Below are 115,343 nucleotides of genomic sequence, written 5' to 3' on the forward strand. Positions count from 1 at the left end.
CATTGTCAAACTGACCAAAACCATCTGGGGGTCTGGCAGCAAAGGCCCGCATGAGGCCATGATGCGCCAGTCCGGCATTAACCCCGATGAAGCCCGCATGCAGGCGATTTTGCGCCTGGCTGGCGAACTGACCGGTTTTCCCCGCCATTTGTCGCAACATGTGGGCGGGTTTGTTATTACGCGCGGGCCGTTATGCGAACTTTCCCCCATCGCCAATGCCGCGATGGAAGACCGCACCACCATTGAATGGGACAAGGACGATATTGACGCCCTGGGCATTCTGAAAGTCGATGTGCTGGCCCTGGGAATGCTAAGCTGTATTCGCAAGGCCTTTGACGAACTGCGCCGTCACAAGAACATCAATTACGACCTTGCCTCCCTGCCCAAGGAAGACCCGGCCGTTTACGACATGCTGTGCAAGGCAGACAGCATTGGCACCTTTCAGGTGGAATCCCGTGCGCAAATGAGCATGTTGCCGCGCCTGCAACCCAAATGTTTATATGATTTAACCATTCAAATCGCCATTGTCCGCCCCGGCCCCATTCAGGGCGGCATGGTGCATCCGTTTTTGCAGCGGCGGATGAAACGGGAAAAAGTCGATTACCCGTCTGATAAACTGGAAGCGGTTTTGAAACGTACCGAAGGCGTGCCGCTGTTTCAGGAACAGGCCATGCAGATTGCGATTGTCGGCGCGGGTTTTAGCGGCGGTGAAGCCGATAATTTGCGCCGGGCAATGGCAACCTTCAAACGCACCGGCACGATTGGCGAACATCGCGACAAATTCATCAAGGGCATGCTGCGCAATGGCTATGATCCCGATTTTGCCGAACGCTGCTTTAAACAGATTGAGGGCTTTGCCGATTATGGCTTTCCCGAAAGCCATGCTGCCAGTTTTGCCATTTTGGCTTATGCCTCGTCCTGGTTAAAACATCATCATCCCGATGTGTTTTTATGTGCCCTGCTTAATGCCCAGCCAATGGGGTTTTATGCCCCGGCACAATTGGTTAATGATGCGCGCAATCATGGGGTGCGGGTGCTGGAAGTCGATGTGAATTACAGTTTCTGGGACAATAGCCTGGAACGCGAAATGGGCCGTTCATCGGGGTATTTGTCGGTGCGCCTGGGGTTTCGGCAGGTGCGGGGCTTAACCGAACTTGAAATCACCAAACTGATTGCCAATCGCCCGATTGGCGGTTTCCAGGATATTTACCTGATGGCCCGCCAAACCGGCCTGTCCCCCGCCGCGCTGGAAAAACTGGCCGAGGCCGATGCGTTTCAATCCCTCGCCCTGCGTCGGCGCGAGGCCCTGTGGGCGGTTAAACGATTTGGCAAGGGGCGCAAGGCCCCCGCTGCCCTGCCTTTGTTTGAAGCGGCACAAAACTTTAACCACAATATGGGCGTTTCCGCCGAATTTGGGCCGGAACCGGCGGTAAACCTGCCCATCATGGGGCCGGGCGAAGAAATTATCGAAGATTATGCCAGCCTGCGCCTGTCGCTTAAGGGGCACCCGCTAACCCTGCTGCGTGATAGCTTGCAAATGGCGGGGGTTAAACGCGCGATTGACCTGAATGCCGCCCGTGATGGCGATAAAGTCACCCATGCCGGGCTTGCCATTGTCCGGCAACGGCCCGGCACATCCTCCGGCGTGGTTTTTATTACGCTGGAGGATGAAACCGGCATCGTCAATCTGGTTGTCTGGTCCAAGGTGATGGAAGAGCACCGCCGCGAGGTGATGACGGCAACACTGCTGGGCGTTTCGGGCCGGTTTCAGCGCAAGGACAATGTTACCCACATTGTCGCGGAAAAACTGGTTGATCTTTCCGGCATGTTGCAAAGCCTGAGTGACAATACCAAAATCAGCCGCCAGTCCGGCGGCCATCCGCGCAACCTGCGCTGGGCTACCGGCACCGGAGGTACGGGCGTACCCGCCCATACGGGGACATCCCCCACATCCCCCCAACCATCGGCCCCCGACACAACCCGTCAACTGGAGGATCTGGGCCAGCGTCACGAACAGGACCATGCCAAAACCAGCCGCCTGAAAATTGACAGCCATGATTTTCACTAAAGCGACCTTAATGAACTTAACGCCCGACCCAGCGCGTTAAACCTTCACCCAGCGACACCGGCTGCCAGTCCGGCAGTATTTTGCGCACCAGACCAATATCGGCACAGCTATGTTGCTGATCCCCCGGCCGGGCCGGACCATAGTCATAATCCAGGGCCTGTCCGGTGGCGTCCTGCCAGGCGTTAACCAGTTCGGTCAAGGTCGTCTTCTGTCCGGTGCCCAAATTCATTACCCGGGGCGCGGTACCGTCAAAACCGGCCAACAAGGCAATGGCCCCGGCGATATCTTCCACCGCGATATAATCCCGCGTGATCGAACCATCGCCAAAAATGGTAAATTTCTTGCCTTCATCCCGGGCTTCGAGCAGACGGGTAATTACGCCACTATAAGGGCTTTTCGGGTCCTGGCCCGCACCATACACATTGAAAAACCGAAAGGCGGTTGTTTTAAGCCCGTAACAGGTGTGGTAAATGCCAGCCTGAATTTCGTTGATAAATTTGCTTGACGCATAGGGCGATAACAGCCCCTGCCCGGTTGCCCATTCCTCGCGGAAATTGCCTTGCAGGTCATTGGCATAAACCGAGGCGGAGCTGGCATAGATCACCCGTCCGGCAAAACCGGTTTCCCGGCATACATCAAACAATTGTTCGGTTGCCGCGACATTGATGTCAAATACCTGTGCGGGCATTTCAATCGAGATCGGCACACTGACAAGGGCGGCCAAATGCACGATATGATCTGCCGACATCACGGCATCCTTCAAGGCAGCCCGGTCGCGAATATCCGCCTCGAGAATGCGCCCCAAACCTTCAAGGCCATCACGGCTGGCATTGCTGAAATTATCGTAAATTGTCACATCGTGTCCGGCAGCACCCAGTGCGCGGCATGTATAACGGCCAATAAAACCCGCGCCACCTGTCACCAAAATCTTGCTCAAAACAACCCCCTATCCCCAAAATATCAGACCAGCCAAGACTGCGTTCTTAACACAGGGGCCCGTCTCGTCACCCCTAAAATCACTAGGCTTGTCCAAGATCGCCAAAAGCAACGGCGATGACAACATGTCAAAAAAAAATCCCCCGATATTTTTGTATCGGGGGAGGATGATGTTTAACAGGCAAAAAACCGCCGTCAGTTTGCGACCTTCATCGCTGCGCGTTCGACCAGCGCATTCCAGTTGCCATTGGAAATAAAATGGCAATACACCAGATGCAACCAGCCATGCTTGCGCCACGCCAGGAAAGTTTCATCATCCAGCGCGTTGAACTTGGCCTCGTCAATCACCTTAAAACCCGACAGGCTAAGCTTGCGGCCATCGGCCAGCGTCGCATCGGCCCGGTTTTCCACCAAAAGGTCCGCTTCGCTGATTGCCTTGAGGAATTCTGCCGTCGCGGCATAATGTGCCTGGTAATCGCGGCAGAAATCCAGCGCACCCTGCGTCATTTTGGACGGCTCACTATCCACAAAGAACGGGTTTTCCGTGCCTTCAACAACGGTTTTGGCATCTTCATCCACACACAGGGTGTATTGGCTTTTGTCTTCATTTTCAAAAAAGATGAAGGGATAACGGCGGATATAGGCCGGAACATAGGTACCCGGGGACCAGTTACCCTTGTCATCGACCATCAGGTTTTCAGAGGCGCGCAAGCCCAGCAGTGCAACCATCTGGGTCTGCGCCCCGTCGGTAAACAGGATCGGATAATTCTTGCAGACCATCGGCAGTTCGGTTGCCACAACCGGCACCGAATTGGTGTTGGCGGCAAATGAAAAATCCGACGTCGGGGTCAGCGACATATTGCCATGCCGTTCCGCCAGAACCGCACGCGGCTTGCTGTAAAACAGCGGCAGACTTGCTGCCGCCTGTTTGGTCGCACCGTTATTTTTGCTTTCCTTAGCCAAGGCTATTCCTCGTTTCTTTGGTTAATCTTTGTTTCGTCCCGTCGAATTACTAGTCATTCGTCCGGATCAAATCACTATCACTCGACTGCCCACGGGCAACGCCGGGCTGATTGCCATCATTAGAACTGTTCCCGATATCAGATGAATTATCACCAGCGCCCTGTCCCTCACCTGAGGAGGCATTCGATGTATTAAGCACCCCCGGGCTTTGGCTCGCCGAAATACCAGTCGGTGCCGTTCCTACACTCAGAACATCAGGGGAGGCAAAGGCAGCCAGAACATCTGAAGTGACACCGGTCGCCGGCGCATTCAGATTAAACAAGCCATCAACCTGCGGGGTGCTTGGTGGTTTAGGCATCGGTACCGTTTTGTCTGCTGACGAAGGCAGTTCACGATAACGCCAGAAAGCATCATTGATGAAATATGGCGCAAATTTTAGCGGTCCAATCTCGAACGATGCCTCTAAACCGGAAGAACCGCCAATTTTCCCGTAAAGATTAGCCGAACCCGCCTTTGCGACATTCAGGGAGCGGACATTGATCTTCTGCTCTTCGGTTCCTTCTTTCGAGCCAATACGAATATCGCCCTTACCCGACGTCATAACCAGATCGGTAGAGGTGCCAATCAAACCGGCAATCGTGATGTCGTCACCACTGCGGATTGTCACCTTGCCCGATGGCAGAGTTGCAATCACCCCGTCAATCGATTGCGGCTTAACCGCAATTTCATCAAGCGGGTCGGTATCTTCCACCAGTTTCAGCTTGCCAAGGGTAATCGGGCCATTGGTCGAAGTGATGTTTGCCGGCAGCAGCAGTTCAATGCCACCCGTGTAAACCAACCCGTCCAGAACCGAAATGCTGGCCGCGCGGGCAAACTCGGTCACACCATTTTCACCCGCATTGATCGTCAACTTGCCAAGGGTATTGATATCGTCCCCCAGCGATTCATCAAATACAGTCTTGGCATCACCGGTATTCAGCGTCAGGTCCGCATGCTTAATACTGCTAACAGCCCCCTTAAGCAGAAGGATACCATTTCGGGTACTTATTTCGGTATCATCTGCAACATCAATGTCACCATCAACCGTGAAATCCCGCCCTGATTGATACGTACCATCAAGCGTGGTGGCACCGGTATAAGACTGGTTCTTATCCGTCGTCACATCATGCAGGGCAATTTGCGGGGCCTTAAGGGCGACAGACGCCCCGTCACCTTCATCGCGATAGGCACCCTCAAATGCGATTTTCTGACCGGCTTCAACCGTCAGCTGGGTCGCGCTGCCCGTAATCGTACTCTGGAAACGGACCTGGCCACCTTCTTTGTCATTCAGGGCCTTGATGCTGCTGGCACCGGCCTTCAGACGGGCCGCACCGCTGATATCAATATTGCCATTGGTACTTTCAATCGATGCGGGCAGGTCGATATTACGGCCACCCAGCTGTTGGAAATCACCAACCACACTGACATTGGCAACCGCTGCAAACGCAATATCGCCAGTAAGCTCAGAATCTTCTGCATCAGCAGAGGACGTCAGGGTCACAGATTGAAGCTGGTTTGTTTCCCCAAGCGCATCCTTGAAGTCCATGCGGCCAGAACCGGAATTAACCGACAGGCTGCGAGCACCTTCCCCGCTGCTGTCAATCGTCCCGTCAAAGGTCACATTGCCGTTATGGGATGTGGTGTCAACCGTCGTATTTTCCGCCAGCACGGTGGCACCCGTGACCGTGAAGTCACCACCGGCAACATAATCCCCATCAAGCGTGGTGGCACCGTTATAAGACTGGTTCTTATCCGTCGTCACATCATGCAGGGCAATGGTGTCGCCCGTAATAGTCAGGCTATTGCTGTTCGATACCGCACCCTCAATCGCAACATCGCCGCCTCCGGCCTTCATAACAACATCGCCGCGACCGCCATCCAGCGTGCCCTTCAGCGTGATGGTCCCATTTGCCGCACTTGTATCAAGTGTCGTGGTTACGGGATCAGACGACCCGCCATCCCGACCAAGAACAGTATCGCCATCCACAAGGATCGATCCTGCGGCAAGATCACCATTGAGAGTCGTGGTTCCGGTATAGCTTTGCGCCGCCTTGGTCGTAACCGCATTCACCACAATTTTGGGGGCCTTCAAGGCGACAGACGCCCCGTCACCTTCATCGCGATAGGCGCCCTCAAATGCGATTTTCCGGCCTGCATCAACCGTCAGCTGGGTGGCGCTGCCCGTAATCGTGCTCTGGAAATGGACCTGGCCCCCTTCCCCTTCATTCAGGGCCTTGATGCTGCTGGCACCGGCCTTCAGACGGGCCGCACCGCTGATGTCAATATTCCCCGTCGCACTTTCAATCGATGCGGGCAGGTCGATATTACGGCCGCCCAGCTGTTGGAAATCGCCAACCACACTGACATTGGCAACCGCTGCAAACGCAATATCGCCAGTAAGCTCAGGGTCCTCTGAATCGGCAGAGGACGTCAGGGTCACAGATTGAAGCTGGTTTGTTTCCCCAAGCGCATCCTTGAAGTCCATGCGACCAGAACCGGAATTAACCGACAGGCTGCGAGCACCTTCCCCGCTGCTGTCAATCGTCCCGTCAAAGGTCACATTGCCGTTATGGGATGTGGTGTCAACCGTCGTATTTTCCGCCAGCACGGTGGCACCCGTGACCGTGAAGTCACCACCGGCAACATAATCCCCATCAAGCGTGGTGGCACCGTTATAAGACTGGTTCTTATCCGTCGTCACATCATGCAGGGCAATGGTGTCGCCCGTAATAGTCAGGCTGTTGCTGTTCGATACNCATAACAACATCGCCGCGACCGCCATCCAGCGTGCCCTTCAGCGTGATGGTCCCATTTGCCGCACTTGTATCAAGTGTCGTGGTTACGGGATCAGACGACCCGCCATCCCGACCAAGAACAGTATCGCCATCCACAAGGATCGATCCTGCGGCAAGATCACCATTAAGAGTCGTGGTTCCGGTGTAGCTTTGCGCTGCCTTGGTCGTAACCGCATTCACCACAATTTTGGGGGCCTTCAAGGCGACAGACGCCCCGTCACCTTCATCGCGATAGGCACCCTCAAATGCGATTTTCTGACCGGCTTCAACCGTCAGCTGGGTCGCGCTGCCCGTAATCGTACTCTGGAAACGGACCTGGCCACCTTCTTTGTCATTCAGGGCCTTGATGCTGCTGGCACCGGCCTTCAGTCGGGCCGCACCGCTGATATCAATATTGCCAGTCGCACTTTCAATCGATGCGGGCAGGTCGATATTACGGCCGCCCAGCTGTTGGAAATCGCCAACCACACTGACATTGGCAACCGCTGCAAACGCAATATCGCCAGTAAGCTCAGGGTCCTCTGAATCGGCAGAGGACGTCAGGGTCACAGATTGAAGCTGGTTTGTTTCCCCAAGCGCATCCTTGAAGTCCATGCGACCAGAACCGGAATTAACCGACAGGCTGCGAGCACCTTCCCCGCTGCTGTCAATCGTCCCGTCAAAGGTCACATTGCCGTTATGGGATGTGGTGTCAACCGTCGTATTTTCCGCCAGCACGGTGGCACCCGTGACCGTGAAGTCACCACCGGCAACATAATCCCCATCAAGCGTGGTGGCACCGTTATAAGACTGGTTCTTATCCGTCGTCACATCATGCAGGGCAATGGTGTCGCCCGTAATAGTCAGGCTGTTGCTGTTCGATACTGCACCCTCAATCGCAACATCTCCGCCTCCGGCCTTCATAACAACATTGCCGCGACCGCCATCCAGCGTGCCCTTCAGCGTGATGGTCCCGTTTGCCGCACTTGTATCAAGTGTCGTGGTTACGGGATCAGACGGCCCGCCATCCCGACCAAGAACAGTATCGCCATCCACAAGGATCGATCCTGCGGCAAGATCACCATTGAGAGTCGTGGTTCCGGTGTAGCTTTGCGCTGCCTTGGTCGTAACCGCATTCACCACAATTTTGGGGGCCTTCAAGGCGACAGACGCCCCGTCACCTTCATCGCGATAGGCACCCTCAAATGCGATTTTCTGACCGGCTTCAACCGTCAGCTGGGTCGCGCTGCCCGTAATCGTACTCTGGAAACGGACCTGGCCACCTTCTTTGTCATTCAGGGCCTTGATGCTGCTGGCACCGGCCTTCAGTCGGGCCGCACCGCTGATATCAATATTGCCAGTCGCACTTTCAATCGATGCGGGCAGGTCAATATTACGGCCGCCCAGCTGTTGGAAATCGCCAACCACACTGACATTGGCAACCGCTGCAAACGCAATATCGCCACCAAGCTCAGGGTTTTCTGAATCGGCAGATGACGTCAGCGTCACAGATTGAAGCAGGTTTGTTTTCCCAAGCGCATCCTTGAAGTTCATGCTGCCAGAACCGGAATTGACCGACAGGCTGCGAGAACCGGCCTCGCTGCTGTCAATCGTCCCGTCAAAGGTCACATTGCCGTTATGGGATGTGGTGTCAACCGTCGTATTTTCCGCCAGCACGGTGGCACCCGTGACCGTGAAGTCACCACCGGCAACATAATCCCCATCAAGCGTGGTGGCACCGGTATAAAGCTGTTTTCCTGACGTTGTTGCATTGCCAAGGGAAATATTTGCGCCTGTCAGGCTCAGATCAGAAATGCTGTTTTTTACAGAACCACCGATGGAAATGTTACCTGAGCCTGCATTCATCGTCAGGTCAAAACCGGTTTCATCATTGTTACTGTCGATATCGCCGGAAATGTTAATATTCCCGCCATTTACGGTATTGTAACCCAGATCGGCACCACCAACGGTCGCATTACCCTTAATATCAATACCACCCGTAGAGAGATTGCCTGAAAGTGTTGCATCACCCTTAACAGTCAGAACCCCGGCGGTTTTGATTTCGCCAACATCAACGGAATTACCCGTCAGATCAAAGTCAACATCTTTGTTCTGATTGTCATAACTGCCCTGCGCTTTAAGCGCGTTTGAGCCAGCTGAACCAACAAATTTGTGCCCGTCAGAAAGATCGATTTTGGACAAATCGACAGACAGGTCACCAAGCCCGGAAACAAAGACATCCCCGTCACTGGCCTTCAGGATACCGGTCGTACTATCCGGGTCATAAGACATATAAATATTGCCGGTACCGGTAACAGTCGCACTCTGCGTCTGAACGCCCGCATGAAAATACCTGTCTTCCGAACCAATGTTTTTCGCACTGGTCAGTAATAATGTCTTCGCTATCAGGTCAGGCTGCTTCTCCGACAATTTAATGCTACCCAGTGTCGAAACAAGCTCGATCGTCCCTTCCGAACCGGTATCAATGTCACCAACCGTAATGTCACCGGTTTTGGCCGTAACCCGTGCCGTATGGCCCGACCCGTAAGTCCTGATCGGGCCGCCGCTGACATCGCCATCATTGTCAAGCGTTACATCATTATGGGCCGACAGGCTCATTGACGCCAGCGCACCCGTGTTATGAACAACAAGCGCCGCGCTATCGCCTGTAAGTTCCACAGTGAGTGCCGTCGTCGAGCTGTTGATTGTTATGTTTCCACCAGCCGAACCACTATGCACTTCAATACCCTTGCCAGTGGTTGCCGTAAGATTCAGGGTGCGGGGTGTATCACCAGATACAGTGACAATGTCATTCTTGCCCGCAACATAAATCTCGCCTGCCGTGACATTTTCAGCAAGTGTCAGGGTTTTATCGGAAGAAAGATGCAGACTGTCGATTGTGTCATTGTCAAAATCTCCCCAATTGATATTGCCCCTGGAACTGATGTCAATCGACACATGGCCGGTGGCGTGGATACTATCACCCAGCGTAAAATCGACATCACGCTGATTATGAACCGCTATCACGGAACCATCAATATGCGTGGTGGCATCCCAACCCGCGACATTCACCTCTAGCGGCGCATCAGTGGCACCAACATTATTTTTCCCCTCCAGCACAAGCTGGCCGGCCATTATGTTGAGATCTTTCTGAGACTCGCCATCAATGATGACTGAGCCATTGACCGCCTTCAGCGTTACTTTCGAAATGACCGGAAGATCGTTGGTGGCAAAGTCGCTGGCACCCGCAAGAAGGGAACTGACCTTGATATCGCCGGTTTGTGTGGTGACTGAAACATTGTTGCCTTCGGTCCTGGCCAGGACCTGATTGATCGTGACACCGTTTTGCGCCTCGACCGTCAGCGACCCATTGGCAAGAGACAACGCCGTCGTTTCATTTCCAAGTCCGACCGACGCATGATCATGAATAAAAACATCCCCGGAGGTTATATTTCCGACAATTTCACCAACGGAAGTTTGCAAATAATTTTCGCTGGTACCAACACCGGATGCTGATTCAAGTGTCAGGGATTTTGCTGTCAACAGCGCGTTTTGATCTGTCGAGGTAATACGACCGGAACTGGCAGCAAGATTGACCTTTCCTTCCCCGACATTAACGGTACCAACCTGGATCGCACCGGCTGATTTATAGGTAAAATCAAGGCCCGTTGTATCGGTAACAGTTTCCAGGGTTGTTACACCAGCCTGATCCGCGACAGACCAGGTCAAACCCTCGGCAATGACGGCAAGGGTTCGGTCACTGTTATCGGCATGGTCGCTGCCGTCAATCGCAAGAGATACCAAATCCTTGAGCGATTTAACATTAATATCACCAGACGAGGTTAGATCCAGTCGCGTCGTATAAGTATTGACGGTATTTTCATCACTACCAATATTTTGCGCCGTAATGGAGACAGATTTGCCCTCCAGAGTCTGAAAAACAGAAAGATCTCCGCCTGTCTTGAGCGCAAGGTCTCCATTATAAGATGTGAGATAACCAACACTTAGAGCATCTGAACCCGAATTTTGAATATTAATATTTCCATTCGCCCTTGCATATAGCAACTTAACATTCGTGACTAATGCCTGATCGGCTGAACCAATAAACGAATTTCCAACTGTTGCGTTAAGCGTCAGATAATTCGCTGCTAACTGCGAATTTTTATCGAAGGACCCTATAGCCAGACCTGTTAAGCTCACAGAGCTCAGGCTAGTATTCAAATCCCGGTTAACATTCACATTGCCAATCACAAGTCGATTTGCAGTATCGGTGAAATTAAAAACAAGTCCCGACTCATCGACAACATTTTCAAAGGTTGTCGCACCAGCCTGATCAGTGACAGACCAAGTCAAACCCTCTGCGCTGATGGCAAGGGTCCGGTCACTATCATCCGTATGCCCGCTGCCGTCGATCGTAAGCGCTCTCAAATCCCCGGTCGATTTAACATAAATATTACCGGACGAGGTCAGCCGTAGATCCTTCGCACCAGTATTGATGGCGTTGTCCGGTGCCCCAATCGCGGTGCCGGAAACCGTCAGACTGTTTGCTGAAATTAATGGCTTCTGCCCGGATGCCTTTGCACGCACCGCGCCTTCTTTGGACACCAGCGAAACATTACCCCAACCGACATTCACATCGCCGATCACCTCGATATCCTGGCTCGAGGTAATCTTCAAATCTTTATTTACGATTTGAACGGAAGATAATTTCAAAAACCCTGTGTTTTCCAAATAAATCGGGTCGTCAATAAAATGGCTCGATACTGCACTAAAAGATTTAATCTGTGTTAGAAAAGGATGATCATCTGAACCAACAGCATCAGCATCGGAAATAGTCAACTCGCTTGCCGTCAGCATTGAATTTTCATCTATCGAGGTAATACTACCGGAACCGGCAGCAAGATTGACCTTTCCTTCCCCGACATTAACGGTACCAACCTGGATCGCACCGGATGATTTATAGGTAAAATCAAGGCCCGTTGTATCGGTAACATTGTTAAAGGTTGTTACACCAGCCTGATCTGTGACAGACCAGGTCAACCCCCCGGCCCTAATGGCAAGGGTCCGGTCACTGTCATCCGTATGACCGCTGCCGTCAATCGTAAGCGATGTCAAATCCGTGTACGATGAAACCTTGATATCACCAGACGAGGTCAGATTCAGGTGCGCCGCCTGAGTCCAGATGGTATCTTTATTACTACCGATGTTTTTCGCCGCAATGGAGACAGTTTCTCCGAACAGTCTAGCGTAAGCGGAAAGATCTCCGTCTGTCTTAAGGGTAACGTCTCCATTAAAAGAGCTAAAACCACCAATATCCAGAACATCTGAACCCGAATTTTGAATATTAATATTTCCATTCGCTATTGCAGACAGAGACTCAACATTCGTGAGCAATGGCTGATCAGATGAACCAATCGAAGAACCCTCACCTCCAACATTTATACTCAAACGCCCTATCTTTAAGAGAGAATTATCATCTGCTGATAAAACGCTTCCAGAATCCGTTGAAAGAATAAGATTCCCTCCAGAAACATCGACTTTACCAATTTTAACTGTCCCAGACGTATAATATCTAAGCTGAGGGCCACCTGTGGACGTAAAATTTTCAAAATTCGTTAAATCACCATTTTCAGTTATAAAAATTTTCTGCTTGGAATCAGCAGAGTAAAAAGAAAAAGTTTTATTTGTAGGACCTCCATCCTCCCTCGAATAATCACGATAAAAATCAAGATAATTAATTGACCATTTCGATTCAACATAGACATTCTCGGAAGAGTGCAGCTCTAATACGGAAGAAGATATAGGAATAGGATTATCAGCAGATCCAATATTCTTACCATAAAGATAAAGTATGTACGCATGTATACGCTGATCTTCCATGGAACCAGATTTCTTATAAATGGATCCATTATTAGATTTTATAAAAACGTTTTGCCCTCCAGTTTCTATCTCGCCAGCCAGCTCAATGTCCTTATCTGCCTTGATTTCCACATAGCCTTTAGAAGAGTGAGTGTGAGTACTTATATTTGGAACATTTCTGATGCTTGCACCGGCTGTTTCTGCGAGCAAAAATACTTCACCACCTCCAGTAGAAATTATATTCGCTGCATCCGTAAATGTAATACCCTCCGCACCGGTCGATTCTAGCTTAAAAGAATGACCTGCTTTTGTTTTCAAATTAAGGCTGGTATCAACCGTAATCAGCCCGGTTGCTTCGAGAGTGATATCTGCATTTTCCGAAATTCCTTCCAATACACTGGCCGAAACAGTATTTTGACCATTGTTTTGATCGCCGGATCCAATATTCCCGTCACCAGCGTTACCATCCTGGCTACCACCAGATCCGGCGACAATCTTTAGGCTGTCAGGGTCCAAAAGGAAGGTTCCCGCATCGCCATTCGGTGCATTCAAATCGATCGATCCGGTCAATTTGATGTTTTTATGGCTTGAAACTTCGGCAAAGCCGCCATTGCCGCCTTCCGCCCCGCCGCGAGCGGAAATGCTGCCGCCAAAGTCGGTCAGTTTTTCGGAAAGAAGCGTTATATTGCCGCCATTGCCATGATCAATGGCATCCGCCTTCAGGCTGGCGGTTTTGGCAACATCAACTTCGTTTGACCAGGCACCGGTGCCCCGGCCCTTTTCGCCGTCGCCTTCACTGCCAATCGCAACCAGACCACCACCGGCATGGCCGGAGGCGTCAATGTCGGCATGTGCGCCAACCGCAATTTTATCACCGGTCGCAATGATGCTGCCGCCGGTTTCACCGGAATCATTCCCCGTTGCCTTAAGGCTGCCTCCAGCCACAACCGTGCCATGATCCCCCCCCGAGAGGATGATGCGCCCATTGGACGCGGATACACTATTGGCCTGGATCAGACCCTGGGTGTTGACAACATTATCAATCACATCCTTTACCGCGCGGGCGGAGATGGCAACAACGCCACCATCGGCAATGATCGAGCCACTATTGCTGACCAGGGACGCAACCTGCCCCCCCTCCTGGTCAAGCGGCGCTGTATCGACATCGGCATCGACACCAAAGCTCAGCAGGCCGTCCCCCTGAAAATCCAGGGCAAAGGTTTTTGCTCCGCCCAGGGAAACCTTGCCCAAACGGGCATTAATGACCCCGGAATTCTCGACAGTCGGCGCGACAAGTGCGGCAAGCCCGGCATCACGGATGCTGATATCGCCCGCATTGACAATCGATGCAGAGGGATTGACCGATGCCAGGTCAAAATTGTAATGACCCGCCATAAAATCGGCATCGCGGATATTAGCCGTAGTTGCGACAAGGCCGCCAACATCCACCCGCGACCCGGGGCCAAACACCACACCATTCGGGTTCACCAGCATCACATTACCATTTGCCCTGATCGTCCCGAAAATGGAGGATGGATCATTGCCGACAACACGGTTAAGGATGACACTGCTGGCATTGGGCTGCTGGAAATTGACGGTATGGCCACTGCCAACGTTAAAGCTCTGCCAGTTCACAATGGCCGAGTTCGACCCCTGCACGACATTCATCGTATCGGGCGCAGACTGGCCAATCGTGACATTACCAGCCGCAACACTACCGCCCTGCGGCAGGTTTGGCTGCGCCTGGGCCAGCGGCGCCATCGCATAAAAAAGCGATCCAAGCGCAGTCGCACCGGCCAGAAGATTAAAGGGCGTCAGATCCTTTGCCGGGCGCTTGCGGGCGGGTGCCAAATTCCCGTTTGCCTTCAGAGAGACCATAGCAGCAGATTTTGCAGCGGATTTCGAAAGACGACGTGTCCGAAGGGTGAAGCTGTTTTTGCTCATAATGCTGACCCGCACTTAAAATTTGGCTGTAAGGGTGAAGAAGGCCTGGGGCTTTGCCGAGGAATCCGACGTGGGTTTGCGGAATCCTTTTGCCACTTCAGCCGATGCAAAGAGATTATCCAGAATGTTCAGGCGAATACCGCCACCAAAGGAGGAGGCACTGGTACGCGCATGCGACACGTTATCGTCGATATTCCAGACCTGGCCGCTATCGACGAAACTGTAAAACTGGATACCGTTAGGGAACATTTCGGGCAGATCGGGCGAATAGCGGACTTCAAGGGACGTCGCCCAGCCATCATCGCCCGAAAATTCATTGGCATTAAAACCACGTCCGTAATTGGATCCGCCCAGGGCGATTTCTTCGCTGGCCAACAGAGGATCAACGGCATATTGCCCCGTCGCCGTGGCAAGCAGACTGACCGTTTGCGTTACCTGCTGAATACGGGTCAGTTCCATCGTAGCCTTGGTGAAGGAACCACTTGCATCTGCACGCGACGCCAGGGGGTTGCCCTTTTCCGTCGCATTCAAGATACCAAGACCACGATGAAGGGTCACACGGGCAGCCGTAATGCCCTGCCAGGTATCCGTCCGGTCATAACTCAGCCCTGCCCGCACGATATGCAGTCGATCCCGATTAAACGGATTATCCAGCATGTCGGTATCGATCGCACGGTATTCATATTCGCCCGATACACGTAAATTTTGCAGGCGAGAGCGAATAAGCGGATATGTGACAACGCCACGCTCGGCAATCACGACACTGTTAACATCAAGGACGTCAAGCTCTTTCCCCGGGCGGGAGCGACCATAGCTGGAATTAAAGCCGAGTGTGAGCCCGTCATCAGAAAACATGCCCTGATAATTGGCGCTGACAGACCAGGACCTCTCGATTGGCGAGGAGAGCTGGGTTTGAATAGCAACCTGATCGCCATGTGAGCCGAAAGAGTTGAACTGAACCTGTCCCAGGCCTTCCGCATTACCGGAATAGGGGGAATTACGGTTATCCAATGAAACCATGCCGGAAACAGCTTCGCGATCTGCCTCGACCAGCATTTCCGACCCGCCAGGTGCGGTTTGGGACGGTTTTAGCGTTGCGCGAACCGTCATACCCGCCAGGTCATTTGCCAAAAGCAGGCGGCGTTCCATTTCGTCAACGGTAATCGGTGTTTTACCTATGATCGGGTTTAACAACCTTTTAATAGCTGCGCTGACCGGCCCAACATCCTCCTGCACGACGATATCGGAAATAAATCCTTCCACGACGCGGATCTTGAAAACGCCGTCGGTGACTTCCTGGGGAGGGACAATCACGCGCGAAATCACATATCCCGCATTTCGATATTTAAGCTCAATATTCGCAGCAATCCTGAATGCGTCAGCCACGGTGATCGTTTTACCAAGCATATCCTGGTAAAATGATGCCAATTCGTCGGCGGGGAAAGCCGTTGCCCCTTCTATAACGAATGACGTCAAAATAAATTTGGCATTTTCTGCCCCAGGCGGGACTTCGACCGCTGCCGCGCCTGGCACGGAAATGCTACCTGCTTTACTGGACGGCATCGGAATATCTGGCTGGGAGAGATCACGACCGGCTTCGGCACCCGAAGGCAATTTCGACGGTACTGTCTGCGCCCAAGCCTGCATACCAGAGCCCAATATGAGCAACGAACAGGTGATACCCGCAACGCAATAACGTCGCATAAAGCCATTGTATTTCTTCACGCAATCCCCCAGATAAATTCCGTAGCGCAACACGAACGCCCCATACGAACGGGATGCGCTAACTAGCCGTTAGCATTGGTATAACAATACTATTTTTCCTTGCAGACTTAGCTAAAGCTCAACAAAAAATACTCTTATATAGGTTTTTATAGTCGGCTTCTTAAGTGACGTGCAATTCCGCAATTCTGACAAAATCTAACCGTCGCGAACCGTGCCTGAGAACGCGCCAACCTACTGATAAATATGAAATATTTAAGTATTTATAACTAGAGAAAGTCGAGTTTGATCAGATTCAGGTGCTCTGCGCCCTTTAAACTGGATCGTTTTTGATTGGAGTTTTCCGCGCTAGATTTCTGGTTGGAAAAAGGAGCGGAAGATATGAAAGCATCGAATTTTTCGAACGCACAGAAGGCGTTTATTTTGAAGCAGGGCGAGAGTGGAATGCCGGTTGCGGAAATATGTCGCAAGGCCGGTATCAGTCAGGCGACATATTTCAACTGGAAAAAGAAATATGCGGGTTTGTTACCCGACGAGATGCGCCGGCTGAAGGCTCTTGAAGATGAGAATAATCGGCTGAAAAAGATTGTTGCGGACCTGACACTTGATCGTGAAATGCGTCAAGATGTTATTTGCCGAAAGCTTTAAGACCTGCCTGGAAGCACAAGCTGGTCAACGGGATGTTAGTGGAATGGGGAATATCAATCAGGCGGGCCTGCAGGGTTTTGCCGTTTAACACCTCGACCTATCACTACAAATCCCGTCGGACGGATCAAGGCGATTTGGGAAGCGCGTGTTCGTTATGGCTATCGACGTGTTCACGTCCTGTTGCGCCGGGAAGGTTGGGTGATCAACATGAAAAAACGCGTCGAATTTACAAAGAGTTGGGTCTCCAACTCAGAAACAGGCATCCCAAGCGGCGGGTCAAGGCCAAGCTGCGCGAGCACCGGCAGATTGCAGTCGGACCAAACGACATCCGGGCGATGGATTTTGTGCATGATCAGCTTGCCACCGGAACGAAGTTACGCATTCTGACCATTGTCGATACCCATTCACGCTATTGTCCTGCTACTGACCCTCGGTTTACCTAGCGGGGTGAGGATGTGGTTCAGACGCTCGAAAGAGTATGCAAGCAAGCTGGTTATCCAAAAACGATCAGGGTGGATAATGGCAGCGAATTTATCTCTCGTGATCTCGATCTCTGGGCCGATGCAAATAGCGTTACACTGGACTTCTCACGTCCTGGAAAACCGACAGATAACGGCTTCATTGAAGCTTTTAACAGCAAGCTACGGATGGAATGTCTGAACACCCACTGGTTCACGAGCCTTGCAGATTCCCGTGAAAAGTTAGAGAATTGGCGTAGACACTACAACGAGGATCGTCCTCATTCGGCAATCGGGTACAAGGTCCCGATTTCACTGCATTATCCCGGCGATGTTACCAGCCTGTCACCGTGATAAAAGCCGGAGAACTCTGATCTCCGGCGGTCCAGCATTAGGTCTCAGAGCACCTGCCTTATGGCCTATCACTACCTTAATTTGCGACCTTCATCGCCGCCCGTTCGACCAGTGCATTCCAGTTGCCATTGGAAATGAAATGGCAATACACCAGATGCAACCAGCCACGCTTGCGCCACGCCAGGAAGGTTTCATCATCAAGGGCGTTGAACCTGGTCTCATCAATCACCTTGAAACCCGACAAGCTAAGCTTACTGCCATCGGCCAGCGTCGCATCGGCACGGTTTTCCACCAGCAGGTCAGCTTCGCTGATTGCCTTGAGGAACTCGGCAGTTGCAACATAATGCGCCTGATAATCGCGGCAGAAATCCAGCGCACCCTGCGTCATTTTGGACGGCTCACCATCCACAAAGAACGGGTTTTCCGTGCCTTCGACAACGGTTTTGGCATCTTCATCCACACACAGGGTGTATTGGCTTTTTTCTTCATTCTCAAAAAAGATGAAAGGATAACGGCGGATATAAGCCGGAACATAGGTACCCGGAGTCCAGTTGCCCTTGTCATCGACCATCAGATTTTCAGAGGCGCGCAAGCCCAGCAGCGCAACCATCTGGGTCTGCGCCCCGTCGGTAAACAGGATCGGATAATTCTTGCACACCATCGGCAGTTCGGTTGCCACGATCGGCACCGAATTGGTGTTGGCAGCAAATGAAAAATCCGACGTCGGGGTCAGCGACATATTGCCATGCCGTTCCGCCAGCACTGCACGCGGCTTGCTGTAAAACAGCGGCAATGCTGATGCCGCACCGCCAGCGCCTGCCGAGGCACTTGCTGCACCTTTTTTCGCTACACCGTTTGTCTTGCTTTCCTTAGCCACGAATTTTCCTCACTTCACTCATTGGTTTTTCATGTTCTTCAATTGAATTATTGATCATTCGATTGGATCAAATCGCTATCACTGGACTGCCCGCCAACAACGCCCGGCTCATTGCCACCATTGGAATTGCTACCACCATCCGGTGCCGTACCCCCAGTATTGTCGCCGCCGCCAAGACCCGTGCCAGAGCCAGAGCCCAGGCCAGAACCCGCTGCGCCGCCAGTGCCGGTCGTGCCAAAGGCACCACCGCCAGCAGAACCAAACCCGCCGCCACCAGAGGACACACCTCCGCCAGTCGTCCCTCCGGCCGGATTAACCGTCACGCGGCCACCACCTGTTCCGGTGCCTGTCGTGTTGATCACCGACGGGCTAATGGTTGCCGGAATACCAACCGGGGTCGTTCCGACATTCAGAACTGTTGGCGCGGCGAAGGCGGCAATCACGTTTGGTGTGACACCGGTCGTCGGGGCGTTCAGGTTAAACAGGGTATCAACCTGCGGGGTGCTGGGCGGTTTGGGCAGCGGTGCCGTTTTGGTCGCTGCCGGCGGCAGTTCGCGATTACGCCAGAAAGCATCATTGATGAAATAAGGCGCAAATTTTAGCGGACCGATTTCATAGGATGCGTCAAAGCCGGAAATGCCACCAATTGTCCCATACAGATTTGCCGTACCGGCCACTGCCACATTCAGGGATTTGACATTGATCTTCTGATCACTCGTTCCCTCTTTGGAACCGATCCGAATATCACCCGTCCCCGAGGTCATGACCAGATCGGTCGAGGTACCGATCAAACCGGCAATCGTGATGTCATCTCCGCTACGGATTGTCACCTTGCCCGACGGCAGGGTTGCAATCACACCGTCAATCGATTGCGGTTTGACCGCAATTTCATCAAGCAGATCAGTATCTTCCACCAGTTTCAACTTGCCAAGCGTAATCGGCCCGTTGGCTGCGGTGATATTGGCAGGCAACAGCAATTTGATGCCGCCCGTGTAAACCAGCCCGTCCAGAGCCGAAATGCTGGCCGTGCGGGCAAACTGGGTCACACCATTTTCACCGGCATTGATCGTCAACTTGCCAAGGGCGCTGGTATTGCCGAGGGCAAAGTCAAAAACGGTGGTATTGGTGTTCGCAAGATTGAGCGTCAGATCAGCATGGGAAACACTGTTGACAGCCCCCTTGAGCAACAGGGAACCTGATTGCGTATTAATGACCGTATCACCTGCAAGGAAACTGCCGCCATCAACCGTAAAGTCGGTATCGGTCTGATACGTCCCGTTCAGGGTCGTGGTGCCGGTATAGGTCTGATCCTGATCCGTCGTCACATCATGCAGGGCAATTGTGCCACCGGTAATCGTCAGGCTTGTGCTGTTGGTTACGGCCCCCTCAATGGCAACCGCACCCGTGCCCGCCGTCATGACGACATTGTCAGTGTTTCCATCCAGGGTACCTTTGATGGTGATGTCACCATTTGCCGCACTGGTATCAAAGGTGGTGGTTTCGATCTGCGGCAAACCACGCATCTGGATTTGTGCGGCCAAAGTCGCATTACCATCCACCAGGATTGACCCTGCCGTCAGATCGCCCGTGATACGGGTGGTCTGGCCGGTATAGCTTTGCGCACCTTTGGTGCTTACGGCATTGACCATCATTTGCGGGGCAATCAGTTCAACACTTGAACCAACACCGGCGTCAGTGTAATCCCCGACAAACTCGATCCTGTCAGAGGCTTCGACCTTCAACTGGGTTGCATTGCCGTTAACCGTGCTCAAGAACTGGACACGACCGCCTTCATTTTCATTCACGGCCTTAATGCTGGTCGCACCGGCCTTCAGGTAAGCTGCACCGCTGATCTCGACATTGCCAAGTTCACTTTCAATCGACACCGGCAGGGAAATACGACGACCACCAACCTGTTTGAAATCGTCAACGACTTTGACATTGGCATTGGTCCCAAAGACGATCTGCCCATCTGTCGGCAGATCGGCCTGGCTAACCGAAGTCGTCAGCGTGAGATATTGCAGAATATTGGTTCCGCCAATTGCTCCGCTAAAGTTAATCGCGCCAAAACCGGAATTGATTTCCAGGCCACGGGTGTTGGTACTGTCAATCGTACCACCAAAGGTCACATTGCTGTTGTTCGACGAGGTATTAATTATCGTGTTGGTATTACCCGTTAACAGGGCCGCCCCCGTTACCTTGAACTCACCCCCGGCAACATATGCACCGTTAAGATTGGCCGCACCATTATAGGTCTGGCTGCCAGACGAGGTAACATCCCCAACCGTGATATTCGCCCCTGTCAGATCGACACTGGCAATTTTAACCTTTGCCGAGCCGATGCTCACATCGCCCGTACCGGCATTGACCGTAAGCGATGTGTCCTCATTTGCATTGGTGCCCTCAATACTGCCGGTAACGGTGATATTGCCGTTATTCGACGAGATAAGGCTTAATGCCGTGCCTCTGGCCTGCACGTCACCCGTGATCGAAATGGCCGATGCCTGCAAATCACCATTGAGTATGGTCGTGCCTTTATAGGTCTGGCTGCCACCGGTGGTAAAGGCAGCGGTCGTAATGGTCGCACCCGTCACATCAAAGCTGGTGGTCTGGTTGCCGCCATTATAGTTCCCTGTCAGGGTCACATCCGACTGACCGGTATTGACAACAATCTTGTGACCATCAGCCAGGACAATTTTGTTCAGGACCACGTCAAGATCACCCAAGCCGGTGACAAATATATCACCGTCATGAGCATTCAAAACACCCGTCGACCGGTTTGCGGCGTAAGACGTATAGATATTACCCGTTCCGGTAACAGTCGCGTTCAGTGTATTGACATTGGTACTGAAGCTCTGGTTTTCGGTGCCAATACCGGCAAAGCTTTGCAACGACAGAATATTTGCCGTTACCGACGACTGGCTATCAACAAACGCGATGGCACCCGCTGTCGAGGTAAGATTGATTGTTCCGTTGGCACCGGTATCGATGGTGCCAACCGCAATATCGCCCGTTGTCGCTGTAATCTCTGCCGTGTGTCCATCGCCATGTGTGGTGATGTTCGCGCCTGAAACACCCACATTATTGGTTAATGTGACATTGTTATAAGCCGAAAGCGTTGCCACTGTCAGCGCACCGGTATTGGTGATAACAAGCGCACTACCGTTACCGTCCTGCACTTCGGCAAGGCTGGCTTTGAGGGCCGTAGCAGTGCTTTCAACCGTCGTCGTGCCGCCAGCCGAACCACTGTGCAGTTCGATCCCGTTGCTGGTGGTTGCTTCAAGTTTCAGCGTGCGCGGCATTGTCTGCGAGGTGCTGACGATGTCGTTTTTGCCAGACACATAGATCGATCCTGCCGTGACCGTATCATCAAGTGTCAGAACATCACCCGACGTCAGATACAATTTATCGACGGCGTTATCAAAGGCATCACTCCAGGTCACATTGCCCTTGGAACCGACCGCAATCGAAACAGCCCCGTCGGCTGTGATATTGTTCCCCAGCGTAATGGCGGCAGCACCCTGGTTAAAGATGGCAATCACCGAACCATTCGTGTGGGTTGCCGCGGCAAGACTGCTGACAATGACCTGAAGGGCGTCAATATCGGCAGTCTGGCCAGGCTGCCAGTCAAAGGCACCAATATTCTGCTTCGCATCAAGCGAAAGATCGCCAGAAATAAGCACCGGATTTTCACCAGTACCGCTACTGAGAATCGATCCCTCGGTTGCCTTCAGCGTAACCTTGGACGAAACTGGCTGGTTTTGCGGATCAAAGCTTGTGGCGCCCGCCATAACGGACCCGACAGTAAGATCGCCCGTTGCAGCGATGACGGTAATGTTGTTGCCATCGGTTTCGGCTTTTACATTGACCAGATCCACCGCATTGCCAGTGTTAACGAACAGCGAACCATTTACCAGACGCAACGCGTTTTGGGCTGTGCCCAGATCAACACCATTGGTGTTGTCGTCGGTAATGTAGGCATTGCCGGTCGCGATCGTGCCAATGATCTGGCCAACCGTGGTTTGCAGATTATTGGCATCCGAGCCCACACCACTAGCGGCGTTAACTTCAAGGGTGGAACCGACAATACGGGTTTCGGCAATCAAATCGTCAAGAACGCTGCCATTTTCCGAAGAAAGGACGATTTTACCATCCGTCGAGCTGCCTTTGGCATTAATCGCACCAAGAATAAGATTTCCGCCCTCGCCCGTGGTTGTGATCGTGATATTGCCTGCCGTACTGGAACTCCCCGCCGCCGAAACGGCACTGGCAACCAGAATGCTGGCCCCATTCGAGCCAGAGATTGAAATATCACCGCCGTTAGACGAAACCGAGGAGAAGGTGCCATCCACTGCCGAGCGCAAATAAATATCCGCACCTGCATTGGTCGCAGAGACCAGCACACGCTGTCCACTGGCGGCAATGGCGTTGTTCTGGGTTCCAACGCCATTGGCACCGGTCAGGCGCACCTCAAATGCACCAAGACTGCTATTGGCATTGCCAGCGTAAATGGCGCCATTCTTGGCAGACAGGTTGACTTTGCCAAAATTGGCACCCGCAGCCACACCGGTAGAACCACTATTGCCGCCAATTGTGATATTGCCGGATTTCGCATTAACGATGATGTTGTTGCCAACCGCGTCTTTGCCCACGGTAAGGTCTGTCAAACGGATATCACCATCTGAAACAATATCAATCGAACCATCGGTCGTGCTGGCAACAAGCTTGTTCGACATACCGTTCTGGGTATTAAGGTAAATATCCCCCTCACCCGTCACATGTGCCGTGAACTGACCTGTACCACTTCCCGAAAGCTGCAGGCGCGAGGTGCTTGAGCCAATACCGTCAGAAGCATTCAGGGTAATGTTACCGCTGCTCAGCGACAGGCTTTTGCCAACGCCGGTGAAGATCGAGCCATGCGTTGCCGTCAAGGCAAGGTCTTTGCCGGTGCCATAGCTCAGGCTGTCAACCGTAAGGTTCCCCGATGCAATCGTAATCGCAAGATCACCCGAGGTCGAAATCCCGTTCAATGCGAGATCATGCGCATTGTTAACGTTCATTCCGCCCGTGCCGGCTGTCGCAACAAGCGCATCAACATCAAGCATCAATGCCTGGCCACCAGATCCGATTGCTGAGTCGGAATTGGAGGCCGTCAGGGACAAAGACCCCGCTTTAAGCAATGAACTGCTATTGATCGAGGTAATATTGGCTGTTGTCTGATCATTACTTATAGCGCTGCTATAAGACGCAGAGAGCGTCACATTCCCGCTGCCAACATCAATTGAACCAATACGAAGGGACTCAATTGATTTGTATGTCAGATCAAGGCCGGTTGTATCCTCGATCTGAGTCAGCGTTGTCAGTGAAGAACCGTCACTCACTGCAAAGGTAAGATTTTGGGCGGAAATGGAGAGGCTTCCGCTGCTGTCATAGCTATTATTGATAGAATTTGTGCGATCAATTGACAGGCTGGTAAGGTCGCTATCGGAACTGACATAAATGTTACGTGGCGACTTGAGGTCAAGCTTGGTCGCATTTGTGCTGATCCCGGCGCCAGAAGCCCCAATGCTGCCCCGCGAAGCTGAAATCGAGAGTTTTCCCGCCGTAATGGAACTACCACCGCCTGACGCAAGAACAGAACCATAACCAGCCGTAATCGTAACCGCACCTGTGCCCGCAACAATGTCGTCAATCGTGACACTCTGGCTACTGCCGGACGACGTTCCCCCGGAAATGGTCACATCGGAGGCCGCAGAAACATTCCCAACGATCAAACCATAGGATTCCGTGATATTCACCGAACCATCGGCAACAGAACCCGTGCCTGTTCCATCGTTTGCAACTGCCGTAATCTGAAGCAGGGTGGTCGTACCACTGCCATTCGCTGACATTTGAATGGCACTCTGGCTACCGATCGAGCCATTGGCGATCAAAGTGACGTTACCGGTGTCATTGAGGGTTCCGCTTAGAATGGAACCACCCTGGTTATCAAGATAGAAATCGTTGCCATTGAGCGAAACCGTGCCAAGCGCGATATCGCCACTGGTATTTACGACAGTTGCTTTGCCGGTTCCCGAAATGTTGATAGTTCCAAGATCGGTACGGCCCTGCAACGCAAGCGAGACATCATTTTTGGCAGAGGCCGTAACGGTACCGCCCTTGATCTCGATTTCTGTACCGGTTCCACCGATTGAACCCGTGCTCGAATACAGTCTGACGACAGCAGCATTAACTGCCGTGCCATTAATGCCGTCACCGTAAATATTACCGGAATCTATATTTGAAACCGAAACCTGGCCCACACCGGCAAGGTCAATATCCTTGATCGTGACGTCATTGTCGCCAACAATGGACAGCGCCAGGCCGGTATTATCCGTGATGCTGTCATATGTAGAGCCGTTATTGGCATCCGCACTCCCAGAGAGAATGGCATGCGCCGCCAGGTCGAAATCTTGCGCTTGACCATCGGGATTGGACGTCAAATCCGTGATTTTATAGGTACCGCTCGCCCCGGTTCGGGTTGTCAAAGACAACTGGCTAAGCCTGCGCGTATCAAATAGGTAAACTGATCCGGTCGTATCAAGCTCCAGGGTCGCGGCCGAAACAACAAGACTGCCCCAGCCGTCCTTGCCAACTGCCGCATTTTCACGGGTAACAATTTTTACTGCCCCGGCGACGACTGGTTTGCTCAAGTCATTGCCATATATCCCGAACGACGAATTGTTGGTCTCAAGCGTAACGGAACCGGTCAGGGATGTATTGATCGTTCCAATATACAAACCACGTGTTGAATTAATTGAAAATACCAGACCCGTGTTATCGATGACTGTAGTGAGATTTGTCATGGCAGAGTCGGACATTAAAAAAGTCAGTTCCGGAGCCGTGACAATATAAGTCGGGTTGGTCTGGGCAATGTGCTCGGACTTGATAGAGAAAGACGCCAGATCCAGATGGTTATCAACATAAATGTCTGAACCGGTGGAAAGGCTCAGTTGTTTTGCTGTGGTCTGGATACGGGTGGTACCGTCGTCCTGCGCGCCCGTCGCCCCGATCGAATTCGTGGCGTTCAACGAGATGCTGCGCGCGATAAGCGAAGATGTGCCAAAAGCCGAAATATTATGCGCCGTACCCGTTGCCGAGATACTCAGCCACCGGCCTGCCCCCGCATTCAGCGTTCCGACTGAAACGTCTTTATCAGAAGAGAAACTGAAATCGATACCGGTCTTGTCAGCAAGATTCATGACCTGCATCGTTGCATTTGGGTCATCGACAATCGACAGGCTCAAGCTGGCATTGCTTTCCAATGTCTCGATGGCATAGCTATAATTCGGATTGGTGTGATGATTTGCCGTTACATCAAGTGAAAAGAGATCCGCGGCATTGGCAACAAAGATATTGCCGCCACCTACCAGTGTGAGATTCCGTGCGTCAGACTGAATAGAATTGCCATTCGCGCCAATGTCACCCTGTTTGACGACAAGCTGCACATTACGTGCGGAAATAGCCCGCTCACCTTCGGTAAGCAAATCTCCGTTGGTCACTTCAAGATCAATCGAGCTGCTATCTTCTGTCGCGGCAAAATTGGAGACCGTCAGTCCGCCATTATCCGAAATACGGGCCGATGTTTTGACAGTTCCCGACAATTTTTGTGCATCGACATGGAAATAATCCGACGAGCCATATCGATAAACCTGATTGGCATTCAGGGTCAGTTCGCCTGCAGTAATGACCTGATTGCTGGTCGTCGCCCGAATGTCGGCATTTGTCGCCGTCAGGGTCAGATTCCCGCTTGATCCAACATTCACACTGCCAACGGTAATCGTTTTGTCCGCCGTAATGTCAAGGTCAAGGCCGGACTGGGAAATCGAGCCAAGGCTGAAGCCATCAATGCCAGTAGACTTGTTTACAACACTTGAAAAAGTCAGCCCGGAGCTGGAAATCGAATAGGTAATGTCAGACGAACTCTGACCACTATCGACGTTCTTCCGATCAACATTCAGCTTCAGGCTATCAAGCGTCGCACTATTGATTACGTTGACATTGAAGCTCGAATCAATCGAAAGGTTTTGCGTATTTGTCGTCGCGGAAACGGACTCGTAAGAATTGAGGGTAACGTATCCGGCCGTGATCGTCCCAGATGATCTGGTGATAGATCCATGTTCATTCTGACCAGAGGCCTGACCCGTTGTGGTTAAGGAAACGGCCCCCGTCGAGGATGTCCCGGCGTCAATGGTACCCGTGCTGATTTGACGATCAATCGACAGGGTAAAATCAATTGCCGAACTGGTAGCCAAAGACAAGGCAACCTGGCTCCCGGTATCCGACAATGTCAGGCCGGCATTGTTGCTCCCGCTCAGGCTATAGGTCTGCCTGGTAGAGGTTTGGTCATCGACATGTGCCAAATCTAGCGTCAGTGCCTGCAGGGAGGACCCTGAATTATTGACCCAAAAGCTGCCTTTGGTCGTGATCGACAGATCACTCGTCTCCAGCTTTAACGCGGTACCAGACGCCCCGATTGCCCCATCTGTTTTGCTCGACGCATTGGTTTTAAGAACAACTTTTGCAGCATTAACAACCGTATTCGCATCAAAATTGGAAATATTGCTATTTGACCCGGTCGCTGTTGTTTCAAGCGACACGGTACCAGTTGCCGTGATGTTTTTGGCAATAATATTTTTGGCCGAAATCAGGCTGAAATCGCTCAGGGACTCAGTGCTTTCAACCGTCAGGCTGCTGGCACCGTCGGTGATGCTGACAGGCGCATTTACACCAAAATCAAATACCAGATCCCCCTGGGACGAGGCATTGGTACTGGTCACTGCAAGATGTGTCAGCGCCGTTGCGCTGGCAACACGAATATCCCCCGCCGATGTCACCGTGAGAGAAGACGTATCAAGATCCAGCGCATTGTTTTCGGCACCAATATGACCATTGGCACCCGCGCTTAGCGTAACACCACCAGCCGCCTTTACGACCGTGGTACTATTGCCATCGTTGAAAATTGAACCGCCAGACGTGATCGAAATGCTGCCATTGCGGACATCTAGCGCATCCAGCCTGATATTATTCGCAAGATTTAGAGAAAAATTCAGATCAGCATTGTGGTTTTGGTTATTGAGATTTGCCACCACAAAGGCATCAAGACCATTGTCATAATCCGTTGAGAATGTCAGCGAACTGCTGCTCACGGAAATATAGTGGGTTGATGTGGCTTCAATCGACAAGTCTGTCAAAACCGACGTCGCGGAAATATCAATACTGCTCCCGGCTTTCAGCGTCAGATCCGTTGCCGTTGTTTCAAGAGAAGTGATTACTCCTGAAGCATCAAGCGTCACCTTTGCAGCCTGGAGAGTTGAAGGATATACTTCCTTGTAAATCGCTCCGCCTGTCGCCGTCAGTGCAAGGGTCCCCGCGCCGTTGGCAACGGAGATATTCCCCGTACCAAGATTGCCGGACGTCAGGGTATAAGCTGCACTGGCACCACCCGCCGACATGGTAAGGATCGTACTGGCATGTGAACCCGACGTCAGGATCGTACCGCCCGCCTGCAAATCAACATTGGCGGCATTCAGGCTGAAAACCTTGGTGTAATCGCCATCGCTATCGCGACCGATATTCCCTTTTGACTCAATCGTGATCTTGCCCGAACCGGCATTGACGGAGCCGCTGCTGCTGCCGATAACGGCACCGTTATTCGTTGCAAGGTTAAAATCATGATGATTGGTGTTAATGCTGCCTTCCAGGGCAACATCACCATTGGCAAGAGCGACATCGATATCACCCTGCGCGGACATTGACGTGATTTTAAGCGTAGCGTCGTAATTCGACGATCCTGTCGGATTTTCCGACGCAATGTAAATGCCGCCACCTTGCGCGGTCGCGCTCAGGTTACCTGTAAGGATATCCAACTTTTTGTCGGCCGCGCCAATGGCTGCGTCGGCATTGAGCGATATCGAATTGGCCAGAATATAATTGCTGTCAACATTGTCATTCACAATGGCGCCGTCTGACGCAAGGCTGATCGACCCACTATAGGTAACGTCAATATTGCCGAGGGTCAGGTCATCATCAACATCAAGGCTGACATCCATGCCCGAAACGTCAAACAGATTATCAAGCGCATAGCCATCCTCGAGACTATTGGTCAAGGACAGCTCAAATCCCTGCGCTTCAATATCATAGACGTTGGCTTGTTGCGGATCGGCATGGCCCAACTTGATATTCAGGTTATACATATCGGAAATATTGCGCAGATAAATGTCCGACCCCGCATTGATGGTCAGATCATTCGCAATAACTTCCAGATAAGCAGCACTTTTGCCGATGCTGCCGCTTTCGGCAAACAAAGACAATGTTCCACCCGTGACAAGACGGGTATTTGTATCCCCATCGTCAGAAATATTGCCCCCGGCGGTCAGTGCCACCGTTGCATTATTCGTTGCAACCTGCCCGATAATAAGACTGCTATCTGACGTATAAGCAAATTCCGTCAGGTTGTTGCCAATAATTTTATTCAGCGAAACAGCACTTCCATCATCGGTAACATCAAAGTCCAGATGTTCCGAAGACAGTTGAACCACATTTGCCTGATTGGCATCATGTTTGTTGGTGATGCTGAGACTGGTCAGGGTGTTGTCAATGTTGTGAATGTAAATGTTTGCAGCATTGTCAACGGCAAGCTTGGTGACATAGGTTTTCAGATCGGCACCCGACGCCCCAAGGTTGCCCTGGGCGGCGAGAGATATGGATGCCGCGCGAATATTGTTATTGGCATCGACAGCCAGGATGTCCCCTGCATTTGCAGACAAAGTAAGGTCTGCTTTGGTATCAATCGTTGCTACGGTCAGATTACCGGACGCAGCCTTGATGGAAACAGTATTAGTTGAATCCCCGGTTTTGACATTTTTGGCAGTAAAGGCCTTGCTGTTGGTCAACTGAAGGCTGCCGCTGCTGCCCAGCGTGGTGATGTCCACGGTATTCACAGTGGTATTCAGCGTATTGGTAGAAGCGCCGCCTGCCACCACGGTTGCCGAAACAACAAGGTCATCCGCCGTTAGTGACGATGCCGTCACGTAACCGTTGGCCAAATTCAGCGTAACATCGCCACTGGTTCCGGCCACAAGCGACGTGATGGCAAGCGCCGCAGCATTATTACCCTCGGACGAGGAATCGACTGTGATGTCGATATTATTGGCATCAGAGGTAGAGGCCGACGTAATCGTGGTGCTGGTATGCGTGGTTAGATCAATTTTACCGTTTGCAGAAGACAGGTCATCAAACGTTACTGTTCCCGACGTCGGAACAACCTCCAGGTTGATATCACCTGCTGCCGACACGTCAAAAGCTGTGCTGTCTATCTTGAGATCGCGTGACTCTGTGCCGATGAAACCGGTCTCGGAAACCAGCCAGGCTTTTTCAACAGAAACGGGCGTCGCATCGCTGCCATCATCAACAAGATGAGAACCGGCTTTAATCAGAACTGTGCCAGATCCGACAACCACCTTCCCCAAGGTAATTATACCATCTGAAGAAAGGCTCGAGCCAAGAGTCTTGCCATCAACAAGCTCGCTCCCGCCCGCAGCTTCAAAGCTCGTTACCGTCAAACCACCATTGTCGGGTTGCTGGTTCGATATATACAAACCGCCGCTTTCGGTTGTCGCGCTTAACGAACTGATTTTGGTGGTCAGGCTACGAGACGCATTATTACCGGTAACACCATCGCGGACGGAGATGGCAAATTTACCGGCCGTAACATGCGGGTTTTCTGATGAACCTGCGCCATAAAGAGCACCACTATTTGCCGTCAGCGAAACATCACCGCTGCCAACATCAACAGCACCGATAGTGATGTTTTTCTCGCCGCTAAACGTAAAATTCAGTCCCGCAGCCTCAACAGTCTCGATGACGTAGGCATCTGTTGAATCCGAAAGCGTAAAAGTCTGCCCGGAAGCATTCAACTTATAAGTCTGATCACTGGCAGAAAGCAGATGATCCAAAGACAGATTCAGCGATGCAAGAGCCTGATTGTTGCTAATGGCAAAACTGCCCCCAGCTTCAACGGTAAGACCGGTGACATCGGTTGAAATCGCATTATCGGCAGCACCGATATTACCTGTGCCAGTCGTAATCGTGAGATTTTGCCCGATCAAAACAGGTGCGGTTTGCAGGCCTGATTTATTGTAAATCGAACCGGCAACAGAATTAACGGTAATATTGCCGGCAACAGCATTTACATTACCGGCAAATTCAACATCACGCGCAGCCTGAATGACAATCGCACCGCCATTTGAATTCAAGTTGGCAATGTTGGTAATATTGGCACCGGGCGATGTTGCCTGCAGCACGATATCACCGCCATTGGTCGAAATGCTGTCGGTCGCATCGGTAAAGGTAATACCACCCAATCCGGTTGATTTCAGCGTAAAGCTGTGGCCCGAGGCGGTTTGAAGACTAAGGCTGGTATCAACCGTAATCAGCCCGGTTGCTTCGAGGATAATATTTGATGTCCCGGCAATACCTTCGAGCACACTGGCAGAAATGGTATTGGCACCGCTATTGGCATCAGAACCGCCAACGGAACCGTCACCTGCATTTCCATCAAGGCTACCACCACTTCCCGCAACAATCGTCAGGCTGTCAGGATCCAGAAGGAACGTACCGGTATCGCCATTAAGGGCTGTCAGATCGACCGAACCGGTCAGTTTAACGCCCTTGTGGCTTGAAACCTCGGCAAAGCCGCCATTGCCGCCTTCGGCCCCACCCTTGGCGGAAATGCTGCCACCAAAGTCGGTCAGATTTTCGGAAAGAACCGTGACATTGCCGCCATTGCCATTCTCAATGGCATCGGCCTTCAGGCTGGCGTTTTTTGCAATGCTGACGTCGTTTGACCAAGCACCGGTGCCACGGCCATTTTCGCCGTCACCTTCGCTGCCAATGGCAACAAGGCCGCCACCGGATTTACCCGATGCGTCAATTTCCGCATCGGCACTTACGGCGATCTTGTCGCCGGTCGCAACAATGCTGCCGCCCGTTTCACCGGCATCATTGCCCGTTACCTTGAGGCTACCACCGGCAACAACCGCGCCATTATCACCACCAGAAAGAACAATCCGGCCATTGGATGTGGAGACACTATTGGCCTGAATCACACCCTGGGTGTTGATGACGTTATCAATAACGTCCTTCACGGCGCGGGCGGAAATGGCAACAACACCGCCATCTGCAATGATCGAGCCACTATTGCTGACCAGGGATGCAACCTGTACACCATCCTGGCCGACAGGGGCAGTATCCACATCGGCACTCACACCGAAGCTGAGCAGGCCGTCACCGTGAAAATCGAGGGAAAAAGTCTTTGCCCCGCCGAGCGAGACTTTGCCAAGGCGGGCATTGATGACACCGGCGTTCTGGACGTTTGGCGCCACAAGGGCGGCAAGCCCGGCATCACGAATGCTGATATTTCCGGCATTGATGATTGAGGCAGAGGGATCAGCAGAGGCAATATCAAAATTATAATTGCCCGCCATAAAATCGGCATCCCGAATATTGGCCGTTGTCGCAACCAGGCTGCCAACATCCACCCGTGATCCCGGGCCAAACACCACCCCGTTAGGGTTGACCAGCATAACGGTACCATTTGCCGTAATCGTCCCGAAAATGGCGGACGGGTCATTACCAACCACCCGGTTCAGGATCACGCTGCTTGCGCTGGGTTGCTGAAAATTAACCGTATTTCCGCTGCCGACATTAAAACTTTGCCAGTTCACAATGGCCGAGTTCGACCCCTGGACAACATTCATCGTATCGGGCGAAGACTGCCCAATCGTGACATTGCCACCAACAACAGTCCCCCCCTGCGGCAGGGCCGACTGGGCCTGTGCCGGATGGGCGGTTGCATAAAAGAATGAACCAAGTGCCGTTGCACCAGCCAGGATATTAAACGGCGTCAGGCCTTTTGCCTGGCGTTTACGCGCGGGGGCCATCGCTTCGCCTGCCTGCGGGTGCGACAATGCAGCACGCTTCGCAGCAGTTTTCAAGGGGCGACGTGACGGATTGGTAAAGCTGTTCTTGCTCATAATTTTGACCCGCGCTTAGAATTTGGCTGAAAGGGTGAAAAAGGCCTGGGGCTTTGTCGATGAATCCGACGTGGGTTTCCGGAACCCTTTTGCCACTTCAGCCGATGCAAAGAGATTTTCAAGAATGTTTATGCGTATACCGCCGCCAAAGGACGAGGCACTGGTTCGTTCATGGGAAACATTATCGTCAATATTCCAGACCTGTCCGGTATCGACAAAACTGTAGAACTGGACCCCGTTGGGGAAGACTTCAGGCATATCAGGCGAATAGCGGACTTCAAGAGAGGTCGCCCATCCATCGTCCCCCGAAAATTCGTTGTTATCAAAACCACGACCATAGTTTGCTCCGCCCAAGGCCATTTCCTCACTGGCAAGCAACGGGTCGACGGCATACTGCCCGGAAGCTGTGGCAAGAAGGCTGACAGTTTGTGTCACCTGCTGAACGCGTGTCAGGTCGATCGTTCCTTTGGTGAAGGAACCACTTGCATCCGCCCGCGATGCCAGCGGGTCTCCCTTCTCGGTGGCATTAAAAATACCCAGACCACGATGAATGGTCGCGCGAACAGCCGTAATGCCCTGAAAACTGTCCGTCAGATCGTAGCTGATTCCCGCCCGCGCGATATGTATCCGATCCCTGTTAAAGGGATTATCAAGCACATCCGTATCAATCGCGCGATATTCATATTCGCCAGATAAACGCAAATTTTGCAGTCGCGAACGGATCAGAGGATAGGTTGCAATGGCGCGCTCGGCCATAACCACACTATTGACATCCAGTGCATCAAGCTCTTTACCCGGCCGCGAACGGCCATAGCTTGAACTCAGTCCGAGCATCAAACCATCTTCCGAATACATGCCCTGATAATTGGCACTGATCGAAAAAGAGCGTTCAATTGGCGAGGAGAGCTGTGTCTGGATGCCAAGCTGATCACCATGTGATCCAAACGAATTGAACTGTACCAACCCCAATCCTTCGGCATTACCGGAATAGGGGGAGTTCCGGTTGTCAAACGAAACGGTACCAGAAACAGCATCACGGTCGGCTTCAACCAGCATTTCCGAACCACCCGTCGCATTTTCCGACGGCTTAAGGGTGGCACGAACCGTCATGCCTGCCAGGTCATTTGCCAAAAGCAGGCGCCGTTCCATTTCATCGACCGTCACCGGCGTTTTGCCAATCAGCGGACTCAACAGCCGTTTGATAGCTGCGCTAACCGGCCCGACGTCTTCCTGCACAACAATATCGGAAATAAAACCTTCAATGACGCGGACCTTAAAAACACCATCCGTAACTTCCTGAGGGGGAACAACGACACGCGAAATCACATATCCGGCATTGCGGTATTTTAGTTCGATATTTGCAGCAGCCTGGAAGGCATCGGCGACGGTAATCGTCTTGCCAAGCATATCCTGGTAAAACGGAGCCAATTCGTCCGCTGAAAAGGCAGTTGCACCTTCTATGACAAAAGACCGCAAAACAAAACTGGCTTGCTCAGCACCTTTCGGAACCTCGACAGCAGCAGAACCCGGTACGGAGATACTGCCAGCAGTATCTGCGGGCATTGGGATGCCAGGCTGAGAGAGATCACGACCAGCTTCGGCGCCGGAAGGTAACTTGGACGGAACCGTTTGCGCCAAAACCTGGGATGAATATCCACATACGACTAACGCAAAAAGCGACGTTGCCGTAAGGCAACCGCGCATCATACCAATACTGTTTTTCAAACGATTCCCCCAAGAATCTGTAACTTAGCGCACAGTGCACTGCTGTCCCGGCAAACCCCCAGGAATAGGCCGAAACCAATCCTGACAACGGTATATATCATACACCCTTATGAATCTAGCATAGATACTATCGTATATATAGTGATTTTATAAACCGCACACCAATAGGTGTGCGAAGTAATTTCCCCCCAAAACCACACTGAATTTTCATGAAATTGGGCGACGTAATACCATTACGGCATTACAAATACCGCCACACTCCCATACAAAAATATGGGAAAGCCTATCCGAAATTGCTGATACAAAATGTCGTTAAGCGATTTTCAATTTGAGGAAGCATCCAACATCGAGAACAAAAAATGCTTTCTCAGTCGGATTGAAATTTTTTTGCGGTCGCAAAACCCGTTAGGGCAATCAAATTCTCTCCTTCAGAGAGGATTTTTCAGTCGTCCTTCCGTCAAAAATACTGTCTTTTTTGCCTTGAAAAAACGGATTAACCCAAGCAATTGACGGTGAGCGCACTATCGCAGTAGCCCCTTGCCACCCGCCGTCCTGCGCTGCATTGTTCAGCCAACATCCGAACCAATAGCCATCTATAACAGCCTAAAAATCGCAAATGCGATATGTGCAAAACATGTTTCCCGCCGAAAGCCCAATTCGGTTTCCAACCGAACAACACGCCGCGTGCCCTGCATCCTCCGGCTCCCAGCACGGCACAACATTTAAAAATCAGCGGATAATGAACTTGGACACACCAATCACCAGCAGGAACGGCATGAAGATAGAGACGCAAACAGATGCTCAATCCCATCGCCCTCCCCTTTTCGCCCCTACCCGGCAAAATTGCTGAATTTCGACTGTCGCAAAGAAAAAGCCCAAATCAAGTTTCAGGTCCGCTATTGCTTCAAGCAGCATCATCTCAAAATATATGCGTGGGTGACTTCCATGGGTTGCCAAGCGATAAAACGCGACAAATTTGAGTGAAGCGCACTTTCCTCCGTCCCGGATAGGAAAAATTAAGATACCTGATACAAGAATAGACCTGAAATTAGGTTGAGTTCCTTTACCTCAAAGCAGTCTGGTCGACCAAAAAACAACCTATCCCCACCTGACCATTAAGGATGCAGATAGGTACAAATACACCACAAGTTTTGCATTTCATTTATCATCTGAATAACATCAAAATAAAGTTATTCTTAAATTGATTACTGTTATATAATATATTGAATTTAAACCAATTTTGGTATTGAAACTTGCATATATGACACAAGGCTCTTTTGAAGAAAATCTCGCAAAGCTGCGTAAAGATCTGGCGGAAGACCGCGAGAAAATTTCCAGTGAAACAAGCGAAATTTACAGAGAAATCGCCACCTTTGCGCCGTCACAAACAACCAGCTCCAGCTCAACCCACCCTTCCGCCTATCTTGGTCTTGCGCTCGCGACGGAACGAAAACTGGGGCGATTGGCTGAGCGTCTTGGCAATATCGCAACATTGGAAAAATGTCGATTGGCCGCCGCCCTCCTGGAAGCATGTGAAGCCGTCACCGCAGAGGGACGCGGTGCAACGCCCCGGCGTCTTATGCAGTTCATGGCATATGAAGGTGATTCTTCATCACATTACGAAAACCTGATAGGCGCGATGGATGTTTTTGCTGCCAGTCGCAAGCCCACCTCAACATCAGAAGGCAGAATCACACCGGACCTGGTAAAGACCATTGCCACACGAACCAGCCTGAGATCCCGCAACTGGCTGTCCGATCAGGAGGCAATGGACTGGAACAAAGTCCTTCAGGAAAAAGAGGTCCCCTGCCCGATTGATATCAAAACGATCACGCAATTCAGCGATCAGATAAACACCCTAGACCAAGGCAATGGTATTATCGCGGTTGCCGATGCTATATATATTGTATCGAAATGGCTTTACGAACTTGATCTGGAATATAGTAATCTCGCACCTGACACCCGGCACCAAAATATATCGTTTGAAACGGAAAATCCTCAGACGATCTATTGGAACCGAACATCTCGACTGTTAATCCCATATATCGTCGCGCATTTTTGTGACGGAATATTCCTGCCGCTGATGTGTGGATTAGCCCTAAGCGAGTGCCAAGTCAAATTACGCCCACTATTCACGCAAAATGCTCCTGTAAAAAGTGCCCGCCCTCATACGCTTAAAGTCATCGCATCCGGCTTGGACAAGCTCGACCAAACAGAGAAACTTGTCAGCCAGCACTGGGGCAAGGCGGAAAAACTCGCAACAGATGGGCGCGGGACAAATCTATCGAAAATCACCACTCACCTTTTTGACAACGGAACCATATGCGTTGCCGATATTGTACAATTATGTGATTTAACACCTCAAGCTGCGCATTATCAGCTTAAACGGCTGCTTGAAGCAGGCCTCATTTCGCGTGGCCCCAGAGGGAAAGTTGGCGGCCATTATTTTCTTGATCTTCTGTTGCGCCTATAACCCCCTGCCCGTCCTCACAACGCCCAAACCAGTATCGCCGCCATTTAGGCAGCTTCCTGTTAGACACAAAGACTAACAAAATATTAACACTCCATTTTCCTTTCCAATATTTACTGTTAATATCGGTGCAAATGTGTTGTTCGGGTGCATATACGCAAGCACACATACCGTCCTTTGGAAAATCACAGCTTTAACCCTCTCACGTCAAAGCCCAAAGATCACTCCGCAAAATTCCAAGGTAAACAATTTAATTTCAAATAGTTAGATATACAGAATCGATTTTCGATAATCGATTTAACGTCTAATCGAGGACCGAAATACGATCATCAAATATCGACTGATCGAAAAATGTTCTTCGATTGAACGAAAAGCACATAATCGTGTAACGTTCAAACGATAAGCGTTAATCGAGTCTTGATTTAGCGATTAACGTCTGAACGACTCTCAATGATCGATTAACCGGAAAGCGAGTATCGATATCCGATATCCGCAAACGGACTAACCGTTGATCGAAAGAGCGAAAACTGAACTTCGGGAAAGCGATAGACGAAATACGCTTGCCGATTATCGTTTAAGTGAATTTCGATTTTGCATGTCACGTCTATCCGTGTTACGTATATCGATGACACGGAAATCAATAATCGCAAATCGGTTTTGGCATTATCGATTTGACGAATTTCGATATACGGAGGAGCGAAGAGTGATTTTTCGCTTAACGATTTTTCGGATTACGTCCCTACAACTTCCGAAATGCGGTTTTCGATGACCGGTATGTCGGAAATCAAATATCGGCTTCCCGATATACATTATCCGGCAGCCCGAAATGCGTAATCCGATCAATCGAAAAACGAAACAGGAGGTATCGATAAACCAGGATACGAAATACGGTACTCGAATCTCGATAAAGGAATACACGAAGATCGATAAACGCCCCTCGGAAAGACAAAATCCGAGCCACGCATACCGATAACTCCAAAACCGACACACGGTAATCGACCATCGGTTTTCGCATATCGATCCCCGGGAAATCAGTTCTCGATATCCGAAAACCGTATTGAAACCGCGACAACACACAAATCATCCAGGGTCAAGGAACCGACATGGCACGCTATAATTATGATTTGCCCTCAGACCTGATTGAAAAAGTGAAGGCCAAAGGCCCGATGGTCATTGCCACGCTGAATGAAAAGGGCGGCGTTGGAAAAACCACGCTGACATTTCAGGTCTGTGTTCACCTTGCCGAAGCCGGCCTAAAAGTTCTTGCCGTGGACCTTGATCCCCAGGGCAACCTGACCAAAACGACCCTGCGCTACGGCGAATTGCAACATGACCGCGTTTTCGATGATGTCGAAATTGACCGCGCCAATTCCATGAGCATTTTTTCCAATGCCAATGAACGGGTTAAACCATTGGCAGTTAGCGAAAACCTGGCGCTCAATACTGGTAACACCAACCTGGTCGCCCTGATGGGCATTCAGCATGATCTTTTGCTGGAGCTTGACGAATATCTGGCCCGGCAAACTGAATTTGACATCATGATAATCGATTGCCCGCCAACGCCGGGAAATCACGTCACTGCTGCGGCAATGGCCGCCGATTACGTGCTGTCCCCGGCCAATGCCGACGAATATTCGTCAGATGCCATCAAAAATGTGGTCAAAACCATTACCCGCTTCAAACGCAAATATAATCCGGGTCTTAACCTGCTAGGTGTCATTTTGAATGACGTCGATAACAGCTCGAAAATCAAAAAGGATTATGTCGAGCTAATGCGCGGGGAGGGGGCGGAGCCCGACGAATTTTATTACAGCATCCGAGACCGCGTGTTTGAAACCCGACTTGGCAAACGGGTGGCATTCCAGGAATCCCAAACCGTAGGCATGCCGATTACCCGCTATCAGCGCGGCACCGCAGCCGATGAAATGTACAGTTTTCTGCTCGAGCTTGTGACCCGACTGAGCAAGGAGGAAGCGTAATGGCGACAAAACCCAACTTTGCCCGTCTGGCCCGCCGCGAAAGGGTCAAAAAAGTGCCGCCCAGCCCTCAGGACCTGGCTGAAATCTGGAATCCGGATGACACGGACGACGATATCGCCAGCAACCTGTCCGAACAGGTGCCCGAGCCCGAACCGGAAGCAAAACAGCCCGAACCCGCTCCCGTCGTCGCTCAACCCCAGGCGACAACGCCGTCCGAAGCACCTACATCTCCGCAGCCAAGCAACAATGTGCATTCCGGCAAGGAATATATTGGCCTGCTGCGCATTGAAACCAAGGTAGACGAAGCAGTGGATCACGTCATCCGCATGCTGGTGCGCAAACGCAAAGCCCATTTGCAAAAGAATGATCCCTTGCCCGAAGGGGAAGAATACACCCGGGCAGATTTCATGCGCGAGGCGTTGATCCGTTTTTGTCGCGAACTTGACAGCAATTTCGATGATCGAATCGAATTGCAACGCAAAGTTATGGAAGAAGATTAAAAGTTCGTAACTTCGCGGACAAATCCACCTTGCCAATCGGCACATAAACAGCGGCTTTCCCCGGAAACGCCGCTGTTTTGACAGGTCTGCCATTGTCATCCGTGCCGCAAACGAGAGCTGTTCAAGAAACCGTCGATCCTTCCGAAACCTGGAACAGGGCGGGGCGGAGCAGGGCAGGGCGAGACAAAGTTCTGAACCCCAAACCAGCTTGATGTAGGGCCCTCAGTTCCTTGCCTGAGGGCGTAAAATGCCTATCATTCGGCATTTCACGGACAAAACCGGGTATATTCATCAAATGTCGCGCTGACAGGGGCCAAAGTCTGCTTGTTGTCCCCGTAAACAACGTTAAGGCATTCGCATTTCGTCCGCGATGTACCGATTCGACGGTCAAACGATTCGTTATTTCGCGGACAAACAGGCATTAACCTTTTGAAAATAAATCTTAAAGCAACACTTAAAGTAATAAAACGACCTATTTTCAACAGGTTAGAAAAATGCCTTTTCAAAAGCAGGCCAAGTCCCGTTTTATCAGGTCGTCACAACGCGGACAAAACCCTAAAAATCGCCCTGCAGGCCCTCTAAAAGGCGCCCTTAAAAAAATCGCCCAAAGAGAGATTGGAAAAATCTGACCGTGAAATGCCGAATATTCAAACGCATAAGGGTGTTCTTTCTCGTTACATCGCGGACACTTTTTCTCGTCACATCGCGGACGCTATAGAATCAAAACATTGATATATCGGGCAGATTTGACCAAACTCGTCACATCGCGGACAATTGGGGTAAAGGGACATAAACGTGGCGAGTTCACAACAGGTCGATCTGTTTCTGGATCAACTGGTAGATGGTGCCCCTTTCAAGGACGACCGGATGCTGATGGAGCATCCCTGGTTCTCGTTGACCAAGCAGCCCCGCCGGACCCCGTTTCACTATAGCCGGGGCGGGGTGGACATCCGCATAGAACCGGGCGCCAAAGGCATGGCGAACATCTATGACAAGGATTTGTTGATGTATCTTGGATCGATCATCAACGAAAAACTTGAACGCGGTGAAAAGGTTAGCGACCGAAAAATCACTTTTGCCGCACATGATTTCCTCCGCTCGACCAAACGCCAAACGTCCAAACGGGGATATACTCTTTTTCTCGATATGCTGGAACGCCTGGACGGGACGCGTGTGCGAACCAACGTTGAATCAGGCAATGACAAAATCCGCTCCGGTTTTGGCTGGATCGAAAGTTACCGTATCATCGAACGCAAAACCAAAAACGGCCGTTCCATCATGGCCGGCGTTGAAGTCACCCTCAATGAATGGATGTTCAAGGCGATTGTCATTGATCGACGGGTTCTGACCATCAGCCCGCGTTATTTCGACCTTTCCAAGGGGCTGGAACGGCGCATTTATGAACTTGCCCGCAAACATTGCGGCCAGCAGCGCAGTTGGCTGATCAGCATTCCCTCGCTGAAGGAAAAATGCGGCTCTGACCGCGAAGAACGCAAGTTTCGCGCCGATCTGGGCAAGATCATCGAGGATGGCAATATCCCCGATTATTCGCTGCGCATGGGCAAATCCGCCGATTTCGACAGCGCCTTTAAAAGCCGTAATCCCAAGGAATGGATGCTGGAGGTCCGTCCCATCCGTCCGCAAAGTGACGAAACACTTGATGCTGCAGCCAATCCGGCCGAGGAAAGCCCCGAAAAGCTGTTTGAACGGGGCGATGCCCAATTTCGGCCCAAGCCCCTTTCCATCCACGTCATCAATAATGCCCGTGAACGCTTCCCAGACTGGGATATAGACCATCTGGAGCGTGAATGGGCCAGTTCAAGCCAGAGAAACCAACTGGTCATCAAGGACCCGGAAAAGGCCTTCATGGCGTTTTGCGAACGCTATGTCGCCAATCGCAGCATCGATATGTAAGGCCATCTGTGGATAACTTTTGGCCCTTAACGGCATATCGCGGACCAAAGATCGGTACATCACGGACGATCAGTCGATACTTTGCGGTCGTGTTATTGCGGACGGGAGATTTGATACTTCGCGGACAATTGATCGGTACAACGCGGACGCCACAGCATCACTGACTCCTGAAAACACAAAGGAGTCTCATTTCCACGTAACTTATATAACTCTACTCTAACAATCTTTATTAACTCATATAACAAATCTAAGGTGTTTGGACGTTATATATGAATTAATCTTTTGTTAATAAATAAAACCATACAGCACGTTCCCTGTCCACAAGAAAAGCAGGAACCCGCTTTACCAGCCAACCAGTGTTCGTTTCAAAAAAGCCTTGTCAGGTTCCATATTTGGGAATATATCCCACATATGGAACAAACACAGCAAAACACCCTTGATCAGCAAATCGCAAGGCAGCTCCGTCATTTGCGACAACAGCAAACCTGGAGCCTGGACACGCTTGCCAGTAAAACCGGCATTAGCAAATCCACACTTTCCCGGTTGGAGAAAGCCGATGTCAGCCCGACAACAGATATGCTTGCCAAATTATGCAGTGCGTATTCGTTAACATTGTCACGGCTAATGCTGCTGATTGAAGAAGATTTTCAGCCTTATTACCCGGTCAAACAACAACCGGTCTGGACTGACCCTGAAACGGGCTTTATCCGGCGTTCACTATCACCACCAGCATCAACTCTGGCCGGTGAAGTTCTTGAGTGCACTATCCCTGCCAACACAACAATAACCTACGCCCAGCCCCCCAAAATCGGGCTTGAACATCATCTTGTTCTGCAAGAAGGGGAACTGACTTTATCCCTTGATAACAGGCATTACACGTTAAAGCCGGGAGACAGTCTTCGTTATCAGCTTACTGGAACAAGTTGCTTTCAAACACCGCCTGCGTCGGCGGCTCGCTACTACCTGTTTATTGTTTAAGAAAACCCATGCAAATCCATGACGTTAATCCCGACATCACGATAGAAAACTGCCAACCTGACCTGTTTGATCATTATCTTGATGACCTGGCACATCTTCTTCATGCCTGCATTTATGCAGGGGCCAGTATCAGTTTTATCCATCCCTTTGACATCGAAGCTGCCAGGGGTTTTTGGCAAAAAAGCGTCAGGCCCGGTGTTATCGCGGGAACCAGAAATGTCTTGGTGGTAAAGGTGAATGGCGCCATCGCGGGCTCGGTTCAGCTTGATTGTGATACACCGCCAAACCAGCAGCACCGTGCCGAAGTGGCAAAATTGCTGGTTCATCCGGATTATCGCCGCCAGGGCCTGGCAAAAAGGTTGATGGGGGCACTGGAAGATCTGGCAAAAACCCGTAAACGAACCCTGATCACCCTTGATACCCGTACAGGGGACAAGGCAGAACCGCTTTACCGCGCACTAGGATATCACACCGTTGGGTCCATCCCCGCTTTCGCCAAAGACCCGTTTACCGATAGCCTTGATCCAACCACGATCATGTATAAGCAGCTATAAGCTGCATCTGGGACTTTAATGCACAGACGGCAGGATATGATGAGGTCCGGTTAATCGTTTAACCGTGCTCGACCATCAAAATGTGCTCGGCAGTCAGGACCGTTTCATCATTTTGGTTTAAAACATCAATCCGTTCAATGACCTGGCCGAAATCAGGATGGTCTGTTTCAGCAACCAGACGGGAAACGGTGATGGCCGAATGCAGCGTGTCGCCAATGAAAACCGGACGGACAAAGCGGACCCGGTCATATCCCGATGAAAAAGCAACCGGATTGTTGCTGGTTTGCGACGCCAAGCCGACAGCAAAGGAAAAAACCAGGGTTCCATGCGCGATGCGACGTTTGAACTCGGTCGATTTGGCAAATTCGGCATCCATGTGATGGGGGGAGAAATCCCCTGTATGCCCGGCATGTACGACAATATCGGTTTCAGTAATCGTGCGGGCAGGGCTCTGGCGGACATCCCCCTTGTGGTAATCTTTGAAATATTGCTTTTTTTCCATGCCGCTTTTCGCCCCTTCACACAGGATTTTCATCCTGTTGCCCCTGTCTGATGAAATCAGCTGATTTTCTATCCTGCTTTTACCAACAGGCCTCAGATCTTGCAATTAATCCGGGGGAAACAATAGGGATCATGGTTGGTGAATGGCGGCGTAATGGTGCGGATCTTCGATCCATAATACGGAAATTCGGAAATCGATAATCGTTTTTTGTCTGCCAAAATATTGATAATAAATGATTCAATTAAGTTCTACTGAGTTATTACGGTATTTTAAATACGGTAAAATACCGACATTGGCGAGTTGGGCAAAGACCGATTGTTTTGGCCTCCGCCTGATCAACATTCGGTACATCACGGACATTCGATATGTCCGTGAAATGCCGATAGTTTTGGGAGTTTGCCCGTTAAATGGCATGAACCTGAGCCGGGATTCGTTTTGAAAACCTGATTTTCGGCACCTTTTCGCACAATCGCGTGAAACAGGCAGGTGTAGCGATGTGTATCGCAGTCTGCGCGACGGTTCCTGTAACCTCATGATTTATTTTGGTAATTCGCGTTTCAAATGAAAAACATGAAACGCACTTCAAAACAAATGTTTCAAAGTTATCTTGAATGAAACACTTGTTGTTTTGTTTCGCACGATATGACTAAATTTCCATCATTGTGCAGAAGCAAGCAGGACGAATATGCCAGCATATGATGATTTCCGCGAAAAACTGATTGACCAATATGATGCGATGAGCCCACAGCTTCAGCGTGCGGCACGTTATATGCTGGATCATCCTGATGATGTTGCTCTTAAATCGATGCGCGCGCTGGCAATAGCTGCCGATGTGCCGGCCAGCACCCTTGTCCGGCTCATGAAAACCATCGGCATTGCCAGTTATCAGGAGTTTCGGTTGAGCTTTCAAAACCGATTGCGCGATATACCGGCCAGTTACACGGGGCGTGCACGACAATTGCAGCATCGTGGCACAGTTGCGGAAACCACCGGAAGTGATGGTGATGATACCTCTCTCGAAACCAGCAACACGACCGAAACAACCCTGATTGATGAAATTCTGCAGCAGGAGCTGGGCAATCTTGCGCATTCTTATGGGCCCGGGATGCGCTCTGCCCTGCGCGATGCCTGTATGCTTATTGAAAATGCCCGGCACGTTTTTGTGCTGGGGCGGCGCGGCGCGTTTCCTGCTGCCTTTCAATTTGCCTACGCCTATCGGTTTTTTGCCGACAATCTGACACTGGTTGATGGTGCCGCAGGCACATTTGGCGATCAATTGCGTGGTATGGGGCGGCGTGATGTTCTGTTGGCGGTCAGCCTGAGCCCCTATGCCAATGACAGCCTGCATGTGGTGGATTATGCGCTGACGCAAAAAACCGCCGTCATTAGTGTCACGGACTCAGATGTTTCCCCACTGGCGCGTCATGCCAGTGCTAACCTGCTAATTGCCGATGCCTCCCCATCGTTTTTTCAAAGTTTTACCGCAGCCACATCAATAATGCAGGCGCTGGTTGCCCTTTTGGTGGCACGCGGCGGTGAACCTGCACTTCAACAAATTGCCCGGGCCGAAAAACAGCTTTCGGCTTTCGAGACATACTGGCAGGACGCCAGTCCCAAACGGAACACAAGATCATGACAACACATGTTTTACATCGTAACAGCCTTGTTCAGCCGCCGCGCGCCGTTGCGGGCGAGGGGATTTATATCATTGATGAAAACGGCAAACGGTATCTTGATGCGTCGGGCGGGGCGGCTGTTTCGTGCCTGGGGCATTCGGACCCGGATGTGCGGGCCGCGATTATTGAGCAGGTTGGAAAACTTGCCTACGCCCATTCCGGTTTCTTTTCATCCGATCCAATGGAAGAACTGGCTGACGACCTGATTGCCCATGCCGCGGCCGGTATGGAAAAGGTGTATTTTGTTTCCGGCGGGTCCGAGGCGGTTGAGGCTGCCCTGAAAATGGCGAGGCAATATTTTCTGGAAATTGGCGAGCCGGAGCGCAAATTTGTTATTGCCCGCCGACAGAGCTATCACGGCAATACGCTGGGCGCGCTTTCGGTTGGTGGAAATATGTGGCGCAGACGGCAGTTTGAACCCCTGTTGATCGATGCCAGCCATGTTTCGCCCTGTTATGCCTATCGTGACCAGCAAATGGGCGAAACAGCCGAAGATTATGGATTGCGGGTGGCAAACGAGCTTGAAGACGCGATCCTGAAGCTGGGGGCAGGCCAGGTTGCCGCCTTTGTTGCCGAGCCGGTTGTGGGTGCAACATCGGGTGCGGTTGCTGCCGTGCCGGGCTATTTCAAACGCATTCGCGACATATGCGACCAGTACGGTGTTTTGTTGATCCTTGATGAAGTGATGTGTGGCATGGGGCGCACCGGTACGCTTCATGCGATTGAGCAGGAAGGTATCTCGGGCGATTTGCAAACGATTGCCAAGGGCCTTGGTGCGGGCTATCAGCCGATTGGTGCGGTACTGGTTTCAGGCAAAATTGACCGGGCCATTGCCAATGGCAGCGGGTTTTTTCAGCATGGGCATACCTATCAGGGCCATGCAACCGCCTGTGCTGCCGCCCTGGCAACCCAGCGGGCCATTCGGGGCAGGGGGCTTTTAGCAAATGTCGTAAAACAGGGGGAAACCCTGCAAAATGCGCTGATGACGCGCTTTGCCGATCATCCCTATATAGGTGATATTCGTGGGCGTGGTTTGTTTCGCGGTGTTGAATTTGTCGCCGATCGAACAACAAAACAGCCCTTTGACCCGTCCCTGAAAATTCATGCCAAAATCAAGAAAACCGCCTTTGAAAACGGGCTGATGTGCTATCCGATGGGCGGTACGATTGACGGGCAGCGCGGGGATCATGTGTTGTTTGCGCCGCCCTATATTGTGAAGGAAGAACAGATTGACGACATCGTGACCCTGTTTGCCAAAACTGTGGATCAGGTCTTTTCAGCAAAGGGGCAGAAATGAGCCTTTATGCACAAACACCCGCCATCCTGGCTGTTGCCCCGAACGGCGCGCGCAAAATGCCAGCCGATTATCCGGGTTTGCCGATTACACCGGAAGATATTGCCCGCGAGGCGCGGGCCTGCCTTGAGGCTGGGGCATCGGTTATTCATTTGCATGTCCGAGATGATGAAGGCGGTCATAGCCTGGATACCGGGCGCTACCGTGAAGCGATACAGGAAATTCGCGCAGCCGTTGGCGAGGATATGCTGATACAGGTTACAAGCGAGGCGGTTGGCATTTATGAGGCCGACGCCCAGATGGCGATGGTGCGTGAATTGGTGCCCGAGGCGGTGTCGCTGGCCATTCGCGAAGTGGCACCAGAAGGTTGTGATGAAGGGGAATTTTCGGCTTTTTGTGCTTTCATGCGCGAGGCGGATATTTTGCCACAATTTATCCTGTATGCGCCGGAGGATTTTGCGCGATATGCCGATCTGGTGGCGCGTGGTGTTATCCCTGGCCGGGGTTTTCCGCTGTTATATGTGTTGGGGCGTTATACCGAGGGGCAAAAATCCAGCCCAATTGATTTGCTGGCGTTTTTGGCGGCACCCGTTTTGCGCGACTACCCGCCGCTGGTGTCAAACTGGATGATGTGCGCCTTCGGACAACATGAAAACGCCTGTGCGATGGCGGCAATCGCGCTTGGCGGTCATGCCCGGATCGGTTTTGAAAATAATACCCTTTTGGTGGATGGAACGCCTGCCCCGTCCAATGCGGCGTTGATTGATCAGGTAAAAAAGGGTGTTTTGATGCTGGGGCGCCCGCTGGCGGGTGCAAAAGTAGCGCGCAAGTTGCTTCGTCCGGCGTGGTAATATCAAAAAAAGTTGAAAAACCTGTGATATTGTTCACAGTTTGGCGATAACGAGGGATCACTTCTCGCGCTGTTGGGTTCATAATTGTGCAGCTTTAAATATAGTCCCCGGAATCGGGGGAGCCATCGCGTGCGATGGTTCTGCGTCCAAATTCTGCTGTTGCTTTGCACAGTTGAATAAATCCAACAGGGTGTAAGGGAGTCAATCCTGATGAAAAAGCTTGTTGCTATTGCAAGTGCGGTTGTGGCCTTGGCTGGGGTTTCGATGTTTTCGACCCAGGCATCAGCTGCTGACCAGAAATTTATTACCATCGGTACCGGTGGTGTAACCGGCGTTTATTATCCAACCGGCGGTGCGATCTGCCGTTTGGTCAATAAGGGCCGCAAGGACCACGGTATTCGGTGTTCGGTCGAATCTACCGGCGGGTCGGTTTACAACGTCAACACCATCCGCGCTGGTGAACTCGATATGGGCGTTGCCCAGTCCGATATCCAGTATTATGCCTATAACGGTACCGGCAAATTTGAAGATCAGGGTCCGTTCAAGGAACTGCGCGCTGTATTTTCGATCCATCCCGAGCCGTTCACCGTTGTCGCCCGTGCGGATTCCGGCATCAAAACCTTTGATGACCTGAAGGGCAAGCGCGTCAATATCGGTAATCCGGGTTCTGGTCAGCGCGACACGATGGATGTTGTGATGGCCGCCAAAGGCTGGAGCGTTGATGATTTCGCGCTGGCATCGGAATTGAAGCCGGCCGAACAGTCCCAGGCACTGTGCGATAACAAGATCGACGCCATGATCTACACCGTTGGCCATCCGGCCGGTTCGATCCAGGAAGCCACGACGGCCTGTGATTCGGTTCTGGTTGACGTTTCCGGCCCGGAAATCGACAAGCTGGTTGCCGATAACCCTTATTACCGTATCGCCACCATTCCTGGCGGCATGTATCGCGGCAACCCGGAAGATGTGAAAACCTTTGGTGTTGGCGCAACCTTCGTTTCTTCGACCAATACTGATACCGACATTGTTTACAATGTGGTCAAAGCGGTTTTCGAGAATTTTGACGACTTCAAAAAGCTGCACCCGGCTTTTGCTGTTCTGAAAAAAGAAGAAATGATCAAAGACGGTCTGTCTGCTCCGCTGCATGACGGCGCTGTCAAATATTACAAGGAAGCCGGCCTGATGTAAGGTCGCTTTGAACGGGAGGTCTCCGGGCCTCCCGTTTTGCCTGTCTATCCTTTCCTGCGCGGGCATAAAAATTCAACGAAATCAAAAATATGTCCGTAAATGATCCCTGGCCTTTCCTGGCGGGGATCAATCAGGTTCTGGGTGAAACTAAACGGTAAAACCGTTTTGACCGGGGAACTAGCATGACAAACGAACAACGTGCGACGGAAGGCAATGATCGGGACCTCCAGGACCTGATTGCTGAATCCGATACTGGCGCGCGACAGCCTGGCGGTATAACTGCCCGAATTCTGCTTTTTGTGGCCGTGGCGTGGTCGGTGTTTCAGCTTTGGCTGGCATCGCCCTTGCCCTACATTTTTCATTTCGGCGTTTTCAACTCGACCGAAGCCCGTTCCATCCATCTTGCTTTTGCCGTGTTTTTGGCCTTTATGGCCTATCCGGCGTTTAAAAGTTCGCCCCGAACCTATATTCCGGTCCAGGATTGGGTTCAGGCATTGGTGGGTGCGTATTGCGCGGCTTACATCTATATCGCCTATGTCGAGCTTTCCAGTCGTCCGGGCTTGCCGACCACGATGGATCTGGTTGTTGCCGGTGTTGGCCTGGTCATGTTGCTTGAGGCGACCCGCCGTGCCCTTGGCCCGCCGCTGATGTGTGTGGCGCTGGTGTTTTTGGCCTATGTCTTTTTCGGCAATGCGGCCTGGGTGCCCGATGTGCTGCAATGGCGCGGGGCAAGTTTTTCCAAGGCTATGTCGCACCAATGGCTTACAACTGAAGGCGTGTTTGGGATCGCGCTTGGCGTTTCGACCAGCTTTGTGTTTTTATTTGTGCTGTTTGGCTCCCTGCTCGATAAGGCCGGGGCGGGTAACTATTTCATCAAGGTGGCCTTTGCCGCCCTGGGGCATATGCGCGGCGGTCCGGCAAAGGCAGCGGTGCTGTCATCGGCCATGACCGGGCTTATTTCCGGCTCCTCCATCGCGAACGTGGTCACGACCGGGACCTTTACCATCCCGCTAATGAAACGGGTTGGTTTTCCAGGGGAAAAGGCCGGGGCGGTTGAAGTCGCATCCTCGGTTAATGGTCAGATCATGCCGCCGGTGATGGGGGCTGCTGCCTTTCTGATGGTGGAATATGTTGGTATTCCCTATCCCGAAGTCATCAAGCACGCCTTTTTGCCCGCGACCATTTCCTATCTTGCGCTGATCTATATCGTGCATCTTGAGGCCCTTAAGGCTAATATGCAGGGCCTGCCGCGTCGCGACGAGCCGAATATGAAGCGCACGCTGTTGCGTTCGTTGATCTTCGTGTGCTCGCTGGTGATCCTCTCCGGGGTTGTCTATTACGCCCTGGAATGGCAGCAACGCCTGTTTGGTGATGCTGTTGGCTGGATTGTATCGGTTGAATGCGCGGTGATTTATTTCGCAGGTCTTTATTACGCCTCGAAATATCCCGATCTGGAAATGGATGATCCCAACCAGCCGGTTGTTGAATTGCCTGCTTTGGGTGAAACGGCAAAGGCCGGTTTGCATTATTTGCTGCCGGTGGTTGTCTTGGTCTGGTTTTTGATGATCGAGCTGAAATCACCCGGTCTGTCGGCCTTTTGGGCGACGGTTCTGATGATTTTCATCATGCTGACGCAAAAGCCGGTTAAGGCCTTTTTCCGCAAACAGCCGGATTCTATGTCGTTGTTTCGCACCGGGGTGATTGACGTTATTGACGGTTTTGCCACCGGTGCGCGCAATATGATCGGCATTGGTGTTGCGACCGCCGCAGCCGGCATTATTGTTGGTACGGTTTCACTTACCGGCATTGGCCAGGTGATGGTTGAATTTGTCGAAATCATTTCGGGTGGCAACCTGATGCTGATTTTGATCATGACCGCCATTATCAGCCTGATCCTGGGCATGGGCCTGCCAACCACGGCAAACTACATCGTGGTTTCCAGCCTGATGGCCCCGGTGATTGTGGAGCTTGGCGCACAGAATGGCCTGATCGTCCCGTTGATTGCGGTGCATCTGTTCGTGTTCTATTTCGGTATCATGGCCGATGTGACACCGCCGGTGGGGCTGGCATCCTTTGCGGCCGCCGCCATATCGGGCGCGGACCCGATGAAAACCGGTTTTGTTGCGTTTTTCTACAGCATGCGCACCGCGGTTTTGCCATTCCTGTTCCTGTTCAATACCCAGCTTTTGATGATCGGGATTGATCATGTGTTCGAGGCGATATGGGTGATTGTGGTGGCGATTATCGCCATGCTGGTCTTTGCGGCGGCGACAATGGGATATTTCTTTACCCGTTCGCGCCTGTGGGAAAGTGCGGCATTGCTTCTGATTGCCTTTACGCTTTTCCGCCCCGGGTTCTGGCTTGATTTGATCGAACCGCCGTTTAACAACGTCAACCCGGCCGAAATCGTTGAAAAGGTCGCGACCCTGCCAGCCAATACCAATTTGCGTATTGACGTGGAGGGCACCAGCCTGGAAGGCGATGAGGTTAAAAAATCGGTCATGTTGCCGCTGGGACCAAAGGCATCGGGCGAAGACCGCCTGTATAATGCCGGGATTGCGGTGCGTAACGAAGATGGCCGCATTTATGTGGATGACGTGGTTTTTGGCGGCCCGGCCGAAAAGGTAGGGATTGATTTTGATTATGAAATCACCGCCATTAAACTGGAGGCCGAACGGATGCCCAAGGAAGTGTTCTTTGCTCCTGCATTCCTGTTGCTGGGCTTGATCATCTTCCTCCAGCGCCGCCGTCATCGCCATCCTGATGGCACCCGTGCACCCGTCAAGGAGGGCTGAAGATGTATAAGGATATCCTTGTTACCGTCGATCTTGACCATGATTCGTCATGGAAAAAGGCCTTGCCTGCGGCCATTCGCGAGGCCCGCCAGGAAGGGGCGCGTCTGCATGTATTAACCGTTGTGCCAACGGTTGGCATGTCGATGGTCGGGCAGTTTTTCCCCAAGGGATACGAGAAAAAAGTTCTCGAAGCCTATAATGAACGGCTGCACGAATTTGTCGCCGCAAATGTCCCGGCGGAAATCAAGGTGCAGCACATTGTGGGCCAGGGCACGGTTTATGAGGTGATTTTGCAAATCGCCAAAAAAACCAATTGTGACCTGATCGTCATGGGGGCACATCGACCGGAACTGAAAGACTATCTTTTGGGGCCAAATGCCGCACGCGTTGTGCGCCATGCCACCTGTTCGGTACTTGTCGTTCGCGACTGACCCTTATCTTTATTCGGTATGTATCTGGCGGGCACGAAAAATCGTGCCCGCCTTTTTTGTCGTCATGTAGTGAATTGCAACCCATGATAGCAGTTCGACAGAGGGCTGATTTTGCCAAAGGTCTATATTTTTAAGGGCTTAATACTATACCCAATGGTGTGTGGGGCGATGCTTGGTCTCTGTTGTGACCATCGGTCTTGATAAGGCAATGATTCAAAAGATTTTTTGTAAAAAAAGATAATATTTTTCAATGTGCTGAGTTGTTTTTTATCACGGGGCCGGAGAAGCTGCCTGCGGGTCGGGAAAATAAATTCTGTCAGTATTTGTCAGAATTTTCGAGTCCAGTTTGCTCTTTGTTTATTGTATAAATTTTTGTAGTTACCACTATGGTATAGTTGTGTCTGCATTTGGGGTGCGGACGTGGGGATCTCAGTGACATTCGAGAAAAGGCGTCATTCGATGCGGACAATTCGTAATTGGGTTTCGGGCAAGCGTAAACACGACCGCGATGCAAAGGTCAGCCATGCAGCGTTGCTGGCCGCACCCATCCGTGTGACCCGGCGTCTGCATGTGGAGCCGATTGAACCGCGTGTTCTTTTGTCGGCAGATCCTTTGGAAACAAAATATACCGATGATATCAGCGCGGCACTGACCCAGGTTGAAAACCTGCTCGATAATCTCGAAGGTCATGATCTGTTTGCCGATCCGTTGCCAATGGTGGTGGGGACGGAGGCTTCTTCTGGTGCCGGGGCCATTGCCGATATTAGCGACATCTTTCACCAGAATTTGGTGGACCCCTTAGATAACATCGCTGCAGCGATTGCGAATAGCGAAGATGGCGATCTTTCCAATTTGCAAACGGATTGGAAGGCCTTTTTTGAGAAGTCCGGCTATTACAATGCCGATGACAGCTCGTTAACGATTGATCATTCCGAGGTAGATGGCAAAGACGTCTATAAAGTCGTTATGTCGCAGGCAATTGATCGCGACTTTACCATCGGTGCTGACGACCCCGTACATGATTACAACGTCTCGCTTGATACCAAAGGCCACATGAATTTGACCTTTGATATTGGTTTTACCCTTACGGTCGATCAGAGCGCAGCAAGCGAAAGCTCTGCCGTTACCTTCAGTCTTAACAGCCTCAGCTTGAACAGCACGGTTGACCAGGATTTGACCGGTCATACCCTGACATTGGGTATTGTGCCCTTTAAGGTCGCCGGTACGGCCAATGATTCCTCTGATGGCGGTATCAAATACTCCGTTACCCTAAATGTGGTTGATGGTGACAAGCTCGATAACAAATCGACGTCCGAGCTGTCGTCAATTTCCAATCTGACCAATTATGTGACAGTCAGTGCCGCCAATAACGGTACTGCTACGACTGTTCTTGCCAGTTTGCCGTTGACTCTCGAGGGCCCGGCAGCCGGGATTTCTGGTATTAGCGCGGGTTCGAGCCCGGACATAACTCTTACCGGCGAGGTTGTTGATCTGGGGGCGGAAGTCAATGTTTCGATGAACACGGAACTGCAACTTCTGTCCAATTTTGATGCCAAGGATTTCCTTGCCATCATGAACAATTTTGTCAGTGCCGTTGACAGCATTGACCAGGGCGATACCCTGGATGCCAGTTTGCCTTTTACCGATGGTCTTACCATTGGTGAAGCGGTTGATCTTGCTGCCAAAATGGAAAATATCATTGCCCAGCTTAGCTCCGAAGTTGGTGTGCTGGGCTTTGACGAACATCAGAGCGCGACTGCAAGCGATGCCAATTCCAGTGTTGACCTTGTCAGTGACGTAATTGATCTGGGCGAGCATCCTTTCCCTGAATCCGGCCTGACCTTTGTCCTGACCCTGGATGGTCAGGATATTAATCTTAATATCGACAAGGTGGATACAACGCCAAACGAAGATGGCGGGGAACAACCGATTGACAGCCTGGATGATCTTGTAACCGCGATCAGTGCGGCGCTTGCGACGACGACGGCTAAAGACCGTGTCAGTGTCAGTCAGCAAAATGGTAAACTTGTTTTTACCGCGTCCAAGAATAGCGATAACAAGCCCGTTAAAATTGAAATTGGCAGCTTGGCAGGTAAAACCTCCTTTACCAATATCGTCGAGTTTTCCCAGCAGGCTGGCGAACTTTTAGGGTTCACTGGCTCTGCCGAACAAATGATTGATGCGCTGAATCTGCGCTTTGTTAACGGTTCGCTCGCAATGGATATCGCGTATGCCGATAGCCAGACCTATAGCGGCGATGTGAATTTTAATGCGGGCAGCGCAACGGGCGCGCTTGATAGTCTTACCGGTTCGGGTGACATTTCTGTCAAGTCGGTACTCGGGGTTTCGGCAACGCTTTTGATCGATATGCACGCTCTGGGCAACGACGTTGACTGGAGCATTTCAACACCCAAACTTTCCGAACTGTTTGGCGGAAATGGTGTTGTTACGACCAATACTGCGAACACAACCGGCCAGGACGGCGTTGAAGATCTTCAGATCACCATGCGTGATGGTACGCAATATGCGGTTGATGTTGACGAAAATTGGACCGTTGACGAGCTTGTCAGCCATCTGAATGGTCTTGATAGCGATCTTCATGTTTCGTTCGATAAAGATACCTTCAGAATCACCATCGAGGATGCCTCCAGTAGCACCAGCGGAAATGCTGGTGCTGTGGGTCTGCATCTTGGTGAAAACGCCTTTACTGACACAACCGACAGCAACCCGTCTGCCGTATTGACTGGTGTGATTGCTGATAATGCAGATTTTGGTGCCGCAACCTCCTTCATTTTGAAGGTTGGTAAGTTCTCGCCCGTGATTGTCAATATCGCGGCTGATTCAGGCCGTACAACGGCTCAGGACTTTGCCAACGCAGTTAATGCTGCGTTGCAGTCAATTGACGTGCCAGAAGATATCCTTGGTGTTGCGTCGAAGCATTACAGTGACATCGTTCATGTTAGTGCCGGAACTTCGGATGGAAAAGCTGTCCTTGAAGTTGCGACAACGATCACGAATGTCATTAGTACCGATACCAAAAAGATCAGCGAACGCAATCTGATCAATTCTTCATTGCGGATGGAAGCTGTTGATCTGACCGTAACGTCGATCAATGGTTCTCTGGTTGGTTTTAACCTCGGCATTGAAGGCAGTAACAAGGCCAATTTGTCTGAATCCGTTGGTCGCATTACCAGCATCGCTTTGCACGGGGATACCTATTCACAGCATCTTGGTCTTCAGGATCTGAACGCCGCCGTTCATATTGATATGTCGATTACCAACCTTGATGCCACCGGCCGTGTTGGATTGATTGATTTTACCGCGAACGGTACGGGGTCTGTTTCGCTAAATGCCGTTGTTTCGGTCCATAATAGCTTCACTGATTCGAAAAGCAGTGAAGTCAGGGCAATTACGGCCCATGATATCATTAACAGTGATTCCAGCGCCGCTGTCTCTGATGTGCATTTCAGTTCCGGTAATGGGGAACAGCCTTATGCACAACTGACATTGTCGAATGTCGATGTTGCCGGTGATGTTCTTGATAATCTCACCGTTGGTAATATTTCGATCACGATGGATCAGTTGGATTCCATTAGCGATTTGAAGAACCTGACACCGACCGTTGATCTGGGTGGTTTGGACAATGAAAATGTTTCGGCCCTGACGGACCTAGACGTTAATAGCATTGTCGCAGCACTTCAAAATGCGCTGCAATATATCAGTGGCAAATATGCGGGCTCTGACCTGGCAGCAGATTTACCGCTTCTGGGCATGAGCGCCACCGGTCTTCTGGATTTTGCCGCCGATATCCAGTCCAAACTTTTGGCTTTCAAAAACAATCCGTCTTCTGGTCTGGGTGATCTTGAAGCCGCGCTTAAGACCGCCTTTGGTATGGATGTCAACAGCTCGGCCATTGATGTTCATTTGAACCAGGACCAGTCGGCCCTGATGATTGACATCAATTATTCGCCGACCAGCCTTAGCAGCAAGCAATCGCTTAATCTGGCAATTGGCGATCTGGCGGATCAGGCCAACGACCAGGGGGTAAAGGATCTTCTGGGCGGCCTTGAAAATATTGTTGATGTTAACGGTACCGGCCTTGTCGATGTTACAGCGGCTGCAACCGTTGGGCTCACGCTTGGTTTCCGTCTTAGCCAGCCTGAAAACAGCACTCCTGCATCGGGCAGCACGGCAATTGGCAACCTGAATGGCGGGCAGGGCATAGGTACCAATACGTCCAATAAAACCGACCTGTCGATCAAACTGGCCAATGGTGAAAGCTTTGAAGTTGACCTTGATGCTCTGATTACCAGTGGCGCAACAGTTTCTGATATTGTTGCCGGTATTCAGCAGGCAGCTACAACTGCCGGGATTGACAGTTCTGAATTAACAATCGGCATCGATGAAAATGGCAGCCTTGTTTTTACCGATCTGACTACGGCAGATACGACCTCAATTCCGTCCGGGCTGGATGATCTGGGACTGGATAATGCAGCCAGTGGCAGTGTGATTTCCGGTACCTTTGGCGATGGATTTAACCCCAAAGCCGCCTTTGATTTTGCCATTTCCGTCAATGGGGCCGCATCTGTAACCGTCCATCTGGATGCTGACGAAAATCGTACTGCCAGCGATTTCGAGGCTGCGTTGCAAAGTGCGCTTGGCAAAGCCTTCATGGCGACCGCGAATGTGAATGGTATCGCGAATTCCGTGCCGGATTATGCCTCCCTTGGCAGTCTGATTACCGTTTCGGTCAGTGGACAAAACCTTTCGCTAAGCGCGGATACTGACCTTTTGGGTGGCAGCGCCACCTTACAGGTTTCCGACGTCGCTTCGACCAGTGCCGAGCCGGGGCTGGTTGTCAAATCGATCAACGGTTCGACAGCAGCCGAAGACCTGGGGATTGCTTCTGCCTCAACAAATATTGTTGACGGTGTTCTTACCGGCGGCAAGCTTTATGCCGATAGCAATAATGATCGTTTCTTCATTGATACCCAGAACAGCAAAGTTCACTTTGACCTTTCGGTTTCTGCGAATGATTTGAACTTCAATACCAACTTTGGTGCTGCGACCGGTAAAATCACCGGTGGTTCGGTGGCACTGGGCAGCCTGGCCGGCAGTGCGGTTGCCGGGCAGTCGGGTTTTGGGGTTTCTGGTCCTGCAACATTCGATTTGACCCTGAATGATGAATATAACGGGTCGGCGAATGATGACCGTTTGTATTTTAACGAAATCAGCACCAACAACATTGCCGATATTGCCAATGTTGCCTCGAATGTCGCTGTTAAGGCAGACCTGCCGCTGAGCATTGGCGGTGTGAACTTCAATCCCGGTGTTGGTGTTCAGGCCAGCGATTATTTCGGTGATGGCAAAGTGGTCAAAGTGACCAGTGCCGATCTGGGCGATAGCCTGGATGCCGGTAGCATCCTTAATAATCCGGGTTTGCTGTTAAATGGTTTGGATTATTTTCTTAGCCAGCTTGAAGGTCAGATTGAAAACCGGCTGCTTGAGCTGGATCTACCCTTTATTGGCGATGCACTTGGCGTAACCGCGGAATATTTCCAGGATCTACATCAGGGTCTGATTGATTCGATCACGGAATCCATCCAGGATTTCCAGGATGACAATCCTGGTGTTTTGGTGCCAACCAACACTGTTGTTGAACATGCTCTTGAAGCGGTTCTCAAGCAGATTGGCGCTGTTGATGGGGCGGACCACAACAAGGATGTCGATGTCATTGCCGTTTATGATCAGGACCTTGATGAAGTCCGTTTTTCGGCTGATATTCACTGGGATTTCTATGATCAGGACGTAAATCTCTCCCAGGATCTGGGGATCGCAGGGCTTGGACTGGATGTTTCAAGCGGCAAGGTCAATCTTGAACTTGGCATGGATTTCGATTTTGACTTTGGTGTGAATGCCTCTCAGGGTTTCTTTGTTGAAACCGGAGCCATTGACGAACTCGTGGTAACTTTCAATCTGGATTTCAGTGATCTGAATGCCAAGGGCCAGCAAGGCATCCTGAATTCCGAAATCACGAATAATGGGTCCGCTTTCTCCGGGACGGTTACTTTCGACATTAACCCGGATCAGGGCAGTGTCAGTGCTAATGATATCGTTGAAAATAACCGCAGCCATGATGGACGTCTGACATTTTCAGAAGTTCGCACGGTAAATCATCTGTTTGCATCCACGATAGATGCAAGTGGCCATCTTGATTTTCATCTTCGCACTTTGGCGACCGATTCTGCGCTTGGTGCTGGTCTGCCGGAATTGTCGCATGATCTGCATGTCGGTTTTGATTTCGATCATCAGAAATTTGGTGATGGAACGGCGGCAGATATTGATTATGACACGCTGGAATATCTTAATGTATCAATTAATCTGGCAAAGATTATTACCGATACCCTGTTGCCTATTTTTGAAACCATCGATTCAATGCTGGATCCGATCCGTCCGCTGATCGAATTCCTCACTTCGCCGATACCAGGTATCTCGCAGATTCTTGGCAGTCTGTCGATTTTGGACATGGCCCGAAGTGTGGGTGCGGTAAACGATAACGCTTTCAACTTTATCAATACACTTGATAATATTATTGACCTGATTGCGCAGGTGAAGGCGTTCAAGACGGGCGCGGCCTCATCAATCAGTTTCGCCAACTATGGCTCATATAGCTATGATGGTGATACGGTTCTGAAAAACCCGAATGGTGTTGGCAGCATCAATCTTCTTGATGAAATTGATTATGATCACTACGCCTTTGCCAACATTGATTCTCTTAAAACCGAAATGGGTATTTCTGGCGGGTTGCTTGATGATCTGACGAAAGAAACATGGATCAATGTCTTCTCACTTCCCGTTTTGTCAGATACCAAACTAGCCCTTAAATTCTTAACCGGTCAGACCGACAATGTGGAGCTGTTCCACTTTGATCTGCCGAAGTTCGACGTTGATTTTGAGTGGGAGAAAAGTAAAGAATATCCGCTTTATCCGCCATATTTGAATCTTGAAGTCGGAATTGGTGCTTCATTGAAAATAACCTTTGATCTTGCAGGCGGGTATGACTTGCATGGTCTGGTTGAGTTCATTGAAAGTGGCGATCCGATCTCCGTGTTTGACGGATTCTATATTTCCGACCTGCATCAAGGCAGTAAGGATATACCGGAAATTGTTCTGGTTGGCGAAATATTTGGCTCGGCCAGTGTCAAAATCAATGCCGGGATTGTGTCTGCCTCTGGTGGCTTGAAGCTGGCACTTGGTACGCAAATCAATTTCGATATCAACGATCCGAATGGTGATGGTAAGCTGCGCCCATCCGAATTCCTCGGTCTGATGAGTATTTCTCCTGAGTATCTATTTGATATTCATGGCGAACTTTATGTCCGTGTCGCTGCTATTGGTGATGTGACGCTTCACCTCCTTTTCACCAACAAAACGCTATTTGAAATCGACAAAACCCTGTTTAAGGCAACCCTCTTTAGTTGGGATTTGAATCCGCCAAACGAACCGGTTCTGGCGAACCTTGATAATGGCACGCTGACCATCAATATGGGTACGCATGCCGGGGATCGTCTGGTTCAGAATACTGAAGACGGTGATGAAACCTTCTACATCAAGCATGTAGGTGGCACAGCTGGCGATGAAACGATCGAGGTTCGCTCCACGCTGTTTAACAATGTTGTTCAGACCTTCAGTCACGTTAAATCCGTTGCCGCATTTGGCGGGGCGGGCAATGACCAGATTATCCTGAGCGGTATTGCCTCCAATATGGTGCTCGATGGCGGGGCAGGGAACGATGTAATCCGTCTTGATGGTAACGGCATTTCAGGCGGTACCATGAGCACGGGCAATGCCGTTATTCGTGCGGGCAAGGGCGATGACACCGTTTATGGTGGCTCCGGTAATGACAGCATCTTTGGCGATGTTGGCAATGATACGATCTATGCTGGCGCCGGGAATGATTATGTTGAAGCCGGAAGCGGCAACGACATTATTCATGGCGGTACCGGGGACGACATCATTTATGGTGGGTCAGGCAATGATGATATCTTCGGTGAGGATGGCAACGACACCCTGTTCGGTGAGCGTGGGCTAGACCTGATTATCGGCGGTCTGGGAGACGATAAGCTTTACGGTGGCGATGGCTCCGACATTATGTTTGGCGATAAAGCCACAGTATCGGACGACAGATTGACGCTTGAAGCCTCCTCGTCTGAAGGTGGGAATGATACCCTGTATGGTGATGGCGGCGCCGACTATATGTTTGGTGGTGCTGGTGCCGACCTGGTCACTGGTGGTGACGGCAATGACATCATGTTTGGCGATACCGGCACCATCACCTTTGCCGATAATGGTATGCTGATTGAAGCCAATACTAATGTTGCAGCGTCGGTTGGTGGTAACGATACCTTGCTGGGTGGTGACAACGAAGACATCATCTTTGGCGGTATCGGTGACGACATTATTGATGGTGGCAACCACAATGATGTTCTGCTCGGCGATACAGGATTGGTTCAAGGTGCTGCTGGTGCAACAATGTCGGGCCAGTATTTGGTCAAGGGCGATAACCGGGCATCGGGTAAAGACAATATCAAGGGTGGTAGCGGTAACGACATCCTGATTGGCGGTCTGGGTTCTGACAAACTGTATGGCGAAGTAGGTCGCGATGTTGTCGGTGGTGACAGTATCAGCCTGTTGCGCAGCCAGCCCAATACCATCCTTGACGTGATTTCCGTCGAAACCGTTGATGAAGGTCAGGGATCTTCCGACATTATCGATGGCGGGTCGGGTACTGACATGCTGTTGGGCGGCGGTGGAACTGGCATTGCCGAGGGCACCAATGTTAGTGGTGATGTCATCACCGGCGGAACGGGCTCGGACATTATTCTTGGCGATTACGGCAAGATCGAACCGTCAACAGGCCTTGGTGCGACCGTTACCGGGCGTGACGGCAGCAACAGTGGTAATGATCTGATCAATGCGGATAGCGGTTATGATATCGTCATTGGTGGCGGTGGCAACGACACCATTGATGGTGGCGACGGCAACGATACCCTGTTGGGCGATATCGGGACGGTTTCGCGCGACAAGGTGGCCCGTATTTTGCGGGCGGAAACCACCAACGAGAATATTGGCGGCAACGATATTATCAATGGCCGTGCCGACAATGATGTGATTATCGGCGGTACGGGCGCGGATACCCTGACGGGTGAAGACGGTATTGATGTCATCCTCGGTGATCTGGGTTATGTCACCACGGCAAATGGTACGGATGCCGATATTGTTGCCCGTAATGCTGCTAATGGCGGCAATGACACCATTTTTGGCAATGCAGGCAATGACTTCCTGATTGGCGGCGGCGGCAATGACACCATCAATGGCGGTGAAGGCAACAATTATGTTGCCGGTGATAATGCCGCTGTGACGCGCAGCGTTTATACAGTGGCCGAAGGTTCTGATGATCCGTTAACCGAGCTTGCCGCTGATCCGGTGCTGAAGTTCGAAACGCTTGAGGAAGCCCTGGGCGGCAATGACATCATTGAAACCGGTGCTGGCAATGATGTGATCCTCGGGGGGGTTGGTAATGATTCCATTACCGCAGGTGATGGTAACGACATCATCCTCGGCGATCTTGGCATTGTCATTCCGATGGGGAGTGTCGGACCGGACGTAATTGCTCGCAATGGCAGCCTTGGCACGACGAACAGGGATATCATCAGCGCGGGTGACGGGAACAAGGTTGTTCTGGGTGGCTCTGGTGATGACACCATCACGATTGGTACCGGCGCGACCAATGGTGCGGGCTTTACCAACTATATCTCTGGCGATCTTGCCGAACTGAAACGGGATGTCGATGGCAACCTGATCAGCTTTGAAACGGTTGACGAAACTTTTGGTGGCAATGACACCATCACGACGGGCGCATCTACCGGGAATGATTTCATCCTAGGTGGTACCGGTGACGACACCATTTCAAGCCACAATGGTAATGACACCATTCTGGGTGACCTTGGAAAAATCCTGCGTGTTGGCGTGGCCGGGTTGGAAGTCACTGCCCGGAATGGTGACATCGTTCTGAGTGGCACAACCAACAAAGACACCATTACAGCCGATGACGGGAATAAGATCGTTCTGGGTGGTTCTGGTGGTGACAGCATCACGATTGGTACCGGTGCGACCAGTGGAGCTGGTTTCACCAACTATATCTCTGGCGACCTTGCCGAACTGAAACAGGATGCCAATGGCAACCTGGTCAGCTTTGAAACGGTTGAAGAGAGCATTGGAGGCAACGACACCATCACGACGGGCGCATCTACCGGGAATGATTTCATTCTTGGTGGTACCGGTGATGACACCATTTCAAGCCACAATGGTAATGACACCATTCTGGGTGACCTTGGAAAAATCCTGCGTGTTGGCAGTGCCGGGTTGGAAGTTACTGCCCGGAATGGTGACATCGTTCTGAGTGGCACAACCAACAAAGACACCATTACAGCCGATGACGGGAATAAGATCGTTTTGGGTGGTTCTGGTGGTGACAGCATCACGATTGGTACCGGTGCGACCAGTGGAGCTGGTTTCACCAACTATATCTCTGGCGACCTTGCCGAACTGAAACAGGATGCCAATGGCAACCTGGTCAGCTTTGAAACGGTTGAAGAAAATGTTGGTGGCAATGACACCATCACGACGGGTGCATCTACCGGCGATGATTTCATTCTGGGCGGTATTGGGGCGGATACCATTGATACCTCGAACGGTACCGATATTATTCTCGGTGATCTTGGTATCATCATTCCGGTAGGGAATGCCGGACCGGATGTTATTGCTCGCAATGGTAATATCGGGTTGGTTAACGATGACACCATTCGTGCGGCAGACGGGAACAAGGTTGTTCTGGGTGGTTCTGGTGATGACACCATCACGATTGGTACCGGTGCGACCAACGGTGCCGGTTTCACCAACTATATTTCGGGCGATCTTGCCGAACTGAAACGCGATGCCAATGGCAACCTGATCAGCTTTGAAACAGTTGAAGAGAGCATTGGTGGCAACGACACCATCACGACGGGCGCATCTACCGGGAATGATTTCATCCTTGGTGGTACCGGTGATGACACCATTTCGAGCCATAATGGTAACGACACCATTCTGGGTGACCTTGGAAAAATCCTGCGTGTTGGCAGTGCCGGGTTGGAAGTTACTGCCCGGAATGGCGATATCATTCTGAATGGCACGACCAACAAAGACACCATTACAGCCGATGACGGGAATAAGATCGTTCTGGGTGGTTCTGGTGGTGACACCATCACCATTGGTACAGGGTCAACCAGTGGAGCTGGTTTCACCAACTATATCTCTGGCGACCTTGCCGAACTGAAACAGGATGCCGATGGTAATCTGATCAGCTTTGAAACGGTTGAAGAAACCATTAGTGGCGATGATACCATCACAACCGGTGCGGGTGCCGGAACTGACTTTATTCTTGGCGGTATCGGCAAGGATAAAATCACCAGTGGTAATGGTGATGACACCATTTTGGGCGACCTGGGCATTATCGTGCCGAAGGGCAGTGATGGCGCAGACGTTAAAGGCCGGAATGGTAATCTGGATACCGCCGCTGATGACGAAATCAATGCCGGAAATGGCAATAATGTTGTTATTGGTGGATCGGGTGCTGATACCATCACAACCGGTAGCGGCGCGGATTATATCTCTGGTGACTTGGCTGAACTAACCCGCAAGGCGGACGGAACGCTGGTTCTGTTTGAAACGGTCGAAGAAAGTATTGGCGGTGCCGATACCATTTCTGCCGGTGCTGGAAATGACGTGATCTTTGGCGGCCAGGCTGGTGATACCATTTTTGCCGGTGCTGATAATGACGTCATCCTGGGGGATGCCGGATATCTCAAGCTTGATGATTCGCCAATCTTTGTGATTGCTGAAAAGAAAGACTGGGATTTGGGGACGCATTTCACCCTTGAAACCCGGAACCAGGCTGTTGGGGGTGACGACAGCATCTTCGGCAATGCAGGCAATGACATCATCATTGGTGGTTCGTTTGACGATTATATGGAAGGCAATGACGGCAATGATGCCATTATTGGCGACCAGGGTGGGGCCACTTACCGAGACACCACGGACCGTCTTGAAATTCATACCAAGGAACTTCTTGCCGAAAATAACGGCAATGATACGCTCTTTGGTAATGCAGGTAACGATGAATTGCTTGGCGGTGCCTTTGAAGATGATCTTTTTGGTGGTGCCAATGACGATATCCTGATCGGGGACGAAGGCGAAGTGTATTATGGCTTCGTTCCGCGTGAACCTGGCAAGGAATATCACGACAGCCTGCCGCGGATGGCACGTTCAACGGAATCCTTTACCGGTCGTCATGACACCCTTGATTCCGGTTCAGGCGTTGACTTCATCCTGGGTGGGGAACAGCCAAACTTTATCGTTGCCGACAAGAAACTCGACCTGGTTCAGATCGAAAACGGCGAATTCCGTATTGATGAAAAACGGAATTCCAAAACCGAATTCCCGGCTTTCCAGGGCGATCCTATCTTGCAGCCGCAGGCTGCTTATTTCGCAAAGGATGTGCCGTCTACTGATCCTTCCGTGTTGCGTAACAACGAGCCGTCTTCGACGACACAGTCTTCCGGCTCCGGTTTTGGCGGCGTGACTCAGGGATCAACGGGAGCTTCGCAGACCATTAATCTTAATGCGCGCGGCACGTTTGATACGGCGATGATCCCGCAAGTGATGATTCCGCAGCGGACCAGCAGTGTTGTGGATAACACCATTGCCGAATTCATCGAGGGTGCAACCTTGCTTGAACCGGTTCGGCATGCGTCGGACGGGCAAGCGGGCGGNTCGAAGAAAGTATTGGCGGTGCCGATACCATTTCTGCCGGTGCTGGAAATGACGTGATCTTTGGCGGCCAGGCTGGTGATACCATTTTTGCCGGTGCTGATAATGACGTCATCCTGGGGGATGCCGGATATCTCAAGCTTGATGATTCGCCAATCTTTGTGATTGCTGAAAAGAAAGACTGGGATTTGGGGACGCATTTCACCCTTGAAACCCGGAACCAGGCTGTTGGGGGTGACGACAGCATCTTCGGCAATGCAGGCAATGACATCATCATTGGTGGTTCGTTTGACGATTATATGGAAGGCAATGACGGCAATGATGCCATTATTGGCGACCAGGGTGGGGCCACTTACCGAGACACCACGGACCGTCTTGAAATTCATACCAAGGAACTTCTTGCCGAAAATAACGGCAATGATACGCTCTTTGGTAATGCAGGTAACGATGAATTGCTTGGCGGTGCCTTTGAAGATGATCTTTTTGGTGGTGCCAATGACGATATCCTGATCGGGGACGAAGGCGAAGTGTATTATGGCTTCGTTCCGCGTGAACCTGGCAAGGAATATCACGACAGCCTGCCGCGGATGGCACGTTCAACGGAATCCTTTACCGGTCGTCATGACACCCTTGATTCCGGTTCAGGCGTTGACTTCATCCTGGGTGGGGAACAGCCAAACTTTATCGTTGCCGACAAGAAACTCGACCTGGTTCAGATCGAAAACGGCGAATTCCGTATTGATGAAAAACGGAATTCCAAAACCGAATTCCCGGCTTTCCAGGGCGATCCTATCTTGCAGCCGCAGGCTGCTTATTTCGCAAAGGATGTGCCGTCTACTGATCCTTCCGTGTTGCGTAACAACGAGCCGTCTTCGACGACACAGTCTTCCGGCTCCGGTTTTGGCGGCGTGACTCAGGGATCAACGGGAGCTTCGCAGACCATTAATCTTAATGCGCGCGGCACGTTTGATACGGCGATGATCCCGCAAGTGATGATTCCGCAGCGGACCAGCAGTGTTGTGGATAACACCATTGCCGAATTCATCGAGGGTGCAACCTTGCTTGAACCGGTTCGGCATGCGTCGGACGGGCAAGCGGGCGGCGGTACGCCTTCTGTATCGTTCGGTGGTCAGATCAGCACGCCAGCGGGTGTTAATGATCAGTCGGCAACGGGCCCGGATACCGGTTCTGCACCGCAAGGGACTGGAAATTCGGCGGCACCGGCATCAAATAATGGAACAGCAGCAGGTGCAGCGGCACCGGAAGGTGCACCGGTAGGTGCTCCGGGTGGTGATGCACCACAATCTGACGGTGATTCTTCTTCTTCCGGTCAGGATGCGCAACCGCAGGATGGTGCTTTCCTCTGGCTTGATGAAAATGGTCGTTATGTCGATTTTGCGGCTTTGGCACCGTCTGGTGGTATTTCGCTGGTGTTCGATGCTGACTCCGGCCTGTGGGTGAACGATGCTGCAGCAGACGGGGCGCCGATTTTTGTGCCAGAATTGGCACAGGGTATGAACCAGCCGGTGCTGGAAGAAACACAGGCTTCCAGGGCTGCATAAGCCTGAAACTTATGCCTATAACGTGAATTTATGAGTGAATATAAGGATTTACAAAGAATGACCGAAAATACCAAACCGCAATCGGGTGTCGCGACGGATGCAGACCAGCGCAAAATCAACTGGGATGATTCCAACATGCGCAGCACCTATGCCAACGTATCGAACGTTGCCAGCACGCGCGAGGAGGTCATGTTCCTGTTTGGCACCAGTCAGGTCTGGAGCAGCGCACAGGGTGACGTGCGTGTTCAATTGAGCGATCGGATCATCATGAGCCCGTTTGCCGCCAAACGTCTTAAAAAGATCCTGGATCACACGCTGGGTGAATACGAACGCGTTTATGGCAAACTCGATTAAGGTCGTGTTTGTCTGACGGCTCTGTTTTGAGGGGAATGGAGATGACTTGCGTGGGACTGATTATCGGGAATTGGGGGCGTTTTGAACACTATTCCCGGTAATCCGCCACTGGGCGATGCGTCGGGGTTTATCTCCCCGGAATTATGGCGCAAGCTTTCATCGGCACGGTCTTTTTCGGATCTGGCCGATGGCTGGATTGATTTGTGCCGGGCCAATCTGGAACTTGTTCTGGGGGTAAAGCCTGGCGAAATTGTCGTGGCCTTTAACAGTGCCGAAGGTGCCAACAGGCATTTTCGCGTCGCTGCCTATCGGGGTGCCGATAATAGCCCGGGGGCGGCCCTGACACAGGTTGTCCAGCGCAGTCTTGTTGTGCGCAGTGGTGTTGCCACCACCAACCCTGAAATGGGGTCTGGTTATGTGTCAAACGTCATTTTTGTCGATGACGATTTGAAAGGTGCGGTTGGTGTCGTTTTGCCAACCGCCGATACCCAGCGCCTGAACCTTGCCATGCGTTGCCTGCAATGGAATGCGGCCTGGCTGGCAGGTTTCTGGCGGGGGGAACAATATCGCGATACCGCCGAAACCGTTGCTTTGCGTTATGGTCAGCATGCCAGTTCCGCTTTGCTTTCCTGCACCGATATCGAAGCAGGGGCGACAAGCTGTGCCACTGTTATGGCTGATGACCTGGTTGCCAACCGGGTGACGATTGGCCTGGTCAAGGGGCGCCATGTTCGTATTCTTGGATCTTCTCATACCGCATCGGTAACAGCCAAAAGCGACCGGGTGCATCTGATTGTTGATGCCATGCGCGAGGCGGTTTATCAGAAAGCGCCAGTTTATTTTTCCGGCGCGGGCAGCAGTTCGCAAACCGCCACCGAAAGCCACGCCAAGCTGGTTGAAGGTCGCGAGAAGGCGTGGGTTGGCTCCTGGCCGGTGGTGTTGCCGGATGTTGCCGATGGCATCATCGTTGTTCAGATTGAATGTAATCTGGATCAAAGCCTGCGTGTACAGGCCCTTGGGGGCGTTATTTCTGGTTTGGTCGCCCCTGCTTTTGGGCTGCAGATGGCGGCTTCGCGCAGCACGCTGGATCGTTTTTTCCGGCGTGCCAACCGGGCGATGGGCTGGGTGTTTGGCTTGCATCATGCCCGTATCAAGGCGATTGCCGCCTTGGTCGTGTTGCTGTTTGCTGCAAGCCTGATCGTTCATATGCCCTATCGCGTTAGCGCCGAAACCGAGGTGCAAGGGCTGGTGCAGCGTGCCGTGCCGGCACCCTTTGACGGTTTTATTGCCGAAGGCCTGGTACGGGCCGGTGATGTGGTTCAGAAGGGGGATGTTCTGGGCCGCATGGAAACCCGCGAATTGGAACTGCATCGCTTTGAATTGCAAAGTTCAATTGTGGAAAGCCAGCGCAAGATTGAAGCTGCCACCGGTGAGGGCGACCTGTCGGAAGCGCGGATTTTGCGTTCCCGGATGCAACAGGCGATTTCCGAACTGGAGCTGGTGAAAAGCCAGTTGGCACGAACCGAACTTCAGGCCCCGTTTAGCGGTTATGTCATTGATGGGGATTTATCACAGAAGATCGGCTCGCCGGTGAAGGAAGGCGATGTTCTGTTCGAGCTTAGCCCCCTTCATGAATATCGCCTGAAACTGAAGGTCAATGAAAAGGACATTCGCTATATTTCCGTCGGGCAGGAAGGGGCCTTGCTGCTGCATGCACGCCCCAACAGCCTGGATGAAATTACCATTGACCGTATTTCACCAATTTCCGAGGCAAGTGACGGCGAAAATTATTTTAATGTTGAAGCCCTGCTGCTAAACCCGCAGCAGGATTTGCAACCGGGTATGCGCGGTGTGGCCAAGGTTGAAACCCAGCCGAAATCGATCTTCTGGATTTATACCCATCCGCTGTGGGATTGGGCGCGTCTGCAATTGTGGCGGATCATGCCATGAGCGATATGCTGGCTGCAGAAGCGGGACGTGACCTGATGTCTTCGCCGATGGCACCCGTTCAGCCATCGCGTTGGGAAACGCTGTCTGGCCTTAAGCCGATGGTGCGCAGTGACATATCCTTTTTTCGGCACGTTTATCATAATGTGGCCGCCTATATTGCCCATGACCGCCTGTCAAACCGTTATCACCGCCTGACAACAGCGGCTCATGCCCTGTTACGTCGGATGGATGGTGTCACGCCGCTGGCAGACATTCGCCGTGACCTGGAAAAGAAAGGCGAAATTGACGCCGATGACGCAGAATTTGCCCAGATCGTTGATCAGTTAAAATCTCTCGAACTGATTCGCACTGGCGAAGCTCCCAATACGGCTGTTTTGCAGCAACGTATCGTTAAGGCGCGGCGCGCCAAGCAGATTGCACCTTTTAAAAATCCGCTTTATGTGCGTATTCCGCTGTTTGATCTGACCCGCGCTCTTGATCATCTGGAGCCGGCAATGCGCTGGGTCTTTAGTCCGATTATCGCGTTTCTGTTTGTGATGCTGTTGGGGTCGGCCATTGTCCTGGCGGGTATTCACTGGGACGGGTTAACCGAAGGCGGGCTCGACCGTTTTATTAGTGCCGAAAACCTTATGATCGTGTGGTTTGTGTATCCGATCCTGAAGCTGGTACACGAATTTGGCCATGCGGTCGTCGTGCGGCATTATGGTGGTAATGTGCGCGAACTGGGCCTGATGTTCCTGCTGTTTATGCCCGTGCCCTATGTTGATGCCTCATCCAGTATTACCTTCCGCAGCAAATGGCACCGCGCCTTTGTGGACGGGGCGGGTATTATGGTTGAACTGACAATGGCATCGATTGCCATGTTTGTCTGGGTGGCTGCCGAACCGGGTATTGTGCGGGCCGTGGCCCATAATGTCATGATTATCAGCGGGGTTTCGACGCTGCTGTTTAACGGCAATCCGTTACAGCGGTTTGATAGCTATTATCTACTGTGCGATCTGATCGAGATTCCCAATCTCGCGATGAAATCGACCAAATATTACAGTTACCTGATCAAGCGATACATCATCGGCCTTGATCGGGAATATGAATTTGATGCACTGCCCTCCGAACGGCGGTGGTTTCTGTTTTATGCCCCATTTTCCTTTGCCTATCGCTCGATGATACTTGTGACCATCGCGATTCATCTGGCCGAGAAGTATTTTTTTGTCGGGGCTTTGTTGGGGGGCTGGACCGTTTTTAACATGTTTGTCACCCCCGTTATCAAGGGAAGTACCTTTTTGATGACCAGCCCGACCCTGAAGGGCAAACGCCGGCGATCAATCATTCGTGGTTTGATGCTGGCTGGCGGTCTGGTTGCATTGGCTTTTGTGCCGATACCAGACCGGATCATGTCGCAGGGTGTTGTCTGGTTGCCTGATGATGCTGCGGTGCGTGCGCGCTCCAGCGGTTTTATTCGCGAAATTCATCAAAAAAGCGGTGCGCAGGTCTATAAGGGCGACCTTTTGATGACCTTGCGCAATGACAACCTGATAACGGAACGCAGCAAACTGGATGCTGAAATCCAGGCGCTGAAATTGCAGCTTGATGCCGATAAGGCAACGGATCAGGTTGCCGCCTCGATTACCCGTCAGCGGTTGATAAATGCACAGGAACGTTTTGCTCGCACCACCCGAGACATCGAGGCGTTGTCTATTCGGGCCAGTCATGATGGCATTTTTGAAGTTGGCGATGCCGAGGACCTGATCGGACGTTTTCTGCCGCGCGGCGGTGAGGCCGGCTTTGTGCTGGAACCGGGAATGACGCCGGTTATCAAGGTGGCCGTACCTGCGGTGGACGGCGATTTGATCCAGGACCATTTGCGCGGTGTAGAGTTGCGCTTTGCCAGTCATTTGGGGGATGTGATCCCTGGCACGATAAAGTCATGGTCGCCCAGTGCCACGCTGCAACTGCCCAGTCCGGTTCTTTCGCTAGACGGTGGCGGGCCTTTTGCCCTGAAACCCGAAACCCACAAACGACCAGAGCTGCTGAACCCGGTTTTTATCGCAACAGTTGATTGTTGTGAAGGATTGACCCCTGAAAATTACGGGGATCGTGCCCATGTAAGATTTGATTTGGGCTGGGAACCCGCTGCCGTTCTGGTTTACCGCGTTGTCCGCCGCAACTTCCTAAAGAGGTTTGAAGTTTGACTTTATCGTTTCGACATATTGCATGTGGGTTTTTGGCGCTGTGCCTTTTTAATGGGGGCGCGGCTTCGGTTGCTTTTGCGCAAGACACATCGGAACCGTCCAAGCCATCGATACCTGCAACATCTGATCCCTTTGCCCAATTGCTGGAAAATGCCCGTCAGGGCGGCGAAACCAGCGGCGCGGCTGCCGGTCAGGAGCAAAATGTGTGTCAGGTAAGGGCCAGTGAACTGGTGGAACTGGCAAGCCCGGTGGATGGTGTCATTCATGCGATGCACGCCAAACGCGGCCAGCGGGTTAAAAAGGGTGAACTGATTGCCGAATTGCAGGCCGATGTTGAAAAGGCACAGGTGAATTATGCGCAGGTTCGTGTGCAGTCACAAAGCAATGTGGCAGCGCGCAAACGTCAGCTGGAATTTGCCGAGCGTCGTATTAAGCGGACCGAAAAACTGCGCGCAGCAAAGCTGATGACCCAGGAAGAGATTGATACCCTGGAAACAGACCGCGACAGTGCGCGGCTGGATTACGATGCCGCCAAAGAAAACATCGATATCATGAAAGCGGAACTGGCCCTGTCCAGGGCGCAATTGGCTGATCGTATGATCAAAAGCCCGATCGACGGTGTTTTGATCGAAAAGCTGTTGACCGTTGGGGAGCAGGTTGATGGCAAGGCTGTTGCGCTGATTGCGCAGTTGGACCCGCTCTACGTCGAGGTTTCGCTGCCGGTTGCCCAGTTTGGCAAATATCACAAGGGCGAAAAAGTGATCGTTCATTTTGAAGGTCCGAAGATCAGCCCGCGTGATGCCGAAATTTCACTGGTAGACCAGATTGTTGAACCCAAAAGCAAAACTTTTGGCATGCGCGTTGTGCTGCCGAACCCGGACCTGGCCATCCCCGCGGGGATTGGCTGTCATATCGAATTCCTGTCACCGAAAAAACAGTGAACAGAACATAATATTCTTGTGGAGAGCATGGTGTTGAAAAAGAAAATCCTCGTTTCGGCGTATGTGCTGGGGATCTCTGCTGTCGGTTTTACGGATCGTGCGGGAGCGGAAGATCTTTCGGCTGTTTATCAAATGGCAATGACGGAAAACCCGAATATCTCGCTGGCCGAAGAACAGGTTAGCGAAGGGGTTGCTGGTCAGGTAAACGCCTTTATGGGCTATTTGCCCCAGGTTTCGGCTACTTTTGACCGCGAATGGGTTAAACAGCGCATTGACCGCTCGGACAATACGGTGTTCGCCCTTGGCAAGGGTAATTTCGATAACCGCCAGCGGACGTTCCAGCTCCAGCAGCATATCTTTGATTTTGAAAGCATCATGAAGATTGTTGCGTCTGACATGAGCCGGATGCGTTTGAAGAAATCGCTGGAAACCGCGAAACTGGATGTCGGTTACCAGACGATTGAAGCCTATCTCAGCACGTTGGCTGCGGCCGATGACGCACGGCTGGCACAGATTGAACATGCTTCGATGGCGGAACGCAAGGTAGATATCGAAACCCGTCAGAAACAGGGTCTTGCCACCTCTTATGAGGCGGATTTGGTCGCTGCCCGTTTGGCCGAGGCCCAGGCCCGTGTTGTGGCAACCCGCACATCCTATCAGCGTGCTTTTGCCCAGTTGCAGCGTCGTGTTGGCAGCCTGCCGGCATCCCTTGCGACGCTGGCAAACAATGTTGAGCTGCCCAAGCTGACCGAAACAGATGTTGACCATTGGCTTGACGCGGCCCTGAAAAGCAGCCCGCGTGTTCGGGCGATGGATTATTCGATTGATGAACGGCGGGCGGCCCTGGCCGCCGATGTCGGTCAGGCCATGCCGACCTTTGATTTCATCTTTACCGATACCCGTCGTGATTCCGGTGGTTCGCTTTTTGGCGGTGGCAGCCTGACCCACGAGGGCGTTGCCATGCTGCGCCTGAATGTTCCGCTGTTTAACCCGGGTGGGCAGGGTTACAAGGCCTTGGAAACCAGAAGCCAGGTGGATCAGGCTCGCTATCAGCGCGCCATTTACCTGCGCGAGCTGCGCGAAACCGTTACCGGTACCATTAACGAATTGGTCAATGGCCCGGACCGCATCAAGGCACTGGTGCAGGGGGTTGCAACCCATCGTCGTATTGTTGATGCGGTGAAGATCAAATTTGATGCCGGGCAGTCAACCGTGCTTGATGTTCTAGATGAAGACGAAGACCTGTTCGCAATGGAGCGTCAGGCGCTGGCAGCAATCTATAGCCATCTTTTGAACTACGCGCTGATCCATCAGGTTACCGGCACCCTGGATGAAGGCCAGATCGGATCGATCAACAAGCTTCTGGACCCGAACCTGCCGATGATCACGGCAAGCACCGATTTTGCCAATTACACCCACGATACAATGCCGATTTCGGTTCAATAACCGATTATTCGCAGGCAGACTGTCATTGCTCTCTTACACCCCTGTCGGCATCAGCCAACAGGGGTGTTTTTATTGCTGTATGTTTTTGGGCGATATTTACCTGAGGGGTTGTTTATGGCCGGAAAAATGTTTCTGCCCAGGGCATGTAACGCAGTCCAAAAACTGCCATTGGGTGGCACTTGCTTTGGTGTGTCTCGATTGGCGCGGGCTTTGCCCTGAACGGTTCGTTTTCCTTGCTGGTCTGGCGAAAGGCTTCAAGCACGATGCCGATATTGCAGGGCAGGGCCTGTAAATAGATTTTGCGCGCAAAGGGTGGCAGGGTGCCAGTACCGGCACCATCCTGCGCCCAGACATGGATACCCGCCGCATTTAGGCTTTCCAGCCAGCGGGCATAGGCTGCAGGTGTCAATTTGCCACCACTAAAGCTGCTGATATGTAAGGGATGGGTCAAACGGGCGGCAAGACCGCGCAGCCGTTCATTCATGATATCGCGTCGGGCCTGCTGTTCAAAATTCCAGTCATCGAGTTCCAGCGGAACATACCAGCCGGAAATTTTCAGGTTCCAGCCCTGCTGGACCATTTCTGCCTGTTGTAAGGACAGTCCCAACTGATTTTCAAGATAGGCCCCTGTCCCGGCAATATCAATTTCCGTAAGCCGGTTGTAATAGGCCGGGTCCATATGCAGGCCAACAATCAATGAGAGGTGATTGTCCTGCGCGATTTGCAGGCTTTTTGCCAGCCAGCCCTGTTTGCCGCCAAAATCGATTTCACCATAGGATGTCCATTGCACAATGAGTGTGCCATATCCGTTGGCCCGGCTTTGTTGCCAGATGTTTTTCCATTGTGCCGGTGTGATTTGCCGGTCCGTTTCCTGGGGTTGGTAAAATAACGCCGGGGCATCCTGTGCCAAGGCTGGTTTGGCTAATGCACAAAGTATGATGGCGATGGCAAGGACAGTTCGGAAAATGGGCATTAGAAATTCACCTCCAGTCCGAACAGAATACCATCCGCCCCCTCATACAGGTTTCCGCCAAGTGACTTTTGGTATTCAAGCCGGGCATGAACCCGGGTGCGATAGGCATTGTATTTGTCGTCATCGGTATAAAGTTGCCAGCGCACACCAACCCCGGTTCTTACATCCTGGCGCCATGTATCGTCCGGGTCCTGTGCGCTCGCCTCGATAAAGCCATAGGGCATAATGGTTTGGGCTGATTGGGTTGGCAGTTTGAAACTGTGCCCTTGTTGAAAGCGTGATGAAGCCATATGGTTTCCTGACCGGGTCCACCATGATAGATCCAGATTGACGAACCGTTCATTCCAGTCATTCTTGTCCACCCGCCAGTCATTGCGATAGTCGTTCTGGTCCAGAAAGGATGCGGTGGCCCGCAGGATCAGGTCATTATCGCGTTTATGGGCCCCGTTCAGGTCGCTGATCCCATCCATTAATTTGTTTGGATTGAATATGTCACCGGCCTTGATACCGGGGACATCGCTTTTGTTGCGCTGTGTCTGGCTAAACAGTTCGCCATAAAGGTTCAGGTTGTAATCGCCAAATGGCTTGTAGCGCAGGCCAACACCGGTTGCCAGGGTCTGGGCAAATCGTGCCTGGCCGTTTCCGCCGGTCAGGACCCGACCATAAACCGAAACGGTGCTGCCATTGCGGCTGGGTTCGTCGCCCAGGGCATGGTCCCATAACGCGGTTTGGACATTCTGTGATGCGGCCCGGCGGTCGGAACGGTTATTGCCTAGGGGCAATTCCGTTGTTCCGGCTGGCGACCATGTGCTGGCCAGAGTAACACTGTCGCGGCGTTCCAATGTTTCATGTGCCCGCCGCTGGCTATAGCGCCGGGCTTCCAGACTGCCAAAATCGTCACCGTTTGTGACCGGATATTGTTCAAGGTCAATGGCGGCTTCCAATTGCTTGCGCGCGGCCCTGCTATCGCTAACGGCGTTATAACGGTTTGCCAGCGTTTCATGCAGCCGGTAATCATCGGGATAAGCCACAACCGCCTTTTCAAGATAGGGAATGGCGGCATTTTGCTGTTTTGGGTCGTCAAGGCTGGCAAGCCGCATGCCCAAATCGGCAATGTAGCGCGGGTTCTCGGGATCAAGGGTTTGAGCATTGGTTAGCCATTCGGTGCTTAGGGCAATATCCCCCGCCTTTTGTGCGGTTGCTGATGCGGCGTAATAATTTTCGGCATTTGGTTTGTTATCCAGCGCGTTCTTTTGCCGTTGCAAGGCGAGATTGGGCTGCTTGCGGGCCCGGGCAATGGCGGCACCCAACGCCCAGTCATTGGCGGTTGTCAGGACCTTTGCCTGCCGCCAAAATTGTTCGGCCTCATCGGGCTGGCCTGCTTCAAGGGCGCTTCGTGCCGCGGTCAGGTAGGCATTGTTGGTCATGTTTGCGGCGGGGACCTGTTGCCATATTTCCAAGGCTGCATTTGGGCTGCCACCGGCTTCAAGGGCATAAGCAAGCGGGGCAAGGCTGCTTTTATCTCCCAGATCGACCGCCTTTTGATAATAGATCGAGGCAATGCCAGGGGTTTTTGTCATGGCACATTGGCCCATCGCGGCCAGGGTTGTTGGCTGATCGGGCAGTCCGGAGGTGCTGTCGCGGACAATGTCGCAGTAATTATGGCTGGCAAGTTGCATCAGCAGCATGCCACGCATTTTGCCATTCAGGCGGGATAACAGCAGTTTTATCCGCCCCACATCCTGGGGGCTTATATCCTGGGCATAAAAGGCGGCTAGGCGTTGCAATAATCTGTCGGGCAGCTTGCTATCATGTTGGTCAAATGCCTGTTCCAAAAGTCGTCTGGCATCACTGCGCTGGTTGTTTTTCAGGGCCAGAAAACTTGCCTGATCAAGCGCGTTCATATTTCCGTTTTTGCGATAAACCGCCAGCCAGTATTTTTCCGCCGTGGTGTCATCGTTTATGTTTTGTGCAATCTGCGCGCTTAATGTCAGCGTTTGCACTGTTTTTGGCTGCTGTTCAAGCCAGACCAGCGCATCATCTTCCTTGCCCTGGGCACGCAACAGGCCGATCAGCACATTTTGGCGTTCATTCTGCCATTGGGGGGGCAAGGGTTCTGTTTTTAAGGCATTTATTGCATCAAGGCGCTGTGCCAAAATCAGCCAGGTTTTGGGGTCACTTGCGGCACTACACCGGGCAAATTGCTTTTTTGCCTGCGCAAGGTTATGGCGTGAAAGCCACTCGGTTGTTTCAAGGCAGGGGCGGTCAATATTTTTGCTGGTAGCCTGATACAAATTTGTATCACCTGTTGCCTTTGCCAGTTCCCACAGGGTTTGCTGCTGTTCCCGGGCATTTCGTTGCGCGTCGGGCAGAGCGTCGATCCATTTTTTCGCCAGTTCAAGATTGCCAAGGGCAATCGCACGTTTTGCCAGTGTCAGTTCTGCGTTTGCCTGACTGGCCCGATCGGGGGCACTAGGCAAAAGGGCCTTAAGGCCCTTTTCATCCTGTAGATTGGCATAGGCGGTGGCAAGGCGAACCCAGTTATCGGGCGATAACCTGCCCTGGTCGGCAAGTGGGGCCAGCGAGGCAATGACGGCGCGCCAGTCGTCAAGCTGTTCAGCCCAGATCGCCCGCGCGCGGTACAGGGCATCACCATCCTGGTCGGTATTGATGCTGTCCAGCCATGCCAGTGCTTTTTGTTTTCCGTTCGGTTGCTGCGACAGACTTTGGGCATAGGCGCGCCAGATTTGTTCACGCTCGGCATTTTCAATTGTGTGATCCAGCCAGTCACGGATTTCTGCTTCGGCGGGCGGTGATGTTTCAATCCATTTAAGGCGCACTTCCTGAAGGGTTTTGTCTTTTGCGACGTCATCGGGCAGCTTCTTTGCATTGCCAAGGGCATCGGCAAAATGATTCTGATTTATTTGCGCCTGGATGATCAGGCGACGGGCTTCCGTGTTGTTGGGGACCAACGACAGCAGATGCGCCATTAGTTTCTCAACTTCAGCCCAGTTTTGGTCGGCTGCCGCCCGATAGGCCCGGTCAAGATAGGGATAGCTTCTGAAACTGGCAAAGCTGTCGAGGTCGGCTGCGTGGGTTGATCCGGGCGGAAACACGAATATTTGCACCGTTATGAAAAGCAATAACGACAGGCTGACTTTGTGGCGTCTCATGATCATGCAGCCTCGCGCGCGAATTGATAGGCGGCATGTTGTTCGTTTTCCTGGTCTTTTAATGCCTGTTCCAGGCGTTCGCGGGTGATGATCCCGCGCGCAACCAAGTGGGCACCGAGAGATTCTTTTTCCGGGTCATAATCAATCATTGCCTGATTGAACAGGCTCGCCGATACAATTCCGCGAACCTGTAACAGTTCGCCCAGCATGACCTGGTGCAAGCAAATATTTTCGATCCGCTCGGGGTTGTTGCAGTTGGCCCGGGCGAATTCCAGAACCGTGCGGGTTTCTTCGTTTTGGTGCCGGTTACTGTACCAGTTCCGCAGTGCCAGGGTGACGCGCCCATGTGGCACCAGACGGCAGGAAACGGGTTGTTTCAGCTTGCGGCTGATGGCACCAAGCGACACCTGACTGATCGGACGTTCAGATGCCAGTATCAGGGTATCGCCCTGTTGTTCACACGGTATAACGGCATAGCGTAGTGCGATGTGACCAGGAACCTTTTTGATCAGTTCGGGCGCAATGGCAAAGGGGTTGACATCGCCCCATTCCATGTTGGCCTGTTCGGCCAACACTTCGGTTAACTGGGTGCTGTTGATCAGTCCACGCAGCATCAGCTCGCGGCCAAGGCGCCTGCGGTAGGGGCTGGTAATGGCGGCTTCAAGCTGTTCGGGGGTCAAAAGGCCTTTCTGGATCAGGCGTTGACCGATGGGTATTTTGGTACTGCCCGAAATTGTGGGAAATTCGTGCGATGTTTTATCCCAGGCAACCCGTCGGGAATCTCCCGTTTTAACCACCTGTCGCAGGGCGCGAACATTGGCACAGAAATTGATCAGGTTGCTCCAGACCACACGAGGAACTGACAACAGCCCCTGATGAATGCCATAGAAGCGGGTGACAAAATAGCTGCGTTGCAACAGCCTGTTGAGCAGCAGAAAACCGTTACATAATAAAACCGTATGCAAAAGCGGATCATTGCCAAGAATCGATGGAAAACGCCAGCTATCGGGCACCAGTGTGGTGATAAGCCACATGGTCAGGAGGATGAGCAGCATGACATTGACCATCAGGCCAAGAAGGTTGGTTAACAACCCCCGCCGGTCGCGCCACAAAAAGTAATTGATGATGCCATGCCGGCTCCAGCCCAGATTGCTGGTTCCCTGAAAGACAATGCCTGTAATCCAGCGGGATTTTTGCCGTACCGCATGACCAAAGGAGCGCGGAAAATGTTCGCGTACGCAAATGACCTGAGCTGTCTTATCGTCCATGCCCGGCATCCAGCGGGTTTTAAGTGCGAGGCTGGGGTCGGAAACCGAAAAGCGGGCAAAAATGCACACCATGCCCTTTTGTTTGAGACGAAATCCGATATCGTAATCCTCGGTCAGGCTTTGCACATCAAAGGCAATGCCGTCGCCATCTTCAAGAAGGGCGACAATGGCGCGGCGGCTAAAACAGGTGCCAACACCGGCACTGGGCACCTGGCCGGAAAGGGCTTCGCGGACGATAACGTCCTTACCGTGATATTCGGCAAATTCATCGGCATAATGACCGGCAGTGAACCCCCACCATTTTGGTGGATAGGGGTAAACCGGCACCTGGATCAGGTCTTTTTTCGGCAATAGGTAGTTGAAAAGCCGTAATTCCAGCGGCGAGATGACATCTTCGGCATCGTGCAGGATGAAACCGGCGAACTGGATGTTCGCCTGGGCCTCGAATGTCAGGATGGCATCGATGATGTTGTTTAGGCAGTCGGCCTTGCTGGTCGGGCCAGGGCGGACACAAACGACCTTGTGCACATTGGGGAAATGCGCACAAACCTCATCCACATCGTGCTGTGTTTCAGGGTCGTTGGGATAGGTGCCAACAAAAATCTGATAATTCTCGTAATCAAGGGTGGCGGCCGCCAGCCTTGCCATTTCGCCAACTACGCCAACTTCCTGCCAGGCGGGAACCATGATGGCGAGCGGCTTTTCAGGCACGCCATACAGGCGTTTTTGATCTGCCGGGGCATGTTTGTCATAGATACGGAAATGGCGAAAACACCGGCGCGCCCAATAAACGATGTCGATGAACAGGTCATCGATCCCCAGCAGAAAAATCGTTCCTGCCAGTATGATCACGATGATCTTGAGCGCAAAGAAGATGTAGATCAGGGTGTCGACTGTTGCGAAACTCATGCACATTCATCCAGCGATTGTGCGTGTTTCCATTCCAGTAGCCGTTGCGCGATGCGTTCACAGGCATGCCCGTCGCCAAAGGGCGAGTGTTTGGTTGTGAATTCGCTGTAATAGGCGGCATCCTCGATCAGGCGGGTTGTTTGTGCGATAATTTTCTTTGGGTCGGTGCCCACCAGCATGGCGCGGTCCTGTAAGCGACCTGATGGTCTTTCGGTGACATTGCGCAATACCAGTACCGGTTTGCCAAGTGCGGGGGCTTCTTCCTGTATGCCGCCAGAATCCGTCATGATCAGATAGGCGTTTTTCATCAGCCAGACAAAATGGCGATAATCCTGTGGGGCGGTCAGAATGATGTTTTCGCGGTTGCCCAGCATCCGGTACACAACATCATGCACCCGCGGGTTCATATGCACGGGATAGACAAACTGGATGTCGGGATAGCTTTGGGCAAGCGCATCAAGGGCCAGGCAGATTTCCTCAAATCCGTGCCCCAGGCTTTCACGGCGATGGCCGGTAATCAGGACCATTTTGCGGGTTGGATCAATGCTACCCAGGGGGGAATCCGCTTCTGGTTGCCAGCCCGTTTGATCAAGGCGCTCGTTCATCCATAATAATGCGTCAATGACGGTATTGCCTGTCACAAGAATGTTGTGATCGCACACCCCTTCAGCAAGAAGGTTCAGCTTGGCTTTTTCGGTGGGTGGGAAGTGAAGGTTTGCCAGTACGGCCGTCAGGCGACGATTGGCTTCCTCCGGCCACGGGGATTGCAAATCGCCCGTCCGTAATCCAGCTTCGATATGTGCAACAGGAATATGGCGATGAAAAGCGGCAAGGCTGGCAATGAAGCTGGTTGTGGTATCGCCATGCACCAGCACGATATCGGGCTGGTTCTCGTGATAGCTTTGATCAAGCCTTTCAAGCAGCATTTCAGAGAGGCCATTTAGCGTTTGATCGCGCGTCATGACATCAAGGTCTTCGTCAAGATGCAGGTCAAATGCCTCGATAACCGAAGCCAGCATTTCCCGATGCTGTCCGGTGGAGCAGATATGCAGGTTTATATCGGGATGCTTTTTAAGCAAACGTGCAAGCGGTGCCATTTTAATAGCTTCGGGACGTGTTCCAAATACCATCATGATCTTGAGGTTCATATTTTCTACCTCGAATATTTTCTCTGATATTTGTGGGATCATTTTTAAATGCAAACTAACGAATTTTTTCGTCTTTTTTATTGGAGGCGATATTTTTTCGTGGTTGAAGGCGATTTTTTGTAGTTTGATTCTTAAAGAGCATAGGAGTAGTTAATCTTGCATATCTGTTGAAATAATGTCTTGATTTGACACGAAAAAGACAAAATTTAACTATTATAAGTTACCACTTTTAGTTGAGGGTTTTATTGTATATAACTAATCATAATTGGTTGTCAAAACTGCAATTCTGACAAATTATTACAAATTGGAGATTGGTGTGATTTTCTCACGTGTTTGTGAAGAGTTTTAATTTTTTGTTATTGAAATTTTATATCGCGACGGTTTTTAGTGTGCGTAAGACCCTTTCGGCATTACAATTATAAGCCGTAAACAGAGTTGGTGCTTTAGATGCCTGGCGGGTTAATATCAGATTGACTGCAAAATTTACGCAGCAGCCCGCTACCCGCGTTAGGACGAAACCGGGCTTTTTGTTTTCATGAACATCGGTCCACCGCGCCAGCGCGGGAAGCCATAGCCATTGATCATGACAACATCAATGGCATCGGCAGTGTGGGCGACGCCTTCGTTAAGGATTTTATCGCCTTCCTGCTGCATCGTTGCGAGGATGGTCTGGATGATTTCGGAGGGGCTGAAGTCGCGTCGTTTAATGCCTTTACGTGCGGATTCCTGTTCGATCAGGCGCTTTACGTCGGGGTCGGGCTGTGGGGCGGATTTGGCAGTGTCATAGCGAAACCAACCCAACCCGGTTTTGCGGCCAAAACGGCCCTGTTCACACAGGTAATCGCCCAGGGCGACATAACGTTCGTTGGGGTCGCGGGTGGCGGCCTGTCGTTGCCGCGTTTTCCACGAAATTTCCAGCCCGGCCATGTCCTGCATGGCAAACAGGCCCATTGGAAAGCCAAAATCGGTCATTGCGGCATCGATTTGTTCGGGGTAGGCCCCATCCTCGATCATGTATTCGCATTGTTTGCGATAGGCCGACATGATGCGATTGCCAATAAACCCGTCGCATACCCCGGTCGGAACGGCAATTTTGCCAAGCTTGCGGGCAAAGGCCAATGCTGTTGCCAGTGTTTGCGGATTGGCCCCGTCGGTACAGACAACTTCCAACAGTTTCATGATATGGGCTGGCGAGAAAAAATGCAGGCCAATCACCCGTTCCGGGTTAGAGATGCTGTGCGCCAGCGCATTGATATCCAGATATGATGTGTTTGAGGCAATAATAGCGGTTGAATCAACAACCCTTGCGACGGCGTCAAAGACCGATTTTTTGACCTCCAAATCTTCAAACACGGCTTCGATAACCAATTCTGCCGGGGCCAGGGCCGCATAATCGGTATTGCCATGCAATTGCGATAATAGCTGGTCGTTGCGTTCCTGCGAGATGATGCCGCGTTTCAGGCTGCCCTGCAGGTGGCTGGCAACATTCTCCCGCCCTTTGGCAAGGGCGGCCTCATCGCGTTCGATCATGATGGTTTGATAGCCCGCAAGCAGGCAGGCCGTGGCAATGCCTGCCCCCATCAGCCCCCCGCCGACGATTCCGATGGTCTTGATCGGGGTGGGGGTAACGCCTTGCGTGGTCGGCAGTTTGGCAACATTTCTCTCGGCCATAAAAATATGGCGCAGTGCCTGGGATTGTTCGCCCTCACGCAAGGTGACAAATTGTTGGCGTTCGTTTGCTAGGGCCTGATCAGCAGATAGGGCAAATTGGTCACGAATGGTTTCAACCGCGATAATCGGTGCTGTTGCTCCGCGCGCCTTTTGTGCGGTTTTGGCAATCAGGCTATCCCAGTCCGGTTGTTTTGTGTCGGGGATGTTGCGTTTTGCTAGCGGGGTCGGGCAGGGCTGCGTCGCGACCTTACGGGCATATTCGATCGCAGCCTGTTGCAGGTTTGTATCGCTTTTTGTGATATGGTCAATCAGCCCCCAGTCAAGGGCGATGGAGGCCGTGATGGGCTTGCCATTGCTGATAAGTGAAATGGCATTTTCAACGCCAATCAGCCGGGGGGTGCGAACAGTACCGCCCGCACCCGGGATCAGGCCCAGATTAACCTCGGGAAAGCCAAGGCGGGTTGCAGGATGGGCAATCCGGTAATGACAGCCAAGGGCGACTTCCAGCCCGCCGCCCAAAACAGTGCCGTGCAGGGCGGCAATGACAGGAACCGGCATGTCTTCAAGTGCGATAATAACATCAGGTAACAGCGGCGCGCGGGCAGGCTGGTTAAATTCGGAAATATCCGCCCCGGCAATAAATGTTGTGCCAGTGCAACACAGGATAATGGCCGTAACCGCCGGATTTTGCCTGATACTTGCCAGGGCATCCATCACACCGCTGCGCACCGCATGGCTGGTGGCGTTAATCGGCGGATTGTTGATGTCGATGATAGCAAGATTGTCGGCAAATTCCAGCGTTACGGTGGTCATTTTAGTCTCCGTTTTCGATGATTCCGGCCAGCAGGCAGCAGGTCATGTCTGATTCCGGGTCGGTCAAATCATCAATCACGGTGAAATGATGCTTGTCCGGGGCATGGATGGATTGGATATTGGCCCCAAGACCGGTCCAGATATTTGCCAGAAGGTCGCTCTGGCGGATAAATTCCGGTCGTTCGTCGGCGCCAACCCAGCAGGTCACCTGCGCCGGTTTGTTACCGGGGCGAGCGGGGACCAGCAGGGCCGCGCTTTCGCTTTGTGCCTCGGCAGCATCAATGTTCAAAACCTGGTTCATTTCGGTATGGCGCAGCGGGCGCAGGTCATGCAAACCGCTGATTGGCATGACATGGCCGATACGGTCCAGTGTTGGGGAGGATAACGGACTCCCGTCGCAAATCATGCGTGCGGCCAGATGTCCACCCGCCGAATGACCCGATATATGAATAGGGCCGTTAATTTCGCCAGCGGCATGATCAATGGCGGCCCCAATCTGTTTGGTGATGGTGGCAATGCGGGCATCAGGGGCCAGCGTATAGCTGGGCAGGCAGGCCGCCCACCCCTGTTTGATCGCACCATTGGCAAGGTGAGACCAGCTTGATTTGTCAAATGAACGCCAATAACCGCCATGCACAAAAACCATCAGGCCCTTGGGGGTGCCTTCGGGCAGGAACAGGTCGTATTTTTCCCGTTCCGTTCTTCCATAAGGAATGTCGAGTTTTGCACGGTTTTTTGCCCCCAATTGTTCGCGGAAGGCCGTGGCGGCATCTGTCAATTTTTGAGGGAAAGCTGCTGCATTCTCGATATAGTTGCTATTGTTATAGGCATCGTCCCAGTTCCTGATCATCACATATATTCCTGTTGATTTTTGCCGTAACAACAAAGAGATGGACCGATTCTAGCCCGGATGCAACTGCCATATCGACGGTGGTTGGCAGCGGCCTGTTACGGGTAGCTTAATCAAACTCACATTTATTTTAAACATAAAATATTTATGCTTGAACTAAATCCAAAGCAGGCGTACCGTTTTTTCATTCATTCCGTAACAAAGCCTCATAAAGGAGGGATCAGGTGAGAATTGCATGTTTGGGGGGCGGGCCTGCCGGGCTTTATTTCGCCATTTCCATGAAGCTGCGTGATCCTTCGCATGAGATAACGGTTTTTGAACGCAACCAGCCCAACGATACTTTTGGTTGGGGCGTGGTTTTGTCCGACGAAACGCTGGGTAATCTGGCTGTTAATGATGCCAAAAGTGCCAGTGCCATTCGCGACAATTTTTCCTATTGGGATGATGTTGCCGTTCATTTCCGTGACGAGAAAATCGTTTCTACCGGGCACGGATTTTGTGGCATTGGCCGCAGAAAACTTCTGATTTTGTTGCAGGAACGCGCGCGCGAAGTTGGCGTTGATTTGCAGTTTGGCACCGAGATTGCCGCCGCATCGGACCTGAAATCGGATTATGATCTGGTGGTTGCCTGTGATGGCCTTAATTCCCGGGCGCGCAGCGAATATGCCGAGCATTTCCAGCCAGATATCGATACCCGGAAATGCAAATTCGTCTGGCTGGGCACGCACCAGAAATTCAATGATGCCTTTACCTTTATTTTCGAGGAAACCGATAAAGGCTGGGTCTGGGCGCATGCCTATCAGTTTGATAATGAAACGGCGACCTTCATTGTCGAATGTTCCGAGGAAACCTGGGCGGCCTATGGCTTTGGCGAGATGACCAAGGAACAGTCGATTGCCACCTGCGAGGAAATTTTTGCCAAACATCTGGGCGGCCATGCCCTGATGTCGAATGCCAACCATATTCGCGGGTCGGCATGGCTTAATTTCCCGCGGGTTCTGTGCAAAAGCTGGTCGCATGAAAATATCGTGCTGATGGGCGATGCGGCGGCAACGGCGCATTTTTCCATTGGCTCGGGCACCAAACTGGCGCTGGAAAGTGCCATTGCGCTTGCGGAATATTTGCATAGTGAAAGCAGCCTGCCTGCTGCCTTTGCCAAATATGAGGATGAACGCCGTCTCGAGGTTTTGCGTCTGCAATCGGCAGCGCGCAATTCGATGGAATGGTTCGAGGAGGTGGAGCGGTATTTTGACCTGGATACGGTGCAATTTACCTATTCGCTGCTGACCCGGTCCCAGCGTATCAGCCACGAAAATTTGCGTCTGCGTGACCCGGCCTGGCTAGGAGATGCGGAAAACTGGTTTGCAAAGCGCGCCGGTGTGGCCCCGGCCAATGATAGCGCCCTGCATCCCATGTTTGTGCCATTCAAGTTACGCGGCATGACGGTGAAAAACCGCATCGTTGTGTCGCCGATGGCACAATATAAGGCGGTTGATGGCTGCCCGACCGATTGGCATTTGGTCCATTATGGCGAACGGGCCAAGGGTGGGGCGGGCCTTGTTTATACCGAAATGACCTGCGTGTCGCCTGAAGGGCGCATCACCCCGGGCTGCCCGGGCCTGTATGCGCCGGACCATGAAGCCGCCTGGGCGCGGATCACTGATTTTGTTCATAACGAAAGTGATGCCAAAATTTGCGCCCAGATCGGCCATTCCGGTGCCAAGGGTTCTACCCAGGTGGGGTGGGAGGAAATGGATGCCCCGTTAAAGGAAGGCAATTGGCCGATTATGGCAGCGTCGGACGTGGCATGGTCGGCGCATAACCAGACGCCCAAGGCCATGACGCGGGCGGATATGGATATGGTGCGCGACCAGTTTGTGGCGGCGGCCCAAATGGCAGATCGTGCCGGGTTTGACATGATCGAAGTTCATGCCGCACATGGTTATTTGCTGTCATCCTTTATTACGCCAGTGACAAATCACCGCGATGACGACTATGGCGGCAGCCTTGAGAACCGTATGCGCTATCCGCTGGAGGTGATTTTGGCGGTGCGCGATGTATGGCCGACTGAAAAACCGCTTTCGGTACGTATTTCTGCCCATGACTGGGTGGGTGATGCCGGTATTACCCCCGAAGATGCGGTGGAGATTGCCAAAATCCTTAAGGAAAATGGTGTGGATATTTGCGACGTATCCGCCGGGCAGACTACAAAGGATGCCCGCCCGGTTTATGGCCGCATGTTCCAGACCCCGTTTTCCGACCGTATTCGCAATGAAGCCAAAATCGCCACGATGGCGGTGGGCAATATTTACGAACCGGACCACGCCAATTCCATCCTGATGGCAGGGCGGGCCGATCTGGTTTGTCTGGCACGGCCGCATTTGGCGGACCCGTATTGGACGCTCCATGCCGCAGCCCAGCTTGGCAATCGCAGCGAGGGCTGGCCGCTGCCCTATCTTGCCGGGCGAGACCAGATGTGGCGGCTGGCAGAACGGACCGACCAAATGACGGGAAAAGTCTGATGACGGGAGACCTTGCCATTAAAACGGCTATTGTGACAGGTGGTGGCAGCGGCGTTGGGGCCGAACTGGCGCGGAGCCTGGCGTCAAAAGGCGTAACCGTATTTGTTGCCGGTCGCAGAGTGGCACAGCTTGAAGCCGTTGCGGCAGAAAACGACCTTATTTTTCCCGTTGCTGTTGATGTAGCCGACCAGGCATCGGTCGAAGGCCTGATACAAACAGTGGTGGAACAGGCAGGTGCGCCCGACCTTGTGATTGCCAATGCGGGTATGGCCGAAAGCGCGCCCTTTACCCGCACGACGCTTGATGCCTGGCAAAAAAACATGGACGTCAATTTGACCGGGACATTCCATACCTTTCAGCAGGCCTTGCGCGTGATGGATGTGACAAAACCGGCCCGGTTAATTGCCATTGCCTCCACCGCCGCGCTGAAGGGATATGGTTATGTCGCGCCCTATTGTGCAGCAAAGCATGGGGTGGTGGGCCTTGTCCGCGCGTTGGCGGCTGAATTTGCCCGCTCGGCTCTTACGGTGAATGCCATTTGCCCGGGTTTCACCGATACGCCGATGCTGGAACAATCCATTGCCAATATCGCGCAAAAAACCGGTATGAGCCCGGATGCCGCCCGTGCCAGCCTGGCAAAGATCAATCCGCAAAACCGCTTTATTACGCCACGGGAAATTGCCGAGACGGTATTGTGGTTATGTTCGGAACATGCCGGGTCCATCACCGGGCAGGCCATTTCCGTTTCAGGAGGGGAAATATGAAGATGAATGATCCGCATCCCCGCCGTGATCCGGCGCAGAAGGACCATGCAGGGGAAACCAGCGACCTTTCCAAGGCGCGGCTCCGGGCATGGCTGCAAATATTGCGGGTATCCCGGCAGGTCGAAAGTGAATTGCGCGAAAAAATGCGGGTTGAATATGAGTCAACCCTGCCCCGGTTTGACGTGATGGCTGCCCTTTATCGCGCCAAAGATGGCCTGCGGATGAGTGCGCTTTCAAAATCGCTGATGGTATCGAACGGCAATGTGACCGGCATTGTTGAACGCCTTGTTAATGAAGGCATGGTCAGCCGCATTGCCGTGGAAAATGACCGCCGCGCCCTGATCGTCAAGCTCACCCCGGAAGGACGCGAAGATTTCGCCCGCCGTGCCCTGGTTCATGAAGGCTGGGTCAGCGACCTGTTTGACGGCATGACTGCCGAGGATGCCCAAGACCTGATTGCGATTTTACGCCGGGTGCAAAACCGAAAGGACCCATCCCATGACTGACATGAAACAGTTTGCCCCGCGCCATTTCAAATGGCGGATGGAATGCGATGTGGCGGTGGTGTCGCTGGACCGGCCAGACCGTAAAAATCCCCTAACATTCGATAGTTATGCCGAATTGCGCGACATGTTTCGGATGTTGCCGGATTGCGACGATGTGAAGGCAGTGGTTTTTGCCTCAAACGGTGGCAATTTTTGTTCGGGCGGGGATGTGCATGACATTATCGGCCCGCTTATTGACCGCGATATGAAGGGGCTTTTGGCCTTTACCCGGTTAACCGGCGATTTGGTTAAATCAATGGTGGCATGTGGCAAGCCGGTGATTGCCGCGGTGGATGGCATTTGTGTGGGTGCCGGGGCGATTATTGCCATGGCATCGGATATTCGCCTTGCCAGCCCGGATGCCAAAACCGCCTTTTTGTTTACCCGTGTCGGCCTTGCGGGCTGTGACATGGGGGCATGTGCCATGTTGCCGCGTATTATCGGCCAGGGCCGGGCAGCCGAACTGCTTTATACCGGCCGTTCCATGAGTGCGGATGAAGGCGAAAAATGGGGCTTCTATAACCGCCTGATTGATGCCGAAACGCTTGAAGCCGAGGCCATTTTAATGGCACAGCGCATCGCCCGGGGGCCGAATTTCGCCCATATGATGACCAAAACCATGCTGGCACAGGAATGGAATATGGGCATAGAACAGGCGATCGAGGCCGAAGCCCAGGCCCAGGCCATTTGCATGCAGACGGTGGATTTCAAACGCGCCTATGATGCTTTTGTCGCCCGCGAAAAACCGGTTTTCAAAGGGGATTGATGATGGGCGATACGTCGTGGCAGGACTGGCCGTTTTTTAGCGATCATCACCGCAAACTCGCCCGTGATCTGGATGTTTGGGCGGGTCGGGAGCTGGCCGGGCTGGATCATGAAAATACCGATGAAACCTGCCGGAATCTGGTATCGCGTCTGGCGGCGGGTGGCTGGCTGGATCATGCCACGATTGACCCGAATGACCCTGCATCATCGCTGGATGTGCGCAGCCTGTGCATTATCCGCGAAACACTGGCCCGCCATGACGGATTGGCCGATTTTGCCTTTGCCATGCAGGGGCTGGGCAGTGGGGCAATTTCGCTGTTTGGTACGCTAGCGCAAAAGGATGAATGGTTGCCGCTGGTCCGTGCGGGCAGGGTATTATCGGCCTTTGCCCTGACCGAACCGCAATCGGGTTCGGATGTGGCGAATATTACGCTGTCGGCCACGCGTGACGGCGATGATTACATTCTTGATGGTGAAAAAACCTGGATATCGAATGGGGGTATTGCCGGGCTGTATGTTGTTTTTGCCCGCACAGGCGAGGGGCCGGGGGCCAAGGGCCTGTCGGCCTTTATCGTGCCGGGTGATGCACCGGGCCTTGAAATTGCCGAACGGCTGGAAACCATTGCTCCGCATCCGCTGGCCCGGTTGCGTTTTGCGGGGTGCCGTATTCCGGCGGCCAATCGCATTGGCGAGGGCGGACAGGGCTTTAAAATTGCCATGTCGGTGCTCGATGTTTTCCGCTCTACCGTTGCTGCTGCCGCCCTTGGGTTTGCGCGGCGTGCGCTGGATGAAACCATCCATCGTGTGCAGAACCGCCATTTGTTTGGCGCGCCTTTGTTTGATTTGCAAATGGTGCAGGGGCATGTCGCCGACATGGCGCTGGATGTGGATAGCAGTGCGCTTCTGGTCTATCGCGCCGCCTGGCTAAAGGATAGCGGCGCGGCACGGGTGAGCCGGGAAGCCGCCATGGCAAAGCTTTTTTCAACCGATCATGCACAAACCGTCATTGATAAGGCGGTGCAAATTCACGGGGGCGACGGTGTGCGATCAGGGCACATCATTGAACGCCTGTATCGGGAGATCCGTGCCCTTCGCATTTATGAAGGAGCATCAGACGTCCAAAGAATAATTATCGCACGGCAAACGCTGGCACATACATAATTCAGGGGCTTCATCATGCTGGGACCAACCGCACATACCGATACTTTTACCCGTGATAATTTGCCACCGGCAGATTCCTGGCCGGAATTTTTGCTCGATGGGTTTGACTACCCGGACTACATCAATGTTGGCGTCGAACTGACGGACAGGATGGTTGAACGCGGCTTTGGCGATTATACCGCGCTGATCGGCAATGGCCGCCAGCGCACCTATAAGGAACTGTCGGACTGGACCAACCGCATCGCTCATGCCCTGGCAGAGGATTACGGTGTTAAGCCGGGCAATCGGGTGCTTATCCGTTCGGCCAATAACCCGGCGATGGTGGCCTGCTGGCTCGCCGCGACCAAAATTGGTGCCGTGGTGGTCAACACCATGCCAATGTTGCGTGCGGGCGAACTGACCAAAATTGTTGATAAGGCCGAAATCGCCTTTGCCCTGTGCGATACAAGGCTGATGGATGAAATGGTTGCCTGTGCCAAGGACAGCCGGTTCTTAAAAAATGTCATCGGTTTTGACGGCACGGCCAACCATGATGCCGAACTGGACCGCATTGCGCTGACCAAATCGGTTAAATATAGCGCGGTGCAAACCGGGCGGGATGACGTTGCCCTGTTGGGTTTTACATCGGGTACCACCGGTGCGCCCAAGGCGACCATGCACTTTCACCGTGATTTGCTGATCATTGCCGATGCCTATGCCAAAGAGGTTTTGGCGGTAACGCCAGATGATGTTTTTGTTGGATCACCGCCTTTGGCCTTTACCTTTGGCTTGGGTGGGCTTGCGATATTTCCGCTGCGCTTTGGGGCCACGGCGACGCTTTTGGAAAAGGCATCGCCGCCCAATATGATTGAAATTATCGAAACCTATAAGGCGACCATCTGCTTTACCGCGCCAACGGCCTATCGCGCCATGCTGGCTGCGATGGATGACGGGGCGGATTTGTCATCGCTGCGTGCGGCGGTTTCGGCGGGCGAAACCCTGCCGGCCCCGGTTTACAAGGCCTGGATGGAAAAAACCGGTAAACCGATGCTTGATGGTATTGGTGCGACCGAGATGTTGCATATTTTCATTTCCAACCGATTTGGCGATAGCCACCCGGCCTGTACGGGCAAGCCCGTGACCGGCTTTCAGGCCCGCATTGTCGATGAGGATATGAAGGATGTGCCACCCGGCACGGTCGGCCGCCTTGCTGTTCGTGGACCCACGGGGTGCCGTTACCTGGCCGATGACCGGCAGATGGGCTATGTTCGGGATGGCTGGAATTTGACCGGGGATTCCTTTTATTGCGACGAAGACGGCTATTTCCATTTTGCTGCGCGCAGCGACGATATGATCATTTCGGCAGGCTATAACATTGCCGGGCCGGAGGTCGAGGCGGCTTTGCTTGCCCACCCGGATGTGGCCGAATGTGCCGTGGTGTCGGCGGCGGACAATGATCGCGGGCAGATTGTGCAGGCGCATATTGTTCTGGTAGCGGGGGCCAACCCGTCACCCGAAATGGCAAAGCTGTTACAGGACCATGTGAAGGCAACGATTGCCCCTTATAAATATCCACGATCCATCGTGTTTATCGATGCCCTGCCGAAAACGGCAACCGGCAAAATTCAGCGTTTCAGACTAAAACAGGAGCCCGCAGCATGACGGACTTTGCTGCCACCAAGGCACTTTTTCATATGCCCGAGGATGTTATCTATCTGGATGGCAATTCATTGGGGCCAATGCCCAAATCCGCGATTGAGCGCAGCCGCCAGACCCTTGAAGACCAGTGGGGCGAAATGCTTATTCGCGGCTGGAATGATGCAAAATGGATGGACCTGCCTGGCCGGGTGGGCAGCCGTATTGCCCGCCTGATTGGCGCACCCGCCGGAAGCGTTGTGATGGGTGATACCCTGTCGATCAAGGTGTATCAGGCGCTGGCAAGTGCGCTGGAGCTTAATCCCGGTCGCAAGGTTGTTTTGTCGGACAATGGCAATTTCCCGACCGATCTTTATATGGCGCAGGGCCTGATTGACAGTTTGAAACAGGGTCACGTCCTTAAAACCGTTCATCCCGAAGATGTTGAAGCCACCTTGTCTGAAGAGATTGCGGTCTTGATGCTGACCCAGGTGGATTATCGCACCGGGCGCATGCACGATATGGCAGCCATTACCCGCAAGGCGCATGATCTGGGTATTGTCGTGATTTGGGATCTGGCCCATTCCGCCGGTGCCGTTCCGGTTGATCTGGTGGACTGCAATGCCGAATTTGCGGTGGGTTGTACCTATAAATATTTCAATGGCGGCCCCGGCGCCCCGGCCTTTATCTATGTTCGCCCTGATTTGGTCGATAAGGTGCGACCGGCCCTTTCGGGCTGGATGGGGCACCAGGCCCCGTTTGCCTTTGACCCGGATTACCGCCCCGCCGCCGGAATTGAACGGATGCGGGTTGGCACCCCGCCGGTCATTCAGCTTGCGATTCTGGATAGTGCGCTGGATGCCTGGGACGGGGTGGACATGGCCGATATCCGGCAAAAATCCATCGGCCTGTGTGAACAGTTCATTGCCGGGGTGGAGGCAGCCTGCCCGATGTTGGAACTGGTTAGTCCGCGAAATGCCGAATGCCGGGGGTCGCAGGTGTCCTTCCGGTTTGAGGAAGGCTATGCCGTGATGCAGGCGCTGATTGCACGCGGTGTGATTGGCGATTTCCGCGCGCCCGATGTTATTCGTTTTGGCTTTACCCCGCTTTATCTTGACGAACAGGATGTAGCGGCGGGCATCGAAATTTTGGCCGATATTATGAAAAACCGTTTGTGGGATGCCGCGGAATACAAGAAACGTCAGGCAGTGACATGACCCAGAGCAATAAACCCTATGATCCCTCTGTTGAAGGGGCGGAGACCGAATTTTCCAGCAAGATGTCCTATGGGGATTATCTGTCGCTTGATGCCATTTTAACCGCACAGCACCCCAAAAGTGACGCCCATGACGAGATGCTGTTTATCATTCAGCATCAAACATCCGAGCTGTGGATGAAACTTGCCATCCGCGAGATCGATGCCGCGCGCAATGTGATGCGCGAGGGGCATTTGCAGCCTGCCTTTAAAATGCTGGCCCGGGTATCGCGGATATTTGAACAGTTGAATAACGCCTGGGATGTTTTGCGCACCATGACGCCTAGCGATTATACCACCTTTCGCGATGCGCTGGGCCCGTCATCCGGTTTTCAATCCTGGCAGTATCGCATGATCGAATTCATGCTGGGCAATCGCAACAAAGCCATGCTCAAGCCCCATGCGCATCGGTCGGATATTTCGGCTATTTTAGAAGGTGAACTGGCAAAACCCAGCCTTTATGACGAAGCCCTGCATTTGCTGGATCGCAATGGCGTTACGGTACCTGAAACCGTCTTGAAGCGTGACGTATCAGATCCTTATACGCCAAGTGACGATGTGATTGCGGCCTGGCAAACGGTGTATCAGGCACCGCAGGACCATTGGACGCTCTATGAACTGGCCGAAAAGCTGGTTGATTTCGAGGACTATTTCCGCCGCTGGCGCTTTAACCATGTCACGACGGTGGAGCGCGTGATTGGCTTTAAGCGCGGGACCGGGGGCACGGGGGGTGTTTCCTACCTTAAACGCATGCTGGAGGTGGAGCTGTTTCCCGAATTGTGGCGTGTCAGGACGATCCTGTAATGCAGGGTGATGACGATACATGCAGCGCGGTGCACCCTGCCTTTATATGCCGTCACAAGGTGGGCTTTGCCCATTGTGACCCGGCAGGTATCGTTTTTTATCCGCGTTATTTCGAGATGGTTAACGCTACGGTCGAAGAATGGTTTGAAACCGGCCTTGGCTGCGGGTTTGCCCAATTGCATGGCCCGATGCAGGCCGCCGTGCCGACGGTCTCGCTTAAGGTCGATTTCAAACGCCCCAGTCGTTTGGGCGATGTGTTGATGTTTGCCTTGTTTGTTGGGCGTGTTGGGCGCAGCAGTCTGGATTTGCAAATCGAGATGACAGGCGAGAATGATCCGGCAGGGCAAAGCCGTTTGACGGCGACATTGACACTGGTTTTTACCCAAAAAGGCATTACCGGAGCCACGCCGTGGCCCGAAAATTTACGAGCCAAATTGGAAAGCAAAATAACAAGACAGGATCACCATGATACATAAAATCGTGCAACCCGAAGGCTGGGCACCGCCCAAGGGATATGCCAATGGCGTGTTGGCAAGGGGCAGGACGCTTTATATTGGCGGGCAAATTGGCTGGAACGAAAAACAGGTTTTTGAAGCCAAGGATTTTGTCGGCCAGATGGAACAGGCCCTGCGCAATATTATGGCGGTGATTACCGCTGCCGGTGGGCAGGCCGAACATATTTGCCGCCTGACCTGGTATGTGACCGAGAAGCAGGAATATCTGAACCGTCAGCGTGAAGTGGGCGAAGCCTATCGCCGGGTCTTGGGCAAGAATTTTCCGGCCATGACAATGGTGGTGGTGCGCACTTTGGTTGAGGACGAGGCCTTGGTCGAGATCGAGGCGACAGCCGTGCTGCCAGACTAGGCAGCACGGCATTATACTGGTTTGCCGGTGCTGTTTACGTGGATGATGTTGTCCCGCCTGGATTGCTGTTCAGGATGTGAATGTGGTCCGGGAAGATCTTTTTAAGATATTTTGATATATCTTATTTTGGATTTTATGTGGGTTATTTTGCGTAAAAGTAATAATTGAGTTCTTTGGGTAACTCTATTGGGTGCATATAATGCGCTGAAGCTATTTGGAGGATATCTGTAACTTCGATTGTAGTTGTTGCCAGGGTTGTATATTTCTGTTTCGCAACGATATGACGTTTTGTCAGGTTGTCATTCGTCCAAAACTGGCGAGATAAAAGTGTTGTTGCGGATGCGGTATGAATTAAAAAGAAGCAGGCAGTGCCGAAAAAGTCCGGCGCTGCCTGTTGTTTTTTTTCTGACCGGGTCCAGGGTGAAAAACAGCGCCGATCATTGGAAACCGGCTTGTGCTTTTTTACGGTGCGGTAATGCTAAAGCTGGCCGATTTCCCGGTTTTATCGACAATCATAAACGTTCCGGTTGTGTCTGCAGCCATGCCGTTATCAGGCATAGTCAACGTGATTGGCTGGTCTGCAATCGGCTCCCCATAAGCATAGCTGGTGCTGGCTTTTGTTTTTAAATCCGGCGCCGTTTCGCCACCCTGATAGAAGATATAAAAAGGCGGAGTGCCATTTTTGATGCTCAGGGTGATGGTGTTGTTTGCGTCGGGTTTCAATGCGGTTTCTGCCAGGACGAGACCGGGTGAGAGGTCAAGCGTCAAGACATTGCTGGCCCCGTTATCATCAATAAAGCGCATCGGATAACTGCCATACTGGTTGCCGGTTCCATTCCAGTGAATGGTAAATTCCGTATCGCCATCCTGATTAAAATCACGCTCCAGGGTTAGTCCGGCTGGTTTGCGGGTCATCGCCGCCCGGATGGGGCGTTTGCCGCCAATGATGCCAACGGTTGCGCTTTGACCGGCTTGTAGCGAGATTTCGCTTTCAGTCAGCACCAGTGTTGTGTCGATCCCCAGATCGTTGCACCCGGCAAAATCAAATTCATAGGGTACCTGAAGGGTTGCCTGTAATTTCAGGTGAAAAGTCTCGAGATCCTCACTAAGTACGTTTATTTCTGTTTTTAGTTGTTCCTTGGTTTTATCGGCCTTTTGGGTCGTTAATAGAGTGACTTCTTCTAGCGGGAGGGATGAAGGCAATGTCGGTGCCGCGTTTGCCTGTGTCAGATACCCCGTCGTGCTGCGTTGTACGGTCTCGAAAATGGTTGCGGGATTGGGCAGTGTCTGGTCAAGAAGCTCGCGCATCTTGTCATCAATTTCGATCAAAAGCTGACTGATTTCAACAGCGACACGACTGCCCTTCAGGTTATGCGTATCAATGTTCTGCTGATCTTGGCGGATTATTTCGCTGATCGATGAAAGCTGGCTTATTTCAGGTTCTGTTTCTGAAATTTGCAAGGATGCGGCACCTTGTCGCAGGGTAAGATATCGTTCGGTCAGTTCATTCAATCTGTGCTGATAGTTCCCTGTTATGACGGGATCCGTCAGTATGCTGTTGGCGCGGCGCATGACGCAGGCGGCGGCTTTTGCGCCAGCGCGGTAGATTTCGCGTTTTTGTTCGGGCGCAAGGATGCTTGAACCTGCATAAAGAACCGCCGTGCCAAGGCCAAGACCGGCAACCAGATCATCCGGGCCTTCGCTAACCGCGGCCCAGATTGTGCCAGCAGCAAGGCCGAGAATGCCGATATTGACCAGATTTTGGTCCGTGGTGATGTCATCAGCCGCATCGCGATAGCGTTTCCAGCTTATCAGCGCACTGGCAAAGGCGACACAACCCTGCTGCGGATAAAGGTCGGTCAGTGCGATGTCTTCGGCCTTCTTGCCTTTGCTGGTCCTGACCCCGCATAAATCACGTTCCCATAATGTCTTTTTGGCCCCTTTGTCCATATTACTGGAAATCGGAATATCGACATTGGATACCATCGCACAGCCAGATGTGAAAATCAGCGTTGTTGCCAAGGCACATCCGCGCAAAAGCCGTGATTTTTTCATAATGTCCCCCGGACCATATCAACCCAAGGGTGTATGATTTCAGATTTTGATTATATGTAAATAAAATAGTTCAAATTTTGATGTTTGGCGCAATGTGCTGCCAACTTGTCGAAGGCCGTCCAATAAGCGCTAGTAAAAGGTAAGGAGCTAAAAGACTCAGCAATTATATTCCGGCTTGAGATGTATGATTTTCTTTCCGAGGGTTTTTGCCAGCAATTGCGCAAGATCCATGAAATTGGATGGTACCTTGTCACAAAACAAATCAATCGACCCTTCGTCATTTGTTGTTTCAATATGACGGTAAACCGTAAGCAAAGTTAACCATGTTTCTGAGCCTGCTCTTGCTGGGAGCAGCGTATGTATTGCAAAGTGGGTAATTCGGTCCGTCGGGATGACGTGTAGCTCTCTGCAACACTTAATCAGTGCCTTTCTGTCATTCGATATGTTGATTGCTTCACAGATGGGGATATCTGTCAGGGGCGGCTCTCTGAGAAATCTATCTGCTTGGATGGGGGTATTTGACCAGATTTCGCGAAAGTTGGAAGCTTTTATCTGATTTGGGCGCTCTATGAGTCGCTGGCTGTTGTGAAGCCATTCAAGTTCCTGGGCACTGAGTTTCTGGCGAAACCCGGTATAGGTGGAAATCGAGCATCTTCTTCTGCTTCTTTTACGATAATACAAGCGTCGAGTAGTTTTCTCCGGCTCGAAGGATAATTCGTAAGGGAAAATCATGAGGTCTAAGTTGCTAGGGCCCGAAATCCATCCGCATCCGATTGTATTTGAGGCTTTTATCGCAATTTTAGCAGATGACAATTTCTCCGCAAACTGATCTCGGGCAAACTTTAGGTTATCTAGTGGATGTGCGTATTTGGGGTCAATATTTCCAGAGAAATAGGTGGGAGGCAGGTCCCTTGTTGATTTGTCAAAAAAAGGGGACATGGAAACGCCCGCTAACCCAACCTTGAAGTATAAGCAGGGGGGTGCGTCCAGTTTCTTCAACCATCTTAAAAATGGGATGTCAAAATCGTCCAGTTGCTGTTGATAGCTATCTTGCCACGGAAAACCACAATCATTGAAGAGTTGTTGTATTGGTGTAAGGGTTCCTTGTTGTGCAGCCAGCACTGTAGGGCCGTCTCGGTCTTTAAAATCCGCCGGATTAATTTCCAGTGAAGGGCGAGAAACAAACTTGGTTCGCGATCGGGGAAAAATTTTCGTTCTCCTGTCGATTATTCCATTACACCGGTTCGAGTGTCGGTCGCCACTTACACTGGTATAAATTTATATCCCTCTTACGTTAACGCTTTATCATCCCGGTCAAACAGATGCAGATTTTCAGCATCGAAGGTCAGGCCGACAGTTGCGCCACTTTCAAGGTCGGAATAACCGACAATGCGAACCGTAAACAGGCCAACATTTTCGATCTGGATATAGGCAAAGCTGTCAGAACCCAGATGTTCCATCACCTCAATCTGGCCGGTCAGGATGCCGTTGGCCGGGTCGGTCAGGGTGATATGTTCGGGGCGGATGCCAAAGCGCGTGGCTGTTTGCGCATTGCGCCCGGTGGCAAAGTTGCCGCCGCTGGCAAAGGTGATGGTTTCACCTTCACCCGTGCAGTCCGCAACATTCATTTTCGGCGAGCCGATGAATTGCGCGACAAACAGATTGGCCGGGGTGCGATAAAGTTCCAGCGGGGTGCCGACCTGTTCGATCTGGCCTGCCTGCAAGACCACGATTTTGCTGGCAAGGGTCATGGCCTCCACCTGGTCATGGGTCACATAAATCATGGTGGCGGCCAGCTTTTTATGCAGGCGGGCAATTTCCAGGCGCATTTCAACGCGCAGCCCGGCATCAAGGTTGGAAAGCGGTTCGTCGAACAAAAAGGCCTTGGGTTCGCGGACAATGGCGCGGCCAATGGCAACGCGCTGGCGCTGCCCGCCCGAAAGTTCCTTGGGTTTTCGGTCCAGCAACTGGTCAAGTTGCAGGGTGCTTGCGGCTTCATCAACCTTGGCCTTGATCGAGGTCTTGTCCATATGCGCCACTTCCAGGGCAAAGCCGACATTTTCGCGCACGGTTTTGTGCGGATACAGCGCATAGGACTGAAACACCATTGAAAGTTCGCGTTCCGCCGGGGGCTTGCCGGTGACATCGATACCATCAATCAGGATTTGCCCGTCGCTGGCCTCAACCAGCCCGGCAATCAGACGCAGCAGGGTGGATTTGCCACAGCCCGACGGGCCGACAAAAATCATCAAATCGCCCTCATCGATGGTCAGGTCGATGCCCTTGATCACCTCGACATCACGAAAGGATTTGCGCACATTGCGAAGTTCGATCTGACCCATTTTATGGTGTCTCCGTTTTTGGTCGTGCCGTGGGCGAGGCCCAGTAAAGCCACATGGCGGCGGTCCATGAAAAATCCCTGCCACCGCCACCCTGGCCGGTGACGGGGCTGAAATATTCGCGAAAGCCGGATTTTGCGATCAGGGCGGCGGTATCATTGGCAATTATGGTGGCAAGGTCCGGGCGGCCATGTTCGGCAAGGCCCGTTGCGATCATCCAGTTGACCATCGCCCAAACCGGGCCACGCCAATAACGAATATCCTCAAATGCCGCATTGTTGGGGTCAAAGCTGGGCACCGCGAAATTGATTTTCTGGCGCCATTCCATCAGGGTTGAATAATGTGGCTTGGCCCGAGTATCGTTTTCCGGTCCTCCGTATAGTGATAACCAACTACCTGATGTTAAACGATTGTCTTTCTTATCATGTCGCAGATCGAGCGTAACGTAACCTTTTGCTTCATCGGACCAAAGCTGGTTAAAACCCTTATCCAATCGGGTTGCCCGGGCGGTGGCGCGGCGGGCAATGTCGGGCAGGTTGAATTGCAGGGCAAGGGCGATCAGGTCGCGTTCGGCCCGGCGTAAAATGGCATTCATGGCGGGCTCGGCAACCCAGAAGGGGCAGGTTTCGGCAATGGTTTTGACATCCCATTGACAATTCCGCCCAAACTGCACCAGCGCCATATAGTGATCATAGTCATGGTTTTGGGGGCGTTCGGCTTCGTTCACCATTTGGGTGTCACGGCGCAGGAACGTGCCAACATTGGATGTATCGACCTGGGATAGCGGTTCGTCCCAGTCCGGCAGGTTATCGCGCCCGCTTTCCCACGGGTGCATGATGGCAACCACACCGCACCCATCGGGGTCTCGGGCATCGGCAAACCATTGGTGCCAGCGATCCAGCGCGTGCAGCATGGGTGTCACCCGTGCGCCATGATCACCGGGCAGGGATGAGGCAAGCTGACGCACCACCGTTGCGGTAACCGGGGGCTGGGTAATGCCCGATGTGGGCGGGGTATGACCGCTTTGCCATTCGCCGGGACCGGGAAAGTAGCCTTCTTCATGCTGCCAGAACACGATATGCGGCACCATGCCGTTATCCCACTGGGCAGATAGTAGCTTTTCAATTTCCTGCCAGGCGCGGTTGGCATCATAGGTGGCAATGCCAAGGGCTGTGAGGGCGGAATCCCAGTTCCATTGAAAGGGATAAAGCCCCTTGGTGGGCACGGTATAGCCCCCCTTGTCGTTGGCGCGCAGGATACGTCGCGCTTCGTTATCAAGTTGGGCCGTCGTTTCGGGATCAATCATGCCCTTACCCTTTCACGCTGCCAGAGGTCAGGCCCTGCACCAGGAAGCGTTCAAACCACAAAAAGATCACCAAAATCGGGATTGTGGCGACAACGGCACCCGCCATCAGGTGCTGGCGGGGAACCTCGGATGAATTAAGCGAGACCACGCCGCGCGATAGGGTGAAAATGTTGGGATCATCGAGGAACATGAAGGCAAACAAAAATTCGTTCCACGCGATCATGAACACATAAAGCGATACCGATGCCAGAGCGGGCAAAGCCAGCGGCAGGGTAATTTTCCAGATTACGCCCAAGCGGCCCAGGCCATCCATCAGCCCGGCTTCTTCCAGTTCCACCGGAAGACCCCGGAAATAGCCCTGCAGCATATAAAGGGCGACCGGCACCGTGGTGGCGGGATAGACAATCAGCAACCCCAAAATCGAATTGCGCAGGCCCACCTGGCTGAAGACCGAATAAAGCGGAATGACCAGCACGATCATGGGGACCAGATAAATCAGCAAGACCGATTTTGACAGCACGTTTTGCCCCGGAAAGCGCAACCGTGCCACCGCATAGGCCCCAGGAATGGAAAAGGCCAGGGTGATGATAACGGTACAGACGGAAACGATGGTCGAGATCAGCAGGAAACGGCCAAAATGGAACTTGGTAAACAGTTCGACATAGCTGTTAAACAGGCTGGCGCTGCCTTGCGATAAATCCACCGAAAGATCGAGCGGGTTTTGAAACAGGCTTTGCTGGCTTTTCAGGCTGGTCATCAGCATCACATAAAAGGGCAGCACCACGATGACGGTGAAAAAGACAAAACCAAAACCGCGCAACACCCGCACAATCACAACATCAATTTTATAGCGCGTGAGCATGCCGCTTTCGATGTCCTCCAGGCAGGCGCGGTTTGCCAGGGTGACGGCCCCGGCAATGATGGCAATGGCAATCGCCTGACCTACCGGCGCAGTGGTGAAGGGTTCGGTAAACGGGGCGGCAAAGGAAAAGCCCAACATGGCAATGATGGCGCCCATAAAGGCGGCCAGATAAAGCCCGTTGGTGCGCAGTTTGGGGCTGGGCAGCATGATAATGGCAGCACTGACGGCCCCCGAAACGGCCCCCGCCGACAGCACCGGGGCCGATGGCAGGCCGGAAATCAGTGTTAGGGAAATGCCGGCAATGGCAATGGCGAGTATCCCCCAAAACAGCCCGGATAGAATGGCAAGAAGAAAACCGGTTCCGATACGCATGTCAGGAATCCTCGCGATGGACGAAGCGGAAATAAACAACGGCGAAAATCAGCAGCATGAAGAAAATGACCACGGCTACCGCCGCCCCGGCCCCCAGATTGGACAGGGCAAAACCCTGTTCGTAAACATCGACGGTCAAGGTCCGGGTGCCAGCGGCCCCGCCGGTGAGCAGGAAAATGTCGTCGAATTTGTTAAACGTCCAAATAAAGCGCAACAAAAACAGCGTCGATAGAATGCCGATCAGTTGCGGTAGCGAGATATGCCAGAACTGCTGAAGCGGTGTGGCCCCGTCTACCTCGGCGGCTTCATACATGTCTGATGAAATGGACTGCATGCGGGCGAGGATGAACAGGAAAGAGAGCGGGAAATACCGCCAGGCCTCGAACGCGATAACGGTGGCAAGGGCCAGGGGGAATTCAAATGTGATACCAAAAAAGGTGACCGGGACCGAGCGGGAGCCGAAAAAATTGATGCCTTCCTGGGCAATGTTCATTTTTTGCAGCATGGCATTAAACGTGCCCGAGAACGGGTCCAGCAAAATCAGCCAGGTAAAGGCAACTGCAATGACCGGGGCGACATAGGGAAATAAAAACAATCCGCGCAGGATGGAGCGCCCGGCGAATTTTTTATTGAGCAATTGGGCGGCAAACAGGCCCAATACCAGCGCCCCGCCGGTGCCAAAAACGGTATAGGCAATCGTTACCCAAAAAACCGACCAGAATTCGCGCGAATTGAAAACATTGATGAAATTGTCAAAGGTGAATTCGCTGTTGGTCAGAATATTGTCTGCCGTACCGGTGAGGGTTGGCTCGCTTTCGCGCGGGCGGACGGGATTGTCGATATAGCTTTGGTCCGCCTTTACCCCAATCGAAAGCCGTTCGCGCGCACCACCTTCCCAGTCGCCCAACTGGCACGAAATTTTGCGATCTTCGATGCGGCAATGGGAATCTGTTTTGGCAAGGGTTAGTCCGGCGGGCAGGGTATCGGTCAGGGTGACGTTTTGAATCTCGGCCGTTTGCGATGAATTGCGTAAACGATATTCGATTTTGGCTTCATCGCCTGCCTTTTCCAAATCCCCGCGCAAGCGTTCGGAGGCAATGATGCGCGGTGCCCGCAGGTCGCCCAGGGTGACGGGTTTTGCCGAAATCCAGAAATTGGCAATCAGTGGAAACAGCACAATGCCCAGCACAATGACGAAGGTGGGCAATAGCAGGCTGTAAGCCAGCCGGGCTTCGCGCTTCTCCATCGGGCCGATGCGGCGTTTTTTGCTGCCGGGTACCGGGGGTTTTACGGGGGATTGTGGTGGGGTGTTGGTTGATGCCGTGCTCATGGGCCTGCCTCGTCATCCCGGCCAGGAGGATGGAACCTCCCGGCCGGTTGGTTGGCGCGAAAAGAAATGCTTACTGAATTTTCGCGATTTCTTCGTTGATCAGATCGGCAGTGGCCTCGGCACTGCGTTCCCCATCAATAAATTCGCGGGTCAAACGATTGATGACCTGTGAATTGATGATGCGAGATGCTTCGGCCAGTTTGCCTTCCTTCACACCCCAGCGGTCCGCATTGTCCAGGCCATTCATCAGGTTATCGATGACATCCTTGGAATAAATGTCGGATAGCGGTTCTTTGCGGTCCACACCTACAGGCAGGGTCATCCAGGCCTTGCGGAATTTTTCCGGGTCACCCTTGGTGCCGGTACGCACCGGGAATTTGCCTTCGGGCGCAATTGACAGGGTTTGGGTATAACCCTGATCAAGCGAAAATTTGACAAATTCCATCGCCGGGTCAGTATCGGCATCGGCTGTAACACCAAAATAGCGAATGTCGCCCCAAGCGGCCCCGTCCTTGTTCGACGGCCCGGAAAGCCGGGTGACGATGCCGGTTTTTTCCGCCAGTTCGGTGGAGGTCGGATCATCATTGATGGTGGGTGGGCTGCTGTTGCGAAGGCCCGCCAGTTCATCGAGGATAAAGGGCGACCAGATGATCATCGCGGCCTTGCCGGCAAAATAAACCTGGCGCGACTGTTTCCAATAGAGGTCGCCCGGGGGCGATGCCTTGGCGAGGGTTTTATAGAAATTCAGCGACTCAACCAGTTTCTTTTTATCAAAACCAATGCTGCCATCGGGTTTGATCGGGGTGGCGCCATTGGCAAGGAAGACTTCTTCAAGCACCTGGCTCATGAAGTTTTCATCCACCTTGGTTGCGGCAACAAAGCCATACATTTCGGGCGGATTATGCAGGGCCTTGATGGCTGCTTCGATATTGGCATAGCTGGTGGGCGGGGCCAGGCCCTTTTCGTCAAACAGATCCTTGCGATAGAGCACCATTTGTGTCCACCCATCGGACGGAACAGCGGCAACCTCGCCGTTGAAATCGGCCATTTCCAGGGCCTTGGCGGTAAAGGTCTTGGGGCCCAGTTCCTTGACGATTTCGTCATTGGCAACGGTATCAAGGATGCCTGCTTCCGACCAGGGCAGGACATATTGCAATGTCAGGTAAATGACATCGGGCAAATCACCGGCGGCAAAGGCGGCCGTGGCGCGTTTGCCAAGGTCGGTTTCCGTCACCGGGATGACCTCGACAGCTGTACCGGTTTCCTTTTCAAATTCCTTGGCCATTTCCTGCTGTTTGGCCAGGCGATCGGGTTGTTCTTCGGTCGTCCAGAACCGTAATTGTGCATTGGCGATGGATGTAGTTGCCATCAGGCCAATGGCGGCAACCGCCAAAAGACGGGGAAATTTCAGTGTCATGATTAAGCCTCCCTTTGTTTTGTTAAGCCGGGCTCCCTCCCGGCGGATTGACCGACGCACGCGGTGTTAGCTTTGCCTGCCACAATGTTTGCGTCGGGGCAGATGGCGAATGGGTGCATAAATCCAAAATCATTCGGCCAACTTCGCGGCCGATTTCATAGCTGTCCTGGTGTAGTGTGGTGAGGGCGGGGTGCACGGCCCGGCCAATCGGCAGGCCATCAAAGCCCATAATCGAAATATCCCTGCCCACCGTTAATCCGGCCCGGCTAATGGCCTGCATCGCCCCAATGGCGACGGCGTCGGTGACGCATAAAATGGCGGTGGGACGGTCATTTTTGGTAATGGATAACAGGCGCTGCGTTGCGCGAAAGGCAATTAGTTCGTCGGTAATGCCGTCAATCAGATAGCCCACACCAATGTGACCATTCTGTTCTTTCATGGCGCGCAAATAACCGCAGCGGCGCTGCCAGGCAAAATTCATCGCCGGGTCGCCGCCCAGGCAGGCGATTTTGACATGACCAAGATCGCGCAGATAACGGATTGCGTCGATGAAGGCCTGTTCATTGTCGATATCAAGCCAGGAATAATCGTTTGGATTGTCGGTGCGGCCCTGCACGACAAAGGGCAGGCCACTTTCGCGCAAATAATTGACCCGTGCGTCTTCGCGCTGTGTTCGGGCAACGACAAAACCACCCACTTTGCCGGACCCGACAAGGCGGTCGATCACATCGACCTCGTCATGACCGTCCGGCACGGATGTGACCAGAAGGTCCCAGTCATGCACGGCAAGTTCGGTGGCAAGCCCATTGAGGATTTCGGCCAGAAACGGGTCGGAATGCTGGTTGCGGGTGGTGGGCAGCACAAAGCCGACGGTTTCAATAATTCCGCGTGCCAGGCGCCGCGCGCTGGACGAAGGCCGGTATCCCAGTTCGAGGGCGGCTTTTTGCACACGTTTGCGGGTTTTTTCGGCAATGTCGGGATAGTTGTTCAAAGCGCGCGAAATGGTGCCTTCTGACAGGCCCAAATGTTGGGCCAGTCGGGCAATGGTCATTGGTTCATTCCGTTTGGACGGTATGGACAAGTAACCTCCTGCCGGGTTTCGCTGCTATTCTATATTCGTGCGCGTATTATTCCGGGTCGCTGTTCTTTTTACGATTTCACGTTACCGAAAGCGCTTTCGGAAGTCAAATAACGGTCTTTATTTGGCTTTGTTCCCGCATAACAGTGCAGAAATGTCATATATTTTCGGGGGGAGGAACGGTTCATGCGCTCGATTTGGTGCGCGGGGGGCAGAATGTCGTACCGAGGCACCAAGCGATTGTGATCATGCGGAGCAAAAACCGCCGCCCTGTTGTGGCTGATATTGTGCAACGAAGTTCGTGGCGGGTCGTTGGGCGCAGGATCGTGCATAACGTATCTAGAGGGGGCTTCCAGGCCGTGTTATCCGGTTGGCCCAGGTGTCTTTGGGCGGCGATTTGGAGAATCGGACATTGGAATGCGTGCTATCTATGGTAGCAAAACTGTAACATTGTTGACCGATTCGGCCGTTCTGGCGTGCAGCGATTCGTAAATTTCCCGTTTATCGTGTGTTTTTGCCTGTTTTCGCCGTCGGGCAGAATTTTATACAATGCGGACGGGAACTTAGCGCCGATTGGTTGGTTGTAGAGGCCAAATCAAGTGAATTCTGCGGCTTTCGGCTTTGGAACTCCTGTTCCAGAACTCAAAAATATTCGTAATGTAAAAACTTATCCTGTAGCGACATATCTACGTTTTCCCCGTAGTTTCGCAGTAATTCAAAATTCATCACATTTTGGACATAATGTTTAAACATTAAAGTATTGTCCATACGAGTTAAATGCTTGTAGGTTCATGTACAGAATGATTCATCGCGAGTTCTCGCGTCAGGGTCATTTAAAAATAGCGGAAAAAATTTCGCAGAATATTTGGTTGGGAAAAGACGGGCTAACAATGTTGGATGGGAATACGTAACATATACTTCAACGTATGGTGACCTAATCTTTCAGGCTTTACTCAAGTATTACATACTAACCTTTGGTGTGGGAACTAATACTCCACACGGTTAGTTTTGATTTTTGTAAAGTTTGCGCGGTTCAGGCAACTCATCCACTCGTTTGCCAGACATATAACCGTCTTTCGGTATCGCAGAGGTTGAGCAAACCCTCTGTCGGTAAGTTGAAAGCGGCGACTTTGATCTTGTGATGTGACTTTTCGTCATTTCATTGCTGGACAATGACGCCGTGTGACCGGAATGCGGGGTTTGATGGTTTTGGGCGTAAAGCCGAAAAACATACAGGCCGAGCTGTGCGTAAGCCGCAGGTGTCCGTTAAGGATATGTCCGGTCTTCCGTCTTTCCTACCAATCGCGATTGCGGGGGTATTGGTGTTGTTGCCATGCCTCCTGGCTTGAAAGGGCCGGAATTGTGATTGGCGTTTTGTTTTTTGCCGGTTTTGGCAAGCAGGCAGGCGCCGGTCACGAGGTTTAGAATTCGAGATTGGAGACGGCATGAGAGATTCTTCTGTAGCGCCTAAAGAGCGCATTAACGTTAAATTCGTACCGGCAACGGGGGACCAGAAGGAAGAAGTCGAACTGCCGCTTAAGATGGTGGTCATGGGGGACTTCGCCGGCAAGGCCGACGATACACCTCTTGAAAATCGCAAAGCGGTCGAAATCGACAAGAATTCCTTTGGCAATGTTCTGCGCGAAATGAACCTGGAGCGTACGCTTCAGGTGGATGATGTCTTGCGTGATGACCCCGATGCCTCGTTGAGCCTGAAGCTGAAATTTGAAAGCCTTCAGGACTTTTCCCCTGATTCCATTGTTGAACAGGTGCCCGAGCTTAAAAAGCTGGCCGACCTGCGCGAAGCACTGACGGCCCTTAAGGGACCGTTGGGGAACCTGCCGGCTTTCCGCCGCGCGCTAAGCGAAATCGTCGATGATCCGCAAAAACGGGACGCCCTGCTGGCCGAACTTGATGGTTCGGAGAAGGCAGACGCCTCGACCGACGGCAATGATGCCGGCGACAAAAGCTGATCATCCCAAAACATATCAATGCCAGGCGTTGAAACGCCGAACATCGTGTTGGAAAGACGAGAACAATGAATACCGAAACACTTGATCCTGTTGCCCAAAGTCAAGGTCACGCCCAGGATTCCCTGCTTGACCAGATCATGGCGAAAAGCAATCTGGTGCCGGAAGATGACGGTTATGACGTTGCGCGTAAGGGTGTTGAAGCCTTTATCGCCGAGTTGCTGGCAGGGGATACCTCGGCCGAGCCGGTAAACAAGGCCCGCGTTGATCGCATGATTGCCGAACTGGACCGCAAGATTTCGCGCCAGATGGACGAAATTTTGCACCACCCGGAATTCCAGGAACTTGAATCAACCTGGCGCAGCCTGAAGCTTTTGGTCGATCGCACCGATTTCCGCGAAAATATCAAGATCGAGCTTCTGTCCATCCGCAAGGATGAACTGCTGGAAGATTTTGAACTGTCGCCGGAAGTGCCGCAGTCGGGCCTTTACAAACATGTTTATTCGGCTGGTTACGGCCAGTTTGGGGGGGAACCGGTCGGTGCCATGATTGGCATGTACTCGTTCAATGCCTCCTCGCCGGACATGAAGCTTTTGCAATATTGCGCATCGGTTGGCGCAATGGCGCATGCACCGTTCATTTCTTCGGTCAGCCCGAAATTCTTTGGTGTGGATTCCTTCACCGAACTCGGTGAAATCAAGGAACTGTCCTCGCTGTTTGAAGGGCCGCAATATGCCAAATGGCGTGGTCTGCGTGAGTCCGAAGATTCCCGTTATGTCGGCCTGACCGCCCCGCGGTTCCTGCTGCGGACCCCTTATGATCCGCTGGAAAACCCGACCAAGACCTTCCAGTATCGTGAAGCGGTTGAAGACAGCCACGAAAATTACCTATGGGGCAACACGGCGGTTCTGCTGGGTGAACGCATCAATGACAGCTTTGCCAAGTTCCGCTGGAGCCCGAACATCATCGGCCCGCAGTCCGGTGGTGCGGTCAATGACCTGCCGGTTCATGTTTATGAATCCTTTGGTCAGCTTGAACAGAAAATTCCGACCGAAACCCTGATTACGGACCGTCGTGAATTTGAACTGGCCGAAGAAGGCTTTATTGCGCTGACCATGCGCAAAGGGTCGGATAATGCAGCCTTTTTCTCGGCCAATTCCATCCAGAAGCCGAAACGTTTTCCGAACACCAAGGAAGGCAAGGAAGCCGAAACCAATTACAAGCTCGGCACCCAGCTTCCCTACATGTTCATCATCAACCGTCTGGCACACTACATCAAGGTGTTGCAGCGCGAACAGATCGGCGCGTGGAAAGAACGTTCCGACCTTGAACGCGAACTGAATGCCTGGATCGTCCAGTATGTTGCCGATCAGGAAAATCCGCCTGCCGATGTGCGTTCGCGTCGTCCGCTTCGTGCCGCCAAGATCGAGGTTTCGGATGTTGCCGGTGATCCGGGCTGGTACCGGGTTAGCATGGCTGTGCGTCCGCACTTCAAATATATGGGTGCGAATTTCGAGCTGTCCCTGGTTGGCCGTTTGGATAAAGACTGATGAATCATCCCCTGGCACGTCAACATGTTGAAGCGGTGCGGTCGCGTTCCCTGATGGAACGTATCCGTGCCGACGATCTGGGGCAGACCTCGCATGTTAGCGACAGGCTTGCCGCCCGCGTTGCGTCGATCAAGAACAATCTTTTGAACGTTCTGAATGGTCGCAGCGGCGGGTCGCAAAGTGCGCCTGGTTTTGGGCTGGCCGATTTTAACGATGCCTCGGTCGGGTCAACCGACATGCTGCGCATTGTTGCGAACGATATTCGCAATGTCATCGAAACTTACGAGCCGCGTGTCAGCAACGTGGCGGTGCGTTTTGATCGCGAACAGGAAAACGGGCTTGAACTGTTTTTCCAGATATCGGCTCGCACCCAAATCGGTACGGCCCGTGAACAGGTCACGATTGACCTGGTTCTTTCCGAAGGGCGTTCGTTTTCCTTGAGAATGGGTAGGTAGGTCATTGTGTCTACAGCACGTTATTTTCAGGATGAGCTGGATTATTTGCGGAATTCCGGGCAAGACTTTGCCCGGCATTTCCCCAAGCTGACAAATTACCTGTCCGAACGCAGTACCGACCCCGATGTCGAACGGTTGTTGGAGGGCTTTGCCCTCCTGACCGGGCGGCTGCGGGAAAAAATCGACGATCAGTTACCCGAAGTCACCCAGTCGCTGTTGATGTTGCTGTGGCCCAATTTTTTGCGCCCGGTCCCGTCAATGGTGGTCATGCAAATGAACCCGCGCGAAGGGGCGATTAACGAAAGCCAGATGCTGCCTGCCGGGCTGGAAGTGGAAAGCATTCCGGTTGGTGGCACGGTGTGCAAGTTCCGCACGGCTTATGATACCGAAATTCTGCCGATCCGGGTTTCTGATATTCATCATGGTGTGTCGAAGGAAAAATCCGTCATCACCATGCAGATCGAAAGCCTGGCCGAAGAGGAAATTCGCGGGATTAACCTGACACGTTTGCGGTTCCATCTTGGTGGCAGTGATTATTCCGCACTGACGCTGGGCCTGTGGCTGCATCGCTATCTTAAAATGGCGAAAATCCGTGATATTGATACGGGTAATGAAATTGCCCTGGGCAAGGATTGCGTCAAGCAGGTTGGTCTTCAAAAATCCGAAGAAGTCTTGCCTTATCCTGATAACAGCTTTGTTGGCTATCGGTTGTTACAGGAATTTTATGCCTTTCCGCAAAAGTATTACTTTGTTGATCTTTTAAATATTCCAACCGCCCATTTGGGGGCGGATGCAACACGCTTTGAAGTGGTGTTTGAATTTGAACGCCCGATGCCGCCTGACGTGCGTATCGGCAAACAAAGCTTTTTGCTGCATTGTGTGCCGGCTATCAATTTGTTTGAGCATGATGCCGAACCGATTTTGCTGGATGGTCGCCGGACCGAATATCACATCCGCCCGACCCGGCGCGATGCAGGCGAGATCGAGGTTTTTTCGATTGATGCCGTGACGGGCTGGCGCCCGTCGGAAGAAGGCCATTCGGGCGGTATTTCGCGCGAATTCAGCCGGTTTGAATCCTTCATGCACGAAATTGAACGGGTCGATGGCCGGGCGGCGGTTTATTTCCGGGAAAAGGTGCGCCAGTCGCTGTCGGGTGAAAAGCTGGACCGTCTGATTTCCTTTGTCCGTGAGGATGAGCTTTACCAGGTTAATGACGGTGAAACGGTTTCGGTGCGGCTGACCTGTTCAAACGGGGCAACCCCGCGTGATCTGGCGGTGGGGGATGTGTGCATTCCCACCCACATGATCCCGTCTTTTGTCAGCCCGACCAATGTGACACGGCCGACACCGCCACGGTACCCGGTCGTTGATGGCGCGCTGCAATGGCAGCTTATTTCGGCACTGTCGCTGAACTACCTGTCTTTGCAAAGTGTCGAGGCCCTGCGCACCATTTTGAACGTGTTTGACTTTAACGCCAAGGTGGACCGCCAGCGCGAACGCGAAGCCGTGATGCGCCTGGAAGGCATTGCCAATATTTCATCGCATACGATTGACCGTCTGTTTAAGGGCCTGCCGGTACGCGGCATGCGCTCGACGATCGAGATGCGCGAAAGCAAATTTGCCAGCGAGGGCGAGATGTATCTGTTCTCGACCGTTCTGGCCGAATTTTTTGCGCTGTATGCCACCATCAATTCGTTCCACGAACTTGTCGTGCGTGGACTGGAAGCAGGGGAGGAGTACCGATGGACGGCCCGTATCGGCAACCAGCCCCTCATATGATTGATGATTTAAAGGCCAACCCGCAGCGTTATTCGTTTTTCCGTGCTGTCGAAATTTTGCTTAAGGCATCTGGCCAGCAGGTGGAAGAACGCGCCCTGCAGACGCAAAAGGTCGAAGACCTGATTTTCCGGGTCGCGCCGGGGCTGGGGTTTCCGGCATCCGATGTGGTGTCGCTGCGCCCGGTTGACGAGGATGAAGGCAACGAACTGGAAATGACGGTGTCGTTTCTGGGCTTGCACGGGCCGTCGTCGCCTTTGCCGTCGCACATGCTGGAAACCGCAGCCTGGAGTGCTGGGGAAGAAGGTGTTCAGCAGGCGTTTAACGACTTTTTCTCGAACCGGCTGGTGTGGCTGTTTTACCTGATCTGGCGGAAATATCGTTATTACGTGCGCTATAACGCCGGTGCGACAGACCAGTTTTCGGACTGGATGTTCTCGCTGATCGGGATTGGCGGTGATGAAAGCCGGGGCAAGGCCGATGTGCCCTGGGCAAAGCTTTTGACCTATCTGGGCGTTGTGGCGGGGCGGGTGCGTTCGGCAGAAATGGTGAGTGGTGTTATCGCCCATGCCTTTTCTCTGCCCGATGTATCGATCCGCCAGCTTGAACTGCGCAAGGTGGAAATTCCGCAGGACCAGCGTGCGCGCATGGGCAGTGTGAATATGTCGTTGGGCCAGGATTTTGTTATTGGCCGTTTTGTCGAGGACCGGGCAGGCAAGTTTACCGTGGTTTTGCGCAATCTGACCTTCCAGCGGTTCCGCGATTTTTTGCCCAGCGGCAAGGATTACGCCCGACTTAAGGAACTGGTGGAGTTCCTGCTTAAGGATCAGTTGGCCTACGACATTGAACTTAATCTTCAGCGCAATGAAGTCCCGGCATTCAAGCTGGGCTGCCCGGATACCGCAAGTCTGGGCTGGACAACATTTATCGGCAATACGCAGCGCGAGGGGCTGAAGCCCGTGGTGCTGCAGGCACGAGGGTAAAAACGGGACAAACGATGAAAGCAAAATTTCAAATTGAAAATGTGCATGACGCGGTACCCGCATTTCCCGTCAGTTTTGTGTTTTCACAACGGGGCGGGCTGATCGGTTCGGCACCGGATGCTACCTGGCAGATCCAGGATAGCGACGGGGCTATTCCCGAAACGGCAGCCCGCGTCATGGTTACAGACGGGCATTTCACCATCGAACGGGTATCGAACGCCAATATCCGCATTAACCGTGCCAAGGCCCCCATTCCCAGCGGGCGCCCGGTTATTTTGTCTGACAAGGACGAAGTGCAGATCGAAAATCTGAAATGCACCGTCAGCACCGGGCAAAGCGACTATCTCGATGCGCGGCCGGTCAGTGTGCATTCGATGGTGGGGGCTGAACAGGGCAACCGCGAAGGGCTGGTGCGCGACAGTGTTTATGTCGAGGCCCGGCCGGTCGAGGCATCGGACGCGGCACGCGAAACCCGCGATGACCCGCTTGATGTGCTTGATGAGCGCCGGGTTGCCCGCCGTCAGACCGACCCTCTTTCCGCCTTTTCCGAAGCCCGGCGTTCGCGCCAGAGCGATGATGAAATCCTGCTTCAGGATGACGTCAATTTGCACCGTGGTGCTGAACCCCGTGTCACCAACAGCCAACAGGATGATGCCGACATGCACTTTGCCTCGATGCCCAATACCCGTATCCGCCGGGACCGTTATGGTTTTGAAGAACCGGTTCAGTCTGATACCGGGGCATCGGCATCCCAGGCATCATCCGCATCTGGGACATCGCGCAACACCGAAAGCGCCATTGATGCCGTGTCGGTCGATCTGCCCCACGCGGTGGACCATGTTGCCCTGCGCCCGCTGGCAAAAAGCCTGGGCATCCATTTGGGTGAAATGAGCACCGAACAGGCCGCGCGTGTGCTGAGTGATATTGGTGCTTCGTTGCGCGCCGCCCTTGAGGGGTTGAACCATATTTACAAAAGTACCTCGGAAAGGTCGGCCAATTTCCCGCTTGCGACCATGCACCTGCATGCGCTGGAAGATAATCCGATCCGTTTTAGCCGCGATACCGACGAAGCCCTGCATGCCTTTTTCTCCAAGCGCGGGCCGGTGCATTTGTCGGCACCCGCAGCAATGCAGGAATCACTTGATCATTTGAATTCGCATCAGGCGGCAACGGAAAAATCGATTGACCGTGCCCTTGATGCCGTGCTGGCGGCCCTGTTGCCCCGTGCTCTTGAACGCCGGTTCAAGGCCTATGACGCAGCGGGGGTACCGGAAAACCAGGAAGCTTACGACGCCTGGTGCTGGCGGATGTACCGGGCCTATTTCTCCGAATTGCGGTCCCAGCGCCAGCAGGGTTTGCAAATGCTGTTTTGGGAAGTTTTTGGCAACGAATACCGCGCGACGCGCCGTCACGAGCAGATGCAGCGCGATCTGGGTGAAGAAAACGAAAGGGATATTGAACAATGAAGCGTTTGGCGGGCTTTTTTCTGGTGGCTGTTATGGGATTGTCCCTGGCGGCCTGTGAAACGTCAGAAAAGATTTATGACGTTATTTCCGATCCCGGCATTCAGGTTGGTGCTGATGAAGTTCAGCCGACCAAGGTTTCGTTGCAGGCCTATGCCGCAGCCGATGTGAACAAGAATTTTGAAGGTGAAGCATCGCCGGTTGTTGTGCGGGTTCTCGCACTTAGCAGTGACCACCGCGTGTTTAGCTATGATTACTTCTCGCTGACTGATTCAATGGAAAAAACCCTGGGATCGACGCTTAAGGCCGATCTTGGCGAAACCATGATCAAGCCGGACACCTATCAGGTGCTTGGCCCGTATGAATTGCCCGAAGGGACCAAGAAAATTGCGGTAATCGCCGAATATCTGGACCTGGAGAAAGCGGTTTGGCGGACCTCGGTCAATGTTCGTGATATCGGCGACAACGACCAGTTTTTGCTGTTGTTGCTCGATGAAGAAGTACGTCTGGTCAAGCAGGAAGGATAAACCCGCTTATGGCTTCGCATAACAAAGTGGCATGGTCCGACGGCCTGTTTGTCAAACCCCATCACTTTCAGCAGCAGACGCGCTATCTGGAAAATCTGGCCCAGCGTTATGCGTCGGGAAGTGAGGCACACAATTTTGGCTTTCACCAGCTTATCCTGAACGAGGAACTGCTGTCGCTGGGCAAAGTTGCTGTTGTCTCTGCCAGCGGCATCATGCCCGATGGCACAGTGTTTGACATTCCCGGAACGGATGTGTCGCCGCCGGTTCTGGATATTTCCGAAGGCCTGACCGCCAACGAAATCATCTATCTGTGTGTGCCGCTGATGATTGATGGTGGCATCGAGATTGACCGGGATCGCAATGCGTCAACCGGGGTTGCCGCGCGCTATGTGACCGATGAAATTGCGGTGCGCGACAATACCGTGCAGGCGGGCGAACTGGCGGCGATTGATGTGGCCCGGGCCTGCCCGGTGCTGCTGCCGGGCTCGCAGGATCTGTCGGCTTATTCCAAGCTGGCGGTGGCGCGTATCGTCGATAAAACTGGCGAAGGGGCGATTGTCATCGACAAGGGGTTTTACCCCACGATGTTGTCGATTTCGGCAGCCCCGTCGCTGCGCCGGTTTTTGGGTGAACTGGCCGATGGTGTTGAACAGCGTGCCGCCACCATTGCCGGGCGTATTGGCAAACCCGACCAGAACGGGGTTGCCGAAGTGGCCGACTTTTTGCTGCTGCGCGGTTTGAATTCGATGGCACCGCTTTTGCGCCATTATGTGCGCATGTCGATGGTGCATCCGCGCCCGGTTTATGAATTGCTGCTGCAAATCATTGGCGAGCTTTCGACATTCCTGAATGAAAGCAAAATCTGCCCCGATTTGCCGGTTTATGACCATGCCCTGCCGCATCAATGCTGGCCGACGGTAACACAGCATTTGCGCCAGCTTGTGACGGCAACCCTGGTGGCAAATGCCATTCCGATCCCGCATGAACACAAATTGCATGGCTATGTTGTGGCCCCGGTTCACGAACGTGAACTGATCCGCACGGCGGAATTTGTGTTGGCGGTGAAGGCCAATGTGCCGCAGGAACGCCTGCACCGTGAATTTGTTGCACAGTCGAAAATCAGTTCGATCGAAAAAATTCGCGAACTTGTTCACAAGCAGCTTCCGGGCATTCCGCTGCGTCTGATGCCGGTTGCCCCGCGTCAGCTGCCCTATCATGCCGGATATTCCTATTTCGCGCTGGAACGCTCTTCGCCGCGTTGGGGACATCTGGAAAATTCTGACGGATTTGCATTTCACATTGCCGGAGAGTTCCCGGAACTTGAACTGCAATTCTGGGCGATCATGGGATAAAGCCAATGAGCGATATTGCCGTATCACCATATGATTCCAGGCGGTCGGCCCCGTTGCCGGCCAATGGCCACGGCGGGCCAACACCCCGCCAGATTGGCAGCAAGCCGGATGACATGATTGAAAGCCTGATGTCATCGCGCGAAACGATGGATTTCCAGCTGTCGGCAAAGGGTAAAAACCGCCTGCTGGAAGCAGCCGTTCCTTTGCTGGGCTTAAGTGTCCGTATTCGTAATTTGCACGATTTCAACGACATCGAAGCCCTGCATAGCCGCCTGGTCAACGAAATTCCGATTTTCCAGCAGGAACTGGAGAAAATGGAATATGACGAGGCTACCGTGCTGGCCGCGCGTTACATTTTGTGCGCGACCCTGGACGAAGCCGTGCTGTCCCAGGTGTGGGGGGCCGAAAGCCTGTGGCCGGAACGCCCCATGCTGTCGATCTTTCATAACGAAACCTGGGGCGGGGAAAAGGTTTTTGCCATTCTGGACCGGGTGATGGACGAAGCGCATCGCTTCCTCGATCT

61 protein-coding genes and 2 pseudogenes (2 of these 63 cut by a window edge) are annotated in these 115,343 nt (G+C 52.5%); 40 read left to right on the forward strand and 23 right to left on the reverse strand.

What is annotated here, in order from left to right; genetic code table 11:
• Nucleotides 1-2,068: the 3' portion of an error-prone DNA polymerase gene (locus LF95_RS21090; RefSeq protein WP_083607879.1), read on the forward strand. 1,412 nt of this gene lie to the left of the window's left edge; 2,068 of the gene's 3,480 nt are visible here — the last part of the coding sequence; its start codon lies off the left edge, out of view; its stop codon occupies nt 2,066-2,068.
• A gap of 16 nt (nt 2,069-2,084) precedes the next feature.
• Here LF95_RS21090 and LF95_RS21095 read toward each other — a convergent pair whose 3' ends face one another.
• From LF95_RS21095 to LF95_RS21115, 5 genes and pseudogenes are all read right to left on the reverse strand, one after another.
• The gene (locus LF95_RS21095) at nt 2,085-3,005 is read right to left on the reverse strand and encodes an NAD-dependent epimerase/dehydratase family protein (RefSeq protein ID WP_073957188.1); all 921 of its coding nucleotides are present in this window, start codon (nt 3,003-3,005) and stop codon (nt 2,085-2,087) included.
• Nucleotides 3,006-3,199: 194 nt separating this feature from the next.
• On the reverse strand, nt 3,200-3,967 hold the full coding sequence (locus tag LF95_RS21100) for a SapC family protein (protein ID WP_073957189.1): 768 nt from the start codon (nt 3,965-3,967) through the stop codon (nt 3,200-3,202).
• 49 nt (nt 3,968-4,016) lie between these two features.
• Nucleotides 4,017-6,761, reverse strand: a 2,745-nt coding sequence (locus LF95_RS21105) for a beta strand repeat-containing protein (RefSeq protein WP_371440835.1), incomplete at its 5' end; no start/stop codon positions are given.
• Nucleotide 6,762: 1 nt separating this feature from the next.
• Nucleotides 6,763-14,583 (reverse strand): annotated as a pseudogene (locus LF95_RS23705) (filamentous hemagglutinin N-terminal domain-containing protein); the annotation flags it as partial.
• Nucleotides 14,584-14,598: 15 nt separating this feature from the next.
• Nucleotides 14,599-16,308, reverse strand: coding sequence for a ShlB/FhaC/HecB family hemolysin secretion/activation protein (locus LF95_RS21115; RefSeq protein WP_252509853.1), 1,710 nt, complete (start codon nt 16,306-16,308; stop codon nt 14,599-14,601).
• 378 nt (nt 16,309-16,686) lie between these two features.
• On the opposite strand from LF95_RS21115, the pseudogene LF95_RS21125 reads away from it, so the two are divergent.
• Nucleotides 16,687-17,765: pseudogene (locus tag LF95_RS21125) on the forward strand (IS3 family transposase).
• Nucleotides 17,766-17,841: 76 nt separating this feature from the next.
• On the opposite strand, the gene LF95_RS21130 reads toward LF95_RS21125, so the two are convergent.
• Genes LF95_RS21130 through LF95_RS21140 form a run of 3 tightly spaced genes read right to left on the reverse strand, consistent with a single transcriptional unit; the run spans nt 17,842 to nt 34,280 of the window.
• Nucleotides 17,842-18,642, reverse strand: coding sequence for a SapC family protein (locus tag LF95_RS21130; protein WP_252509854.1), 801 nt, complete (start codon nt 18,640-18,642; stop codon nt 17,842-17,844).
• Between the two features lie 47 nt (nt 18,643-18,689).
• Nucleotides 18,690-32,717: a beta strand repeat-containing protein gene (locus LF95_RS21135; protein WP_073957194.1), complete on the reverse strand. Its 14,028-nt coding sequence runs from the start codon at nt 32,715-32,717 to the stop codon at nt 18,690-18,692.
• A 15-nt stretch (nt 32,718-32,732) separates the two neighbouring features.
• A complete protein-coding gene (locus LF95_RS21140; RefSeq protein ID WP_083607869.1) occupies nt 32,733-34,280 on the reverse strand; it encodes a ShlB/FhaC/HecB family hemolysin secretion/activation protein in 1,548 nt (515 codons plus the stop codon).
• A 1,423-nt stretch (nt 34,281-35,703) separates the two neighbouring features.
• On the opposite strand from LF95_RS21140, the gene LF95_RS21145 reads away from it, so the two are divergent.
• The 6 genes from LF95_RS21145 to LF95_RS21170 all read left to right on the forward strand — a co-directional run bounded on the left by LF95_RS21145 (nt 35,704) and on the right by LF95_RS21170 (nt 42,837).
• Nucleotides 35,704-36,915: a winged helix-turn-helix domain-containing protein gene (locus LF95_RS21145; RefSeq protein ID WP_073957195.1), complete on the forward strand. Its 1,212-nt coding sequence runs from the start codon at nt 35,704-35,706 to the stop codon at nt 36,913-36,915.
• Between the two features lie 1,100 nt (nt 36,916-38,015).
• Nucleotides 38,016-38,891 (forward strand): ParA family protein, encoded by an 876-nt coding sequence (locus LF95_RS21150; RefSeq protein WP_073957196.1) that lies wholly within the window; start codon nt 38,016-38,018, stop codon nt 38,889-38,891.
• Nucleotides 38,891-39,391, forward strand: coding sequence for a hypothetical protein (locus LF95_RS21155; protein WP_073957197.1), 501 nt, complete (start codon nt 38,891-38,893; stop codon nt 39,389-39,391). The genes LF95_RS21150 and LF95_RS21155 overlap by 1 nt, the downstream gene beginning before the upstream one ends.
• 795 nt (nt 39,392-40,186) lie before the next feature.
• Complete coding sequence (locus LF95_RS21160; RefSeq protein WP_073957198.1) at nt 40,187-41,305, forward strand: replication initiator protein A; 1,119 nt, start codon at nt 40,187-40,189, stop codon at nt 41,303-41,305.
• A gap of 411 nt (nt 41,306-41,716) precedes the next feature.
• Entirely contained in the window at nt 41,717-42,283 is a 567-nt protein-coding gene (locus LF95_RS21165) for a helix-turn-helix domain-containing protein (RefSeq protein WP_073957199.1), read from the forward strand.
• An 8-nt stretch (nt 42,284-42,291) separates the two neighbouring features.
• The gene (locus LF95_RS21170) at nt 42,292-42,837 is read left to right on the forward strand and encodes a GNAT family N-acetyltransferase (protein ID WP_083607870.1); all 546 of its coding nucleotides are present in this window, start codon (nt 42,292-42,294) and stop codon (nt 42,835-42,837) included.
• A gap of 58 nt (nt 42,838-42,895) precedes the next feature.
• Here LF95_RS21170 and LF95_RS21175 read toward each other — a convergent pair whose 3' ends face one another.
• Nucleotides 42,896-43,372, reverse strand: a complete 477-nt coding sequence (locus LF95_RS21175; protein ID WP_215905723.1) for a MaoC family dehydratase — start codon at nt 43,370-43,372, stop codon at nt 42,896-42,898.
• Nucleotides 43,373-44,024: 652 nt separating this feature from the next.
• On the opposite strand from LF95_RS21175, the gene LF95_RS21180 reads away from it, so the two are divergent.
• The 13 genes from LF95_RS21180 (at nt 44,025) to LF95_RS21240 (ending at nt 72,886) form a co-directional block, all read left to right on the forward strand.
• Nucleotides 44,025-44,975 (forward strand): MurR/RpiR family transcriptional regulator, encoded by a 951-nt coding sequence (locus tag LF95_RS21180; protein WP_073957200.1) that lies wholly within the window; start codon nt 44,025-44,027, stop codon nt 44,973-44,975.
• On the forward strand, nt 44,972-46,312 hold the full coding sequence (locus tag LF95_RS21185; protein WP_083607871.1) for an aspartate aminotransferase family protein: 1,341 nt from the start codon (nt 44,972-44,974) through the stop codon (nt 46,310-46,312). The genes LF95_RS21180 and LF95_RS21185 overlap by 4 nt, the downstream gene beginning before the upstream one ends.
• Nucleotides 46,309-47,160 carry a beta-keto acid cleavage family enzyme gene (locus tag LF95_RS21190; RefSeq protein WP_073957202.1) on the forward strand — a complete coding sequence of 284 codons (852 nt, stop codon included), beginning with the start codon at nt 46,309-46,311 and terminating at the stop codon, nt 47,158-47,160. The genes LF95_RS21185 and LF95_RS21190 overlap by 4 nt, the downstream gene beginning before the upstream one ends.
• 210 nt (nt 47,161-47,370) lie before the next feature.
• The gene (locus LF95_RS21195) at nt 47,371-48,348 is read left to right on the forward strand and encodes a TAXI family TRAP transporter solute-binding subunit (RefSeq protein WP_073957203.1); all 978 of its coding nucleotides are present in this window, start codon (nt 47,371-47,373) and stop codon (nt 48,346-48,348) included.
• Nucleotides 48,349-48,530: 182 nt separating this feature from the next.
• Nucleotides 48,531-51,143 (forward strand): TRAP transporter permease, encoded by a 2,613-nt coding sequence (locus LF95_RS21200; RefSeq protein WP_073957204.1) that lies wholly within the window; start codon nt 48,531-48,533, stop codon nt 51,141-51,143.
• A 2-nt stretch (nt 51,144-51,145) separates the two neighbouring features.
• The gene (locus LF95_RS21205) at nt 51,146-51,574 is read left to right on the forward strand and encodes a universal stress protein (protein ID WP_073957205.1); all 429 of its coding nucleotides are present in this window, start codon (nt 51,146-51,148) and stop codon (nt 51,572-51,574) included.
• A gap of 459 nt (nt 51,575-52,033) precedes the next feature.
• On the forward strand, nt 52,034-64,446 hold a 12,413-nt coding region (locus tag LF95_RS23710), incomplete at its 3' end, for a calcium-binding protein (RefSeq protein WP_371440836.1).
• A 12-nt stretch (nt 64,447-64,458) separates the two neighbouring features.
• Nucleotides 64,459-66,006: a calcium-binding protein gene (locus LF95_RS23715; protein WP_371440838.1), complete on the forward strand. Its 1,548-nt coding sequence runs from the start codon at nt 64,459-64,461 to the stop codon at nt 66,004-66,006.
• 57 nt (nt 66,007-66,063) lie between these two features.
• Nucleotides 66,064-66,360 carry a DUF3467 domain-containing protein gene (locus tag LF95_RS21220; protein WP_073957208.1) on the forward strand — a complete coding sequence of 99 codons (297 nt, stop codon included), beginning with the start codon at nt 66,064-66,066 and terminating at the stop codon, nt 66,358-66,360.
• An 81-nt stretch (nt 66,361-66,441) separates the two neighbouring features.
• A complete protein-coding gene (locus LF95_RS21225; RefSeq protein WP_073957209.1) occupies nt 66,442-68,310 on the forward strand; it encodes an efflux RND transporter periplasmic adaptor subunit in 1,869 nt (622 codons plus the stop codon).
• Nucleotides 68,307-70,499 carry a biotin/lipoyl-binding protein gene (locus tag LF95_RS21230; protein WP_073957210.1) on the forward strand — a complete coding sequence of 731 codons (2,193 nt, stop codon included), beginning with the start codon at nt 68,307-68,309 and terminating at the stop codon, nt 70,497-70,499. The genes LF95_RS21225 and LF95_RS21230 overlap by 4 nt, the downstream gene beginning before the upstream one ends.
• Before the next feature lie 32 nt (nt 70,500-70,531).
• Nucleotides 70,532-71,440, forward strand: a complete 909-nt coding sequence (locus tag LF95_RS21235; RefSeq protein WP_168173737.1) for an efflux RND transporter periplasmic adaptor subunit — start codon at nt 70,532-70,534, stop codon at nt 71,438-71,440.
• A gap of 33 nt (nt 71,441-71,473) precedes the next feature.
• Nucleotides 71,474-72,886 carry a TolC family protein gene (locus LF95_RS21240; RefSeq protein WP_168173738.1) on the forward strand — a complete coding sequence of 471 codons (1,413 nt, stop codon included), beginning with the start codon at nt 71,474-71,476 and terminating at the stop codon, nt 72,884-72,886.
• 112 nt (nt 72,887-72,998) lie between these two features.
• Here LF95_RS21240 and LF95_RS21245 read toward each other — a convergent pair whose 3' ends face one another.
• The 6 genes from LF95_RS21245 to LF95_RS21270 form a co-directional block, all read right to left on the reverse strand.
• Nucleotides 72,999-73,859: a DUF4434 domain-containing protein gene (locus LF95_RS21245; RefSeq protein WP_073957213.1), complete on the reverse strand. Its 861-nt coding sequence runs from the start codon at nt 73,857-73,859 to the stop codon at nt 72,999-73,001.
• Nucleotides 73,859-77,032: an NfrA family protein gene (locus LF95_RS21250; protein ID WP_168173739.1), complete on the reverse strand. Its 3,174-nt coding sequence runs from the start codon at nt 77,030-77,032 to the stop codon at nt 73,859-73,861. Before LF95_RS21250 ends, LF95_RS21245 begins: the two co-directional genes overlap by 1 nt.
• 2 nt (nt 77,033-77,034) lie before the next feature.
• Entirely contained in the window at nt 77,035-79,209 is a 2,175-nt protein-coding gene (nrfB, locus tag LF95_RS21255; RefSeq protein ID WP_073957215.1) for a cyclic di-3',5'-guanylate-activated glycosyltransferase NfrB, read from the reverse strand.
• Nucleotides 79,206-80,357, reverse strand: coding sequence for a non-hydrolyzing UDP-N-acetylglucosamine 2-epimerase (gene wecB, locus LF95_RS21260; RefSeq protein WP_073957216.1), 1,152 nt, complete (start codon nt 80,355-80,357; stop codon nt 79,206-79,208). The genes nrfB and wecB overlap by 4 nt, the downstream gene beginning before the upstream one ends.
• 507 nt (nt 80,358-80,864) lie before the next feature.
• Nucleotides 80,865-82,841, reverse strand: a complete 1,977-nt coding sequence (locus LF95_RS21265; protein WP_073957217.1) for a 3-hydroxyacyl-CoA dehydrogenase NAD-binding domain-containing protein — start codon at nt 82,839-82,841, stop codon at nt 80,865-80,867.
• 1 nt (nt 82,842) lies between these two features.
• Nucleotides 82,843-83,691: an alpha/beta hydrolase gene (locus LF95_RS21270; RefSeq protein ID WP_073957218.1), complete on the reverse strand. Its 849-nt coding sequence runs from the start codon at nt 83,689-83,691 to the stop codon at nt 82,843-82,845.
• Between the two features lie 224 nt (nt 83,692-83,915).
• Here LF95_RS21270 and LF95_RS21275 point away from each other — a divergent pair, with 224 nt between their 5' ends.
• From LF95_RS21275 to LF95_RS21320, 10 genes are read left to right on the forward strand one after another with little or no spacing between them, the layout of a single operon-like run.
• Nucleotides 83,916-86,213, forward strand: coding sequence for a bifunctional salicylyl-CoA 5-hydroxylase/oxidoreductase (locus LF95_RS21275; RefSeq protein ID WP_073957219.1), 2,298 nt, complete (start codon nt 83,916-83,918; stop codon nt 86,211-86,213).
• Nucleotides 86,213-86,977 carry an SDR family NAD(P)-dependent oxidoreductase gene (locus LF95_RS21280; RefSeq protein ID WP_073957220.1) on the forward strand — a complete coding sequence of 255 codons (765 nt, stop codon included), beginning with the start codon at nt 86,213-86,215 and terminating at the stop codon, nt 86,975-86,977. The genes LF95_RS21275 and LF95_RS21280 overlap by 1 nt, the downstream gene beginning before the upstream one ends.
• A complete protein-coding gene (locus LF95_RS21285) occupies nt 86,974-87,483 on the forward strand; it encodes a MarR family winged helix-turn-helix transcriptional regulator (protein ID WP_073957221.1) in 510 nt (169 codons plus the stop codon). The genes LF95_RS21280 and LF95_RS21285 overlap by 4 nt, the downstream gene beginning before the upstream one ends.
• On the forward strand, nt 87,476-88,288 hold the full coding sequence (locus LF95_RS21290) for an enoyl-CoA hydratase family protein (RefSeq protein ID WP_073957222.1): 813 nt from the start codon (nt 87,476-87,478) through the stop codon (nt 88,286-88,288). Before LF95_RS21285 ends, LF95_RS21290 begins: the two co-directional genes overlap by 8 nt.
• A 2-nt stretch (nt 88,289-88,290) precedes the next feature.
• Nucleotides 88,291-89,448 carry an acyl-CoA dehydrogenase family protein gene (locus LF95_RS21295; protein WP_073957223.1) on the forward strand — a complete coding sequence of 386 codons (1,158 nt, stop codon included), beginning with the start codon at nt 88,291-88,293 and terminating at the stop codon, nt 89,446-89,448.
• Nucleotides 89,449-89,463: 15 nt separating this feature from the next.
• Nucleotides 89,464-91,089 carry an AMP-binding protein gene (locus LF95_RS21300; protein ID WP_073957224.1) on the forward strand — a complete coding sequence of 542 codons (1,626 nt, stop codon included), beginning with the start codon at nt 89,464-89,466 and terminating at the stop codon, nt 91,087-91,089.
• Nucleotides 91,086-92,279 (forward strand): kynureninase, encoded by a 1,194-nt coding sequence (gene kynU / locus LF95_RS21305; RefSeq protein WP_073957225.1) that lies wholly within the window; start codon nt 91,086-91,088, stop codon nt 92,277-92,279. Before LF95_RS21300 ends, kynU begins: the two co-directional genes overlap by 4 nt.
• Nucleotides 92,276-93,121, forward strand: a complete 846-nt coding sequence (gene kynA, locus LF95_RS21310) for a tryptophan 2,3-dioxygenase (protein WP_073957226.1) — start codon at nt 92,276-92,278, stop codon at nt 93,119-93,121. Before kynU ends, kynA begins: the two co-directional genes overlap by 4 nt.
• Entirely contained in the window at nt 93,121-93,597 is a 477-nt protein-coding gene (locus LF95_RS21315) for an acyl-CoA thioesterase (RefSeq protein WP_073957227.1), read from the forward strand. Before kynA ends, LF95_RS21315 begins: the two co-directional genes overlap by 1 nt.
• Nucleotides 93,587-93,985: a RidA family protein gene (locus LF95_RS21320; protein ID WP_073957228.1), complete on the forward strand. Its 399-nt coding sequence runs from the start codon at nt 93,587-93,589 to the stop codon at nt 93,983-93,985. The genes LF95_RS21315 and LF95_RS21320 overlap by 11 nt, the downstream gene beginning before the upstream one ends.
• Before the next feature lie 462 nt (nt 93,986-94,447).
• Here the strand turns inward: LF95_RS21320 and LF95_RS21325 are convergent, their stop codons facing one another.
• The 8 genes from LF95_RS21325 to LF95_RS21360 all read right to left on the reverse strand — a co-directional run bounded on the left by LF95_RS21325 (nt 94,448) and on the right by LF95_RS21360 (nt 104,717).
• The gene (locus tag LF95_RS21325; RefSeq protein ID WP_073957229.1) at nt 94,448-96,040 is read right to left on the reverse strand and encodes a hypothetical protein; all 1,593 of its coding nucleotides are present in this window, start codon (nt 96,038-96,040) and stop codon (nt 94,448-94,450) included.
• 156 nt (nt 96,041-96,196) lie between these two features.
• Nucleotides 96,197-97,162 carry a hypothetical protein gene (locus LF95_RS21330; protein ID WP_073957230.1) on the reverse strand — a complete coding sequence of 322 codons (966 nt, stop codon included), beginning with the start codon at nt 97,160-97,162 and terminating at the stop codon, nt 96,197-96,199.
• 167 nt (nt 97,163-97,329) lie between these two features.
• Nucleotides 97,330-98,382 carry an ABC transporter ATP-binding protein gene (locus LF95_RS21335; RefSeq protein ID WP_073957231.1) on the reverse strand — a complete coding sequence of 351 codons (1,053 nt, stop codon included), beginning with the start codon at nt 98,380-98,382 and terminating at the stop codon, nt 97,330-97,332.
• Between the two features lies 1 nt (nt 98,383).
• Nucleotides 98,384-99,685, reverse strand: coding sequence for an MGH1-like glycoside hydrolase domain-containing protein (locus LF95_RS21340; RefSeq protein WP_073957232.1), 1,302 nt, complete (start codon nt 99,683-99,685; stop codon nt 98,384-98,386).
• A 4-nt stretch (nt 99,686-99,689) separates the two neighbouring features.
• Nucleotides 99,690-100,919 carry a carbohydrate ABC transporter permease gene (locus tag LF95_RS21345; RefSeq protein ID WP_073957233.1) on the reverse strand — a complete coding sequence of 410 codons (1,230 nt, stop codon included), beginning with the start codon at nt 100,917-100,919 and terminating at the stop codon, nt 99,690-99,692.
• 1 nt (nt 100,920) lies between these two features.
• A complete protein-coding gene (locus LF95_RS21350) occupies nt 100,921-102,249 on the reverse strand; it encodes a carbohydrate ABC transporter permease (protein WP_083607872.1) in 1,329 nt (442 codons plus the stop codon).
• 70 nt (nt 102,250-102,319) lie between these two features.
• Nucleotides 102,320-103,666 (reverse strand): ABC transporter substrate-binding protein, encoded by a 1,347-nt coding sequence (locus LF95_RS21355; protein ID WP_073957234.1) that lies wholly within the window; start codon nt 103,664-103,666, stop codon nt 102,320-102,322.
• Nucleotides 103,667-103,688: 22 nt separating this feature from the next.
• Nucleotides 103,689-104,717: a LacI family DNA-binding transcriptional regulator gene (locus tag LF95_RS21360; RefSeq protein ID WP_083607873.1), complete on the reverse strand. Its 1,029-nt coding sequence runs from the start codon at nt 104,715-104,717 to the stop codon at nt 103,689-103,691.
• Between the two features lie 1,472 nt (nt 104,718-106,189).
• Here LF95_RS21360 and tssB point away from each other — a divergent pair.
• The 9 genes from tssB to icmH form a co-directional block, all read left to right on the forward strand.
• Entirely contained in the window at nt 106,190-106,717 is a 528-nt protein-coding gene (gene tssB, locus LF95_RS21365) for a type VI secretion system contractile sheath small subunit (RefSeq protein ID WP_073957236.1), read from the forward strand.
• A gap of 65 nt (nt 106,718-106,782) precedes the next feature.
• Nucleotides 106,783-108,264, forward strand: coding sequence for a type VI secretion system contractile sheath large subunit (tssC, locus tag LF95_RS21370; protein ID WP_073957237.1), 1,482 nt, complete (start codon nt 106,783-106,785; stop codon nt 108,262-108,264).
• Nucleotides 108,264-108,719, forward strand: a complete 456-nt coding sequence (gene tssE, locus LF95_RS21375; RefSeq protein WP_083607874.1) for a type VI secretion system baseplate subunit TssE — start codon at nt 108,264-108,266, stop codon at nt 108,717-108,719. The genes tssC and tssE overlap by 1 nt, the downstream gene beginning before the upstream one ends.
• A 6-nt stretch (nt 108,720-108,725) precedes the next feature.
• Nucleotides 108,726-110,498 carry a type VI secretion system baseplate subunit TssF gene (gene tssF / locus LF95_RS21380; RefSeq protein ID WP_073957238.1) on the forward strand — a complete coding sequence of 591 codons (1,773 nt, stop codon included), beginning with the start codon at nt 108,726-108,728 and terminating at the stop codon, nt 110,496-110,498.
• Nucleotides 110,462-111,478, forward strand: a complete 1,017-nt coding sequence (tssG, locus tag LF95_RS21385; protein WP_073957239.1) for a type VI secretion system baseplate subunit TssG — start codon at nt 110,462-110,464, stop codon at nt 111,476-111,478. Before tssF ends, tssG begins: the two co-directional genes overlap by 37 nt.
• 14 nt (nt 111,479-111,492) lie before the next feature.
• Nucleotides 111,493-112,944 (forward strand): type VI secretion system-associated FHA domain protein TagH, encoded by a 1,452-nt coding sequence (tagH, locus tag LF95_RS21390; protein WP_073957240.1) that lies wholly within the window; start codon nt 111,493-111,495, stop codon nt 112,942-112,944.
• Nucleotides 112,941-113,468 (forward strand): type VI secretion system lipoprotein TssJ, encoded by a 528-nt coding sequence (gene tssJ, locus LF95_RS21395; protein ID WP_073957241.1) that lies wholly within the window; start codon nt 112,941-112,943, stop codon nt 113,466-113,468. Before tagH ends, tssJ begins: the two co-directional genes overlap by 4 nt.
• Nucleotides 113,469-113,476: 8 nt before the next feature.
• On the forward strand, nt 113,477-114,820 hold the full coding sequence (gene tssK, locus LF95_RS21400) for a type VI secretion system baseplate subunit TssK (protein WP_073957242.1): 1,344 nt from the start codon (nt 113,477-113,479) through the stop codon (nt 114,818-114,820).
• Between the two features lie 5 nt (nt 114,821-114,825).
• On the forward strand, nt 114,826-115,343 hold the 5' portion of the coding sequence (gene icmH / locus LF95_RS21405; protein ID WP_073957243.1) for a type IVB secretion system protein IcmH/DotU. 346 nt of this gene lie beyond the right edge of the window; the window shows 518 of its 864 coding nt (coding positions 1-518); it begins with the start codon at nt 114,826-114,828; the stop codon falls past the right edge of the window.

It is taken from the genome of Thalassospira sp. TSL5-1, assembly GCF_001907695.1.
Lineage (GTDB): Bacteria > Pseudomonadota > Alphaproteobacteria > Rhodospirillales > Thalassospiraceae > Thalassospira.

What these genes read in the sequence shown, in the direction of transcription:
- LF95_RS21145 (WP_073957195.1), top strand. Translation starts at nt 35,704, where the DNA reads ATGACACAAGGCTCTTTTGAAGAAAATCTCGCAAAGCTGCGTAAAGAT.
- tssC (WP_073957237.1), top strand. Translation starts at nt 106,783, where the DNA reads ATGAATACCGAAACACTTGATCCTGTTGCCCAAAGTCAAGGTCACGCC.
- LF95_RS21230 (WP_073957210.1), top strand. Translation starts at nt 68,307, where the DNA reads ATGAGCGATATGCTGGCTGCAGAAGCGGGACGTGACCTGATGTCTTCG.
- LF95_RS21265 (WP_073957217.1), bottom strand. Translation starts at nt 82,841, where the DNA reads ATGACCACCGTAACGCTGGAATTTGCCGACAATCTTGCTATCATCGAC.
- tssK (WP_073957242.1), top strand. Translation starts at nt 113,477, where the DNA reads ATGGCTTCGCATAACAAAGTGGCATGGTCCGACGGCCTGTTTGTCAAA.
- LF95_RS21150 (WP_073957196.1), top strand. Translation starts at nt 38,016, where the DNA reads ATGGCACGCTATAATTATGATTTGCCCTCAGACCTGATTGAAAAAGTG.
- LF95_RS21190 (WP_073957202.1), top strand. Translation starts at nt 46,309, where the DNA reads ATGAGCCTTTATGCACAAACACCCGCCATCCTGGCTGTTGCCCCGAAC.
- LF95_RS21295 (WP_073957223.1), top strand. Translation starts at nt 88,291, where the DNA reads ATGGGCGATACGTCGTGGCAGGACTGGCCGTTTTTTAGCGATCATCAC.
- LF95_RS21165 (WP_073957199.1), top strand. Translation starts at nt 41,717, where the DNA reads ATGGAACAAACACAGCAAAACACCCTTGATCAGCAAATCGCAAGGCAG.
- LF95_RS21205 (WP_073957205.1), top strand. Translation starts at nt 51,146, where the DNA reads ATGTATAAGGATATCCTTGTTACCGTCGATCTTGACCATGATTCGTCA.
- LF95_RS21140 (WP_083607869.1), bottom strand. Translation starts at nt 34,280, where the DNA reads ATGCCCGCAGATACTGCTGGCAGTATCTCCGTACCGGGTTCTGCTGCT.
- LF95_RS21280 (WP_073957220.1), top strand. Translation starts at nt 86,213, where the DNA reads ATGACGGGAGACCTTGCCATTAAAACGGCTATTGTGACAGGTGGTGGC.
- kynU (WP_073957225.1), top strand. Translation starts at nt 91,086, where the DNA reads ATGACGGACTTTGCTGCCACCAAGGCACTTTTTCATATGCCCGAGGAT.
- LF95_RS21290 (WP_073957222.1), top strand. Translation starts at nt 87,476, where the DNA reads ATGACTGACATGAAACAGTTTGCCCCGCGCCATTTCAAATGGCGGATG.
- LF95_RS21325 (WP_073957229.1), bottom strand. Translation starts at nt 96,040, where the DNA reads ATGAAAAAATCACGGCTTTTGCGCGGATGTGCCTTGGCAACAACGCTG.
- LF95_RS21200 (WP_073957204.1), top strand. Translation starts at nt 48,531, where the DNA reads ATGACAAACGAACAACGTGCGACGGAAGGCAATGATCGGGACCTCCAG.
- LF95_RS21250 (WP_168173739.1), bottom strand. Translation starts at nt 77,032, where the DNA reads ATGAGACGCCACAAAGTCAGCCTGTCGTTATTGCTTTTCATAACGGTG.
- tagH (WP_073957240.1), top strand. Translation starts at nt 111,493, where the DNA reads ATGAAAGCAAAATTTCAAATTGAAAATGTGCATGACGCGGTACCCGCA.
- LF95_RS21195 (WP_073957203.1), top strand. Translation starts at nt 47,371, where the DNA reads ATGAAAAAGCTTGTTGCTATTGCAAGTGCGGTTGTGGCCTTGGCTGGG.
- tssJ (WP_073957241.1), top strand. Translation starts at nt 112,941, where the DNA reads ATGAAGCGTTTGGCGGGCTTTTTTCTGGTGGCTGTTATGGGATTGTCC.
- LF95_RS21220 (WP_073957208.1), top strand. Translation starts at nt 66,064, where the DNA reads ATGACCGAAAATACCAAACCGCAATCGGGTGTCGCGACGGATGCAGAC.
- LF95_RS21320 (WP_073957228.1), top strand. Translation starts at nt 93,587, where the DNA reads ATGATACATAAAATCGTGCAACCCGAAGGCTGGGCACCGCCCAAGGGA.
- LF95_RS21180 (WP_073957200.1), top strand. Translation starts at nt 44,025, where the DNA reads ATGCCAGCATATGATGATTTCCGCGAAAAACTGATTGACCAATATGAT.
- LF95_RS21355 (WP_073957234.1), bottom strand. Translation starts at nt 103,666, where the DNA reads ATGACACTGAAATTTCCCCGTCTTTTGGCGGTTGCCGCCATTGGCCTG.
- LF95_RS21155 (WP_073957197.1), top strand. Translation starts at nt 38,891, where the DNA reads ATGGCGACAAAACCCAACTTTGCCCGTCTGGCCCGCCGCGAAAGGGTC.
- LF95_RS21175 (WP_215905723.1), bottom strand. Translation starts at nt 43,372, where the DNA reads ATGAAAATCCTGTGTGAAGGGGCGAAAAGCGGCATGGAAAAAAAGCAA.
- LF95_RS21170 (WP_083607870.1), top strand. Translation starts at nt 42,292, where the DNA reads ATGCAAATCCATGACGTTAATCCCGACATCACGATAGAAAACTGCCAA.
- LF95_RS21300 (WP_073957224.1), top strand. Translation starts at nt 89,464, where the DNA reads ATGCTGGGACCAACCGCACATACCGATACTTTTACCCGTGATAATTTG.
- tssB (WP_073957236.1), top strand. Translation starts at nt 106,190, where the DNA reads ATGAGAGATTCTTCTGTAGCGCCTAAAGAGCGCATTAACGTTAAATTC.
- LF95_RS21285 (WP_073957221.1), top strand. Translation starts at nt 86,974, where the DNA reads ATGAAGATGAATGATCCGCATCCCCGCCGTGATCCGGCGCAGAAGGAC.
- LF95_RS21335 (WP_073957231.1), bottom strand. Translation starts at nt 98,382, where the DNA reads ATGGGTCAGATCGAACTTCGCAATGTGCGCAAATCCTTTCGTGATGTC.
- wecB (WP_073957216.1), bottom strand. Translation starts at nt 80,357, where the DNA reads ATGAACCTCAAGATCATGATGGTATTTGGAACACGTCCCGAAGCTATT.
- LF95_RS21340 (WP_073957232.1), bottom strand. Translation starts at nt 99,685, where the DNA reads ATGATTGATCCCGAAACGACGGCCCAACTTGATAACGAAGCGCGACGT.
- nrfB (WP_073957215.1), bottom strand. Translation starts at nt 79,209, where the DNA reads ATGAGTTTCGCAACAGTCGACACCCTGATCTACATCTTCTTTGCGCTC.
- tssG (WP_073957239.1), top strand. Translation starts at nt 110,462, where the DNA reads ATGGACGGCCCGTATCGGCAACCAGCCCCTCATATGATTGATGATTTA.
- kynA (WP_073957226.1), top strand. Translation starts at nt 92,276, where the DNA reads ATGACCCAGAGCAATAAACCCTATGATCCCTCTGTTGAAGGGGCGGAG.
- tssE (WP_083607874.1), top strand. Translation starts at nt 108,264, where the DNA reads ATGAATCATCCCCTGGCACGTCAACATGTTGAAGCGGTGCGGTCGCGT.
- LF95_RS21360 (WP_083607873.1), bottom strand. Translation starts at nt 104,717, where the DNA reads ATGACCATTGCCCGACTGGCCCAACATTTGGGCCTGTCAGAAGGCACC.
- LF95_RS21270 (WP_073957218.1), bottom strand. Translation starts at nt 83,691, where the DNA reads ATGATCAGGAACTGGGACGATGCCTATAACAATAGCAACTATATCGAG.
- LF95_RS21350 (WP_083607872.1), bottom strand. Translation starts at nt 102,249, where the DNA reads ATGAGCACGGCATCAACCAACACCCCACCACAATCCCCCGTAAAACCC.
- LF95_RS21345 (WP_073957233.1), bottom strand. Translation starts at nt 100,919, where the DNA reads ATGCGTATCGGAACCGGTTTTCTTCTTGCCATTCTATCCGGGCTGTTT.
- LF95_RS21135 (WP_073957194.1), bottom strand. Translation starts at nt 32,717, where the DNA reads ATGAGCAAGAACAGCTTTACCAATCCGTCACGTCGCCCCTTGAAAACT.
- LF95_RS21185 (WP_083607871.1), top strand. Translation starts at nt 44,972, where the DNA reads ATGACAACACATGTTTTACATCGTAACAGCCTTGTTCAGCCGCCGCGC.
- LF95_RS21245 (WP_073957213.1), bottom strand. Translation starts at nt 73,859, where the DNA reads ATGCCCATTTTCCGAACTGTCCTTGCCATCGCCATCATACTTTGTGCA.
- LF95_RS21315 (WP_073957227.1), top strand. Translation starts at nt 93,121, where the DNA reads ATGCAGGGTGATGACGATACATGCAGCGCGGTGCACCCTGCCTTTATA.